Origin of the sequence: Pseudomonas paraglycinae, assembly GCF_021601625.1 — a bacterium.
In the GTDB taxonomy this organism is placed as follows: Bacteria; Pseudomonadota; Gammaproteobacteria; order Pseudomonadales; family Pseudomonadaceae; genus Aquipseudomonas; species Aquipseudomonas paraglycinae.
This window is the reverse complement of sequence record NZ_BQHR01000005.1, coordinates 225,440-336,243: the sequence shown is the minus strand read 5'-3', so window position 1 is coordinate 336,243 and position 110,804 is coordinate 225,440. Positions and strand designations below refer to the sequence as shown.

The 110,804-nt window shown below is 59.5% G+C and carries 116 protein-coding genes, 4 tRNA genes and 2 rRNA genes (1 of these 122 cut by a window edge); 79 read left to right on the top strand and 43 right to left on the bottom strand.

What is annotated here, in order from left to right; genetic code table 11:
* The 52 genes from L6D82_RS10355 to bfr all read left to right on the top strand — a co-directional run.
* Positions 1–75 (top strand): 23S ribosomal RNA (locus L6D82_RS10355); the annotation flags it as partial.
* 152 nt (positions 76–227) lie between these two features.
* Positions 228–343, top strand: a 5S ribosomal RNA gene (gene rrf, locus L6D82_RS10350).
* 132 nt (positions 344–475) lie between these two features.
* The gene (gene birA, locus L6D82_RS10345; RefSeq protein ID WP_085747587.1) at positions 476–1,429 is read left to right on the top strand and encodes a bifunctional biotin--[acetyl-CoA-carboxylase] ligase/biotin operon repressor BirA; all 954 of its coding nucleotides are present in this window, start codon (positions 476–478) and stop codon (positions 1,427–1,429) included.
* Positions 1,419–2,168, top strand: coding sequence for a pantothenate kinase (locus tag L6D82_RS10340; RefSeq protein ID WP_085747588.1), 750 nt, complete (start codon positions 1,419–1,421; stop codon positions 2,166–2,168). The genes birA and L6D82_RS10340 overlap by 11 nt, the downstream gene beginning before the upstream one ends.
* Positions 2,169–2,175: 7 nt before the next feature.
* Positions 2,176–2,616, top strand: a complete 441-nt coding sequence (locus L6D82_RS10335; protein ID WP_236188921.1) for a hypothetical protein — start codon at positions 2,176–2,178, stop codon at positions 2,614–2,616.
* A 143-nt stretch (positions 2,617–2,759) separates the two neighbouring features.
* Positions 2,760–2,844: transfer RNA gene (locus L6D82_RS10330), tRNA-Tyr, on the top strand.
* A 25-nt stretch (positions 2,845–2,869) separates the two neighbouring features.
* Positions 2,870–2,943, top strand: a tRNA-Gly gene (locus L6D82_RS10325).
* Between the two features lie 26 nt (positions 2,944–2,969).
* Positions 2,970–3,045: transfer RNA gene (locus L6D82_RS10320), tRNA-Thr, on the top strand.
* A gap of 85 nt (positions 3,046–3,130) precedes the next feature.
* On the top strand, positions 3,131–4,324 hold the full coding sequence (gene tuf, locus L6D82_RS10315; RefSeq protein ID WP_010220303.1) for an elongation factor Tu: 1,194 nt from the start codon (positions 3,131–3,133) through the stop codon (positions 4,322–4,324).
* Positions 4,325–4,377: 53 nt separating this feature from the next.
* Positions 4,378–4,453: transfer RNA gene (locus L6D82_RS10310), tRNA-Trp, on the top strand.
* 45 nt (positions 4,454–4,498) lie between these two features.
* Positions 4,499–4,867: a preprotein translocase subunit SecE gene (gene secE / locus L6D82_RS10305; RefSeq protein WP_007957600.1), complete on the top strand. Its 369-nt coding sequence runs from the start codon at positions 4,499–4,501 to the stop codon at positions 4,865–4,867.
* Between the two features lie 9 nt (positions 4,868–4,876).
* Entirely contained in the window at positions 4,877–5,410 is a 534-nt protein-coding gene (gene nusG / locus L6D82_RS10300; RefSeq protein ID WP_007957598.1) for a transcription termination/antitermination protein NusG, read from the top strand.
* A 117-nt stretch (positions 5,411–5,527) separates the two neighbouring features.
* Positions 5,528–5,959, top strand: coding sequence for a 50S ribosomal protein L11 (gene rplK, locus L6D82_RS10295; RefSeq protein ID WP_003228756.1), 432 nt, complete (start codon positions 5,528–5,530; stop codon positions 5,957–5,959).
* Positions 5,959–6,654 (top strand): 50S ribosomal protein L1, encoded by a 696-nt coding sequence (rplA, locus tag L6D82_RS10290; protein WP_085747590.1) that lies wholly within the window; start codon positions 5,959–5,961, stop codon positions 6,652–6,654. Before rplK ends, rplA begins: the two co-directional genes overlap by 1 nt.
* A gap of 198 nt (positions 6,655–6,852) precedes the next feature.
* On the top strand, positions 6,853–7,353 hold the full coding sequence (gene rplJ / locus L6D82_RS10285) for a 50S ribosomal protein L10 (protein WP_007957597.1): 501 nt from the start codon (positions 6,853–6,855) through the stop codon (positions 7,351–7,353).
* A gap of 79 nt (positions 7,354–7,432) precedes the next feature.
* A complete protein-coding gene (gene rplL / locus L6D82_RS10280; RefSeq protein WP_007957596.1) occupies positions 7,433–7,798 on the top strand; it encodes a 50S ribosomal protein L7/L12 in 366 nt (121 codons plus the stop codon).
* A gap of 220 nt (positions 7,799–8,018) precedes the next feature.
* A complete protein-coding gene (gene rpoB, locus L6D82_RS10275) occupies positions 8,019–12,092 on the top strand; it encodes a DNA-directed RNA polymerase subunit beta (RefSeq protein ID WP_007957595.1) in 4,074 nt (1,357 codons plus the stop codon).
* A 63-nt stretch (positions 12,093–12,155) separates the two neighbouring features.
* Positions 12,156–16,355, top strand: a complete 4,200-nt coding sequence (rpoC, locus tag L6D82_RS10270; protein WP_007957594.1) for a DNA-directed RNA polymerase subunit beta' — start codon at positions 12,156–12,158, stop codon at positions 16,353–16,355.
* 215 nt (positions 16,356–16,570) lie between these two features.
* Positions 16,571–16,942, top strand: a complete 372-nt coding sequence (rpsL, locus tag L6D82_RS10265) for a 30S ribosomal protein S12 (protein WP_003186084.1) — start codon at positions 16,571–16,573, stop codon at positions 16,940–16,942.
* 108 nt (positions 16,943–17,050) lie between these two features.
* Positions 17,051–17,524, top strand: coding sequence for a 30S ribosomal protein S7 (rpsG, locus tag L6D82_RS10260; protein WP_007957592.1), 474 nt, complete (start codon positions 17,051–17,053; stop codon positions 17,522–17,524).
* 30 nt (positions 17,525–17,554) lie between these two features.
* Positions 17,555–19,660, top strand: coding sequence for an elongation factor G (gene fusA / locus L6D82_RS10255; protein ID WP_011336173.1), 2,106 nt, complete (start codon positions 17,555–17,557; stop codon positions 19,658–19,660).
* Between the two features lie 31 nt (positions 19,661–19,691).
* Positions 19,692–20,885 carry an elongation factor Tu gene (gene tuf / locus L6D82_RS10250; RefSeq protein WP_010220303.1) on the top strand — a complete coding sequence of 398 codons (1,194 nt, stop codon included), beginning with the start codon at positions 19,692–19,694 and terminating at the stop codon, positions 20,883–20,885.
* A 157-nt stretch (positions 20,886–21,042) separates the two neighbouring features.
* Positions 21,043–21,354: a 30S ribosomal protein S10 gene (rpsJ, locus tag L6D82_RS10245; RefSeq protein ID WP_003186070.1), complete on the top strand. Its 312-nt coding sequence runs from the start codon at positions 21,043–21,045 to the stop codon at positions 21,352–21,354.
* Positions 21,355–21,434: 80 nt separating this feature from the next.
* Entirely contained in the window at positions 21,435–22,070 is a 636-nt protein-coding gene (rplC, locus tag L6D82_RS10240; protein WP_007955641.1) for a 50S ribosomal protein L3, read from the top strand.
* A gap of 12 nt (positions 22,071–22,082) precedes the next feature.
* Complete coding sequence (gene rplD, locus L6D82_RS10235) at positions 22,083–22,685, top strand: 50S ribosomal protein L4 (protein WP_003228735.1); 603 nt, start codon at positions 22,083–22,085, stop codon at positions 22,683–22,685.
* Positions 22,682–22,981 carry a 50S ribosomal protein L23 gene (gene rplW, locus L6D82_RS10230; protein WP_002555488.1) on the top strand — a complete coding sequence of 100 codons (300 nt, stop codon included), beginning with the start codon at positions 22,682–22,684 and terminating at the stop codon, positions 22,979–22,981. The genes rplD and rplW overlap by 4 nt, the downstream gene beginning before the upstream one ends.
* 14 nt (positions 22,982–22,995) lie before the next feature.
* Positions 22,996–23,820: a 50S ribosomal protein L2 gene (gene rplB / locus L6D82_RS10225; protein WP_008018194.1), complete on the top strand. Its 825-nt coding sequence runs from the start codon at positions 22,996–22,998 to the stop codon at positions 23,818–23,820.
* 16 nt (positions 23,821–23,836) lie between these two features.
* The gene (gene rpsS, locus L6D82_RS10220) at positions 23,837–24,112 is read left to right on the top strand and encodes a 30S ribosomal protein S19 (RefSeq protein ID WP_003228731.1); all 276 of its coding nucleotides are present in this window, start codon (positions 23,837–23,839) and stop codon (positions 24,110–24,112) included.
* A gap of 11 nt (positions 24,113–24,123) precedes the next feature.
* The gene (gene rplV / locus L6D82_RS10215) at positions 24,124–24,456 is read left to right on the top strand and encodes a 50S ribosomal protein L22 (RefSeq protein WP_003103908.1); all 333 of its coding nucleotides are present in this window, start codon (positions 24,124–24,126) and stop codon (positions 24,454–24,456) included.
* A gap of 13 nt (positions 24,457–24,469) precedes the next feature.
* Positions 24,470–25,156 (top strand): 30S ribosomal protein S3, encoded by a 687-nt coding sequence (gene rpsC, locus L6D82_RS10210; RefSeq protein ID WP_003176422.1) that lies wholly within the window; start codon positions 24,470–24,472, stop codon positions 25,154–25,156.
* A gap of 12 nt (positions 25,157–25,168) precedes the next feature.
* Positions 25,169–25,582 (top strand): 50S ribosomal protein L16, encoded by a 414-nt coding sequence (gene rplP, locus L6D82_RS10205; protein ID WP_003228729.1) that lies wholly within the window; start codon positions 25,169–25,171, stop codon positions 25,580–25,582.
* On the top strand, positions 25,582–25,773 hold the full coding sequence (gene rpmC, locus L6D82_RS10200) for a 50S ribosomal protein L29 (RefSeq protein WP_002555481.1): 192 nt from the start codon (positions 25,582–25,584) through the stop codon (positions 25,771–25,773). The genes rplP and rpmC overlap by 1 nt, the downstream gene beginning before the upstream one ends.
* A gap of 2 nt (positions 25,774–25,775) precedes the next feature.
* Positions 25,776–26,042, top strand: coding sequence for a 30S ribosomal protein S17 (gene rpsQ / locus L6D82_RS10195; RefSeq protein ID WP_003194644.1), 267 nt, complete (start codon positions 25,776–25,778; stop codon positions 26,040–26,042).
* Positions 26,043–26,065: 23 nt separating this feature from the next.
* Positions 26,066–26,434: a 50S ribosomal protein L14 gene (gene rplN / locus L6D82_RS10190; RefSeq protein ID WP_002555479.1), complete on the top strand. Its 369-nt coding sequence runs from the start codon at positions 26,066–26,068 to the stop codon at positions 26,432–26,434.
* A gap of 11 nt (positions 26,435–26,445) precedes the next feature.
* Positions 26,446–26,760 carry a 50S ribosomal protein L24 gene (gene rplX, locus L6D82_RS10185; protein ID WP_003186046.1) on the top strand — a complete coding sequence of 105 codons (315 nt, stop codon included), beginning with the start codon at positions 26,446–26,448 and terminating at the stop codon, positions 26,758–26,760.
* 20 nt (positions 26,761–26,780) lie between these two features.
* Entirely contained in the window at positions 26,781–27,320 is a 540-nt protein-coding gene (rplE, locus tag L6D82_RS10180) for a 50S ribosomal protein L5 (RefSeq protein WP_003210069.1), read from the top strand.
* A gap of 13 nt (positions 27,321–27,333) precedes the next feature.
* A complete protein-coding gene (gene rpsN, locus L6D82_RS10175) occupies positions 27,334–27,639 on the top strand; it encodes a 30S ribosomal protein S14 (RefSeq protein WP_007955639.1) in 306 nt (101 codons plus the stop codon).
* Positions 27,640–27,848: 209 nt separating this feature from the next.
* On the top strand, positions 27,849–28,241 hold the full coding sequence (rpsH, locus tag L6D82_RS10170) for a 30S ribosomal protein S8 (RefSeq protein ID WP_011336171.1): 393 nt from the start codon (positions 27,849–27,851) through the stop codon (positions 28,239–28,241).
* Positions 28,242–28,253: 12 nt separating this feature from the next.
* Entirely contained in the window at positions 28,254–28,787 is a 534-nt protein-coding gene (rplF, locus tag L6D82_RS10165; RefSeq protein ID WP_011336170.1) for a 50S ribosomal protein L6, read from the top strand.
* Between the two features lie 10 nt (positions 28,788–28,797).
* Positions 28,798–29,148, top strand: a complete 351-nt coding sequence (gene rplR / locus L6D82_RS10160; protein WP_003186037.1) for a 50S ribosomal protein L18 — start codon at positions 28,798–28,800, stop codon at positions 29,146–29,148.
* A gap of 3 nt (positions 29,149–29,151) precedes the next feature.
* The gene (gene rpsE / locus L6D82_RS10155) at positions 29,152–29,652 is read left to right on the top strand and encodes a 30S ribosomal protein S5 (protein ID WP_007955637.1); all 501 of its coding nucleotides are present in this window, start codon (positions 29,152–29,154) and stop codon (positions 29,650–29,652) included.
* A 2-nt stretch (positions 29,653–29,654) separates the two neighbouring features.
* A complete protein-coding gene (rpmD, locus tag L6D82_RS10150) occupies positions 29,655–29,831 on the top strand; it encodes a 50S ribosomal protein L30 (RefSeq protein WP_003176408.1) in 177 nt (58 codons plus the stop codon).
* A gap of 3 nt (positions 29,832–29,834) precedes the next feature.
* Positions 29,835–30,272: a 50S ribosomal protein L15 gene (gene rplO, locus L6D82_RS10145; RefSeq protein ID WP_003228720.1), complete on the top strand. Its 438-nt coding sequence runs from the start codon at positions 29,835–29,837 to the stop codon at positions 30,270–30,272.
* Positions 30,273–31,601, top strand: a complete 1,329-nt coding sequence (gene secY / locus L6D82_RS10140; protein WP_003228718.1) for a preprotein translocase subunit SecY — start codon at positions 30,273–30,275, stop codon at positions 31,599–31,601.
* Positions 31,602–31,628: 27 nt separating this feature from the next.
* The gene (gene rpmJ, locus L6D82_RS10135; protein ID WP_002555468.1) at positions 31,629–31,745 is read left to right on the top strand and encodes a 50S ribosomal protein L36; all 117 of its coding nucleotides are present in this window, start codon (positions 31,629–31,631) and stop codon (positions 31,743–31,745) included.
* Between the two features lie 130 nt (positions 31,746–31,875).
* Complete coding sequence (gene rpsM, locus L6D82_RS10130) at positions 31,876–32,232, top strand: 30S ribosomal protein S13 (protein ID WP_009045849.1); 357 nt, start codon at positions 31,876–31,878, stop codon at positions 32,230–32,232.
* Between the two features lie 30 nt (positions 32,233–32,262).
* Entirely contained in the window at positions 32,263–32,652 is a 390-nt protein-coding gene (gene rpsK / locus L6D82_RS10125; RefSeq protein WP_002555466.1) for a 30S ribosomal protein S11, read from the top strand.
* Positions 32,653–32,670: 18 nt separating this feature from the next.
* Complete coding sequence (gene rpsD, locus L6D82_RS10120; protein WP_003176404.1) at positions 32,671–33,291, top strand: 30S ribosomal protein S4; 621 nt, start codon at positions 32,671–32,673, stop codon at positions 33,289–33,291.
* 22 nt (positions 33,292–33,313) lie between these two features.
* A complete protein-coding gene (locus L6D82_RS10115) occupies positions 33,314–34,315 on the top strand; it encodes a DNA-directed RNA polymerase subunit alpha (RefSeq protein WP_003186012.1) in 1,002 nt (333 codons plus the stop codon).
* A gap of 42 nt (positions 34,316–34,357) precedes the next feature.
* Entirely contained in the window at positions 34,358–34,744 is a 387-nt protein-coding gene (gene rplQ / locus L6D82_RS10110) for a 50S ribosomal protein L17 (RefSeq protein ID WP_007955635.1), read from the top strand.
* A 238-nt stretch (positions 34,745–34,982) separates the two neighbouring features.
* Positions 34,983–36,437 (top strand): catalase, encoded by a 1,455-nt coding sequence (locus tag L6D82_RS10105; protein ID WP_085747592.1) that lies wholly within the window; start codon positions 34,983–34,985, stop codon positions 36,435–36,437.
* A 149-nt stretch (positions 36,438–36,586) separates the two neighbouring features.
* Positions 36,587–37,054, top strand: coding sequence for a bacterioferritin (gene bfr / locus L6D82_RS10100; RefSeq protein ID WP_102686410.1), 468 nt, complete (start codon positions 36,587–36,589; stop codon positions 37,052–37,054).
* 65 nt (positions 37,055–37,119) lie between these two features.
* Here bfr and uvrA read toward each other — a convergent pair whose 3' ends face one another.
* Positions 37,120–39,954: an excinuclease ABC subunit UvrA gene (uvrA, locus tag L6D82_RS10095; protein WP_085747593.1), complete on the bottom strand. Its 2,835-nt coding sequence runs from the start codon at positions 39,952–39,954 to the stop codon at positions 37,120–37,122.
* Positions 39,955–40,145: 191 nt separating this feature from the next.
* On the opposite strand from uvrA, the gene L6D82_RS10090 reads away from it, so the two are divergent.
* Positions 40,146–41,543, top strand: a complete 1,398-nt coding sequence (locus L6D82_RS10090) for an MFS transporter (RefSeq protein WP_007955631.1) — start codon at positions 40,146–40,148, stop codon at positions 41,541–41,543.
* 9 nt (positions 41,544–41,552) lie between these two features.
* A complete protein-coding gene (locus tag L6D82_RS10085) occupies positions 41,553–42,071 on the top strand; it encodes a single-stranded DNA-binding protein (protein WP_003228709.1) in 519 nt (172 codons plus the stop codon).
* A 76-nt stretch (positions 42,072–42,147) separates the two neighbouring features.
* Here L6D82_RS10085 and L6D82_RS10080 read toward each other — a convergent pair whose 3' ends face one another.
* From L6D82_RS10080 to L6D82_RS10050, 7 genes are all read right to left on the bottom strand, one after another.
* Complete coding sequence (locus L6D82_RS10080) at positions 42,148–43,305, bottom strand: glutathionylspermidine synthase family protein (RefSeq protein WP_236188919.1); 1,158 nt, start codon at positions 43,303–43,305, stop codon at positions 42,148–42,150.
* A 2-nt stretch (positions 43,306–43,307) separates the two neighbouring features.
* Positions 43,308–44,000 carry a DUF1190 domain-containing protein gene (locus tag L6D82_RS10075; protein ID WP_085609134.1) on the bottom strand — a complete coding sequence of 231 codons (693 nt, stop codon included), beginning with the start codon at positions 43,998–44,000 and terminating at the stop codon, positions 43,308–43,310.
* A gap of 17 nt (positions 44,001–44,017) precedes the next feature.
* The gene (locus L6D82_RS10070) at positions 44,018–44,443 is read right to left on the bottom strand and encodes a DUF350 domain-containing protein (RefSeq protein WP_007955627.1); all 426 of its coding nucleotides are present in this window, start codon (positions 44,441–44,443) and stop codon (positions 44,018–44,020) included.
* 13 nt (positions 44,444–44,456) lie between these two features.
* Complete coding sequence (locus L6D82_RS10065) at positions 44,457–45,107, bottom strand: DUF2491 family protein (RefSeq protein WP_134020882.1); 651 nt, start codon at positions 45,105–45,107, stop codon at positions 44,457–44,459.
* Positions 45,108–45,232: 125 nt separating this feature from the next.
* Positions 45,233–45,931, bottom strand: coding sequence for a PspA/IM30 family protein (locus L6D82_RS10060; RefSeq protein WP_085747597.1), 699 nt, complete (start codon positions 45,929–45,931; stop codon positions 45,233–45,235).
* A gap of 17 nt (positions 45,932–45,948) precedes the next feature.
* A complete protein-coding gene (locus tag L6D82_RS10055; RefSeq protein ID WP_085747598.1) occupies positions 45,949–46,617 on the bottom strand; it encodes a YjfI family protein in 669 nt (222 codons plus the stop codon).
* 153 nt (positions 46,618–46,770) lie between these two features.
* Positions 46,771–47,325 carry a cysteine hydrolase family protein gene (locus tag L6D82_RS10050; protein ID WP_236188918.1) on the bottom strand — a complete coding sequence of 185 codons (555 nt, stop codon included), beginning with the start codon at positions 47,323–47,325 and terminating at the stop codon, positions 46,771–46,773.
* A gap of 101 nt (positions 47,326–47,426) precedes the next feature.
* On the opposite strand from L6D82_RS10050, the gene L6D82_RS10045 reads away from it, so the two are divergent.
* The 3 genes from L6D82_RS10045 (at position 47,427) to L6D82_RS10035 (ending at position 50,455) form a co-directional block, all read left to right on the top strand.
* The gene (locus L6D82_RS10045) at positions 47,427–48,422 is read left to right on the top strand and encodes a GlxA family transcriptional regulator (protein WP_236188916.1); all 996 of its coding nucleotides are present in this window, start codon (positions 47,427–47,429) and stop codon (positions 48,420–48,422) included.
* Positions 48,423–48,600: 178 nt separating this feature from the next.
* Positions 48,601–49,707, top strand: a complete 1,107-nt coding sequence (locus tag L6D82_RS10040; RefSeq protein WP_085747601.1) for a DUF3182 family protein — start codon at positions 48,601–48,603, stop codon at positions 49,705–49,707.
* Complete coding sequence (locus L6D82_RS10035) at positions 49,697–50,455, top strand: alpha/beta hydrolase family protein (RefSeq protein WP_007955615.1); 759 nt, start codon at positions 49,697–49,699, stop codon at positions 50,453–50,455. Before L6D82_RS10040 ends, L6D82_RS10035 begins: the two co-directional genes overlap by 11 nt.
* On the opposite strand, the gene L6D82_RS10030 is transcribed toward L6D82_RS10035, so the two are convergent.
* The 5 genes from L6D82_RS10030 to L6D82_RS10010 all read right to left on the bottom strand — a co-directional run bounded on the left by L6D82_RS10030 (position 50,443) and on the right by L6D82_RS10010 (position 55,757).
* A complete protein-coding gene (locus tag L6D82_RS10030) occupies positions 50,443–51,444 on the bottom strand; it encodes a lysylphosphatidylglycerol synthase domain-containing protein (RefSeq protein ID WP_007955613.1) in 1,002 nt (333 codons plus the stop codon). The genes L6D82_RS10035 and L6D82_RS10030 overlap by 13 nt on opposite strands.
* Positions 51,441–52,727, bottom strand: a complete 1,287-nt coding sequence (clsB, locus tag L6D82_RS10025) for a cardiolipin synthase ClsB (RefSeq protein WP_085747603.1) — start codon at positions 52,725–52,727, stop codon at positions 51,441–51,443. Before clsB ends, L6D82_RS10030 begins: the two co-directional genes overlap by 4 nt.
* Complete coding sequence (locus L6D82_RS10020; RefSeq protein WP_236188915.1) at positions 52,724–53,521, bottom strand: endonuclease/exonuclease/phosphatase family protein; 798 nt, start codon at positions 53,519–53,521, stop codon at positions 52,724–52,726. Before L6D82_RS10020 ends, clsB begins: the two co-directional genes overlap by 4 nt.
* Positions 53,518–54,444, bottom strand: a complete 927-nt coding sequence (locus tag L6D82_RS10015; protein WP_236188914.1) for a DUF72 domain-containing protein — start codon at positions 54,442–54,444, stop codon at positions 53,518–53,520. The genes L6D82_RS10020 and L6D82_RS10015 overlap by 4 nt, the downstream gene beginning before the upstream one ends.
* Positions 54,445–54,545: 101 nt before the next feature.
* Positions 54,546–55,757, bottom strand: coding sequence for an MFS transporter (locus L6D82_RS10010; RefSeq protein WP_236188913.1), 1,212 nt, complete (start codon positions 55,755–55,757; stop codon positions 54,546–54,548).
* 410 nt (positions 55,758–56,167) lie between these two features.
* On the opposite strand from L6D82_RS10010, the gene L6D82_RS10005 reads away from it, so the two are divergent.
* Positions 56,168–58,273 (top strand): mechanosensitive ion channel family protein, encoded by a 2,106-nt coding sequence (locus L6D82_RS10005; RefSeq protein WP_236188911.1) that lies wholly within the window; start codon positions 56,168–56,170, stop codon positions 58,271–58,273.
* Here L6D82_RS10005 and L6D82_RS10000 read toward each other — a convergent pair.
* The gene (locus L6D82_RS10000; protein ID WP_236188909.1) at positions 58,267–62,562 is read right to left on the bottom strand and encodes a DEAD/DEAH box helicase; all 4,296 of its coding nucleotides are present in this window, start codon (positions 62,560–62,562) and stop codon (positions 58,267–58,269) included. The two genes, L6D82_RS10005 and L6D82_RS10000, sit on opposite strands and share 7 nt — an antisense overlap.
* A gap of 178 nt (positions 62,563–62,740) precedes the next feature.
* Here L6D82_RS10000 and L6D82_RS09995 point away from each other — a divergent pair, with 178 nt between their 5' ends.
* Complete coding sequence (locus L6D82_RS09995; protein WP_011336149.1) at positions 62,741–63,625, top strand: sugar nucleotide-binding protein; 885 nt, start codon at positions 62,741–62,743, stop codon at positions 63,623–63,625.
* Positions 63,618–64,547: an NAD-dependent epimerase/dehydratase family protein gene (locus L6D82_RS09990; protein WP_236188908.1), complete on the top strand. Its 930-nt coding sequence runs from the start codon at positions 63,618–63,620 to the stop codon at positions 64,545–64,547. The genes L6D82_RS09995 and L6D82_RS09990 overlap by 8 nt, the downstream gene beginning before the upstream one ends.
* Positions 64,548–64,724: 177 nt before the next feature.
* Here L6D82_RS09990 and L6D82_RS09985 read toward each other — a convergent pair whose 3' ends face one another.
* The 5 genes from L6D82_RS09985 to L6D82_RS09965 form a co-directional block, all read right to left on the bottom strand.
* Positions 64,725–65,423 carry an OmpW/AlkL family protein gene (locus tag L6D82_RS09985; RefSeq protein ID WP_074691639.1) on the bottom strand — a complete coding sequence of 233 codons (699 nt, stop codon included), beginning with the start codon at positions 65,421–65,423 and terminating at the stop codon, positions 64,725–64,727.
* Positions 65,424–65,581: 158 nt separating this feature from the next.
* The gene (locus tag L6D82_RS09980) at positions 65,582–66,100 is read right to left on the bottom strand and encodes a DUF3299 domain-containing protein (RefSeq protein WP_064384123.1); all 519 of its coding nucleotides are present in this window, start codon (positions 66,098–66,100) and stop codon (positions 65,582–65,584) included.
* An 11-nt stretch (positions 66,101–66,111) separates the two neighbouring features.
* Entirely contained in the window at positions 66,112–67,377 is a 1,266-nt protein-coding gene (locus L6D82_RS09975; protein WP_064599744.1) for an ABC transporter permease, read from the bottom strand.
* Between the two features lies 1 nt (position 67,378).
* Entirely contained in the window at positions 67,379–68,089 is a 711-nt protein-coding gene (locus L6D82_RS09970; RefSeq protein ID WP_007955587.1) for an ABC transporter ATP-binding protein, read from the bottom strand.
* Between the two features lie 14 nt (positions 68,090–68,103).
* Complete coding sequence (locus L6D82_RS09965) at positions 68,104–68,697, bottom strand: DUF2796 domain-containing protein (RefSeq protein ID WP_007955585.1); 594 nt, start codon at positions 68,695–68,697, stop codon at positions 68,104–68,106.
* Positions 68,698–68,832: 135 nt separating this feature from the next.
* Here L6D82_RS09965 and L6D82_RS09960 point away from each other — a divergent pair, with 135 nt between their 5' ends.
* A complete protein-coding gene (locus tag L6D82_RS09960; protein WP_102686395.1) occupies positions 68,833–69,192 on the top strand; it encodes a hypothetical protein in 360 nt (119 codons plus the stop codon).
* A 4-nt stretch (positions 69,193–69,196) separates the two neighbouring features.
* On the opposite strand, the gene trxA is transcribed toward L6D82_RS09960, so the two are convergent.
* The 3 genes from trxA to L6D82_RS09945 are packed head-to-tail and all read right to left on the bottom strand — an operon-like array spanning position 69,197 to position 71,226.
* Positions 69,197–70,069 (bottom strand): thioredoxin, encoded by an 873-nt coding sequence (gene trxA, locus L6D82_RS09955; RefSeq protein WP_007955581.1) that lies wholly within the window; start codon positions 70,067–70,069, stop codon positions 69,197–69,199.
* Between the two features lie 39 nt (positions 70,070–70,108).
* A complete protein-coding gene (locus L6D82_RS09950; protein ID WP_085747612.1) occupies positions 70,109–70,765 on the bottom strand; it encodes a class I SAM-dependent methyltransferase in 657 nt (218 codons plus the stop codon).
* Positions 70,762–71,226: a YbaY family lipoprotein gene (locus tag L6D82_RS09945; RefSeq protein ID WP_007955577.1), complete on the bottom strand. Its 465-nt coding sequence runs from the start codon at positions 71,224–71,226 to the stop codon at positions 70,762–70,764. The genes L6D82_RS09950 and L6D82_RS09945 overlap by 4 nt, the downstream gene beginning before the upstream one ends.
* Positions 71,227–71,354: 128 nt before the next feature.
* Between L6D82_RS09945 and nrdR the strand changes: the two genes are divergently transcribed.
* The 12 genes from nrdR to L6D82_RS09885 all read left to right on the top strand — a co-directional run bounded on the left by nrdR (position 71,355) and on the right by L6D82_RS09885 (position 80,061).
* Positions 71,355–71,819 carry a transcriptional regulator NrdR gene (gene nrdR, locus L6D82_RS09940; RefSeq protein ID WP_003228656.1) on the top strand — a complete coding sequence of 155 codons (465 nt, stop codon included), beginning with the start codon at positions 71,355–71,357 and terminating at the stop codon, positions 71,817–71,819.
* Entirely contained in the window at positions 71,816–72,949 is a 1,134-nt protein-coding gene (gene ribD, locus L6D82_RS09935; RefSeq protein WP_236188907.1) for a bifunctional diaminohydroxyphosphoribosylaminopyrimidine deaminase/5-amino-6-(5-phosphoribosylamino)uracil reductase RibD, read from the top strand. The genes nrdR and ribD overlap by 4 nt, the downstream gene beginning before the upstream one ends.
* 47 nt (positions 72,950–72,996) lie before the next feature.
* On the top strand, positions 72,997–73,674 hold the full coding sequence (locus L6D82_RS09930) for a riboflavin synthase (RefSeq protein WP_085609113.1): 678 nt from the start codon (positions 72,997–72,999) through the stop codon (positions 73,672–73,674).
* 16 nt (positions 73,675–73,690) lie between these two features.
* Positions 73,691–74,782 carry a bifunctional 3,4-dihydroxy-2-butanone-4-phosphate synthase/GTP cyclohydrolase II gene (ribBA, locus tag L6D82_RS09925; RefSeq protein WP_039771922.1) on the top strand — a complete coding sequence of 364 codons (1,092 nt, stop codon included), beginning with the start codon at positions 73,691–73,693 and terminating at the stop codon, positions 74,780–74,782.
* Positions 74,783–74,873: 91 nt separating this feature from the next.
* A complete protein-coding gene (ribH, locus tag L6D82_RS09920) occupies positions 74,874–75,350 on the top strand; it encodes a 6,7-dimethyl-8-ribityllumazine synthase (RefSeq protein ID WP_003228649.1) in 477 nt (158 codons plus the stop codon).
* Positions 75,347–75,847, top strand: a complete 501-nt coding sequence (gene nusB / locus L6D82_RS09915) for a transcription antitermination factor NusB (protein WP_007955566.1) — start codon at positions 75,347–75,349, stop codon at positions 75,845–75,847. The genes ribH and nusB overlap by 4 nt, the downstream gene beginning before the upstream one ends.
* Positions 75,848–75,874: 27 nt before the next feature.
* The gene (thiL, locus tag L6D82_RS09910; protein ID WP_102716669.1) at positions 75,875–76,840 is read left to right on the top strand and encodes a thiamine-phosphate kinase; all 966 of its coding nucleotides are present in this window, start codon (positions 75,875–75,877) and stop codon (positions 76,838–76,840) included.
* On the top strand, positions 76,837–77,340 hold the full coding sequence (locus L6D82_RS09905; RefSeq protein ID WP_085697647.1) for a phosphatidylglycerophosphatase A family protein: 504 nt from the start codon (positions 76,837–76,839) through the stop codon (positions 77,338–77,340). The genes thiL and L6D82_RS09905 overlap by 4 nt, the downstream gene beginning before the upstream one ends.
* A 28-nt stretch (positions 77,341–77,368) precedes the next feature.
* Positions 77,369–78,094, top strand: coding sequence for a substrate-binding periplasmic protein (locus L6D82_RS09900; RefSeq protein WP_236188906.1), 726 nt, complete (start codon positions 77,369–77,371; stop codon positions 78,092–78,094).
* 133 nt (positions 78,095–78,227) lie between these two features.
* A complete protein-coding gene (gene ribA, locus L6D82_RS09895; protein WP_007955551.1) occupies positions 78,228–78,845 on the top strand; it encodes a GTP cyclohydrolase II in 618 nt (205 codons plus the stop codon).
* Positions 78,842–79,261 (top strand): MFS transporter, encoded by a 420-nt coding sequence (locus L6D82_RS09890; RefSeq protein ID WP_134020908.1) that lies wholly within the window; start codon positions 78,842–78,844, stop codon positions 79,259–79,261. The genes ribA and L6D82_RS09890 overlap by 4 nt, the downstream gene beginning before the upstream one ends.
* A complete protein-coding gene (locus L6D82_RS09885) occupies positions 79,261–80,061 on the top strand; it encodes a cobalamin-binding protein (RefSeq protein ID WP_236188905.1) in 801 nt (266 codons plus the stop codon). The genes L6D82_RS09890 and L6D82_RS09885 overlap by 1 nt, the downstream gene beginning before the upstream one ends.
* On the opposite strand, the gene L6D82_RS09880 is transcribed toward L6D82_RS09885, so the two are convergent.
* The 5 genes from L6D82_RS09880 to L6D82_RS09860 all read right to left on the bottom strand — a co-directional run bounded on the left by L6D82_RS09880 (position 80,058) and on the right by L6D82_RS09860 (position 86,446).
* Positions 80,058–81,941, bottom strand: coding sequence for a TonB-dependent receptor domain-containing protein (locus L6D82_RS09880; RefSeq protein WP_236188904.1), 1,884 nt, complete (start codon positions 81,939–81,941; stop codon positions 80,058–80,060). The two genes, L6D82_RS09885 and L6D82_RS09880, sit on opposite strands and share 4 nt — an antisense overlap.
* A gap of 154 nt (positions 81,942–82,095) precedes the next feature.
* Complete coding sequence (dxs, locus tag L6D82_RS09875; RefSeq protein ID WP_102716664.1) at positions 82,096–83,994, bottom strand: 1-deoxy-D-xylulose-5-phosphate synthase; 1,899 nt, start codon at positions 83,992–83,994, stop codon at positions 82,096–82,098.
* Between the two features lie 91 nt (positions 83,995–84,085).
* Entirely contained in the window at positions 84,086–84,973 is an 888-nt protein-coding gene (gene ispA / locus L6D82_RS09870) for a (2E,6E)-farnesyl diphosphate synthase (RefSeq protein ID WP_085747622.1), read from the bottom strand.
* Positions 84,970–85,212, bottom strand: coding sequence for an exodeoxyribonuclease VII small subunit (locus L6D82_RS09865; RefSeq protein ID WP_007894317.1), 243 nt, complete (start codon positions 85,210–85,212; stop codon positions 84,970–84,972). Before L6D82_RS09865 ends, ispA begins: the two co-directional genes overlap by 4 nt.
* Before the next feature lie 88 nt (positions 85,213–85,300).
* Positions 85,301–86,446, bottom strand: coding sequence for a Fic family protein (locus L6D82_RS09860; protein WP_085747623.1), 1,146 nt, complete (start codon positions 86,444–86,446; stop codon positions 85,301–85,303).
* A gap of 277 nt (positions 86,447–86,723) precedes the next feature.
* On the opposite strand from L6D82_RS09860, the gene L6D82_RS09855 reads away from it, so the two are divergent.
* From L6D82_RS09855 to L6D82_RS09830, 6 genes are read left to right on the top strand one after another with little or no spacing between them, the layout of a single operon-like run.
* Complete coding sequence (locus L6D82_RS09855; RefSeq protein ID WP_102716662.1) at positions 86,724–87,515, top strand: YfaP family protein; 792 nt, start codon at positions 86,724–86,726, stop codon at positions 87,513–87,515.
* A gap of 51 nt (positions 87,516–87,566) precedes the next feature.
* Complete coding sequence (locus L6D82_RS09850; protein ID WP_102716661.1) at positions 87,567–89,279, top strand: DUF2138 domain-containing protein; 1,713 nt, start codon at positions 87,567–87,569, stop codon at positions 89,277–89,279.
* Complete coding sequence (locus tag L6D82_RS09845) at positions 89,249–89,914, top strand: DUF1175 domain-containing protein (RefSeq protein ID WP_085747626.1); 666 nt, start codon at positions 89,249–89,251, stop codon at positions 89,912–89,914. Before L6D82_RS09850 ends, L6D82_RS09845 begins: the two co-directional genes overlap by 31 nt.
* Positions 89,911–94,476, top strand: a complete 4,566-nt coding sequence (locus L6D82_RS09840) for an alpha-2-macroglobulin family protein (RefSeq protein WP_236188903.1) — start codon at positions 89,911–89,913, stop codon at positions 94,474–94,476. The genes L6D82_RS09845 and L6D82_RS09840 overlap by 4 nt, the downstream gene beginning before the upstream one ends.
* A 1-nt stretch (position 94,477) precedes the next feature.
* A complete protein-coding gene (locus tag L6D82_RS09835) occupies positions 94,478–96,097 on the top strand; it encodes a DUF2300 domain-containing protein (RefSeq protein ID WP_236188902.1) in 1,620 nt (539 codons plus the stop codon).
* 3 nt (positions 96,098–96,100) lie between these two features.
* Positions 96,101–96,913, top strand: a complete 813-nt coding sequence (locus L6D82_RS09830; RefSeq protein WP_102716658.1) for a YfaP family protein — start codon at positions 96,101–96,103, stop codon at positions 96,911–96,913.
* Between the two features lie 23 nt (positions 96,914–96,936).
* Here L6D82_RS09830 and L6D82_RS09825 read toward each other — a convergent pair whose 3' ends face one another.
* The 16 genes from L6D82_RS09825 to exaC all read right to left on the bottom strand — a co-directional run.
* Entirely contained in the window at positions 96,937–97,371 is a 435-nt protein-coding gene (locus L6D82_RS09825) for a hypothetical protein (RefSeq protein ID WP_039772002.1), read from the bottom strand.
* Between the two features lie 15 nt (positions 97,372–97,386).
* Positions 97,387–97,947: a hypothetical protein gene (locus L6D82_RS09820; RefSeq protein WP_236188900.1), complete on the bottom strand. Its 561-nt coding sequence runs from the start codon at positions 97,945–97,947 to the stop codon at positions 97,387–97,389.
* A 187-nt stretch (positions 97,948–98,134) separates the two neighbouring features.
* Positions 98,135–99,220: a type II toxin-antitoxin system antitoxin DNA ADP-ribosyl glycohydrolase DarG gene (gene darG / locus L6D82_RS09815; protein ID WP_085747631.1), complete on the bottom strand. Its 1,086-nt coding sequence runs from the start codon at positions 99,218–99,220 to the stop codon at positions 98,135–98,137.
* Positions 99,217–99,861 carry a type II toxin-antitoxin system toxin DNA ADP-ribosyl transferase DarT gene (darT, locus tag L6D82_RS09810; RefSeq protein ID WP_074691609.1) on the bottom strand — a complete coding sequence of 215 codons (645 nt, stop codon included), beginning with the start codon at positions 99,859–99,861 and terminating at the stop codon, positions 99,217–99,219. Before darT ends, darG begins: the two co-directional genes overlap by 4 nt.
* Complete coding sequence (locus L6D82_RS09805) at positions 99,858–100,439, bottom strand: DarT ssDNA thymidine ADP-ribosyltransferase family protein (protein WP_085747632.1); 582 nt, start codon at positions 100,437–100,439, stop codon at positions 99,858–99,860. The genes darT and L6D82_RS09805 overlap by 4 nt, the downstream gene beginning before the upstream one ends.
* A 185-nt stretch (positions 100,440–100,624) precedes the next feature.
* Positions 100,625–101,545, bottom strand: coding sequence for a restriction endonuclease (locus tag L6D82_RS09800; RefSeq protein WP_236188898.1), 921 nt, complete (start codon positions 101,543–101,545; stop codon positions 100,625–100,627).
* 130 nt (positions 101,546–101,675) lie between these two features.
* Positions 101,676–102,107: a hypothetical protein gene (locus tag L6D82_RS09795; protein WP_080770657.1), complete on the bottom strand. Its 432-nt coding sequence runs from the start codon at positions 102,105–102,107 to the stop codon at positions 101,676–101,678.
* A 453-nt stretch (positions 102,108–102,560) separates the two neighbouring features.
* Positions 102,561–103,301, bottom strand: coding sequence for a S24 family peptidase (locus L6D82_RS09790; RefSeq protein WP_085747634.1), 741 nt, complete (start codon positions 103,299–103,301; stop codon positions 102,561–102,563).
* A gap of 221 nt (positions 103,302–103,522) precedes the next feature.
* Complete coding sequence (gene ppa, locus L6D82_RS09785; protein WP_007933577.1) at positions 103,523–104,050, bottom strand: inorganic diphosphatase; 528 nt, start codon at positions 104,048–104,050, stop codon at positions 103,523–103,525.
* Positions 104,051–104,164: 114 nt separating this feature from the next.
* Positions 104,165–104,977, bottom strand: a complete 813-nt coding sequence (locus L6D82_RS09780; protein ID WP_085747635.1) for a M90 family metallopeptidase — start codon at positions 104,975–104,977, stop codon at positions 104,165–104,167.
* Between the two features lie 4 nt (positions 104,978–104,981).
* A complete protein-coding gene (locus tag L6D82_RS09775) occupies positions 104,982–105,632 on the bottom strand; it encodes a DedA family protein (protein ID WP_011336118.1) in 651 nt (216 codons plus the stop codon).
* A gap of 227 nt (positions 105,633–105,859) precedes the next feature.
* A complete protein-coding gene (locus tag L6D82_RS09770; protein WP_074691599.1) occupies positions 105,860–106,321 on the bottom strand; it encodes a GNAT family N-acetyltransferase in 462 nt (153 codons plus the stop codon).
* A gap of 118 nt (positions 106,322–106,439) precedes the next feature.
* On the bottom strand, positions 106,440–107,273 hold the full coding sequence (gene eutC / locus L6D82_RS09765; protein WP_371921023.1) for an ethanolamine ammonia-lyase subunit EutC: 834 nt from the start codon (positions 107,271–107,273) through the stop codon (positions 106,440–106,442).
* On the bottom strand, positions 107,270–108,664 hold the full coding sequence (locus L6D82_RS09760) for an ethanolamine ammonia-lyase subunit EutB (protein WP_236188896.1): 1,395 nt from the start codon (positions 108,662–108,664) through the stop codon (positions 107,270–107,272). The genes eutC and L6D82_RS09760 overlap by 4 nt, the downstream gene beginning before the upstream one ends.
* 80 nt (positions 108,665–108,744) lie before the next feature.
* A complete protein-coding gene (gene eat, locus L6D82_RS09755; RefSeq protein ID WP_085608773.1) occupies positions 108,745–110,115 on the bottom strand; it encodes an ethanolamine permease in 1,371 nt (456 codons plus the stop codon).
* A 202-nt stretch (positions 110,116–110,317) separates the two neighbouring features.
* Positions 110,318–110,804, bottom strand: partial view of an acetaldehyde dehydrogenase ExaC gene (gene exaC / locus L6D82_RS09750; protein ID WP_007958625.1) — the 3' end only. It continues 1,034 nt past the right edge of the window; the window shows 487 of its 1,521 coding nt (coding positions 1,035–1,521); the start codon falls outside the window, past its right edge; it ends in the stop codon at positions 110,318–110,320.

Here is a 110,804-nt window from a genome sequence, read left to right as displayed (position 1 = left end):
CGTTGATAGGTTGGGTGTGTAAGCGCTGTGAGGCGTTGAGCTAACCAATACTAATTGCCCGTGAGGCTTGACCATATAACACCCAAGCAATTTGAGTCGAAAGGCCAGATTGCGGTGTGTGAAGACGAAAATGAACCGAAAGTTCGACGCTCACAAGACACCGACAGCTGTCACATACCCAATTTGCTGAAGCGAGGCCCTCTGGCCACGACTCAGTACCCGAATTTCTTGACGACCATAGAGCGTTGGAACCACCTGATCCCATCCCGAACTCAGAAGTGAAACGATGCATCGCCGATGGTAGTGTGGGGTTTCCCCATGTGAGAGTAGGTCATCGTCAAGATTAAATTCCGAAACCCCAATTGCGAAAGCAGTTGGGGTTTTGTTTTGCCCGCAGGAAAATGGATTGTTTGAATTCTATGCAGCGGCCCGGTGCATGGCTATTATTCGGGCCTCATTCTGAGGCGAGACCTGCATGCTGACGTTGTTGAACCTTCTGAAGGATGGTCGATTCCATTCCGGTCAGGCCCTGGGTGTTGCTCTGGGAATTAGTCGAAGTGCGGTGTGGAAGCAGCTTCAGCATCTGGAGGCGGAGCTTGGGTTATCCATACATAAAGTTCGAGGGCGGGGCTATCAATTGGCTTCGCCATTGGCGCTGCTTGACTCGCTCAGGATAGAGGAAAGTCTTTCCGGCTGGTCTGTCAGTATCTTCGATTCCGTGGACTCGACTAATGCTGAATCGCTGCGCGCGGTGGATGGGGGGCGGGCGGCTCCCTTTCTTGTACTGGCTGAGCGCCAGAGCTCAGGGCGGGGGCGCAGAGGCCGTAAATGGGTGAGTCCGTTTGCTGAAAACCTCTATTACAGTCTCGTGCTGCGCATCGATGGTGGGATGCGTCAGCTTGAAGGGTTAAGTCTCGTTGTTGGTCTCGCGGTCATGCAGGCCTTGCATGCGCTTGGGGTGCCAGGTGCAGGGCTGAAATGGCCCAATGATGTATTGGTCGACCAAAAAAAAATCGCCGGGATCCTGTTGGAGCTGGTTGGTGATCCAGCAGACGTGTGCCATGTAGTGTTGGGCATAGGCATTAATGTGAACATGCAGGCTACAGACGAAGTTGATCAGCAATGGACTTCAATGCGTCTAGAATCGGGCAAATCTTGTGATCGCAATATTCTGGCGATTGAGCTGAGTAAGCAGCTGCAACTCTATCTGCAGCGTCACCAATCAGGTGGCTTCTCTGCGCTTCAGGCGGAGTGGGAGGCGAGTCATTTGTGGCAAGGGCAGCCGGTTTCTCTCACCGCCGGTGTCAATCAGGTAGAGGGTGTGGTGCTGGGAATCGATAATCAGGGCGCGCTTAGGCTGAAGGTAGATGGTGTGGAAAAGGTCTTTAGTGGCGGTGAGCTCAGCTTGAGGTTGCGTGATGATTCTTGAGCTCGATTGTGGAAACAGCTTTATCAAATGGCGTGTGCTGAGCGTTGAGGCCGGCGTCTTGGTCGCGGAGGGCGTGGTCGACTCTGACATGGCGTTGGTTGACGGTCTTCGATCGTTCGAGAAAGTGTCTCTCAAGAAATGTCGCCTCGTCAGCGTAAGAACCGAAGATGAGACTAATTTGCTGATTGGCTTGCTCAAGCATGAGTTCGGCATTTCCGTTGTCTGTGCGGCGCCCGCTCGCGAGATGTCCGGCGTAAAGAATGGTTACGACGACTATGAGCGCCTTGGTCTCGATCGCTGGCTGGCGATGCTTGGTGGTTTTCACCTGGCTAAAGGTGCTTGTCTGGTTCTTGATTTCGGGACAGCGGTGACTGCGGACTTTATCTCCGTGGACGGCGAGCATCTGGGAGGCTTCATTTGTCCTGGCATGCCGCTGATGCGTAATCAGTTGCGTACGCATACTCGAAAAATTCGCTATGGAGACCTGGCGGCAGAGCGTGCATTGACGAGCCAGGCTCCGGGGCGCAATACGGCTGAGGCTGTAGAGCGTGGCTGTTCGTTGATGCTCAGGGGATTTGTGTTGACGCAGCTGGAGATGGCGCGCTCCTACTGGGGTGATGACTACAGTGTCTTCATTACGGGTGGTGATGCCGAGCTGGTTTCGGATGTTGCGCCTGAGGCTCGGATTGTTCCCGATTTGGTGTTCGTGGGTTTGGCTATGGCGTGTCCTTTGTCCTGAGGTTTGTATGCGTTGGTTGTTTCTTCTGCTTCTGGTACTCAATGTGTTTTATTACGTCTGGCATCAGCAGGAGGCCCCGCTACGCGCAAAGGATGTAACGCCGCTCAGTCTTTATCGTGGCTCGCAACAGGATATTCGCTTGCTGAGTGAGGCTGGTGGTGATGCTTCCCGTGAAAAAAGGACTGGGGGGAAGTCTGATGGGCAGTGCCTTTATGTAGGTGGTTTGGCGCGCCCCGAGACCGCTCAGGCGTTGGAACAGCGTTTGACGGAGATTGGAGCAAAAGCTCTTCCTTCGTCAAAAGAGTCTTCCGGCGGCTCATATTGGTTCCAGGTTACGCCCGAAACCCAGCGTTTGCTGGGTGATGCTCAGTTACAAAACCTTTCCAAGGAATTCAATGAGTTAAAACATAAAATAATGCTGTGCGAGGGGGTTGCACCTACTGAATAGTTTGCATAGAATGGCGCCCGCTCCACAGCGAAGACCTGAAAAGGTAGAAGCAGTGGGGTGGTGTCAATGCAGCTAACCTCAGGTTTTTAAATGAGAAAATGCTTGACAGGGGTTTGGCATAGTATAGAATGCCGGCCTGATTAGGAGGGGTTCCCGAGCGGCCAAAGGGATCAGACTGTAAATCTGACGTCTACGACTTCGAAGGTTCGAATCCTTCTCCCTCCACCAGATTTTAGCGTGAGCTGCAGGCTCCGCGGGTATAGTTTAGTGGTAGAACCTCAGCCTTCCAAGCTGATGATGCGGGTTCGATTCCCGCTACCCGCTCCAAGTTTGCAGGTTGTGCAAAGTTTTACGCTCTTGTAGCTCAGTTGGTAGAGCACACCCTTGGTAAGGGTGAGGTCAGCGGTTCAAATCCGCTCAAGAGCTCCATATAACAAGGCAGATATGAAAATATCTGCCTTTGTTTTAATGGCTCGTGTTGTTTGCTCAATTTCTTCTGTTAGGGGTGATATCGATGGCTAAGGAAAAATTTGATCGTTCCCTGCCGCACGTCAACGTAGGCACCATCGGTCACGTAGACCACGGTAAGACCACGCTGACCGCTGCTCTGACTCGCGTCTGCTCCGAAGTTTTCGGTTCGGCCGTAGTTGAATTCGACAAGATCGACAGCGCTCCAGAAGAAAAAGCTCGCGGTATCACCATCAACACCGCGCACGTTGAGTACAACTCGAACATTCGTCACTACGCTCACGTTGACTGCCCAGGTCACGCTGACTACGTGAAGAACATGATCACTGGCGCTGCGCAGATGGACGGCGCGATCCTGGTTTGCTCGGCCGCTGATGGTCCGATGCCGCAAACCCGTGAGCACATCCTGCTGTCCCGTCAGGTGGGCGTTCCGTACATCGTGGTTTTCCTGAACAAGGCTGACCTGGTAGACGACGCTGAGCTGCTGGAACTGGTTGAGATGGAAGTTCGCGACCTGCTGTCCACCTACGACTTCCCAGGCGACGACACTCCGATCATCATCGGTTCGGCTCGTATGGCGCTGGAAGGCAAAGACGACAACGAAATGGGCACCACCGCTGTCAAGAAGCTGGTGGAAACTCTGGACAGCTACATCCCAGAGCCAGAGCGTGCTATCGACAAGCCTTTCCTGATGCCAATCGAAGACGTGTTCTCGATCTCGGGTCGCGGTACTGTTGTGACCGGTCGTATCGAGCGCGGTATCGTTCGCGTTCAAGACGCCCTGGAAATCGTTGGTCTGCGTGACACCACCACCACCACCTGCACCGGTGTTGAGATGTTCCGCAAGCTGCTGGACGAAGGTCGTGCTGGCGAGAACTGCGGCGTTCTGCTGCGTGGTACCAAGCGTGACGACGTTGAGCGTGGTCAGGTTCTGGTTAAGCCGGGTTCGGTTAAGCCGCACACCAAGTTCACCGCAGAAGTTTACGTTCTGAGCAAGGAAGAAGGCGGCCGTCACACTCCGTTCTTCAAAGGCTACCGTCCACAGTTCTACTTCCGTACTACTGACGTGACCGGTAACTGCGAGCTGCCAGAAGGCGTTGAAATGGTAATGCCAGGTGACAACATTCAGATGACTGTTACCCTGATCAAAACCATCGCGATGGAAGACGGCCTGCGTTTCGCAATCCGTGAGGGCGGTCGTACCGTTGGTGCTGGCGTCGTAGCCAAGATCATCGAGTAAATAGTTGTAATGTCTTTTTCAGGCCGGCATAATGGCCGGCCTGATTTTGTTTTAGGTCAGTAGCTCAATTGGCAGAGCGACGGTCTCCAAAACCGTAGGTTGGGGGTTCGATTCCCTCCTGACCTGCCAGATTCACTTGGTGTGTCTGGCTTTCTTTTCACAGGATCTTCATAGATGACTCCTAAAGCTGAAGCTCAAGGCTCTCGCTTCGATTTGCTCAAGTGGCTTGTCGTAGTCGCTTTGGTAATTGTTGGCGTTGTCGGCAATCAGTATTACGCTGCTTCGCCGATCCTGTACCGTGTACTCGCATTGCTTGTTATTGCTGCTGTAGCTGCCTTTGTAGGCCTGCAGACTGCCAAGGGCAAGTCTTTCTTTGTACTGGTTAAGGAAGCTCGCACTGAGATTCGTAAAGTCGTATGGCCAACTCGCCAAGAAACCACGCAGACCACGCTGATTGTTGTGGCTGTTGTTCTGGTTATGGCGTTGCTGTTGTGGGGGCTTGATTCCCTGCTCGGCTGGCTTGTTTCCTTGATTGTCGGCTAAGGGTGTCCCGTGGCTAAGCGTTGGTACGTTGTGCATGCTTACTCGGGTTACGAGAAGCATGTCATGCGTTCGTTGATCGAGCGTGTAAAGCTGGCTGGCATGGAAGATGGCTTCGGCGAAATTCTGGTTCCCACTGAAGAAGTGGTTGAAATGCGTAATGGCCAGAAACGCAAAAGCGAGCGCAAATTCTTCCCAGGTTATGTGCTGGTTCAGATGGATATGAACGAGGGTACTTGGCACTTGGTCAAGGATACTCCTCGGGTGATGGGTTTTATCGGCGGTACTGCTGATAAGCCAGCACCAATCACCGATAAAGAAGCTGAAGCGATTCTGCGTCGCGTTGCTGACGGTAGCGACAAGCCGAAGCCGAAGACGCTGTTCGAACCAGGCGAAACCGTTCGAGTCAATGATGGTCCGTTTGCTGACTTTAACGGTGTTGTTGAAGAAGTTAACTACGAAAAGAGCCGGATCCAAGTGGCAGTGCTCATTTTCGGACGCTCTACTCCGGTAGAGTTGGAGTTCAGTCAGGTCGAAAAGGTCTAGCTGAGCAAGCATCCCAACCCCGCAGCCCTAGGCTGTGGGGTTTTGTCGTCACTGGGATAAACGCGCAAGTAACCGGGGAGCCTTTCGAGGCGTTCGAACCCGTAATTGGAGTGCCTCATGGCCAAGAAGATTACCGCTTACATCAAGCTGCAAGTGAAGGCCGCTCAGGCTAACCCAAGCCCACCTGTTGGTCCTGCTCTGGGTCAGCACGGCGTGAACATCATGGAATTCTGCAAAGCTTTCAACGCCCGTACCCAGGGTCTGGAAGCTGGTCTGCCGACTCCAGTGATCATCACTGTCTACAGCGACCGTAGCTTCACTTTCGAAACCAAATCCACCCCTGCTTCGGTTCTGCTGAAGAAGGCGGCCGGTCTGACCAGCGGTTCCGCTCGTCCGAACACCGTTAAGGTTGGCACTGTTACCCGTGCTCAGCTGGAAGAAATCGCGAAAACCAAAAACGCGGATCTGACTGCAGCTGATATGGATGCAGCCGTGCGTACTATCGCCGGTTCTGCTCGTAGCATGGGCCTTAACGTGGAGGGTGTGTAATGGCTAAGCTGACCAAGCGTCAAAAGGCTATCGCCGGCAAAATCGAAGCAGGCAAGGCCTACAACATTGTAGAAGCCGCTGCACTGCTGGCCGAGCTGTCGACTGTCAAGTTCAGCGAGTCGTTCGACGTAGCTGTAAACCTGGGCGTAGACCCGCGTAAATCCGACCAGGTCGTTCGTAGCGCTACTGTGCTGCCACACGGCACTGGCAAGACTGTTCGCGTTGCTGTGTTCACCCAGGGTCCAGCTGCTGAGGCCGCTCTGGCTGCCGGCGCTGACCGTGTAGGTATGGACGAACTGGCTGCCGAAATGAAAGGCGGCGACCTGAACTATGACGTAGTGATCGCATCCCCGGATGCCATGCGCGTTGTAGGTCAGCTGGGTCAGATCCTCGGTCCACGTGGTCTGATGCCTAACCCGAAAGTCGGCACTGTTACCCCAGACGTCGCTACCGCGGTTAAAAATGCCAAGGCTGGTCAGGTTCGTTATCGCACCGACAAAAACGGCATCATCCACACTTCCGTTGGCAAGATCGGCTTCGATGCCGTCAAGCTGAAGGAAAACGTTGAAGCCCTGATCGCTGATCTGAAGCGTATCAAGCCAGCTTCTTCGAAAGGTATCTACGTCAAGCGCGTTACCCTGAGCACCACTATGGGCCCAGGTCTGGTCATCGACCAGAGCTCGCTGGACGCGTAAGACAAAAATTGGCGCAGTTGACTGTGCCAATTGAAAGATTGGGGTCCCTGCCTGGCGGGGGCTATCCAAGACCGTAGGCGACGCAAGTCTTAAACCTCAAGCCTACGCAGATGGTGCTCCCGGTTCCTTACCGAATCAGACACCAAAACGACATTCGGTTTCGATCGAATGAAACGGTAACAAGCAGGAGTTAAACCCGTGGCAATTAATCTCGAAGACAAGAAGGCCATCGTCGCTGAAGTCAACGAGGCTGCCAAAGTCGCTCTGTCCGCTGTCGTGGTTGATGCCCGTGGCGTAACAGTAGGCGCAATGACCGGACTCCGTAAAGAGGCTCGTGAAGCTGGCGTTTACGTACGTGTTGTACGTAACACCCTGCTCAAGCGCGCTGTTGCTGACACTCCTTACAGTGTCCTCAACGACGTGTTCACCGGCCCGACCCTGATTGCATTCTCCAACGAACACCCGGGCGCTGCTGCTCGTCTGTTCAAGGAATTTGCCAAGGGTCAGGATAAGTTCGAGATCAAGGCAGCTTCGTTCGAGGGCAAGTTCCTCGCAGCGAATGAGATCGACGTGCTGGCAAGCCTGCCAACTCGCGACGAAGCTATTGCGAAACTGATGAGCGTGATTCAAGGCGCTACCAGCAAGCTGGCTCGTACTCTGGCGGCAATTCGCGATCAGAAAGAAGCAGCTGCAGCCTGAGGCTGAGCGTTTCCACTCTCGCGTATTTTTGTTTATTTCGACGGCCGTACAGGCTGTCCACCAAATCAGGAATTGAGTCATGTCTCTGACTAACGAACAAATCATCGAAGCAATCGGCCAGAAAACCGTTCTGGAAGTTGTTGAGCTGATCAAAGCAATGGAAGAAACCTTCGGCGTGACCGCTGCTGTTGCTGCTGCTGGTCCAGCTGCTGCTGCCGCTGTTGTTGAAGAGCAAACCGAGTTCAACGTTGTTCTGGTTGAAGCCGGCGAGAAGAAAGTAAACGTGATCAAGGCAGTTCGTGAACTGACCGGTCTGGGCCTGAAAGAAGCCAAAGAGAAAGTCGACGGCGCTCCTCAGGTTGTAGCTGAAGGCGTTTCGAAAGAAGCTGCTGAAGACGCTAAGAAGAAGCTGGAAGAAGCAGGCGCTAAAGTCGAGCTGAAGTAAGCATCGACTTTGCTCCTCCAGCCCGAGCGTCAAGCGACAGGCTGATGGCTGGTGGCTCTTGCCACCGGCCTTTTTCCGTTATTGGCAGCCGACTGGGTCGGTGTCGATAACGAGCTGTAACCACCCGATGCGGTGGCGCAAACCATGGGGTTTGCACGATTTTCTGGCTGCTCCCGTCGGGAGGGGCCAAACAAGCAGGTGACCAAGCTGGGGAACGCTGATGGCTTACTCATATACTGAGAAAAAACGTATCCGCAAGGACTTTAGCAAGTTGCCGGACGTCATGGATGTGCCTTACCTCCTGGCCATCCAGCTGGATTCGTATCGTGAATTCTTGCAAGCGGGAGCGACTAAAGATCAGTTCCGCGACGTGGGCCTGCATGCGGCCTTCAAATCCGTTTTCCCGATCATCAGCTACTCCGGCAATGCTGCGCTGGAGTACGTCGGTTATCGCTTGGGCGAACCGGCATTTGATGTCAAAGAATGCGTATTGCGCGGTGTAACTTTCGCCGTACCTTTGCGGGTAAAAGTGCGCCTGATCATTTTCGACAAAGAATCGTCGAACAAAGCGATCAAGGACATCAAAGAGCAAGAAGTCTACATGGGTGAAATCCCATTGATGACTGAGAACGGTACCTTCGTAATCAACGGTACCGAGCGTGTTATCGTTTCCCAGCTGCACCGTTCCCCGGGCGTGTTCTTCGACCACGACCGTGGCAAGACGCACAGCTCCGGCAAACTGCTGTACTCCGCGCGCATCATTCCTTACCGCGGTTCGTGGCTGGACTTCGAGTTCGACCCGAAAGACTGCGTATTCGTGCGTATCGACCGTCGTCGCAAACTGCCGGCCTCGGTACTGCTGCGCGCGCTCGGTTATACCACCGAGGAAGTGCTGGACGCGTTCTACACCACCAACGTATTCCACGTGAAAGGCGAAGGCCTGAGCCTGGAGCTGGTGCCTCAGCGCCTGCGTGGTGAAGTCGCAGTTCTCGACATCCAGGATGACAAAGGCAAGGTGATCGTTGAGCAGGGCCGTCGTATTACTGCCCGCCACATCAACCAGCTGGAAAAAGCCGGGATCAAAGAGCTGGACGTGCCTCTGGATTACGTTCTGGGTCGTACCACCGCCAAGGCCATCGTACACCCGGCTACCGGTGAGATCCTGGCAGAATGCAACACCGAGCTGTCGACCGAGATCCTGGCGAAAATCGCCAAGGCCGGCGTCGTACGCATCGAAACTCTGTACACCAACGACATCGACTGCGGTCCGTTCGTCTCCGACACGCTGAAGATCGACTCCACCAGCAACCAATTGGAAGCGCTGGTCGAGATCTATCGCATGATGCGTCCAGGCGAGCCGCCAACCAAAGACGCTGCCGAGACCCTGTTCAACAACCTGTTCTTCAGCCCTGAGCGCTATGACCTGTCTGCGGTCGGCCGGATGAAGTTCAACCGTCGTATCGGTCGTACCGAGATCGAAGGTTCGGGCGTGCTGTGCAAGGAAGACATCGTCGCGGTACTGAAGACTCTGGTCGACATCCGTAACGGTAAAGGCATCGTCGACGACATCGACCACCTGGGTAACCGTCGTGTTCGCTGCGTAGGCGAAATGGCCGAGAACCAGTTCCGCGTTGGCCTGGTACGTGTTGAGCGTGCGGTCAAAGAGCGTCTGTCGATGGCTGAAAGCGAAGGCCTGATGCCGCAAGACCTGATCAACGCCAAGCCAGTGGCTGCGGCGGTGAAAGAGTTCTTCGGTTCCAGCCAGCTGTCGCAGTTCATGGACCAGAACAACCCGTTGTCCGAGATCACCCACAAGCGTCGTGTCTCTGCACTCGGCCCTGGCGGTCTGACTCGTGAGCGCGCGGGCTTCGAAGTCCGTGACGTACACCCGACTCACTACGGTCGTGTCTGCCCGATTGAAACGCCGGAAGGTCCGAACATCGGTCTGATCAACTCGCTGGCTGCTTACGCTCGCACCAACCAGTACGGCTTCCTCGAGAGCCCGTACCGTGTGGTGAAAGAGGGTGTGGTCACCGACGACATCGTGTTCCTGTCCGCCATTGAAGAAGCCGATCACGTGATCGCGCAGGCTTCGGCGACCATGAACGAGCAGAAAGTCCTGATCGACGAACTGGTGGCCGTGCGTCACCTGAACGAATTCACCGTCAAGGCGCCGGAAGACGTCACCTTGATGGACGTTTCGCCGAAGCAGGTAGTTTCGGTTGCAGCGTCGCTGATTCCGTTCCTCGAGCACGACGACGCCAACCGTGCGTTGATGGGTTCGAACATGCAGCGTCAAGCTGTACCAACCCTGCGCGCTGACAAGCCGCTGGTAGGTACCGGCATGGAGCGTAACGTGGCTCGCGACTCCGGCGTTTGCGTCGTGGCTCGTCGTGGCGGCGTGATCGACTCCGTTGATGCCAGCCGTATCGTGGTTCGTGTTGCTGATGACGAAGTTGAAACCGGCGAAGCGGGTGTCGACATCTACAACCTGACCAAATACACCCGCTCGAACCAGAACACCTGCATCAACCAGCGTCCGCTGGTGAGCAAAGGTGATCGCGTTCAGCGTAGCGACATCATGGCCGACGGCCCGTCCACCGACATGGGTGAACTGGCTCTGGGTCAGAACATGCGCATCGCGTTCATGGCATGGAACGGCTTCAACTTCGAAGACTCCATCTGCCTGTCCGAGCGTGTGGTTCAGGAAGACCGCTTCACCACGATCCACATTCAGGAACTGACCTGTGTGGCCCGTGACACCAAGCTTGGCCCAGAGGAAATCACTGCGGACATCCCGAACGTGGGTGAAGCCGCTCTGAACAAGCTGGACGAAGCCGGTATCGTTTACGTAGGTGCTGAAGTTGGCGCAGGCGACATCCTGGTAGGCAAGGTCACTCCGAAAGGCGAGACCCAACTGACTCCGGAAGAAAAACTGCTGCGTGCGATCTTCGGTGAAAAAGCCAGCGACGTTAAAGACACCTCCCTGCGCGTGCCTACCGGCACCAAAGGTACTGTCATCGACGTGCAGGTCTTCACTCGTGACGGCGTTGAGCGTGATGCTCGTGCACTGTCGATCGAGAAGTCCCAGCTGGACGAGATCCGCAAGGATCTGAACGAAGAGTTCCGCATCGTTGAAGGCGCGACCTTCGAACGTCTGCGTTCCGCTCTGGTAGGCCACAAGGCTGAAGGCGGCGCGGGCCTGAAGAAAGGTCAGGACATCACCGACGAAGTACTCGACGGTCTTGAGCATGGTCAGTGGTTCAAACTGCGCATGGCTGAAGATGCTCTGAACGAGCAGCTCGAGAAGGCTCAGGCCTACATCGTTGATCGCCGCCGTCTGCTGGACGACAAGTTCGAAGACAAGAAGCGCAAACTGCAGCAGGGCGATGACCTGGCTCCAGGCGTGCTGAAGATCGTCAAGGTTTACCTGGCAATCCGTCGTCGCATCCAGCCGGGCGACAAGATGGCCGGTCGTCACGGTAACAAAGGTGTGGTCTCCGTGATCATGCCGGTTGAAGACATGCCGCACGATGCCAATGGCACCCCGGTCGACGTGGTCCTCAACCCGCTGGGCGTACCTTCGCGTATGAACGTTGGTCAGATCCTTGAAACCCACCTGGGCCTCGCGGCCAAAGGTCTGGGCGAGAAGATCAACCGGATGGTCGAAGAGCAGCGCAAAGTCGCTGAGCTGCGTACCTTCCTGGACGAGATCTACAACCAGATCGGCGGTCGTAACGAAGATCTGGACAGCTTCTCCGATCAGGAAATCCTGGATCTGGCGAAGAACCTGCGTGGCGGTGTTCCAATGGCCACTCCAGTGTTCGACGGTGCCAAGGAAAGCGAAATCAAGGCCATGCTGAAACTGGCAGACCTGCCAGAAAGCGGCCAGATGCAGCTGACCGACGGCCGTACCGGCAACAAGTTCGAGCGTCCAGTTACCGTTGGCTACATGTACATGCTGAAGCTGAACCACTTGGTAGACGACAAGATGCACGCGCGTTCTACTGGTTCGTACAGCCTGGTTACCCAGCAGCCGCTGGGTGGTAAGGCGCAGTTCGGTGGTCAGCGTTTCGGGGAGATGGAGGTCTGGGCACTGGAAGCATACGGTGCTGCTTACACTCTGCAAGAAATGCTCACAGTGAAGTCGGACGATGTGAACGGCCGGACCAAGATGTACAAAAACATCGTGGACGGCGATCACCGTATGGAGCCGGGCATGCCCGAGTCCTTCAACGTGTTGATCAAGGAAATTCGTTCCCTCGGCATCGATATCGATCTGGAAACCGAATAACACGTGACGCGATCGAGAGCGGGGCAGGATTGCCCGCTCTCTGCTCCGCCAGGAGGAAAGGCCTTGAAAGACCTACTGAATTTGCTGAAAAACCAGGGTCAAGTCGAAGAGTTCGACGCCATCCGTATCGGATTGGCCTCGCCTGAGATGATCCGCTCGTGGTCGTTCGGTGAAGTTAAAAAGCCGGAAACCATCAACTACCGTACGTTCAAACCTGAGCGTGACGGTCTGTTCTGCGCCAAGATCTTTGGCCCGGTAAAGGATTACGAGTGCCTGTGCGGTAAGTACAAGCGCTTGAAGCACCGTGGTGTGATCTGCGAGAAGTGCGGCGTTGAAGTTGCACTGGCCAAGGTTCGTCGTGAGCGCATGGCGCACATCGAACTGGCTTCGCCAGTTGCCCACATCTGGTTCCTGAAATCGCTGCCGTCCCGTATCGGCCTGCTGATGGACATGACCCTGCGTGATATCGAACGCGTTCTCTACTTCGAGAGCTATGTCGTTATCGACCCGGGCATGACCACTCTTGAAAAAGGTCAGCTGCTGAACGACGAGCAGTACTTCGAAGCGCTGGAAGAGTTCGGTGATGACTTCGACGCCCGCATGGGTGCCGAAGCTGTCCGTGAACTGCTGCACGCTATCGACCTGGAACACGAGATTGGCCGTCTGCGTGAAGAAATTCCGCAAACCAACTCCGAAACCAAGATCAAGAAGCTGTCCAAGCGTCTGAAGTTGATGGAAGCCTTCCAGGGTTCCGGCAACCTGCCAGAGTGGATGGTGCTGACCGTTCTGCCGGTTCTGCCGCCAGATCTGCGTCCACTGGTTCCGCTGGATGGCGGTCGTTTCGCGACTTCCGACCTCAACGATCTGTATCGTCGAGTGATCAACCGTAACAACCGTTTGAAGCGTCTGCTGGATCTGTCCGCTCCGGACATCATCGTGCGCAACGAAAAGCGTATGTTGCAGGAAGCTGTCGATGCACTGCTCGACAACGGTCGTCGTGGCCGCGCTATCACAGGTTCCAACAAGCGTCCTCTGAAATCCCTGGCTGACATGATCAAGGGTAAGCAAGGTCGTTTCCGTCAGAACTTGCTCGGTAAGCGTGTTGACTACTCCGGTCGTTCGGTAATTACCGTAGGCCCGACCCTGCGTCTGCATCAGTGCGGTCTGCCGAAGAAGATGGCTCTCGAGCTGTTCAAGCCGTTCATTTTCGGCAAGCTGGAAATGCGTGGTCTCGCGACCACCATCAAAGCGGCCAAGAAAATGGTCGAGCGCGAACTGCCAGAAGTTTGGGACGTTCTCGCTGAAGTGATTCGCGAACACCCGGTCCTCCTCAACCGTGCACCGACTCTTCACCGTCTGGGTATCCAGGCGTTTGAACCGGTACTGATCGAAGGTAAGGCTATCCAGCTGCACCCTCTGGTCTGCGCCGCGTACAACGCCGACTTCGACGGCGACCAAATGGCCGTACACGTACCGCTGACGCTGGAAGCCCAGCTCGAAGCGCGTGCGTTGATGATGTCGACCAACAACATTCTGTCGCCAGCCAACGGTGAGCCAATCATCGTTCCGTCGCAGGACGTTGTATTGGGTCTGTACTACATGACTCGTGAAGCGATCAACGCCAAGGGCGAAGGTCGTGTGTTTGCGGATCTGCAGGAAGTTGACCGTGTGTTCCGTGCCGGCGAAGCCGCACTGCACGCCAAGATCAAGGTTCGTATCAACGAAACCGTGAACGATCGTGACGGCAACAGCGTGAACAACACCCGTATCGTCGACACCACTGTCGGCCGTGCGCTGCTGTTCCAGGTTGTGCCAAAAGGTCTGTCGTTCGACGTCGTCAACCTGCCGATGAAGAAAAAGGCGATCTCCAAGCTGATCAACCAGTGCTACCGCGTGGTTGGTCTGAAAGAGACCGTGATCTTCGCTGACCAGTTGATGTACACCGGTTTTGCCTATTCGACCATTTCCGGCGTTTCCATCGGTGTTAACGACTTCGTTATCCCGGATGAAAAAGCCCGCATCATCGGTGCTGCCACCGACGAAGTGAAAGAAATCGAGAGCCAGTACGCCTCCGGCCTGGTAACCCAGGGCGAGAAGTACAACAAAGTGATCGACCTTTGGTCGAAAGCGAACGACGAAGTCTCCAAGGCGATGATGGCCAACCTCTCGAAAGAGAAAGTCATCGACCGTCACGGCGACGAAGTCGAGCAAGAATCGTTCAACTCGATGTACATGATGGCCGACTCGGGTGCGCGGGGTTCCGCAGCACAGATTCGTCAGCTGGCCGGTATGCGTGGTCTGATGGCCAAGCCGGACGGTTCCATCATTGAAACGCCGATTACTGCGAACTTCCGTGAAGGTCTGAGCGTACTCCAGTACTTCATCTCGACTCACGGTGCTCGTAAAGGTCTGGCGGATACCGCGTTGAAAACTGCGAACTCCGGTTACCTGACTCGTCGTCTGGTAGACGTGGCGCAGGATCTGGTTGTAACCGAGATCGATTGCGGCACTGAACACGGTCTGCTGATGACTCCGCACATTGAAGGCGGTGACGTTGTAGAGCCGTTGGGTGAGCGCGTATTGGGTCGTGTCATTGCCCGTGACGTATTCAAGCCGGGTACCGAGGACGTCATCGTTCCTGCTGGCACTCTGGTAGACGAGAAGTGGGTCGAGTTCATCGAGCTGAACAGCATCGACGAAGTGATCGTGCGTTCGCCGATCAGCTGCGAAACCCGCTATGGCATTTGCGCCAAGTGCTACGGCCGTGACCTGGCTCGTGGTCACCAGGTGAACATCGGTGAAGCGGTCGGCGTTATCGCTGCCCAGTCCATCGGTGAGCCGGGTACCCAGCTGACGATGCGTACGTTCCACATCGGTGGTGCGGCAAGCCGTACTTCCGCAGCCGACAGCGTTCAGGTGAAGAATGGCGGTACCGTCCGTCTGCACAACCTAAAACACGTTGAGCGTGTGGATGGCAACCTGGTTGCTGTGTCCCGTTCCGGTGAGCTGGCAATCGCTGACGACTTCGGTCGTGAGCGCGAGCGTTACAAGCTGCCGTATGGTGCCGTGATTTCGGTTAAAGAAGGTGACAAGGTCGACGCTGGCGCAATCGTGGCCAAGTGGGATCCGCACACTCACCCGATCGTTACCGAAATGAAAGGTACCGTGACCTACGTGGGCATGGAAGAAGGCATCACGATCAAGCGTCAGACTGACGAATTGACCGGTATGACCAACATTGAAGTACTCGATGCCAAAGACCGTCCGGCTGCCGGCAAGGACATCCGTCCTGCGGTGAAGATGGTTGATGACAACGGCAAGGATCTGTTGCTGCCAGGCACTGACGTTATCGCTCAGTACTTCCTGCCAGCCAACGCCCTGGTCGGTGTTGCGGACGGTGCGAAGATCGCGATCGGTGACGTTATCGCTCGTATCCCGCAAGAAACTTCGAAAACCCGTGACATCACCGGTGGTCTGCCGCGTGTTGCCGACCTGTTCGAAGCTCGTCGTCCGAAAGAAGCGTCGATCCTGGCTGAAGTCAGCGGCACCATCGCGTTCGGTAAAGAGACCAAAGGCAAGCGCCGTCTGGTCATTACCCCGAACGACGGTAGCGATCCGTACGAAGAGCTGATTCCGAAGTGGCGTCACCTGAACGTGTTCGAAGGCGAACAGGTAAACCGCGGCGAAGTTATCTCCGACGGTCCGAGCGATCCGCACGACATCCTGCGTCTGCTGGGTGTGAGCGCGCTGGCCAAGTACATCGTCAACGAGATCCAGGACGTTTACCGTCTGCAAGGCGTGAAGATCAACGACAAGCACATCGAGACCATCCTGCGTCAGATGCTGCGTAAAGTTGAGATCTCCGAGTCCGGCGACTCCAGCTTCATCAAGGGCGACCAGATGGAACTGACTCACGTTCTGGTAGAGAACGAGCGTCTGAACGCGGAAGACAAATTTGTCTCCAAGTTCACCCGCGTTCTGCTGGGTATCACCAAGGCGTCGTTGTCGACCGAATCGTTCATCTCGGCGGCTTCCTTCCAGGAAACCACCCGCGTACTGACCGAAGCGGCCGTAACCGGCAAGCGCGATTACCTGCGCGGCCTGAAAGAAAACGTGGTCGTGGGTCGTCTGATCCCGGCCGGTACCGGTCTGGCTTATCACAGCGAGCGCAAGCGTCGTCGTGATGCAGACAAGCCGTTGCGCGTAAGCGCCAGTGAAGTGGAAGCTGCACTGACCGAAGCGCTGAACTCGAGCGGTAACTGAGTTCTGCGAAAAATGAGCTGAGGCCCTGATCAAGCCGTTCATCGAATCGAGACAATTTGTCGAGGTTCGACGAGCGGGGAGGTCGGGGCCTTGCCTTGACTGGGGACAAGATCCTCTTTAGACTCTTGATCCCCTAAATTTGGCGGGAATTCGTTCCTGCCATTTTGCTTTTCTTGCAAGACAATAGCGTCGCAAGACAACAGTGGAGCTAGTAGATGGCAACTATCAACCAGCTGGTACGTCAGCCGCGTAAGCGTATCGTCGAGAAATCCGACGTGCCTGCGCTGCAGAACTGCCCGCAACGTCGTGGCGTGTGCACCCGTGTGTACACCACTACGCCGAAAAAACCTAACTCGGCACTGCGTAAAGTATGCCGTGTGCGTCTGACCAACGGTTTCGAGGTTTCCTCGTACATCGGTGGTGAAGGCCACAACCTGCAAGAGCACAGCGTGGTACTGATCCGCGGCGGTCGTGTAAAAGACTTGCCAGGTGTTCGTTACCACACCGTTCGCGGCTCCTTGGATACTTCCGGCGTTAAAGGCCGTAACCAGGGTCGTTCGAAGTACGGTACCAAGCGTCCGAAGTAATCGGCCGTTTTGCAGATTTTCATTTTATTGAGTCGATAAGAGTAAGGTCGGGCGCGCATCCACTGGATCTGTCCCGAGCTAACCTGAAGACCGTTTGAGGGCTTATCAATGCCAAGACGTCGCGTAGCAGCAAAGCGTGAGATTCTGGACGATCCGAAATACGGAAGCCAAATCCTCGCCAAATTCATGAACCACGTTATGGAAAGCGGCAAGAAAGCCGTTGCCGAGCGTATCGTTTATGGTGCCCTGGAAACCGTTGCGGCTCGCAAGACCGGCACCGATCCCCTGGAACTCTTCGAAAAAGCACTCGACGCCATCGCTCCGCTGGTCGAAGTGAAGTCGCGCCGCGTTGGTGGTGCTACTTACCAGGTTCCGGTCGAGGTTCGTCCGTCCCGTCGTAACGCTCTGGCAATGCGCTGGTTGGTAGACTTCGCCCGCAAGCGCGGCGAGAAGTCTATGGCTCTGCGCTTGGCTGGCGAGCTGCTGGATGCTGCTGAAGGTAAAGGTGCTGCTGTTAAGAAGCGTGAAGACGTGCACCGTATGGCCGAAGCTAACAAAGCTTTCTCGCACTACCGCTTCTAATTTTAGCTTCACTAATTTTGCGAGGGCTTTATGGCTCGTACTACTCCGATTAGTCGCTACCGTAACATCGGTATCGTCGCACACGTGGATGCTGGTAAAACCACCACCACCGAGCGCGTCCTTTTTTACACTGGCAAAAGTCACAAAATGGGCGAGGTGCATGACGGCGCCGCGACCACAGACTGGATGGTTCAGGAGCAGGAGCGTGGTATTACCATTACTTCTGCTGCCATTACCGCCTTCTGGAAAGGTTCCGAGAAGCAGTACCCACACGAGCATCGCTTCAACGTAATCGATACTCCGGGCCACGTAGACTTCACCATTGAAGTAGAGCGTTCCCTGCGCGTACTCGACGGCGCGGTCGTTGTGTTCTGCGGTACTTCGGGTGTTGAGCCTCAGTCGGAAACCGTATGGCGTCAGGCCAACAAATACGGCGTTCCACGTCTTGTTTATGTAAACAAGATGGACCGTGCTGGTGCCAACTTCCTGCGCGTGATCGGTCAGATCAAACAGCGTCTGGGTCACACTCCGGTGCCGATCCAGCTGGCTATCGGTTCGGAAGATAACTTCCAGGGCCAGATCGACCTGATCAACATGCAAGCTGTCTACTGGAACGACTCTGACAAGGGTATGGTTCCGGTTCGCAAGGAAATCCCTGCGGACATGCTTGAACTGGCTGAAGAATGGCGCAACAACATGGTTGAAGCCGCCGCCGAAGCCAGCGAAGAGCTGATGAACAAGTATCTGGAAGGTGAAGAGCTGTCGATCGCCGAGATCAAGGCTGCTCTGCGTCAGCGTACTATCGCCGGCGAAATCGTTCTGGCTGTTTGCGGTTCTTCGTTCAAGAACAAGGGCGTTCCCCTGGTTCTCGACGCCGTTATCGACTTCCTGCCTGCTCCGACCGACATTCCTGCTATCAAGGGTTCCAACCCTGATAACGAGGAAGAAGAGATGGAGCGTCATGCAAGCGACGACGAGCCGTTCGCGGCCCTGGCGTTCAAGATCGCTACCGACCCATTCGTGGGTACCTTGACCTTCGTCCGCGTTTACTCGGGCGTGTTGAACTCCGGCGACGGCGTGATCAACTCGGTTAAAGGCAAGAAAGAGCGCGTGGGTCGTATGGTGCAAATGCACGCAAACGCCCGTGAAGAGATCAAGGAAGTACGCGCTGGCGACATCGCGGCCCTGATCGGCATGAAGGACGTCACCACTGGTGAAACCCTCTGCAATGCTGACAAGCCAATCATCCTGGTTCGCATGGACTTCCCGGAGCCGGTTATTTCGGTTGCCGTAGAGCCTAAGACCAAGGATGACCAGGAAAAAATGGGTATCGCTCTGGGCAAGCTTGCTCAGGAAGACCCGTCTTTCCGCGTCAAAACTGATGAAGAGACTGGTCAAACGATCATCTCCGGCATGGGCGAGCTGCACTTGGACATCCTGGTTGACCGGATGCGCCGTGAGTTCAACGTCGAAGCCAACATCGGCAAGCCACAGGTTTCGTACCGTGAGCGCATCACGAAGAACTGCGAAATCGAAGGCAAGTTCGTTCGTCAGTCCGGCGGTCGTGGCCAGTTCGGTCATTGCTGGATTCGCTTTGCTCCTGCTGACGAAGGTCAGGAAGGTCTGCAATTCCTGAACGAAGTAGTGGGTGGTGTGGTTCCTAAGGAATACATCCCGGCTATCCAGAAGGGTATCGAAGAGCAGATGAAGAACGGCGTTGTTGCCGGCTATCCGCTGATCGGCCTGAAGGCTACCGTGTTCGATGGTTCTTACCACGACGTCGACTCCAACGAGATGGCGTTTAAAGTGGCTGCTTCCATGGCGACCAAGCAACTGGCCCAGAAGGGCGGTGGTGAGTTGCTTGAGCCGATCATGGCGGTAGAGGTTGTTACGCCTGAAGACTATATGGGTGATGTGATGGGCGACCTTAACCGTCGTCGCGGCATGATCCAGGGTATGGAAGACACAGTGTCCGGCAAGGTTATCCGTGCCGAAGTTCCACTGGGTGAGATGTTCGGTTATGCGACCGACGTTCGTTCCATGTCTCAGGGTCGCGCAAGCTACTCTATGGAATTCAAAAAATACGATACGGCTCCGTCGCACATCGTCGAATCCGTTACCAAAAAACAAGGCTGATTCAGCCCCTTTAGGCTAGGAGTTAATTGTCGTGGCTAAAGAAAAATTTGATCGTTCCCTACCGCACGTAAACGTTGGCACCATCGGCCACGTTGACCACGGTAAAACCACTCTGACCGCTGCTCTGACTCGCGTCTGCTCCGAAGTTTTCGGTTCGGCCGTAGTTGAATTCGACAAGATCGACAGCGCTCCAGAAGAAAAAGCTCGCGGTATCACCATCAACACCGCGCACGTTGAGTACAACTCGAACATTCGTCACTACGCTCACGTTGACTGCCCAGGTCACGCTGACTACGTGAAGAACATGATCACTGGTGCTGCGCAGATGGACGGCGCTATCCTGGTTTGCTCGGCCGCTGATGGTCCGATGCCACAAACCCGTGAGCACATCCTGCTGTCCCGTCAGGTAGGCGTTCCGTACATCGTGGTTTTCCTGAACAAGGCTGACCTGGTAGACGACGCTGAGCTGCTGGAACTGGTTGAGATGGAAGTTCGCGACCTGCTGTCCACTTACGACTTCCCAGGCGACGACACTCCGATCATCATCGGTTCGGCTCGTATGGCGCTGGAAGGCAAAGACGACAACGAAATGGGCACCACCGCTGTCAAGAAGCTGGTGGAAACTCTGGACAGCTACATCCCAGAGCCAGAGCGTGCTATCGACAAGCCTTTCCTGATGCCAATCGAAGACGTGTTCTCGATCTCGGGTCGCGGTACTGTTGTGACCGGTCGTATCGAGCGCGGTATCGTTCGCGTTCAAGACGCCCTGGAAATCGTTGGTCTGCGTGACACCACCACCACCACCTGCACTGGTGTTGAGATGTTCCGCAAGCTGCTGGACGAAGGTCGTGCTGGCGAGAACTGCGGCGTTCTGCTGCGTGGCACCAAGCGTGACGACGTTGAGCGTGGTCAGGTTCTGGTTAAGCCGGGTTCGGTTAAGCCGCACACCAAGTTCACCGCAGAAGTTTACGTTCTGAGCAAGGAAGAAGGCGGCCGTCACACTCCGTTCTTCAAAGGCTACCGTCCACAGTTCTACTTCCGTACTACTGACGTGACCGGTAACTGCGAGCTGCCAGAAGGCGTTGAAATGGTAATGCCAGGTGACAACATTCAGATGACTGTTACCCTGATCAAAACCATCGCGATGGAAGACGGTCTGCGTTTCGCAATCCGTGAAGGCGGCCGTACCGTTGGTGCTGGTGTCGTAGCTAAAATCATCGAGTGATCTCTTTATTGAGTCAGCTTTGATGAGTTGAAAAAGCCCCCGCTTAGCGGGGGCTTTTTTATTGGGTTGACACCTATCTGGGGCGTCTATAGAATTGCGCCTCCTTTTAACGGGCGTATTGCGCCCGGTGGGAATAGCAGCCGGAGTCTGAAATCCAATGCAAAATCAGCAAATCCGTATCAGGTTGAAGGCTTTTGACCATCGCCTGATCGACCAATCAACCCAGGAAATCGTGGAAACCGCGAAACGTACTGGTGCTCAAGTGCGTGGTCCAATTCCACTGCCTACCCGTAAAGAGCGGTTCACCGTTCTGGTTTCCCCGCACGTCAACAAAGACGCGCGTGACCAGTACGAGATCCGCACTCATAAGCGCGTTCTGGACATCGTCCAGCCAACGGATAAAACCGTTGATGCACTTATGAAGCTTGATCTTGCGGCCGGTGTGGAAGTGCAGATCAGCCTCGGCTAAGACTCGGTCTTGGTCGTGTAACGCTCTGAAATGGGCGGCCATAGCGGGTGAAAGCCCCGTACACTCATGAGGTTTACAACATGACTATTGGTGTAGTCGGTCGTAAAGCGGGTATGACCCGTATTTTCACCGAAGAAGGTGTCTCCATTCCGGTCACGGTCATTGAGATCGAGCCGAATCGCGTCACCCAGTTCAAAACTGAAGAAACCGATGGCTATCGTGCAGTGCAAGTCACTGTCGGCGAGCGTCGTGCTTCCCGTGTAACAGCTGCTCAGGCTGGCCACTTCGCCAAAGCGAACGTTGCCGCTGGTCGTACCGTAATGGAATTCCGCCTTGAAGAAGGCGAGTACCAGGCCGGCGATCTGATCAACGCTGAAATCTTCGCTGCTGGTCAACTGGTTGATGTAACCGGTCAGTCCAAAGGTAAAGGCTTCCAGGGTACGATCAAGCGTTGGAATTTCCGCGGGCAAGATAACACCCACGGTAACTCCGTATCCCACCGCGTCCCAGGCTCTATCGGCCAGTGCCAGACTCCTGGTCGTGTATTCAAGGGCAAAAAAATGTCCGGTCATATGGGCGCTGAGCGCGTGACCGTGCAGTCCCTGGAAGTAGTGCGCGTGGACGCTGAACGCAATCTGTTGCTGGTCAAGGGTGCTGTTCCTGGCGCTACTGGCGGCAACCTGGTTGTACGTCCAGCAGCCAAGGCTCGCGGTTAAGGGGAAGCTGACATGCAATTAAATGTAAATGACGCTCAAGCGATCGAAGTTTCCGAACTGACATTTGGCGGCGAATTCAACGAGACGCTGGTTCACCAAGCAGTCGTGGCCTACATGGCCGGCGGCCGTCAAGGTAGCAAGCAGCAAAAGACCCGTTCCGACGTTCGTGGTGGCGGTAAGCGCCCATGGCGTCAGAAAGGTACTGGCCGTGCTCGTGCCGGTACTATCCGTAGCCCAATCTGGCGCGGCGGCGGCACCACTTTCGCAGCTCGTCCACAGGATCACTCGCAGAAGCTGAACAAGAAGATGTATCGCGCAGCAATGCGTTCCATCCTTGCTGAGCTGGTGCGTACTGATCGTCTGGTCGTGGTTCAGGATTTCGCAGTTGAAACTCCGAAAACCAAAGACCTGCTGGGCAAACTGAACAACATGAGCCTGACCGACGTTCTGATCGTGTCGGACGCTGTTGATCAGAACCTGTACCTGGCTGCTCGCAACCTGCCACACGTAGATGTACGTGACGTGCAAGGTTCCGATCCAGTTAGTCTGATCGCATACGACAAGGTGTTGATCACCGTGTCGGCCGTGAAGAAATTCGAGGAGCTGCTGGGATGAACCAGGAACGCGTATTTAAAGTTCTGCTTGGCCCGCACGTTTCCGAGAAGGCTACGGTTCTGGCAGACAAGAAAGGCCAGTTCGTTTTCAAGGTTGCTACTGACGCAACCAAGCTGGAAATCAAGAAGGCCGTCGAAAGCCTGTTCAGCGTGAAAGTTGAGCGTGTTACTACCCTGAACGTTCTGGGTAAGAGCAAGCGCACCGCTCGCGGTCTGGGCAAGCGTAATGACTGGAAGAAGGCAGTTATCTCCCTTCAGCCAGGCCAAGATCTCGATTTCAGCAGCAGTGCTGAGTAAGGAAGGGGTGCATCATGGCAATCGTTAAATGCAAACCGACTTCCCCTGGCCGCCGTTTTGTGGTCAAGGTGGTCAACCAGGAGCTGCATAAAGGCGCTCCTCACGCACCGCTGCTCGAGAAAAAATCGAAGACTGGTGGTCGTAACAACAATGGCCGTATTACCACTCGTCACATCGGTGGTGGTCATAAGCAGCATTACCGTATGGTCGATTTCCGTCGCAACGACAAAGATGGCATCGTCGCCACTGTTGAGCGTATCGAATACGATCCAAACCGTACTGCTCACATCGCACTGCTCTGCTACGCAGACGGCGAGCGCCGCTACATCATCGCCCCTAAAGGCGTGAGTGCTGGCGACACGCTGATCGCAGGTGCCCTGGCTCCAATCAAGCCAGGTAACGCTCTGCAACTGCGCAACATTCCAGTCGGTTCTACCGTACACGGCATCGAACTGAAGCCAGGTAAAGGCGCACAGATCGCTCGTTCCGCTGGTGCTTCGGCTCAGCTGATCGCTCGTGAAGGCGTTTACGTGACCCTGCGTCTGCGTTCCGGTGAAATGCGTAAAGTATTGGCTGAGTGCCGTGCGACCCTGGGCGAAGTCTCGAACTCCGAGCACAGCCTGCGTTCGCTGGGTAAAGCTGGTGCCAAGCGCTGGCGTGGCGTTCGCCCAACCGTTCGTGGTGTTGCCATGAACCCGGTTGACCACCCACATGGTGGTGGTGAAGGTCGTACCTCTGGTGGTCGTCATCCGGTATCGCCATGGGGCTTCCCGACTAAGGGCGCGAAGACTCGTGGTAATAAGCGTACCGACAAAATGATCGTCCGTCGTCGCAAGTAAATAGAGGGATACGACAGTGCCACGTTCTCTGAAAAAAGGTCCTTTTATTGATCTTCACCTACTGAAGAAGATCGAAGTGGCGGCGGAAAAGAACGATCGCAAACCAATTAAGACTTGGTCGCGTCGTTCGATGATCCTGCCACAAATGGTCGGTTTGACCATCGCTGTACACAACGGTCGTCAGCACGTCCCAGTTCTCGTAAACGAAGACATGGTCGGCCACAAACTGGGCGAGTTCGCCGGTACCCGCACTTATCGCGGGCACGTGGCAGACAAGAAAGCCAAGCGTTAAGGGGTAAGGAAATGGAAGTAGCCGCTAAGTTGTCGGGCGCTCGAATCTCCGCCCAGAAAGCCCGCTTGGTCGCCGACCAGATCCGCGGGAAGAAGGTGGGCGAAGCGCTCAACCTGTTGGCTTTCAGCAGTAAGAAAGCCGCCGAGATCATGAAAAAAGTGCTGGAGTCGGCCGTAGCCAACGCCGAGCATAACGAAGGCGCAGACGTTGATGACCTGAAGGTCAGCACCGTTTTCGTCAACGAAGGGCGTTCGCTGAAGCGCATCATGCCACGTGCCAAAGGCCGTGCTGATCGCATCGTCAAGCGGTCTTGCCATATCACTGTCAAGGTTGCTGACAAGTAACGGAGTCGAAGAGATGGGTCAGAAAGTACATCCCATTGGCATTCGCCTGGGAATCGTCAAGGAGCACACCTCCGTCTGGTACGCAGACGGTCGGACTTATGCGGACTACTTGTTCGCTGATCTGAAGGTGCGTGAATACCTCCAAGACAAACTAAAAAGCGCGTCCGTAAGCCGTATCGATATCCATCGTCCGGCCCAAACTGCACGCATCACCATCCACACCGCTCGTCCAGGTATCGTTATCGGGAAGAAAGGTGAAGATGTTGAGAAACTGCGTCAGGACCTGACCAAGCAAATGGGTGTGCCTGTGCACATCAATATCGAAGAGATCCGCAAGCCGGAGCTTGACGGTATGCTGGTTGCGCAGAGCGTAGCTCAGCAGCTGGAGCGTCGTGTAATGTTCCGTCGCGCCATGAAGCGCGCTGTACAGAACGCCATGCGCATTGGTGCCAAAGGCATCAAAATCCAAGTGAGCGGTCGTCTCGGCGGTGCTGAAATCGCACGTACTGAATGGTATCGCGAAGGTCGTGTGCCACTGCACACCCTGCGTGCCGACATCGACTATGCCAACTACGAAGCTCACACCACTTACGGTGTGATCGGTGTAAAGGTTTGGATCTTCAAAGGCGAAGTAATTGGTGGTCGCCAAGAAGAGCTGAAGCCACAAGCACCAGCGCCTCGTAAAAAAGCTGCTAAGTAAGGGGTACGCCAAATGTTGCAACCTAAGCGTACGAAGTTCCGCAAGCAGATGACCGGCCACAACCGTGGTCTGGCACTGCGCGGTAGCAAAGTCAGCTTCGGCGAGTTCGCGCTGAAGTCTGTAGCTCGTGGTCGTCTCACCGCTCGTCAGATCGAGTCAGCGCGTCGTGCTCTGACCCGTCACGTAAAACGTGGCGGCAAGATCTGGATCCGTGTATTCCCGGACAAGCCGATCTCCAAGAAGCCTCTCGAGGTTCGTATGGGTAAAGGTAAGGGTAACGTGGAGTACTGGGTTGCCCAGATTCAGCCAGGCAAAGTCCTGTATGAAATCGAGGGTGTTTCTGAAGAGCTGGCGCGTGAGGCTTTCGCCCTGGCTGCTGCAAAGCTGCCGCTCGCCACCTCCTTTGTTAAACGGACGGTGATGTGATGAAAGCGAATGAACTTCGTGAAAAATCCGCACAGCAGCTGAACGAGCAACTGCTCGGCTTGCTGCGCGACCAGTTCAATCTGCGCATGCAGAAAGCAACTGGCCAGTTGGGGCAGTCTCATCTGCTCTCGCAAGTTAAGCGTGACATCGCTCGCGTGAAGACTGTGCTCAACCAGCAGGCAGGTAAGTGATCATGGCTGAAGCCGAAAAAACTGTCCGTACGCTGACTGGCCGTGTTGTCAGCGACAAGATGGACAAAACCATCACCGTTCTGATCGAGCGTCGCGTTAAGCACCCGATCTACGGTAAATACGTTAAGCGTTCGACTAAGCTGCACGCGCACGACGAAACCAATCAGTGCCACATCGGCGACAAAGTCACTATTCGTGAAACTCGTCCGATGGCCAAGACCAAGTCTTGGGCGCTGGTTGATGTTCTCGAACGCGCTGTGGAAGTCTAAGGGCTAGGGGTCGGAGAAATTATATGATTCAGACTCAATCCATGCTCGATGTGGCCGATAACAGCGGCGCTCGCCGCGTTATGTGCATCAAGGTGCTGGGTGGCTCCCATCGTCGTTACGCTGGTATCGGTGACATCATCAAAGTTACCGTGAAGGAAGCAATTCCTCGCGGTAAGGTGAAAAAAGGCCAAGTGATGACTGCTGTTGTAGTCCGCACTCGTCACGGCGTACGTCGTGCTGATGGCTCCATTATCCGCTTTGATGGCAACGCTGCTGTTCTTCTGAACAACAAGCAAGAGCCGATCGGCACCCGTATCTTTGGGCCAGTGACCCGTGAACTTCGTACTGAGAAGTTCATGAAGATCGTCTCGCTCGCCCCAGAAGTGCTGTAAGGAGATCCGACATGCAAAAGATTCGTCGTGACGACGAGATCATCGTGATCGCCGGCAAAGACAAAGGTAAGCGCGGTAAGGTGCTGAAGGTTCTTGCTGACAACCGTCTGGTTGTTGGTGGTCTGAACCTGGTCAAGCGTCATACCAAGCCTAACCCGATGTCGGGCGTACAGGGCGGTATCGTCGAGAAAGAAGCGCCACTGCACGCTTCCAACGTCGCCATCTTCAACGGCGAAACCAACAAGGCTGACCGCGTTGGTTTCAAAGTAGAAGACGGTAAGAAAATTCGTGTCTTCAAGTCGACCCAAAAAGCGGTTGATGCTTGAACACTGCTAGGTAGAAGACCATGGCACGACTAAAAGAGATTTACCGGAAGGAAATCGCTCCGAAACTTAAGGAAGAACTTAAGCTTTCGAACGTGATGGAAGTTCCGCGCGTTACCAAAATCACCCTGAACATGGGTCTGGGCGAAGCGATCGGCGACAAAAAAGTCATCGAGCACGCTGTTGCTGACCTGGAAAAGATCACCGGCCAGAAAGTCGTTGTGACCTACGCTCGCAAATCCATCGCTGGCTTTAAAGTCCGTGAAGGTTGGCCGATCGGCGTCAAAGTGACCCTGCGCCGTGAGCGTATGTACGAGTTCCTGGATCGTCTGCTGTCGATCTCCCTGCCTCGGGTTCGCGACTTCCGCGGCCTGAATGCCAAGTCCTTCGATGGTCGTGGCAACTACAGCATGGGCGTGAAAGAGCAGATCATTTTCCCGGAAATCGACTACGACAAGATCGATGCTCTCCGCGGTCTGGACATTACCCTGACCACCACTGCCAAGAACGATGATGAAGGCCGCGCTCTGCTGCGTGCTTTCAAATTCCCGTTCCGCAACTGATTGGAGTAGGAAAATGGCCAAGAAGAGCATGAAAAACCGTGAGCTGAAGCGTCAGCTCACCGTTGCCAAGTACGCCGTCAAGCGTGCAGCGCTGAAAGCTATCATCGTTGATCTGAACGCAAGTCCAGAAGCGCGTTGGGAAGCTACCGTAGCTCTGCAGAAGCAACCACGTGACGCAAGCGCTTCGCGCATGCGTAACCGTTGCCGTCTGACCGGTCGTCCGCACGGCGTTTACCGCAAGTTCGGCCTCGGCCGTAACAAATTGCGTGAAGCGGCAATGCGTGGTGACGTACCAGGTCTGGTTAAAGCCAGCTGGTAATTGCTGTCAAAGCCTTGATGGTCGGGGTCGCAAGAACCTGACCATCGGTGGCTTTGAACTTGAATCAAGCCCCTTTTGGGGCTTGATTCATTTCTGGGGTATGTCTAGAATGACCGGCTCGCCTGAGCCCGTGTTTTTTATGCCCGGAATTTCTCGGCGACAAGTAGTAGCCGCAAGGCTAATTTTTCTGTATTAGGAGCGTCTAGCCCATGAGTATGCAGGACCCGTTAGCGGACATGCTAACTCGAATCCGTAATGCCCAGATGGCTGAAAAGTCCGTCGTAAGCATGCCGTCTTCCACGTTGAAGGTGGCTGTAGCAAAAGTCCTGAAGGACGAAGGTTACATCGCGGGTTATCAGATCAGCAGCGAAACCAAACCACTGCTGTCCATCGAGCTGAAATACTTCGAAGGCCGTCCGGTCATCGAGGAAGTGAAGCGCGTTAGCCGTCCAGGCCTGCGTCAGTACAAGTCCGTCGAAGAACTGCCAAAAGTACGTGGCGGTCTCGGTGTGTCTATCGTCTCCACCAACAAAGGTGTGATGACTGATCGTGCTGCGCGCGCTGCCGGTGTCGGCGGCGAAGTTCTTTGCACTGTGTTCTAAGGGGGGATAAGCATGTCTCGCGTCGCTAAGAACCCCGTTAAGCTGCCAGCCGGTGTCGAAGTAAAATTCGCAGGCCAACAGCTTTCGGTGAAGGGTGCCAAGGGTACTCTTGAACTGAACGTCCATTCGTCCGTTGAAGTCGTTGAAGAAGCCGGTGAGCTGCGTTTTGCTGCTCGCAATGGCGATCAACAGACTCGCGCAATGGCCGGTACCACTCGTGCGTTGGTAAACAACATGGTCCAGGGCGTAAGCCAAGGCTTCGAGCGTAAGCTCCAGCTGGTCGGTGTTGGTTACAAAGCGCAAGCAAAAGGTCAGGTGCTGAACCTGGCTCTTGGCTTCTCGCACCCAGTGGATTACGAACTGCCGGAAGGCATCACCGCTGAGACTCCTAGCCAGACCGATATCCTGATCAAGGGCATCGACAAGCAGCTGGTAGGTCAAGTGGCCGCCGAGATCCGCGACTTCCGTCCACCAGAGCCGTACAAAGGCAAAGGTGTGCGCTACGCGGACGAAGTCGTCCGTCGTAAAGAAGCCAAGAAGAAGTAGGGCATAGCAAATGACCGACAAAAAAGTTACTCGACTGCGTCGCGCTCGCAAAGCACGCCTGAAAATGCACGAACTCGAAGTCGTGCGTCTCTGCGTGTTCCGCTCTTCGCAGCACATCTACGCCCAGGTCATTTCGGCCGACGGCAACAAAGTCCTGGCAAGCGCCTCGACTTTGGATAAAGAACTGCGTGATGGCGCCACTGGCAACATCGACGCGGCCACTAAGGTTGGCCAGCTGGTCGCTACGCGTGCTAAGGCCGCTGGCGTCTCGCAGGTGGCTTTCGACCGCTCTGGCTTCAAGTACCACGGCCGCGTTAAAGCGCTGGCTGATGCTGCTCGTGAAGCTGGGCTGGAGTTCTAAGTTATGTCAAATAACGACCAAAAGCGCGACGAAGGCTACATCGAGAAGCTGGTTCAAGTTAACCGCGTAGCCAAAACCGTTAAAGGCGGCCGTATCTTCACTTTCACCGCGTTGACCGTGGTTGGTGATGGTAAAGGGCGTGTTGGCTTCGGCCGTGGCAAGTCGCGTGAAGTGCCTGCTGCGATCCAGAAGGCAATGGAAGCTGCTCGCCGCAACATGATCCAGGTTGATCTGAACGGCACCACTCTGCAGTACGCAATGAAGTCCGCCCATGGCGCTTCGAAGGTGTACATGCAGCCTGCTTCTGAAGGTACCGGTATCATCGCTGGCGGCGCTATGCGTGCTGTCCTCGAAGTTGCTGGCGTTCAGAACGTTCTGGCCAAGTGCTACGGCTCGACTAACCCTGTAAACGTGGTTCACGCCACTTTCAAGGGTCTGAAGGCTATGCAGTCTCCTGAATCCATTGCAGCCAAACGTGGCCTGCGTGTTGAGGAGATCAAGTAATCATGGCTACCGTTAAAGTTACGCTGATCAAAAGCATGACCGGCCGCATCCCTAACCACAAACTGTGCGTTAAGGGTCTGGGTCTGCGTCGCATCGGTCACACTGTAGAAGTCCAGGATACTCCCGAGAATCGCGGGATGATCAACAAGGCTTACTACATGCTGCGTGTCGAGGGTTAATCGATGAAACTCAATGATCTGAGTCCAGCGCCGGGTTCCCGTCGCGAAAAGCATCGTCCGGGCCGTGGTATCGGTAGTGGTTTGGGTAAGACTGGTGGCCGTGGTCACAAAGGTCAGACTTCCCGCTCCGGTGGCACCATTGCTCCAGGCTTTGAAGGCGGTCAACAGCCGCTGCATCGTCGCCTGCCGAAGTTCGGTTTCGTTTCCCTGAAAGCCATGGACCGCGCAGAAGTGCGTCTGTCCGAGCTGGCTAAAGTGGAAGGCGACATCGTCACCGTGCAGTCCCTGAAAGATGCCAACGTGATCAACGTCAACGTACAGCGTGTGAAAATCATGCTGTCCGGTGAAGTGACTCGCGCTGTCACTATCGGCAAGGGAATCGGCGCCACCAAAGGTGCGCGTGCGGCTATCGAAGCAGCTGGCGGCAAGTTCGAGGAATAAATGGCTAAGCAAGGTGCTCTCTCTGCGCTCGGCAAAGGCGGTATGTCTGAACTCTGGGCTCGTCTGCGTTTTCTGTTCCTGGCGATTATCGTCTACCGAATAGGCGCACACATCCCGGTTCCAGGTATCAACCCGGACCGACTCGCAGACCTGTTTCGACAGAATGAGGGGACCATTCTTAGCTTGTTCAACATGTTTTCCGGCGGCGCGCTGGAGCGGATGAGCATCTTTGCACTGGGGATCATGCCGTACATTTCGGCATCGATCATCATGCAGTTGATGACCGCCGTCAGCCCGCAGCTGGAGCAGTTGAAGAAGGAAGGTGAAGCTGGCCGTCGCAAGATCAGCCAGTACACCCGCTACGGCACCGTCGTCCTCGCTCTCGTTCAGGCCATTGGCATGTCCATTGGTCTGGCGGGGCAGGGCGTTGCGTTCACTGGTGACTTTGGCTTCCATTTCGTCGCGGTCTCCACGTTTGTGGCTGGCGCGATGTTCATGATGTGGCTGGGTGAGCAGATTACTGAGCGTGGTGTAGGCAACGGTATCTCGATGTTGATTTTTTCGGGTATCGTCGCCGGTCTTCCGAGAGCAATCGGGCAGTCTTTCGAGTCTGCGCGTCAGGGCGATATCAACATCTTCGCTTTGGTTGCCATCGGTTTGCTGGCAGTAGCGATTATCGGTTTCGTGGTGTTCATTGAGCGTGGTCAGCGTCGTATCGCTGTTCACTACGCCAAGCGTCAGCAGGGCCGCAAGGTTTTTGCTGCGCAGACAAGCCACTTGCCGCTGAAGGTGAACATGGCCGGTGTTATTCCGGCTATTTTCGCGAGCAGCATTTTGCTGTTCCCGGCTTCGTTGGGTGCCTGGTTTGGTCAGTCTGAAGGTATGGGCTGGTTGCAGGACATCTCGCAGTCGATCGCTCCTGGTCAGCCGTTGAATATTCTGCTGTTTAGTGCAGGGATTATTTTCTTCTGCTTCTTCTATACGGCGTTGATGTTCAATCCGAAAGACGTAGCGGAAAACCTGAAGAAGTCCGGTGCCTTTATTCCGGGCATCCGTCCAGGTGAGCAGTCCGCACGCTATATTGATGGCGTTTTGACTCGCTTGACCATGTTCGGTGCTCTTTACATGACGGCCGTGTGCTTGTTGCCCCAGTTCCTGGTGGTTGCAGCAAACGTTCCGTTCTACCTTGGCGGGACCTCGTTGCTGATCGTGGTCGTGGTTGTGATGGACTTCATGTCCCAAGTACAATCGCACCTCGTTTCGCACCAGTACGAATCCCTGATGAAGAAAGCCAACCTGAAGGGTTACGGCAGCGGCATGTTGCGCTGAGTACCCATAAGGTTCGAGGAGTTGGTGATGAAAGTTCGTGCATCGGTGAAAAAGCTGTGCCGTAACTGCAAGATTATTCGCCGCGAAGGTGTTGTTCGAGTAATTTGCAGCGCGGAACCGCGTCACAAACAGCGCCAAGGCTGAGTGTGATTGTGCTTCAAGCCCGGTAGCTAGTGCGCTACCGGGTTGATTATTTGTTATTACAGCGATATTATCTCGCGCCCTATTTCTTGGCTTCCGGGGCGTAGGTAGCTGTCAATTGGAGTCCCACTGAATGGCCCGTATTGCAGGCGTTAACATTCCAGATAACAAGCATACTGTTATCTCGCTGACCTACATCTATGGTGTTGGTCGCACTACTGCACAGAAGATCTGTGCAGAGACTGGGGTAAACCCAGCCGCAAAGATCAAGGATCTGAGCGACGAGCAGATTGAACAGCTGCGTGGCGAAGTGGCGAAGTTCACCACTGAAGGTGACCTGCGTCGCGAAATCAACATGAAAATCAAGCGCTTGATGGACCTCGGTTGCTATCGCGGTCTGCGTCATCGTCGTGGTCTGCCAGTACGCGGTCAGCGTACCAAGACCAACGCGCGTACCCGTAAAGGTCCGCGTAAGCCGATCCGCAAGTAATCGCCCCAGCGAATCGACAGGAATTTAATCATGGCAAAACCTGCTGCTCGTCCTCGTAAAAAAGTTAAAAAGACAGTGGTTGATGGCATCGCCCACATCCATGCTTCTTTTAACAACACCATCGTGACCATCACCGACCGTCAAGGTAACGCTCTTTCCTGGGCTACCTCCGGTGGTTCGGGTTTCCGCGGTTCCCGCAAGTCCACCCCGTTCGCTGCTCAAGTAGCTGCTGAGCGTGCTGGTCAAGCTGCGCTGGAATACGGCCTGAAAAACCTCGACGTGAACGTCAAGGGTCCAGGTCCAGGTCGTGAATCCGCAGTCCGCGCTTTGAACGGCTGTGGCTACAAGATCGCCAGCATCACCGACGTGACGCCAATCCCGCACAACGGGTGCCGTCCGCCGAAGAAGCGCCGCGTGTAATCCAGGAGATTGTAAAGAATGGCTCGTTACATTGGTCCAAAATGCAAACTCGCTCGTCGCGAAGGCACCGATCTCTTCCTGAAGAGCGGCGTGCGCGCGATCGAATCGAAGTGCAACATTGAAGCAGCACCTGGTATCCACGGCCAACGCCGCGGTCGCCAGTCCGACTACGGCACCCAACTGCGTGAAAAGCAGAAGGTCCGTCGTATCTACGGCGTTCTCGAGCGTCAGTTCAGCGGCTACTACAAAGAAGCTGCTGGCAAGAAAGGTGCAACTGGTGAAAACCTGCTGCAACTGCTCGAATGCCGTCTGGACAACGTTGTATACCGTATGGGCTTTGGTTCGACTCGTGCCGAATCCCGTCAGCTGGTATCGCACAAGTCGATCAGCGTTAACGGTCAGACCGTAAACGTTCCGTCCTACCAGGTTCGTGCTGGTGACGTGGTTGCTGTTCGCGAGAAAGCAAAAAACCAACTTCGCATTGTCCAAGCTCTCGATCTGTGTGCCCAACGTGGCCGCGTAGAATGGGTAGAAGTAGACACTGAGAAGAAGTCGGGCGTTTTCAAGAACGTTCCTGCTCGCAGTGATCTGTCCGCCGACATCAACGAAAGCCTGATTGTCGAGCTCTACTCCAAGTAAGGGCTAGAAAATAGGTGCATCCATGCAGATTTCGGTAAATGAGTTCCTGACACCCCGCCACATTGATGTGCAGGTTGTCAGTCCAACCCGCGCCAAGATCACTCTCGAGCCTCTCGAGCGTGGTTTTGGCCACACCCTGGGCAACGCGCTGCGCCGCATCCTGTTGTCCTCAATGCCCGGCTGCGCAGTAGTCGAGGCCGAGATTGACGGTGTGCTCCACGAGTACAGCGCCATCGAAGGTGTACAGGAAGACGTAATTGAAATCCTGTTGAACCTTAAAGGTCTGGCCATCAAGCTGCACGGTCGTGACGAAGTTACGCTGACCTTGTCGAAGAAGGGTTCGGGGGTGGTTACCGCTGCCGATATTCAGCTGGATCATGATGTCGAGATCGTTAATCCCGATCACGTAATCGCTAACCTGGCGTCTAACGGCGCCCTGAACATGAAGCTCACCGTAGCTCGTGGTCGTGGTTATGAACCAGCAGACTCGCGTCAGAGCGATGAAGACGAAAGCCGCAGCATCGGTCGCTTGCAGCTTGACTCTTCGTTCAGCCCGGTTCGCCGTATCGCATACGTGGTGGAAAACGCCCGTGTCGAGCAGCGCACCAACCTGGACAAGCTGGTTATTGATCTGGAAACCAACGGTACTCTGGATCCTGAAGAGGCTATCCGCCGCGCTGCAACCATTCTGCAACAGCAGTTGGCTGCGTTCGTCGACCTCAAAGGTGACAGTGAGCCAGTGGTTGTCGAGCAGGAAGACGAGATCGATCCGATCCTGCTTCGCCCGGTTGACGATCTGGAACTGACTGTACGTTCGGCTAACTGCCTTAAGGCGGAAAACATCTACTACATCGGTGACCTGATTCAGCGTACCGAAGTAGAGCTGTTGAAGACTCCGAACCTGGGCAAGAAATCCTTGACTGAAATCAAGGACGTTCTGGCCTCCCGCGGTCTGTCCCTCGGCATGCGCCTCGACAACTGGCCGCCTGCAAGTCTTAAGAAGGACGACAAGGCGACTGCCTGATCGTCGTAATCACCGAACGTAGTGTTTGGTAAGGAATGAACCATGCGTCATCGTAAAAGTGGGCGTCACCTGAGCCGCACCAGCTCGCACCGCAAGGCCATGTTCCAGAACATGGCGGTGTCGCTGTTCGAGCACGAGCTGATCAAAACTACTCTGCCAAAAGCCAAAGAACTGCGCCGCGTTGCCGAGCCGCTGATCACTCTGGCCAAGACAGACAGCGTTGCTAACCGTCGTCTGGCTTTCGACCGTACTCGTTCGAAAGCTATCGTTGGTAAGCTCTTCAACGACCTGGGCAAGCGTTACGCTACCCGTGAGGGTGGCTACCTGCGCATCCTCAAGTGCGGTTTCCGCGCTGGCGACAACGCGCCTATGGCGTACGTCGAACTGGTTGATCGTGCTGTCGGCGGTGAAGCTGTATCCGCTGAGTAAGACATCAGTCTGAAACAAGGAACCGGGCCTAGTGCCCGGTTTTTTGTGCCTGTAAGAAATGCGCTATTCGTACAAGCTTCTACCCTGTTTGGTTCTGCACTATGTGCCAGGATTTATCGTTAGTTTTTCTCTATTGATAGTCATGAGTTAATGAATTTGTGGCTGTCATATTGATGATCGATACTCCCTAACAAGCCGATTAGCCGGCAGTTCAAGACCGATAGAGGATGAAGATCGCATGAGCCAGAACAAGACGCTTACGACCGCCAGTGGCGCACCTGTCGCTGATAACCAGAATTCTCGCTCCGCTGGCCCTCGTGGCCCGTTGCTGCTCGATGATTTCCATCTGATCGAGAAGCTTGCTCACTTCAACCGGGAAAACATTCCTGAGCGTCGTGTACACGCCAAGGGTTCGGGCGCATACGGTACTTTCACGGTCACTCGCGACATTACGCAGTACACCAGCGCCAAGCTGTTCTCCGCTGTCGGCAAACAGACGCCGACCTTCCTGCGTTTTTCAACGGTCGGTGGCGAGCGTGGCTCGGCCGACACCGAGCGCGATCCACGTGGCTTCGCCCTCAAGTTCTATACCGAAGAAGGCAACTGGGACATCGTCGGCAACAACACGCCGGTGTTCTTCATTCGTGATCCGCTGAAATTCCCTGACTTTATCCACACCCAGAAACGCCTGCCGCAAAGCAACCTGAAAAGCGCGCAGATGATGTGGGACTTCTGGTCGCATTCGCCTGAAGCGCTGCACCAGGTCACGATCCTGTTCTCTGATCGCGGCATTCCGGACGGCTATCGCCACATGCACGGCTTCGGCAGCCACACCTACAGCCTGATCAGCGCTCAAGGCGAGCGCCACTGGGTGAAGTGGCATTACAAGACCAAGCAAGGAATCAAGAACCTGGCGCCGGCAGACGCGGCACGTTTGGCAGGCACAGATCCCGACTACGCCCAGCGCGATCTGTTCGAGGCCATCGAACGTGGTGACTTCCCGAAATGGAGCGTGTGCATCCAGATCATGACCGAGGCCCAGGCCGCTGCGCACTACGAGAACCCGTTCGACGTGACCAAGACTTGGTCGCAGAAGGAGTTTCCACTGATTGAAGTGGGTGAGCTGGAACTGAACCGTAATCCGCTCAACTACTTTGCTGAAGTCGAGCAAGCTGCGTTCGGTCCCAGCAACATGGTGCCTGGCGTAGGTCTGTCGCCGGATCGCATGCTGCAAGGTCGTGTGTTCGCATACGCCGACGCTCACCGCTACCGTGTAGGCACCAACCACCAGCAACTGCCGGTGAATGCCCCACGCAGCCCGGTGAATACTTACCAGCGTGATGGTTCGATGGCTTTTGGCAGCAATGGTGGCGCAGCGCCTAACTACGAGCCGAACAGCTATGTAGAGTCGCCGAAGCAAGCGCCGCACTATGCCGAGCCTGCACTGGCCCTGAGCGGCGCGGCTGATCGCTACGATCATCGTGAAGACAGCGACTACTACAGCCACGCCGGTGCGCTGTTCCGTTTGATGAGCGACGAGCAGAAAGCATTGCTGGTCAGCAACATCGCCGGCGCGATGGCGGGTGTATCGAGTGATGTCGTCGACCGTCAGTTGCAGCATTTCCACAAAGCCGATCCGGCGTACGGAGAAGCAATCGCAAAACTGCTCAACGTACAGCTTAACGAAGTCTAAACGAGAAGCAGAACCGCCCTCATTAGGGCGGTTTTTGCGTTATTTAGGCTGCTTTTCTCAGAATATCTTCGCTTTTATTGCGCGAAGTGAGTGACCTTCCAGTCAGGTTGGTTCAAACTACAGACTTTCAAGCAGGGAGATGTAGGGCGATGCAAGGCCACCCAGACGTTATCGATTACCTCAACACGTTGCTGACCGGCGAACTGGCCGCGCGTGACCAATATTTCGTTCACTCGCGGATGTATGAGGACTGGGGATTCACCAAGCTCTACGAACGAATCAACCACGAGATGGAAGAAGAAGCCGGTCACGCCGATGCGCTGATGCGCCGCATTCTGATGCTCGAAGGCACCCCGCGCATGCGTCCGGATGACCTGGATGTTGGTACCACGGTCGAGACCATGCTCGAAGCGGATTTGCGTCTTGAGTACAAAGTGCGCGCCGCGCTGTGCAAGGGCATCGAACTGTGCGAACAGCACGGCGACTATGTCAGTCGCGAGATCCTGCGGGTTCAGCTCAATGACACCGAAGAAGATCACACCTATTGGCTTGAAAAGCAGTTGGGCCTGATCAAACTGATCGGTATCCAGAACTACCTGCAGTCCCACGCGTCCTGATTGCAGCCGATACAAAAAAGCCCCTGTCACTGACGAAGTGACAGGGGCTTTTTCATGCCCGGCGATCAGGCCCGATCGCGGAGCAACAGCGGCTTGAGGTAATGGCCGGTGTGAGACTGTTTCATCTCGGCCACTTCCTCCGGCGTACCGGTGGCGATGATCTGTCCACCTTTCGAACCACCCTCGGGGCCGAGATCCACCAGCCAGTCGGCGGTCTTGATCACGTCGAGGTTATGTTCGATCACTACCACGGTATTGCCGTGGTCGCGCAGGCGATGCAGTACGTCGAGCAGTTGCTGAATGTCCGCGAAGTGCAGACCGGTAGTCGGCTCATCGAGGATATACAGGGTCTTGCCGGTATCGCGTTTGGACAGCTCGCGGGACAACTTGACCCGCTGTGCTTCACCACCGGACAGCGTCGTCGCCGATTGCCCGAGCTTGATGTAGGACAGGCCTACATCCATCAGCGTTTGCAGCTTGCGCGCCAGCGCCGGCACCGCATCGAAGAACTCCCGCGCTTCCTCGATGGTCATCTCGAGGGTTTCGTGGATGCTCTTGCCCTTGTATTTGATCTCCAGTGTTTCGCGGTTGTAGCGCTTGCTCTTGCACACGTCGCACGGAACGTAGATGTCCGGCAGGAAGTGCATTTCCACCTTGATCAGACCGTCGCCCTGGCAGGCTTCGCAACGACCACCCTTCACGTTGAACGAGAAACGCCCCGGGCCGTAACCACGGGAGCGGGACTCGGGCACGCCGGCGAACAGTTCGCGGATCGGCGTGAACAGCCCGGTATAGGTTGCCGGGTTGGAGCGTGGTGTACGGCCGATTGGGCTCTGGTCGATGTCGACAACCTTGTCCAGATGTTCCAGGCCTTTGATGCTGTCGTGGGCTGCGGCTTCCAGGGTGGTCGCGCCATTGAGTGCCGTTGCGCTCAGCGGGAACAGCGTGTTGTTGATCAGCGTCGATTTGCCGGAGCCGGAAACGCCGGTCACGCAGGTCAGCAGGCCGATCGGGATTTCCAGGTCAACGTTGCGCAGGTTGTTGCCACGCGCGCCCTTGAGCGCCAGCACCTGTTTCTTGTTGCGCGGCGTGCGCTTGGCCGGCACTTCAATCTTCACCCGGCCCGACAGGTATTTACCGGTCAGCGAGTCCGGGTGTGCCATGACTTCGTCCGGCGTGCCTTCGGCGACGATCTGCCCGCCATGAACCCCGGCGCCCGGGCCGATATCCACTACGTAGTCAGCGAGACGAATCGCGTCTTCGTCATGCTCGACCACGATCACCGTATTGCCGATGTCGCGCAGGTGCTTGAGGGTGCCGAGCAGGCGGTCATTGTCGCGCTGGTGCAGGCCAATGGACGGCTCGTCGAGGATGTACAGAACACCCACCAGGCCCGCGCCGATCTGGCTGGCCAGACGAATCCGCTGTGCCTCGCCGCCAGATAGCGTGTCGGCACTGCGATCCAGCGACAGATAGTCGAGACCGACATTGACCAGGAATTGCAGGCGCTCGCGGATTTCCTTGAGAATCTTGTCGGCGATCTCGCCACGGCGCCCGGTCATCTTCAGCGCGCCGAAGTAATCGCAAGCGTCGCCGATCGGCAGGTTGGTCACCGCCGGCAGGGTTTTCTCGCCGACCCACACGTGCCGCGCTTCGCGACGCAGGCGGGTGCCACGGCAATCCGGGCAGGACTGGGTGCTGAGGAACTTCGCCAGTTCTTCGCGAACGCTTGCCGATTCGGTTTCGCGGTAGCGGCGTTCGAGATTCGGCACGATGCCTTCGAACGGGTGCGAGCGCTTGACGATGTCGCCCCGGTCGTTGAGGTATTTGAAATCGACGTTCTGCGAGCCGCTGCCGTGCAGGATGTACTTCTGCTGGTCGGCCGGCAGCTCGTTGAACGGCTGCTCCAGGCTGAAGCCGTAATGCGCGGCCAGCGAGCCGAGCATCTGGAAGTAATAGACGTTGCGCCGATCCCAGCCACGAATCGCGCCCTCGGCCAGCGTGAGTTCACCGTTGACCAGTCGCTTGATGTCGAAGAACTGCTTCACGCCCAGACCGTCGCAGGTCGGGCAGGCGCCGGCCGGGTTGTTGAAGGAAAACAGCTTGGGTTCCAGCTCGCTGATCGCGTGGCCGCAGATCGGGCAGGCGAAGCGCGCGGAGAAAATCATCTCTTCGCCTGGCTCGTCGTCCATCGGCGCCACCAGCGCGATGCCGTCGGCCAGCTTCAGTGCGGTCTCGAAGGATTCCGCCAGACGCTGCTGCAGATCCGCGCGAACCTTGAAGCGGTCGACCACGACTTCAATCGTGTGCTTCTTCTGTTTATCCAGTTTCGGCAGTTCGTCCAGCTCGCAGAGCCGGCCGTTGACCCGGGCCCGGACGAAGCCCTGGGCGCGCAGTTCTTCGAACACCGACAGATGCTCGCCCTTGCGCTCGCGAATCACCGGCGCCAGCAGCATCAGCTTGCTGCCTTCCGGCTGAGCCAGCACCAGATCGACCATCTGGCTGACGGTCTGCGCTTCCAGCGGAATGTCGTGATCCGGGCAGCGCGGTGTACCGACGCGCGCATAGAGCAGGCGCAGGTAGTCGTAGATTTCGGTGATGGTGCCGACCGTGGAGCGCGGGTTGTGCGAGGTCGACTTCTGTTCGATGGAGATCGCCGGCGACAGGCCTTCGATGGTGTCGACGTCGGGTTTTTCCATCATCGACAGGAACTGTCGGGCATAGGCCGACAGGGATTCGACATAGCGGCGCTGACCTTCGGCGTACAGCGTGTCGAAGGCCAGGGACGACTTGCCGGATCCGGACAGGCCGGTGATGACGATCAGTTTGTCCCGTGGCAGGGTCAGGTCGATGTTCTTCAGGTTGTGGGTGCGGGCCCCACGAATCAGGATCTTGTCCAAAATGGCCTCGCTCGGCGGGCGTCGAAAACACAGGAGTATACGGCCAAATACTGGATGGATGCACACTATCAAGTGATGGGTTTTTTGCCTTACATGAAGAGAGTTTCATCTGTACGCGTCAAAGCGTCGCGATATACCCCGTCTCTCGATGGGACTGGTAGAATCGCCGCCGGTTCACACGAGGTTTTTCCATGCACGATCCCCACAGCGAACGCATGAGTGGCAGCGAGACCCGCGCGGCGAGCGGTCTGGCCCTGGTGTTCGCCTTCCGTATGCTTGGCATGTTCATGGTGTTGCCGGTACTGGCGACCTACGGCATGGATCTGGCGGGAGCGACCCCGGCCCTGATCGGGCTGGCGATCGGCGCTTACGGCCTGACCCAGGCGATTTTCCAGATTCCGTTCGGGATCATTTCCGACCGCATCGGTCGCCGTCCGGTGATTTACCTGGGGCTGATCGTCTTCGCCCTCGGCAGCGTGCTGGCGGCTCAGGCCGATTCGATCTGGGGCGTGATTGCCGGGCGGATCCTGCAGGGCGCCGGCGCTATTTCTGCGGCGGTCATGGCCTTGCTCTCCGACCTGACCCGCGAACAGCACCGCACCAAGGCAATGGCCATGATCGGCATGACCATCGGCCTGTCGTTCGCCGTGGCGATGGTGGTCGGCCCGCTGCTGACCCGTGCATTCGGCTTGTCCGGCCTGTTCCTCGCCACCGGTGGCATGGCACTGGTCGGGATCGTGATCGTTATGTTCATGGTGCCGAAATCCACCGGGCCGTTGAGCCATCGCGAGTCCGGCGTTGCACGGCAGGCGTTGATGCCGACACTCAAGCACCCGGACCTGCTGCGGCTGGACCTGGGCATTTTTGTGTTACATGCGATGTTGATGTCGAGCTTCGTCGCACTGCCTTTGGCGTTGGTTGAAAAGGCCGGTCTGCCCAAGGAACAGCACTGGTGGGTCTACCTCACCGCGCTGCTGATTTCTTTCTTCGCCATGATCCCGTTCATTATCTACGGCGAGAAGAAACGCAAAATGAAACGAGTTTTGCTCGGCGCCGTGATGACGCTGATGCTCACTGAGCTATTCTTCTGGCAGTTCGGTGACAGCCTGCGGGCTCTGGTGATCGGGACGGTGGTGTTCTTCACCGCGTTCAATCTGCTGGAAGCATCGCTGCCGTCACTGATCAGCAAGGTTTCACCGGCAGGTGGCAAAGGCACGGCCATGGGCGTGTACTCCACCAGTCAGTTCCTCGGTTCGGCACTCGGCGGGATTCTCGGCGGCTGGATGTTCCAGCATGGCGGTCTGTCGGTTGTGTTCCTCGGATGTGCCGGGCTGGCTGCACTTTGGCTGGCCTTTGCTGTTACCATGCGCGAACCTCCCTACGTGACGAGCCTGCGCCTGCCGTTGTCGCCCGAAGCGATCCGCGAAGCGGGTCTGGTCGAGCGTCTCAAGGCCCTCGTAGGGGTAACTGATGCAGTGATAGTCGCTGATGAAGCGGCGATCTACATCAAACTGGACACCGAATTAATGGATCGCACCACTCTCGAACGCCTGGTGAACAACCCGGCGCAGACTGCGTGCGAAGCCTAGGAGAACGTTATGGCCCGTGGGGTTAACAAAGTCATTCTGGTCGGTACTTGCGGCCAGGATCCCGAAGTACGCTACCTGCCCAACGGTAACGCCGTGACCAACCTGAGTCTGGCGACCAGCGAGCAGTGGACCGACAAGCAGACCGGTCAGAAGGTCGAGAAGACCGAGTGGCACCGCGTATCGATGTTCGGCAAGGTTGCCGAAATCGCCGGCGAATACCTGCGCAAGGGTTCGCAGGTTTACATCGAAGGCAAGCTGCAGACCCGTGAGTGGGAAAAAGACGGTATCAAGCGTTACACCACCGAAATCGTGGTCGACATGCAAGGCACCATGCAACTGCTCGGCGGCCGTCCACAACAGGGCGACCAACAAGGCGGTGGCAACAACTATCAGCAGCAGGCGCCACGCCAACAGGCTCCGCGTCCGCAGCAGTCGGCACCTCAGCAGCGTTCGGCCCCGGCTCCACAGCAGGCCGCACCGCAACCGGCTCCGGATTTCGACAGCTTCGATGACGACATTCCGTTCTGATTCGCTGCTGTATCCGCGCTAAACAAAAAAGGCCCGTCGCTGAATGCGACGGGCCTTTTTCATGCACGCTGGTTTTTCAATCAAGAATCAGATGTGGCAGAAACCGGCTCGAATCCTTGGTGATAAGACTGTTGTCTTCCCGCACACCAATCCCCGCCGCCTGATCACCGATTACCCATGAACCGATCAACGTGTAGCTGTCGTCGAACTTCGGCAACGGGGCAAGTTCCTGAAGGATGAAGGGCGCGTCGGTGTAGGGCCCATCCTCTTTGACGATCAGACCTTCGGCGGTCTGCAGCTCGATGTTGGCGCCTTCCCGAGAGAAGTACGGTTTGCGTACCCAACCCTTTGGCACCGCGCTGCCCGGGTTCGGGTCGAGGTGCGCGGCGAGCAGATTCGGGTGGCCCTTGTGAAACTCCCATAGCAGGGGCAGGGCGCCCTTGTTGGAGAGGATCGACTTCCACGCCGGTTCGAAAAACTGCGTGTCGCACTCGGCAATCGCCGCGCCGAACGGCTCGTGGAAGATGAATTCCCAGGCGTGCAGTTTGAACAGGTGCGGGATCCAGCGATCTTCGAGATCCACGAAGCGGCCGTCAGCGCTCAGGCCGATGTCTTCAATATCGATGTGCCGCGATTCGATGCCGACCTTCTCTGCGATCAGCCGCAGATAATCCGTGGTGCCCTTGTCTTCGACCGAGTCTTTCATCGAGGCGAAGTAAAACGGCCGCTTCAGTTTCAGTTGAGCAAAGGCTTCGTGCAGCCGGGTGTCGATGCTGTTGAACTGGTCGGCATGGCGCGGCAGCATTCCGCGCTCGATGCATTGCTCCAGCCAGCCCCACTGGAACGCCGCCGCTTCATAAAGGCTGGTGGGCGTGTCGTAGTTGAGTTCGAGCAGCTTCGCAGGGCCGTTGCCGCTGTAGGAGAAGTCCATGCGCCCGTACAGATGCGGATGACCTTCCAGCCAGGACGTTCGGATCATGTCGTAGTACGGTGCCGGAATGCTCAGACGATCCAGCAGTTCTTCGCTGTGCACGACGCGGTCGACCAGATCCATGCACATCTCGTGCAACTCGGTGGTCGGATCCTCCAGATCGTTTTCGATCTGCGCGAGCGTGAACTGGTAGTAGGCGCGCTCGTCCCAGTACGGCTCGTCGTCGATGGTATGAAACAGAAAACCGAGGCTTTCGGCGGTCTGTTTCCAGTCGTGGCGCTCGGCGCAGTGGATCTTCTTCATGGTCAGCTGCTCGAACGGCCCCAGCCGCCCCAACCGCTGCGTGCGCTGGACTGGCTGCCGAAACCGCCACGGGAAGTGGACGAGGCGACGTTGACCGGTTTGCGGTAATCGCTGTCGTAGTCCCGCTGGCTGCGGCTCGGTGCCGACTCGATTCGACGGTTCAGCGTCGAGGTGTCGTAGGTCTGGCGGGTATTGCGCTCACGATAAACCGGCCGCGAGTCGCTCGCGCGGTTGTTGCTCATGGCATTGCCGATCAGCCATCCGGTGAGCCAGCCGTTGCCTGCACCGCTGGATGAGTGCGAGGTACTTGTCTGATTGCTCTGCACGGCAGCCGCATCACCCGCCGGCATCTGTGCATTGGCGATCGCATCGAGGTTCTGCGCCGGCTCACCGTCCTGCGGCACCTTGAAGCCACCGAGTTTCGGCACGAAACGGCCGGCGGAATTTTTCTGACACCAGTCAGCAGCAAAGTCCGCGTCGCAGGCAGCCTTGTCGTCGTAGGCCGGGGAGATCCGCCGGTGTTCGGCCAGGGCGGCGACGTAGGCATTCGAGCAGACATCCGGCGCCAGTTCGGCGTCGACGCATTGTTCGACACTCTGGAAGTTGCGTTGCTGTTCCTGGGCGGCCACTTCACCGGAAATCGCCAGGGCCACCGAAGCGGCCAGCGACAGTTGAACGTACTTGCTTCGTTTCATCTCAGGCTTCCTGCCGATCAGTAGGACGGGGTCATGCACGCGGCGTTGAGCATGCCGACGCTGATTGCCACCGCCGCCACGTAAATGCCCGCGGCGATTTCACCGTTGGCGATACGTTGGGACGTGCCTTTGAGCACCAGCCCGGTCGCCAGGAAGGCCAGCAATTGCACCACAGCCGCGATCACCGCCCAAAGCACGAAGTCGAGGACGTTGATCGAATGGGCGATCACGTTGCTCGCCGGAATCGCGAAGCCGATGATCGCGCCGGACAGGGCAATGGCGGCGGCGACGTTGCCGGAACGGATCAGCTCGAATTCCTTGTGCGGCGTGACGCGGGTGTAGACGAACTGAAACAGCATGAACAGCAGCACGGCGCCGATCAGGTAGGCAACGAAACCGACCAGCGCGGCTTTGTTCAGGGAAATGGACAACGCTTCCAGCATGGAAAACTTCCTTTTAGATAGTGCTCAAATCGGTGGTGTACAGCGAGATGCCCAGCGAGGTGCTCAGGCTGACGGTGCCTTCTTCGTCCTGTTCGACGGAGAACAGCAAGAGCTCGCGGCGATCGGTCAGGCCGGTCTCCCGGGCGTAAAGCATCGAGTGATGGTTGATGGTGTAGGACTCGTCCGGGTTGATCACCTGTTCGGTGAGCGGCACCAGTTCGGTCTGGCCGCGTTCGGTGCCCCATTCACGAGTGTATTCGACACCTTCGTGGCAGTAGGTCGGCAGGCCGATCAGGCTGTTCGGGCCGGCCAGGCGCTGCAATTCGGCGTCACTGTTGACCGTCACATAGCTGAGGTAGTTGAACAGCGTCACCGACTCGATCTGGTCGTCGCCGGTGACATGGACTTGTACCCAGAACTCTTCATCGTTCAGATAGTAGCGATGCAGTTTGTTCGACTGACCGAGGTCGATCCAGCCGGCGCTCCAGATGGCCTGGGCGTCGGGAACACGTACCGAGGTGCTGCCGTCGAGCAACAGGCCGAGGGTCGTGTCGAAGCGGATCGCCTTGCCCTGCGCCAGTCCGAGCGGGCCACCGGCAGACTCGGAGGTCGACGCCGCCGACTGCCGGTTGCTGGTGCCGAGCAAATCTTTGAACCATCCCATGGGTACATTCCTTGAAGCGGGTGGAGGTATTCGTTGGCAAAACGCCGCTAGTGTACCGGGCCGCGCGGTGAACGAGCAGGCAAAAAAAAGAAGGGCACGCGGTGCCCTTCTTTTTCTGGCCGCCGTTACTGGGCGGACTTCTGCTTCAGACGCTCGAGGATGGCGTTGGCGCTGCCTTCGTTCGGCGTGATGCCGGCTTCGCGCAGCTTGCGGTCCAGGTCGTTGCCGGTCGTGGCATCGGCCAGTTCGTCCTGAGCATTCAGCTCGGCGGCACGTTGCTTTTGCTTTTCCTGCAGACGGTTCAGGGTGCCGACGGCGGTTTCCAGTTTGCCGTTGGCGCCGCCGCTGGCGATCGAAGCGCTGACCTGAGCCTTCTGCACGCTTTCGCGGGCCTTGGCCATGTCCACTTGCTGGCGCAGGCTCTTGATCCGCGCTTCGGCCTTGTTGATGTCCTTGCGCATGTTGTCGGCGTAGGTGCCGAACTCGTCGCTCTGGGCCTTCTCGGTGGTCAGGTCGTTGGTCAGGGTCGAAATTGCTTCGGCCACTTCCATCGCCAGATCTTCGCGGCCGGCGTTCAGGGCGGAAACAGCCTTGGCTTCCAGGTCCTTGATCTTGGCGTCGTACTCGCTCACGCGGTCGGCGGACAGCTTGTGCTTGGCCATGATGGTGACCAGTTCGCGACGGGCGTTGGACAGGGCGCTGTCGGCGTCACGGATTTCCTGATCGAGGATGCGCAGGGCCTGTTGGTCAACGATCGCTTCGCCGACTTCATTGGCGCCGCCGCGCAGCGCGGTGAACAACTTGTTCCAGATGGACTGAGTCATTGGATTTTCCCTGTTGATTACTTGAAGAAGTGTTCGAAGGCTTCGCTGGCGCGCTGCACGTTGTCGACCAGGGTTTTCACCTCGGTGACTACGTTGGTCAGGCTCGAATCGGCACTCAGTGCACCGAACATGTTGTAGACGGTCTGGCCATTGGGCATGGTTTCGATGCCGATCGACGACAGCGGGAACATTTCCCGGCTGCGCAGCACGGCGTCGTTGAACGCGCGTACGTCGGTGATCGAATCAATGTCCACCAGCACGGTGTCGACGATGATCTGCTGGCCGGCGATGGCGATGTGAATCGGCAGACCGCCGAATTCGTTCATTTCCAGCTTGAGGCTGGGTTCGGAGCTCTGGATCAGAGACAGCGTGATTTCTTGCGAAGCCACCTCGTCCAGCGCCTTGAAAGCGTTGTAGAGGCTATCGATGTTCCAGTTGTTGCCTGCGCTCATGTAATTCTCCGACATGAAAGAGCCAGCCAGAATCGGTTGGCGTAGCTGTTGCTCCATTTGCTTGAGCAAGCTTCGGTTTTCCGGAAGCACCCAAGTTTCGTGTTTCACATAACCGGCGGCAGCCAGGCCCGCGCGCATCTGCTTCATGTAGAAGCTCGACGGTTTTTTCGCGGACGGTGTCGAGCGCACTCCCTTTGGGCTCTCTGACGCTGTAGCGGGGGAGCGGCTTTTCATGGCGATGACTCCGTTATGAACATCTCACGCGTGAGCAACACTACAACCAAATCAAAATGCCATCAATGGCTCACGCGTGAGATTTTCATGACACGCGAAAAAACGCCCGCAACGAGGCGGGCGCAGGTTTTTCTGGTTGTATCAGAGCAGGGCTCAGCGGCTGGCGACGAGGAACTCGTCGGTGGACACCACGCTGGCGTAGGCAAACCCCAGCGCCGACATGAACGCCGCATGCACGTGGGCGGCGGGAACGGTCAGGCCGTTGAATTCCAGATCGCGGCTGGCGCAGGCATCGTGGATCACCGTGACGGTGTAACCCAGATCTGCCGCTGCGCGGGTGATGCCGTCGACGCACATGTGGCTCATGCTGCCGACTACTACCAACTCCTTGATGCCCTGTTCGTCGAGGATCGATTGCAGTTCGGTTTCGCGGAACGAGTTGACGAAGTGCTTGAGTACCACCGGCTCGTCGGCGCGGTTGAGCACTTTCGGATGCAGCTTCGCGCCTTCGGAGCCCGGAGTGAAAAACGGTGCCTCGGGCGAGGTGAATTCGTGGCGGATGTGCACCACCGAATCACCGGCCTCGCGGAACGCCGCGATCAACCGGGCGGCGTTGTCCGCTGCGGCGTCGGCACCGGCCAGCGGCCACTTGCCTTGGGGGAAGTAGTCGTTCTGGATATCGACTACGATGAGCGCTTGCTTGGCCATGGGTGTGTCCTCGAAGTGAACGTTGGGTGTGGGCTCAGTATTGGCGCTGGCCACGTTTTCGAGGATTGGCCGCACCGACAATACACAGGGGAAAACTGACAATGGACGCGAAACCGGCGGTCGTCGAACTGGGTGTGCTGATCTATCCCGGCGCGCAGATGGCGGCGGTGCATGGTTTGACTGACCTGTTCGCGGTGGCCAACCGGGTCGCTGCCGAGTACCAGAGTGCGCAGTTGCCGCGCTTGCGGGTCAGCCATTGGCAGGTTGAGGGCGATCAGCCGCCGGTACGGGTCCACGACAGCAACCCCGGTGCCGAAACCGGTCTGGTGGCGGTCGTGATTCCGCCGTCCATTGGTGGTTTCTCGGCGGCCCAGGTGTCCGTCGGGTTGATTCACTGGCTGCGCGAGCAACACGCCCGCGGCGCCACCCTCGGCGGGGTGTGCGTGGGTTCTCTGCTGCTGGCCGAAAGCGGTCTGCTCGACGGTCGCAGCGCCACCACGCACTGGACGTCAGCCAAGGCGTTCGCCGAGCGTTATCCGCACATCAAACTCAAGGCCGACACACCGATTGTCGATGACGGCGACCTGATCACCACGGCCGGATTGATGGCCTGGTCGGAGCTGGGATTGCGGCTGGTCGATCGTCTGCTCGGGCCGAGCATTGCCAGCGCGACCGCGCGATTCCTGGTGGTGGAACACAGCGACAGCGCCAGTGCCTGCGGCAGCAATTTCGCCCCGATCCTCAATCATGGCGACGCGGCGATTCTCAAGGTTCAGCACTGGCTGCAAGGCAATGGCGCGACCGATGTCTCACTGACGGCGATGGCCGAGCGCGCGGGCCTGGAAGAACGTACTTTCCTGCGCCGTTTCCGCGCGGCGACCGGCCTGAAACCCACCGAATACTGCCAGCACCTGCGGGTCGGCAAGGCCCGGGAAATGCTCGAGTTCACCAATGGCACTATTGACCACATCGCGTGGACGGTGGGCTATCAGGATCCGGGAGCCTTTCGCGCGACGTTCAAGAAAATCACCGGGCTGGCGCCGAGTGAATACCGCACGCGATTCGGCGTGAGTCCGCCGCCAGCCGTGGCGAAGTAATACGCACCCGTCGTGCAAAATGCCGGAGCCCACAGCGCAGTCGTGCAGATTGAAATAGGCGCGGTGCCAGCACGGGTTTTTCAAGTGGCTGATTTGCAGGGCGTTTCCGGCGAACCCCGGTTGGCCTGATCTCTGCACCCTCTGACCTACATTCAACCCGCCGTTGGAAGGGGGACGCATGACCCCGACATCCCGCAGGAAAGTGGTCGTCGCCCACTCGGTTCGACCCGGCGCGCCACAGCATGAAGTGCAGACCAACAAAGCCCTCGCGCGATGGCTGGCGCAGATCCTCGGCCTCAAGTTCGGCGGCAGTTACGACGCTGAAAAGCATCGTGGCAGGGATATATATCTGTTGCCGACCCAGACCCTCGTCGGCGCGGCGGCCCGCGAACTGGGCGTGAGCGGTCCGGATGATCTGTGGGGCGGTTTCGTCGAGCACGACTTCATCTGCACCAAAGCCATCAGCCACGGTTTGCGCAGCCATCAGGCCCACGCGCCGCAAGGCTGGTCGCCGTTGTTTTCCGAGCGGGTGCGCACCGTGGTGCTGGACGGGCTCAGCGTCTTTGCGCTGGAGGATGCGCGGCCTGCCGCTGAACATCTGTTGTACAGCGGACCGATCCGGATCAAGCCGATTCACGCCTGTGCCGGGCGCGGACAGGAAGTGATCAAGAGCCTGGATGCGTTCGACGAAATTCTCGCCCGACCCGAGGCCGGAGAACTGTTCAGCGATGGCGTGGTGCTGGAGCAGGATTTGAGTCAGGTGGTTACCCACAGCGTCGGTCAGTCGTTCATCGGCGGCAGGGTGCTGAGTTACTGCGGTGATCAATACTTGACCAAGGACGCCCACGGCGAAGAGGTGTACGGCGGCTCGAACCTGCTGGTGGTGCAGGGCGGTTACGAGGATCTGCTGGCGCTGGATCTGCCCGACGACGTGCGTCTGGCCATTCAGCAGGCGCAGGTGTTCGACCGGGCGGCGGACGAAGCCTATCCGCGTTTCTATGCCTCGCGGCGCAATTACGACATCGCCCAGGGCCTGGACAGCGAAGGCCGGCCGCGCAGTGGCGTTCTCGAACAGTCCTGGCGCATGGGCGGCGCCAGCAGCGCGGAAGTGGCGGCGCTGCAAAGCTTCGTCAACGATCCTTCGATGCGCGCGATCCGCGTGTCATCGGTGGAAACCTATACCGATCAGGCCCTGCCAGCGGATGCCATCGAGGTGTATCGCGGGCCGGCCGAGAACAGCGACTTTCTCCTCAAATACGTAACGGTCAAATCCTATGACGGCTAGAAGCGAAAGCATTCAAATCGACATTGATGATGAACAGATGAGCGGGACGTTCCTCAGTCCCAAATCGAAAGTCCCCGGCGTGTTGTTCGTGCACGGCTGGGGCGGCAGTCAGGAGCGGGATCTGGAACGGGCCAAAGGCATCGCCGGCCTGGGTTGTGTGTGCCTGACGTTCGACCTGCGCGGGCACACCGGCGGCACCGGCATTCCGCTGAGCCGGGTCACCCGCGAAGACAATCTGCGTGACTTGCTGGCGGCCTACGACCGGCTGCTCGCCCATCCGGCGCTGGACACCTCGGCCATCGCGGTGGTGGGCACCAGCTACGGCGGTTATCTCGCCTCGATCCTGACCTCGCTGCGCCCGGTGCGCTGGCTTGCGCTGCGGGTGCCGGCGCTGTACCGCGACGAGCAATGGCATACGCCAAAACGCGATCTGGACAAGGCCGACCTGCGCGATTATCGCGGCACCCTGGTGCGCGCCGACAGCAACCGCGCCTTGCACGCCTGCTCGCAATTCACCGGGGACGTGCTGCTGGTGCAGTCGGAAACCGATGACTACGTGCCCCACGCGACGATCATGAGTTACCGCGCCGCGTGCCAGCAGACCCACTCGCTGACCCACCGCATCATCGACGGCGCCGACCATGCCCTGAGCGACCCGACCTCGCAGCAGGCCTACACCTCGATCCTGGTCGACTGGATCACCGAAATGGTGGTGGGCGAGCGGTTGAGCATCATTCAGTCCCGCTGATCAGATTTGGGTTTCTTCTCGATCCGCAATGCCTTGGCCTTGGCTTCCACCACCAGGTACATCAGCACGGTGATCAGCAGCGGCAGCAGGAAATAGATTGCCCGATAAGCCAGCAATCCTGCCACCAGACTGCCGCGCGAAGCCTCGTGTTGCAGCAGCGCCACGAACACCGCTTCCAGCACGCCGAGCCCAGCGGGAATGTGGGTGATGACCCCGGCAATCGCGCTGATCAACAGCACCCCGAGCACCAGCGGATAGTCGAGTTTGCTCGGTAGCAAGGTGAAAATCACCGCCGCCATCAGCGACCAGTTCAGCGCCCCGAGCAGCAATTGCAGGACCGCCATGCGCAGCGACGGCAGGTTGATCTCCACCCCGCGAATCGACCACTCGCGCCGTCGGGAAAACTGGCAGGCGACCAGATAACCGGCGCTCACCAACAGCAGCAACACACCAATGCCCTGCAACGCATCGCTGCTGACTTTCCAGCCCGGTGGCATGCGCACCAGTCCGCTGCTGAACACCACGCCGGCGATGGTCATGTAGCCGAACCAGTTGGTCGCCAGGCTCAGGCCGAGGATCTTGGCGATGTTGCTTTTGCTCACCCCGAGCCGCGAATACAGGCGATAGCGCATGGCGATTCCGCCGACCCATGCGCTCAAGTTGAGATTGAAGGCGTAACTGATGACGCCCACCGGCAGGATCTGTTTCCAGGTCAGATCCTGGCGGATGTAAGTGCGACCGATCAGGTCGAAACTGGCGTACACCAGAAAGCTCAGCAGGGTCAGGCTGGAGGCGATGATCAGCGTGCGCACCTTGAAGTCGGCGAGGGTTTGCAGCACCTCGGCCCATTCGATACGGCTGGCGAACATCGTCAGCAAAACGATCAGCGCAAGGAAAAACAGCAGGGTCAGCGGACGTTTCCAGCGGCTCCAGCGGGACTTGCCCGCCGGTGCCGGATGCACCGCCGCGTGGGCTTCGGAATGGCTCATGACGGATCGCTCCCGGCGGCGTGGGTGAAGGGTTTGAGCCGTGGCTTGTGCGCCGGCAGCCAGCCGGCCATCGCCGGGAAATGCCGCAGGAAGTGAAACACGAGAAAGCCCACGGTCATGTGCCAGATCCGCCCGCGCGGCGACTTCGCGGCGTCCATCGCCTTGCAGTGGTTGTGGCTGAGGTCTTCGAGGCGTTCGAACAAGTGGCGATTGAAGGCGCGGTCTCGGATCAGCACGTTGGCTTCCAGGTTCAGCGACAGGCTCAGCGGGTCGAGATTGCTCGAGCCGACGGTGCTCCATTCCTCGTCCACCAGCGCCACCTTGCCGTGCAGCGGCCGCTCGCAATATTCGTGAATCTGCACCCCGGCCTTGAGCAGGTAGTCGTAGGTCATGCGCGCGGCGAGTTTGGCCACTAGCATGTCCGGCTGCCCCTGCAGAATCAGCCGCACCTCAACCCCGCGCCGGGCTGCGTTGCGAATCTCGCGCAGCAGGCGATAGCCGGGAAAGAAGTAGGCGTTGGCGATCACCACCCGCCGTTGGGCGCGGCGCAATACCTGCAAATAAACGTCTTCGATATCCGTGTGGTGCCGGTCGTTGTCGCGGAACACCAGACGCACCTGACCGTCGTGATCGTCGAACGCCATCTCGGCACGCCGTTGCCGGCGACGCTGCCACCAGAATCTCGCCCGTCCCGGTCGGCCGCTTTGCAGCAAAGCGAAATGATGGATGTCGGCCACTGCCGGGCCCTGAATTTCCACCGAGTAATCCTGCTTCGCTTCGGGACCGAAATCGGCCAGGTGATCACCGGAAAAATTGATCCCGCCAATGAATGCGACCAACCCGTCGACCACCACAATCTTGCGATGCAACCGCCGGAACCAGTTGGTGCGAATCCCCAGATGCTTGGGGGCCGGATCGAAGATTTGCAGATGCACGCCGGCTTCACTCAGCGCGGCGAGATAGCCGGTGCTCAGTTCGCCACAACCGAAACCGTCGAGGCTGACGGTGGTGCGCACGCCACGCCGGGCGGCATCGATCAGGATCTCCTGCAATTCCTTGCCGACCTTGTCTTCGAAGACGATGAAGGTCTCCAGCAGGATTTCGCTTTTCGCCGCGCGCATCGCTTCGAACACCCGGGGGAAATATTCCTCGCCGTTTTCCAGCAGCTCGATCCGGTTGTTGCCCTGCCAGCGATACTCGACATCGACGGTGCCCGGCTCGCGCACGGGCGGGGTGATGCTGACGGGCTCCACAGCGGATTTCTCCAACGGTGCACTGCTCATAGTTCAATCTCCACCGATAGCGGTGCGTGGTCGGAAAGGTGTGACCAGGGACGGTTCGCCAGCACTTTTGGCTGACTGGCCTTGAGGTTGCGTACGTAGATCCGGTCCAGGCGCAGCAATGGCAGACGTGCGGGAAAGCTGCGCGCCGACCGGCCGTGATGCGCCGCAAATACTTCACGCAGGCCACAGGGTTCAAGCAAGGCATCGGCGCGCTGGCGCCAGTCGTTGAAATCACCGGCGACGATCACCGGCGCGTCATCAGGCAGTTCGGCCAGACGTTCTCGCAGCAGGCGCAGTTGATCGTTGCGATGACTTTCGCGCAGGCCCAGATGGACGCAGATCGCATGCACTTCACGGTCATCTCCCGGCAGGCGCAGCACGCAGTGCAACAGGCCACGGTTTTCGTGGCCGCTGATCGAAACGTCGAGGTTGTCATGGCGCACGATCTGGAATTTCGACAGCACTGCATTGCCATGATCGCCCTCCGGATACACGGCGTTGCGCCCGTAGGCGAACTGCGGCCAGAGGCTGTCGGCGAGAAACTCGTACTGCGGCATCGTCGGCCAGTTTTCGTAACGTTTGGGATGGTGCTCGTGGGTGCCGTGGACTTCCTGAAGAAACACCACATCGGCGGACACGCTGCGCACCGCTTCGCGCAATTCCGGCAGGATGAAGCGCCGGTTCAGCGCGGTGAAACCCTTGTGGGTGTTGACCGTCAGCACGGTGAAACGGCGCACCGTGGTGATGAGCGTGGACTGCTCGTCGGTGAAGCCAAGCGGCTCGGGAATGCTCATGCGAGTACTCCTTCGGCGGCCGGTTCACCGGGCTCGGTTTCGAGGTTTTTATCCAGATCGAAACGCTGCAGGAGACTGCGGGCATCGAAAGGCGCGCGGACCTTGATGTCGTTGTCGAAGTAGCAGAACACCTCGCGGGATTTACGGGTCCGAGGCTTCAGGCGTGGCGCGATCAAATGGGCGTCGCCCGGTTGCCGGCCGTGGTGCCAGGCGTCGATCCGCTCGGCCCAGCGTTGCAGGGCGGCACGGGTGTAACCGCTGGCGTAAAGTTCTTCGGCACCGTGCAGGCGCAGGTAGACGAAATCGCTGGTGAGGTCTTCGCGGTACGGCCATTTCCCGGCGGTGTCGGCAATCACCAGCGCGGTGTTGTAGCGTTTGAGCAGGCGCACGAAGTCGGGGTCGATGAAACTGTCGTTGCGGATTTCCACGGCATGGCGCAGTGGTTTTTTGCCGTAGGCCTTCAAGCTCGCGTGGCCGTGCAGGTGTGAGTCGTGCTGACGGGCGAGCTCGGCGGCAGCCTGGGTGTCGTGGGGCAACTGATCGAGAAAGGCTTCGAAGCGTTCGGGGTCGAACGTGAAGTTGGGCGGGAACTGCCAGAGGACCGGACCGAGTTTTTCCTTCAGCTCCAGCACTCCGGAGGCGAAGAAATTGGCCAGGGGTTTTTCGATATCGCGCAGGCGGCGGATGTGGGTGATGAAGCGGGGCGCCTTGATGCTGAACACGAAGTCATCCGGCGTCTCGGCGTACCACTGGGCGTAGCGTTCCGGCCGTTGCAGGGCGTAGAACGATCCGTTGATTTCGATGCTGTTGACCGCCCGTGAGGCGAACTGCAATTCGCGTTTCTGCGCCAGCCCCTTCGGGTAAAAGTCCCCGCGCCACGGGGCGTAACGCCAGCCTGAAATACCGATATGAATCGTTGCCATGCCGCCCTCCCGTCGAAAGTCCCCGTACGGCCTCTGTCTGTGGATGACTGCGGGCGGTCCGGGAAAGTTTCGACGGGATTACGGACGGTCGGGCTGCCGGATCAGTGCCCGGTGACAATCCGGGCCGAGCCTTCGGCGGGTTCGGCGTACACCGGGCCCAGGCGATCGAGGCGACCGCTCCAGGCGGTCAGGGTCAGCGCCACCAGTACTACCAGCCCGCCGATCCATGCAGTGTGAATCAGGCCGACGTGCTCGACGATCAAACCACCACCCCACGCGCCACCGGCAATACCGAGGTTGAACGCGGCAATGTTCAGCCCCGAGGCCACGTCCACGGCGTGCGGTGTGTGATGTTCAGCCTGACGCACCACATACACCTGTAAGCCCGGCACGTTGCCGAAGGCGACCGCACCCCAGACCAGCACGGTGGCCAGCGCCAGCCATGGATTTCCTGCGGTGAAAGTAAGCACGAACAGCACGGCGGCGAGCAGGGCGAAGATGATTTTCAGCGCGCTGATCGGCCCGCGTTTGTCCGCCAGTTTGCCGCCCCAGATGTTGCCGACCGCCACCGACACGCCGTACACCAGCAACACCAGGCTGACGGTGCCGGCGCTGAAGCCGGAGATGTCTTGAAGGATCGGCGCCAGGAATGTGAAGGCGATGAACGAACCGCCGTAACCGATGGCCGTCATGGCGTACACCAGCAACAGGCGCGGTTGCTTGAGCACCTGCAATTGCTGCAACAGCGAGGCTGGTTTGCTGTGGGCGATGTTTTTCGGCACGTACAGCAAGCTGCCGATGAACGCGATCACGCCGAGTGCCGACACGGCGAGGAAGGTTTCACGCCAGCCGAAATGCTGACCGATGAACGTGCCCAGCGGCACGCCGGTGACCAGTGCCACGGTCAGGCCGGTGAACATGATCGCAATCGCACTGGCGGCTTTTTCCTTGGGCACCAGGCTGGTGGCGATGGTCGAGCCGATGGAGAAGAACACGCCATGGGCCAGACCCGTGACGATCCGCGCCACTACCAGCGATTCATAACTCGGCGCCAGCCAGGCCAGCAGGTTGCCGAGGGTGAACAGCACCATCAGCGACAGCAGCAACAGTTTGCGCGGGACTTTGCCGGTGAGGGCGGTCAGCACCGGCGCACCGATGGCTACGCCGAGGGCATAGAGACTGACCAGCAGACCGGCGGACGGCAGGCTGACGCCGAGATCGGCGCCGATGGTGGGAAGCAGGCCAACGATGACGAACTCGGTCGTCCCGATGGCGAAAGCGCTGAGGGTCAGCGCGAGCAGGGCAATGGGCATGACGGCACTCCGGTGGGGGATTGAATGGAGCGCAGTGTCGGGGTTTGGTGGGTGTGGAAAAATACGGGGATGGGCATTTGATATTTGACCTGAGAGCAAAGATCAAAAGCCCGCCCTCACCCTAACCCTCTCCCCGAGGGAGAGGGGACTGATCGATGTGCCCTTTTAAGTTACGCCGACGTGATACACCGAGCCGTACTCAGGTTTCGACACAGCACAGACCGGCTCTCGGACTTGAGATCAAAACGAACCTTTCAGGTCGATGTAACTATTGAAAACAACTCAGTCGGCTCCCTCTCCCTCTGGGAGAGGGCTGGGGTGAGGGGGCTCTTGATTTCGCCGCAAAAACCGAACTTGCCTGCAATTTACCGATCAGTTCCTTACAGGTTCAACCAAGGGAGCTCTGCGTTTTGACCAGGTTCAGGATCGCGATTCTATTGGGGGCATTGCTGTTGTTCGACGGCAATGCAGTGCAAGCCGCCAGCCTGCCGGGTGTTCCGGCGGCCAGTGAAGAGCCGGCCAAACCGGAGCCGATCGTGCAGGGCGGGCTGCTCGGCGCCATCAGTTCCAGCATCGACGACGTGCAGGACAAACTCGATCTCAACGAGCATCTGGTCGACGCCTGGCGCCTGCGCGCCGACCGGGCGGCGGATGAAGTCGACAGGCTGGTCAACCAACCCTCGAACCGCTCGGGCTGGAGCGTGGCGGGGGATTTCCTGATGCTCTCCGGCGTGTGGCTGGGCACCTTTGCCGTGTTGACCGTGCTCGGCAGCGTGCTGGGCAAACGCCTGCGGGAAGGGCGCTGGCTGCGCACCCGCCAGCGCAGTCAGGACCTGCTCGGTTACCTGTTGCCCTACACGCTGCCCGCACTGATCTGTCTGCCGCTGACCCTGTACGTCAGCCATTTTCTGTCGGCCTCGGTCGGTCGCGCGCTGGCGCTGTGTTTTGCCTACGCCACCAGCAGCGGGATATTTTCCACGTCGATGCTGTTGTGTGTGGTGGTGATGTTCAACACCGGCCACAAGCGCCGCGCCGTGCAGATCATTCGCGACTACTGCCCGAAACCGCTGTTCCTGATCGGTTTTCTCGCCGCGTTGAGTGATGCCCTGACCAGCCCGCAGATCGCCCGCCAACTGGGCGGCAACATCACCAGCAGCATCGCGGTGTTCACCGGTCTGCTGGCGTCGATCATCTTCGGTCTGCTGGTGATTCGCCTGCGTCGGCCGGTGGCGCACCTGATCCGCAATCGCCCGCTGGCCCAGCGCCTGAAACAACCGTCGATGCAGGAATCGCTGCGGATTTTTTCCGGGCTCTGGTACTGGCCGATCGTGCTGATGGTGCTGGTCTCGGCGGTCAACCTGATCGGCATTGGCGAGGATAACCAGAAAGCCCTGCGCTGCGCGTTGCTCACCACGGTGCTGCTGATCGGCACGGTGTTTCTCAGCACTGTGCTGCAACACCTGTTCAAGTCGCGCAAGGCCGAGGCGATCCAGCGCAGCAGCGCCTACAAGGAACGTTTCCTCAGCCTGTTGCACGCCTTGCTGCGGATCGTCGTTGCGATTGCGTTCATCGATATCCTCGGGCGGATCTGGGGTGTGTCGCTGCTCGACTTCGCGCAAAGCAGCACGGTCGGTCGGGCGATCAGCAATGCCCTGAGCAGCATCGGCCTGATCTTCCTCGTGACGTGGCTGCTGTGGGTGGTGCTCGACACGGCGATCCAGGAAGCACTGAAACCACCGGTCAGCAAACGCTCGGCGCGCCAGCCCAGCACCCGGGTGAAAACCATCCTGCCGCTGCTGCGCAACGCGATCAAAATCATCTTGGTGGTGATCTGCGCGATCACCACCATGGCCAATCTTGGGATCAACGTCGCGCCGTTGCTGGCCGGTGCCGGGGTGGTCGGTCTGGCCATCGGTTTCGGCTCGCAGCAACTGGTGCAGGACGTGATCACCGGGCTGTTCATCATCATCGAAGACACCCTCTCGATCGGCGACTGGGTGGTGCTCGATTCCGGGCATGCCGGCACGGTCGAGGGCCTGACCATTCGCACCCTGCGCCTGCGTGACGGCAAGGGCTTCGTGCACTCGGTGCCGTTCGGTCAGATCAAGGCCGTGACCAATCAATCGCGGCAGTTTGCGTTCGCGTTTTTCTCGGTGCAGTTCACCTACGACACCGATGTCGACAAGGCCATCGAGCTGATCCGCGAGGCGGGAGATTCGATCCGCGAAGATCCATTCCTCAAGTACAACCTGCAAGGGCCGCTGGATGTGTTCGGTGTGGACAAGATGGACCTGAACGGCGTGGTGCTGACCGCGCAATTTCGCACGGTTTCCGGCGGGCAATATGCGGTGAGCCGCGCATTCAACCAGCGTCTGAAAAAGCTTGTGGATAACAGCCCGTGGGTGCATTTCGCGCAGACTTATCCACAGCAGGTTTTGCTGCCCAAGCGACAGGAAGAAGAGGTGGCGCCGGCGCATTCGTCGGTGGTGTTGCCGGAGCAGGCGCGCACTCAGTGACGGGTCAGCTTGTTGCGGATTTCACTCATGGCGGCGGAGTCCAGTTCCACCCAGAATTGTTGCTTGCCCGCGACCTCGGCAGCGACCGGCAATCCGTCGCGATACACCAGCCGATTGCTCGCCAGAGCCGGCACCTTCGCCCCCGGTAACAAGGTGCCGGCGAGGTTCAGCGGATCGACGCCGCACACCGCGATCAGGCTGCCGTCATGAGGCCGACGGCGGACTTCGCGCAGCAGCGGAATCGCCTCGGGCAGGGCGAGCTGCTCGCCGGCCAGACCGCTGACAAAGCGTCCGCCGCGAATCTCGCCCCGCGCTTCCAGTCGATGGAACGTGCGCAGCAGTTCGCGCCAGCTCGGCAGCCAATCGGCTTCGCGCTCCAACAGGCGCCAGAACACCACGCCATAGCGACGCAACAAGGTAATGGCGATGTGTTCGAGGGTTTCGGGCGACGCTGTTTGACGGTTTTCCACAACCGGCCCGCGACGCAATAACGCCCAGCGCCCGGCATCGTCCATGCCACCGACAAACGCCCCGCGCCCGCGTCGACTGCTGCGCTGCTGGCGCTTGCTCGCCGGGGTGATCAGCGCCCGCAATCCGGCAAAGCTGTCGGCATTCACTAGGCCGGCGCCGACCAGTTCCTGCAAGGCGATTTCCAGCTCGGTGCGCAGCAGGTGCGCTTCATGAATCAGCTCATCGAAAAACAGCGCGCCGTGCTGGCTGAGTGCGTCGAAAACCTTGCGGGTTTTGGGCGACAGTTCGCTGACTGGCGTCTGTTCGGCCAGTGCACTCCACAAGCCAACCTGACTGCGCGGCAGCAACACGATCGGTGTGCTGCGCAACGCCGTGCCGCTGATGTTTTGTCGGGCGCTTAGGCGCGTCCATACCAGCTTGCCGCTGCGACACAGATCGTCCAGCCAGGTCGGTGAATAGTCCTTGAGCCGCGCGGGAAGGAGGTCGCTGTCCCACGCCGAAGCGGCAGCCGGGTAGCCTTCGAACTGACCGACAATCGCTGGCAAGACGGTGTTGCCCTGACCACGGGTAGACGGAGACAAGTGCTGCCAGTCGAACAGAAACCGCATGAAATCCTGCAACGCCACCGGCTCGATTTCCCGGCGCAGACGCTTGACCGTGTAGCGGTGAATGCGCGCCAGCAGATGGCGTTCGCACCATTCCTCAACGGGCGATCCCGGCGTGAACTGGCCGCGCAGTACATAACCTTCGCGCTCCAGATGAGCGAGGGCTTGATGGACAGAGGCCGGCATCAGGGCCAGCGGCTCGGCAATCGCCGCCAGCGGTAGCGGGCCGAATGCGCCGAGCCGCGCGCGGATCACTTCGATCAGTGCGTCATCGGCTGTCCATGGTTCGTCGAAACCGGGCAGCGTGGGGAGTGCCGACTGCGCCTGTGGATAAAGCGCTTGCAGACAGGTCAGGCGTTCCCGCGCCAGCCACAGCGAATGCTCGGGATCGATTTGCAGTTGGCAGGCTCGCCCGGTCTCGGCCAACGCATTCAGCCAGTCGCGCCAATGCAGGTTGGCCTCGACTTCGCGGCCGCTGATGCAGGCCAGGCTCATCAACGCTTCGTGCATTTCATCGGCGCTGTTCGGTGTCGGCCAGGCTTCTTCACGTACGGCGGTGATCGCGTCGGCGTCCAGCGCGCCGAGGTCATCGGTGGATTGCGGATCGCTCCAGCGGCGATTCAGCACGGCCTGGGTCCGCCGCTCTTCCAGTGGTGCATCGTCAAGAAAGGTGTAGGGGCGGGCGCTGAGGATTTCCGCCGCCAGCGGCGAGGGCGCCGGCAGGTCGCGAGCGATCAGCCGCACTTCGCCGCATTCCATGCGCCGCAGCAATTGCAGCCAGCCTTCGCAGTCCATCGCCTCGTGCAGGCAATCGTCGAGGGTCTGTTCCACCAGCGGATGCTCGGGAATTTCCCGTTCGCCGGCGAGATTTTCCAGGCAGGCGATCTGATCGGGAAACACGCTGGCGATGAGGTCTTCGCTTTTCATTCGCTGCAACTGCGGCGCGACTTTGCGCCCGCCCGTGTAGCGCGGCAGGGCCAGCGCCACCCCGGCATTCCAGCGCCAGCGCACACCGAACAGCGGTGCATCCAGCACCGCCTGAATCAGGATGTGCTCGGCGCTGTTGCTGTGCAGATAACGCCAGACGTCATCGAGCTCGAAACTGTGGCTGGTGGACAGCGACAGGACGATGGCGTCTTCACTGGCGGCGGCCTGCAATTCGAAGTTGAAGGTGCGACAGAAACGCTTGCGCAGTGCCAGACCCCAGGCGCGGTTGATGCGGCTGCCGAACGGCGAATGGATGATCAGTTGGGTGCCGCCGGACTCGTCGAAAAACCGCTCCATCAGCAGCGTGTCCCGGGACGGCAGGGCGCCGAGGGCGAGGCGGGCGCGGGCCAGATAATCCACGAGCTGTTCGGCGCTGGCCAGGTTCAGGCCGAGGGTGTCGGTCAGCCAGTCGAGGGCAGGTTGCAGATTGCCGGGGCTGGCACTGAGCAATTGATCGAGTTGCGCGTGCAGCCGAGCCACGGCCGCCGACAGTTCATCGCTGCGCCCCGGCGCCTCGCCGAGCCAGAACGGAATGGTCGGTGGCTGACCCTGGGCATCCTCGACCCGCACCTTGCCGGTTTCCACTCGCAGGATGCGATAGGAGGCGTTGCCGAGCTGGAACACGTCGCCGGCAATGCTTTCCACGGCGAAGTCTTCGTTGACGCTGCCGATGTTCAGGCCCTGAGGTTCGAGCAAAACGCTGTAGTCAGCGTTGTCGGGGATGGTGCCGCCGCTGGTGACGGCGGCCAGCCGTGCGCCGCGTCGTCCGCGCAGGGTTCGGCTGACGGCGTCGCGGTGCAGGTAGGCGCTGCGGATGCCCTGGCGGCCGTTGTAACCCTCGGCGAGCATCGCCAGCAGGGCCTGATAATGTTTTTCGTCGAGGCGGGCGTAGGGCTCGGCCCGGCGGAACAGCGCGAGCAAATCGTCCTCGGCCCATTCCTGGCAACTGACCTCGGCGATGATCTGCTGCGCCAGCACATCCAGCGGCGCCTCGGGGATGTGCAGCGTATCGAGTTCACCCCGGCGCACGCAGTCGAGCAGGGCGGCGCATTCGATCAGGTCGTCGCGAGTGGTGGCGAACAGGCGGCCCTTGGGCGTACCACCGACCTGGTGCCCGGAGCGGCCAACTCTTTGCAGAAAACCGGCAATCGAGCGCGGTGAAGCGATCTGACAGACGAGGTCGACTTCGCCGATATCGATGCCCAGCTCCAGCGAGGCGGTGGCGATCAGCACTTGCAGCTCGCCGCGTTTAAGCCTTTGCTCGGCGTCGAGGCGAAACTCCTTCGCCAGACTGCCGTGGTGCGCGGCCACCGCGTGTTTGCCGAGGCGTTCGCTCAGGTGCCGGCTCAGGCGTTCGGCCAGGCGTCGGGTGTTGACGAAAATCAACGTGGTGCGGTGTTCACGGGCCAGTGCGGCGAGGCGGTCGTAGACCAGTTCCCAGACGTCATTGGCCATCACCGCCGACAACGGCACCGGCGGCACTTCGATGCCCAGATCCCGTGGGCGGGCGTGGCCGATGTCGATGATTTCGCACGGGCGGTCATGGCCGACCAGAAAACGCGCAACCGCATCGATCGGTTTTTGCGTGGCTGACAGACCGATGCGGGTCAGTGGTTCAGGACACAGCGCCTGCAAGCGTTCGAGGCTCAAGGCCAGGTGACTGCCGCGTTTGCCGGCGGCGATGGCGTGGATTTCATCGACGATCACCGTGCGCGTGGTGCCGAGCATTTTTCGGCCGGATTCCGAGCCGAGCAGCACGTAGAGCGATTCCGGGGTGGTCACCAGAATGTGCGGCGCGCTCTTGCGCATGGCGGCGCGGTCTTTCTGCGGGGTGTCGCCGGTGCGCACGGCGGTGGTGATTTCCAGCGCCGGCAGATCCATTTGGCGCAGCTGGTCGGTAATCCCGGTCAGCGGGTTCTGCAGATTGATGCGGATGTCGTTGGACAGCGCCTTGAGCGGCGAAACGTAGACCACCAGGGTTTCGTCCGGCAGACCGTCTGGGGTTTCCAGGCCACGGTGGACCAGTTCGTCGAGCACCGCGAGGAACGCGGTGAGGGTCTTGCCGGAGCCGGTGGGCGCGGCGATCAGCGTCGAGCGGCGTTGGCGGATCAACGGCCATGCGCGGGCCTGGGCGGCCGTTACCGTCGGGAAGGTGCTGCTGAACCAGGCGCTGACGGCGGGGTGGAAGCCTGCCAGGGCCGCGTCCTTGGGGAGGGGCAGATTCATGGCTTCAGTTATGCGGGTGGGCGGGCGAAGTTGCAAGTACCGCTCGGGATCTACACTTTACGGGTGACGGTTGCGCACTAAACCCGCAAAATGCAACGATTCCGGCAATTATCGACGACGCTGCCACGAGCATCGTCGCCAAAGCCATCGTTCCAATCAGACTGGGCCTGCTGACTCTATGCGAATGCGCCTTATGTTACTGGGCGGCGGAAATGCCCTTGGGCAGGCGCTGATTCGCCTCGGTGCGGAGGAAGACATCGGTTTCCTCGCCCCCCGCCCGCCCGAAGACGGCTGGGATGCCGCGAGCCTGACCCAATTGCTCGACGACACCCGTCCCGATGCATTGATCAACCTTGCCTACTATTTCGACTGGTTCCAGGCCGAGGCCGTCAGCGAAAGCCGTCTGGCCGGACAGGAACGCGCGATCGAGCGTCTGGCCGAACTGTGCCAGCACCACAACATCGTGCTGGTGCAGCCGTCCAGTTATCGGGTGTTCGACGGTTCTCGTGCCACTGCCTACAGCGAAAAGGACGAGCCAGTGCCATTGGGCCTGCGCGGTCAGGCCCTGTGGCGGATCGAGCAGAGCGTACGCGCCACCTGTCCGCAACACGTGCTGCTGCGTTTCGGCTGGCTGCTCGACGACAGCCCGGAGGGGATCCTCGGGCGCTTCCTGGCCCGTGCCGAACAGCCGGAAGAACTGCTGCTGGCCGATGACCGCCGTGGCAATCCGACACCGGTCGACGATGCGGCGCGGGTGATCATTTCGGTGCTCAAGCAACTCGATTGCGCCGCGCCGCTGTGGGGCACTTACCACTACGCCGGCCACGAGGCGACCACGCCGCTGGCGCTGGGCCAGGCGATTCTCTCCGAGGCGCGCAGTCTGCACCCGCTGGCCATCGAAGCGCCGACCGCCCAGGCCCACGCCGCGCGGCCGGATGCCGCTGAAGAACCGCAACACGCGGTACTCGCCTGCAAGAAAATTCTGCACACCTTCGGGATCAAGCCGCGTGCCTGGCGTGCCGCGCTCCCGGGCTTACTGGATAGGTTTTATCGTCATGGCTGAAGGCCCTGTTCTCATCACCGGCGGCGCCGGTTTCATCGGCTCGCACCTGACTGACGCGTTGCTCGCCAACGGCCATTCGGTGCGGATCCTCGATGATCTGTCGACCGGCAAGCGCAGCAACCTGCCGCTGGATAATCCCAAGGTCGAACTGATCATCGGCGATGTGGCCGATGCTGCTCTGGTCGCACAAGCGATGCAGGGTTGCAGCGCTGTCGCCCATCTGGCCGCCGTCGCGTCGGTGCAGGCGTCGGTGGACGATCCGGTGAAAACCCACCAGAGCAATTTCATCGGCACGCTGAACGTCTGCGAAGCCATGCGCGAGGCCGGCGTGAAGCGTGTGCTGTACGCCTCCAGCGCAGCCGTCTACGGCAACAATGGCGAAGGCGAGTCGATTGACGAAGACACGCCCAAGGCGCCGTTGACGCCTTACGCGTCGGACAAACTGGCCGGCGAGCAGTACTTCGATTTCTACCGTCGCCAGCACGGTCTGGAACCGGCGATCTTCCGTTTCTTCAACATCTTCGGCCCGCGTCAGGATCCGTCCTCGCCGTACTCCGGGGTGATCAGCATTTTCAGCGAACGCGCGCAGAAAGGCCTGCCGATCACCGTGTTCGGCGATGGCGAGCAGACCCGGGATTTCATGTACGTCGAAGACCTGGTCGACGTCCTGGTGCAGGCGCTCGAGAAGCCGCAAGTGGACGTCGGTGCGGTGAACGTCGGCTGGAATCAGGCGACCAATCTCAAGCAGATGCTGGCCGCGCTCGAGGCGGTGGTCGGCGAGTTGCCGCCCGTCAGCTACGGCCCGGCGCGCTCCGGTGACATCCGTCATTCGCGGGCGAACAACCGCCGGTTGCTTGAGCGATTCAAGTGCCCGACGCCAACGCCGATGAACGTCGGCCTGGCCCGTCTGCTCGGCCGCTGAGCTTCTTGCGGACATGAAAAAGGCGCCTTTTGACAGGCGCCTTTTTCACGGCCGGAATTCGGCTTTCAAACCGGTTTCCTGTAGCGAGGGAGCTTGCTCCCCGGTCGATGGCGTAACATCGCCGCCAGTTCTGAGCTGCCCGCCACCAAGCCTCATTCACCACCACGTGAACGTTCTTTAGAACTTGTAGCCTAGACCAACCATGTAGATGAAGGGATCAACGTCCACATTCACCCGTGCACGGGTGCCCGGGGCCACGGCGTTGTTTTCGACGGTGGCGCGGGTATCGATGTCGATGTAGCGCACCTGGGCGTTGAGCATGATGTTGTCGGTCAGCATGTAGTCAGCGCCGACCTGCCAGGCCAGGCCCCAGGAGTTTTTCGCCTTGAAGTTGCTGAAACCGTTGGACTGGGCTTCGCTGCCGACGTGCTCGTCGTAGATCCAGGTGTAGTTGATGCCGCCGCCGATGTACGGCTGGAACGGCGACTTCGCGTCCAGCGGGTAGTAGACGACGCTCAGGGTCGGCGGCAGGTGTTTCAGGGTGCCGAGCTTGCCGTTGGCGGCTGGCAGGGCAGTGCCCTTGAGCTTCACGTCATGTTCGAACGGGGACGCGGCCAACAGCTCGATACCGATGTTGTTGGTCAGCATGTAGGCGAAGTTCAGACCCAGTTGGGTGTCGCTGCTCATGGTCGCCTTGCCGCCCAGGTTGGTGCCGCTCAACGGACCCTGATCGACCTTGACGCTGGAGCTGTCGGCCTTCGGGTTGACGGTGATCGCACCGGCACGAACGATGATGTCGCCGGCTTCGTGGGCGTGGGCGAGCGGGGCTGCGAGCGCGAGGGCAAACAGCGAGGCGCTGAGCAAGGACTTGTTCATGGAAGCTCCCAAAGGACGTTAAAAATGTTTGATGTCCTATGGTACGAATCCGTCTGATACGGTCTTTTGACTCAGCTCAATGAAACAGTGATGGGCGGTTTTTTTGTGGAACCTTTGCTCGCAAAGCCAGTGGAGAGGGCTATAACTGACTGCCGGACTTACTCCGGCAGTTCGTACACATAAATCTTGTCCGCTTCCATCTGATACCCGGCATCGGCCAGTTCGCTGGTGGACTGCTTGACCTGCAACGGCCCTTCAACCCAGTAAGGCTGATACAGCTCGTCGAGCTTCACGCCGAGTTCGCTTTTTACGTGCACGATCTGGTTCGACGGTGGCGGCGGCACGTGGATGCAGGCGCCGAAATACGGCACCAGCAGGAAGTCCGTGGTGCGACCTTCCTCGCTGACTTCCAGCGGCACGATGTAGCCCGGCAGGCGGATATTCTGGCCATCGAGGCTTTGCACCACGGGGGCGTTGGGCATGTCCTGCTTGGCCGCTGGCGCGGACTCGGCAGACAGTGCATCGCTCATCTTCGAGAGGTCGTGCAGCGGCGTCATGTTCGGCACTTCCGGCGCCGCGTCCGGCGGGATCATCTCCGACCAGGTCAGGTCTTTCGGCGCCGCCGCCCACACGGGCAGGGCGACCAGCAACAGCAGCGCAAGCACGGCGCGGGGCATGGTGAACATCCTCATAAACGGATCGACAGGCCATCGGCCAGAGATTGGCGATACGCGCGCCAGGCCGGCACGCTGCCCATCAGCAGCGCGGCAGCCAGAATGCCACCGAGCAGCGTCCATTCATACTCGCTTGGCCAGGCCAGCGGCAGATACAGACCGTAATTGGCCTGCACATAACCCTGAGCAGCGGCGATGCCGATATACAACAACGCCAGCCCGGCGATCACCCCGGTCAATGCCAGCGCAAAGGCTTCCAGCACCAGCAGGCTCGCGATATGCCACGGCCGCGCGCCCACCGAACGCAGGATCGCCATTTCGCGGCGGCGTTCGTTGAGGCTGGTGAGAATCGCCGTGAGCATGCCGATCAATCCGGTCAGCACCACGAACAGCGAGACCACGAACAGCGCTTTTTCGGCGGTGCTCATCAGGCTCCACAACTCCTGCAGCGCCACGCCCGGCAGAATCGCCAGCATCGGCTCGCCACGGAACTCGTTGATCTCCCGTTGCAGGGCGAAGGTCGAAATCTTGCTGTTGAGGCCGAGCATGAACGCAGTGATCGCTTGCGGCGTCAGGTCCATGTTGCGCGCCTGATCGGCGCTGATCCGGCCGTTGCCACGGGCCGGCACACCGTTGTGCCAGTCGATGTGGATCGCCTCCATGCCGCCGAGGCTGATGTGCAACGTGCGATCCACCGGGGTGCCGGTGCGCTTGAGAATGCCGACCACGGTGAACGGCTTGTCATCGTGCTTGACCAGACTGATCGCCGCCACGCCATGGGCCAGCACCAGTTTGTCGCCGAGCTTGTAGTGCAGCGCCTCGGCCACTTCGGCACCGAGCACCACTTCGAACGGATCGGTGGCGAAGGCGCGGCCGTCCGCCAGTTCCAGGTGCTGCTGGCGACCGTACTGGTAATGCTCGAAATAGGCTTCGGTGGTACCCATCACCCGGTAGCCGCGATGGGAATCGCCGAGGGACATCGGGATCGCCCACTTCACCTTCGGGTTGCTGGCGAAGTGTTCGAAGCTGTCCCAGCGAATGTTGTTGGTGGCGTTGCCGATGCGGAATACCGAGTACAGCAACAGGTTCACCGAACCGGAACGGGCGCCGACGATCAGGTCGGTGCCGCTGATGGTGCTGGCGAAACTGGCCTTGGCTTCGGTGCGCACCCGCTCCACCGCCAGCAGCAGGCAGACGGAAAGCGCGATGGCGAAAGCGGTGAGCAGGGCGGTGAAACGCCGGTTGGCGAGGCTGGCCATGGCCAGACGGAACAGATACATCTCAAACCTCGGCAGACGTGGCGGCGCGATTGAGTTCGGCCAGGGACAGGTGACGGTCGAACAGCGGCGCCAGGCTCTGGTCGTGGCTGACGAACAACAGGCTCGAGCCGGCTTCGCGGCACTCGGCGAACAGCAGGCGAATGAAGTTTTCCCGGGCGTCGTAATCCAGCGCCGAGGTCGGTTCGTCGGCGATCACCAGTTCCGGTTGACCGATCAACGCACGGGCCGCAGCGACCCGCTGTTGCTGACCGATCGACAGCGAATCGGCGCGGCGACTCAGGATGCTTTCGTCCTTCAGACCCAGGTGGGCGAGCAGGGTGGCGGCGGCCTGATCGACGCTGCCGTGACGCTGCTTCGCACGTTCGGCACGCAGCTTCGAGAAGTGGCACGGCAGCTCGACGTTCTCGCGCACCGAGAGAAACGGCAGCAGGTTGAACTGCTGGAAAATGTAGCCGGTGTGATCGACGCGAAAGCGATCACGGGCGCCGGCACCCAGTTCGGTCAGCTCCTGGCCGAGCAGGCGAATGCTGCCGCGGCCGGGTTTCTGCACCCCGCCGAGCAGGCCGAGCAGGGTGGTCTTGCCGCTGCCGCTGGGGCCCTTGAGGAACAGGGTTTCGCCGGCTTCCAGGCGAAACGCCGGGATGTCCAGCAGCGGCGGGTGACCGGGCCAGTTGAAGCCCAGGTCGGACAGTTCGATGAGTGCTTGGGTCATGGCGCCGTTTCGTGTCAGAACTTCAGGGCGGCGGCCTTGGCCGTCACTTCCGTGCCTTGCTGGCCGCTCGGGCTGATCAGTTGTACCTGAATTTTCTGAGTGGCCGGGAAGGTATTGAACAGGTTCGCCAGATCCAGGGTTTTCAACGCACCCGGCGCCGCGCAGCTGAATTGGTAGTGGGCGTGGATTTCGCTGTGGTCGTGATGATGCTCGTGACCGTCCTTGCCGGCTTCCTCTTCGTCGTGGTCGTCGGCATCCGGTTTGTCGCCGAACAGCGGGCTTTCCAGTTCCTGGCTGGTGACCTTGCAACCGGCGGCGGCCGGCAGGCTGAACAGCGCCAGCGGTTTTTCCAGCTGAGCACGCGCGGCTGCGACCTTGGCCTTGTCGGCATCGCTGGTGGCGACGTGTTCGAAACCGACGAGGTTCATCGCCGGGCTTTCCAGCTCCAGCTCCAGGGTCTGGCCGTCGAGCGCGGCGTTCAGGCGACCGACGCCATGTTCGTGGGCACCGAGGCTGCCGTGCTCATGGTCGTGATCATGCTCATCGGCGGCATGGGCGATGGCCAGCGGCAACAGGGCAAACGGCAAAGCGAGCAGCAGACGACGCATGGCGGTCTCCGGGAAGTAAAGTGAAGAGTTTGTTATGTAATCTTATAACGAAAGTGCGCAGAGTTTGCCCGCCCGCTTGGCGTTACACAAGTCCCATGGGAGCATGCAGGTCAGAAATGTGCGGGAGCGAAGCTTATGTTGCGGATACGCGGAACCGTCGGCGAGTTGCCGGTGGATTTGACCCTGGAACTGGATGAAAGCGACTGGGCGCGACTCGGTGCGCAGTTTGGCGTGCAGGTGCAGACGGCCCAGCCGCAGACAGCAGCGGCGGCGCCGGTGGCGAAACCGGTGAATCAGGATGACGCGTTGTGGCAGGTCGCCAGGGATCTGTTGCGCAAGGCCGGACAACTCAGCGGCCCGGAGTTGCTGGATCAGCTCGAAGGGCTGACCGGCAGCGCAGCGGCGGGCAAGCGCTTGCTGGTGCGCCTGCGTCATTCATCCGATGTGAAAGTGGCGAGCGGCGGGGACACGCCGCTCTACAGCTGGGTCGAGTAAGCGCTTAGTACAGCGCGGCAAACACCTTGCGCCGGTAAGCGGTCACCAGCGGGTGATCGTTGCCCAGCAGTTCGAACACTTGCAGCAAGGTCTTGTGCGGCAGGCCTTCGCCGTAGCTGCGGTTGCGGATGAACAGCTTGAGCAGCGCGTCCAGCGCCGCTTCGTATTGCTGACGGGCCAGTTGCTGGATCGCCAGTTGATACACCGCTTCGTCGTCCTGCGGGTTTTGCGCCAGACGGCTCTTCAGGTCGGCGGCGTCCGGCAGGTCGCGGGCCAGACCAAGGAACTTGATCTGCGCCTTGGCGCCGGCCAGTGCGGCTTTGTGCTCGTCGCTCTTGACCGCGTCGAGCACGGTTTGCGCTTCGCCCAGCTCACCGCGTTCGGTCAGGCAGCGAGCGTAGAGGATCAGCGCCTTGGCGTTGGTGTTGTCTTCGCCCAGCAGCGTAACCAGTGTCGCTTCCGCGTCGGCGTAACGGCCTTCATCGAACAGTGCCTGAGCCTGTTCGAACGGATCGGCGGCGGACGGCGCCGGCATCTGCACATGCGGTTCGAGCAGGGCGCGCACGGCGGATTCCGGTTGCGCACCGGCAAAGCCGTCCACCGGTTGACCGTCCTTGAACAGCACCACGGTCGGCAGGCTACGGATGCCGAAGCGGGCGACGATGTCCTGCTCGATATCGCAATTGACCTTGGCCAGCAGCAACTCACCCTGATAGCTTTCGGCGATGCCTTGCAGCATCGGCATCAGCGCCTTGCACGGCGCACACCATTCGGCCCAGAAATCCACCAGCACCGGTTTTTGAAAGGAAGCCTCGATCACCGACTGGTCGAAGTCGGCCGTCGTGGCGTCGAAAATGTACGGCGTTTGCTGACTCATGGGGTCTCTCGTAAAAGCGTGAATGGGGCAACTATACGGTCAGGCGCGGGCCGCGTGGTAGAGGCTGACATGGCGAAACTCTTCGGGCTCGGCCAGATCCGGCAGGGTCATGGCCTCGAGCATTTCGATGCGCCGATACAGCGGATGACGGAAATCCCGAACCCGCGAATCCGCCACCAGCGCCTCGCGGCCACGGCTCAGGAAGGCGTCGAGCAGCGGCAGGTTTTCCCGGTCATAGAGAACGTCGGCCACCAGGATCAGATCGAAGCGATCGGCCTCGGCGAAGAAATCCGTGGAATAGCTCATCTGCACATCATTGAGTTCGGCATTCGCCCGACAGGCGGCAATCGCCAGCGGGTCGAGGTCGCAGGCCACTACTTCCAGCGCGCCGGCCTTCACCGCTGCAATGCCGGCGATTCCGGAACCGGCGCCGAAATCCAGCACCCGCTTGCCTCGAACCCACTCGGGAAACTCCGCCAGATAGCGCGCCACCGCCAGACCGCTTGCCCAGCAGAAACTCCAGTACGGCGGTTCATGCAGGATTCGTTGGGTTTCCTCCTGGCTGAATTCGCGCGCCATGTTGTCGCCGTCGATCAGCCACAGCTGCAAATCGGTGTCCGGCAACGCACAGGCCTTCAGTCGGGCGTCGCCGAGCAATTCGCCCAGCGACTGTTGCAGGTCTAGCGGTGCATTCATGGTGCTTTGACAAATTGCAGCTGGCCCAGCGCCTGGGTGGTCGGCTGAGTGATGGTCTGCGACGGCAGGTGCAGGATCAACTGGCCGGACTGGCTGGCGCGGCCGCGCAGTTCAACCCGCGCACCCACCGGAAAAGCGTCGGGGTTGAAGCGCAGATGGAACGGCAGAATCTGGTTGTTGCCGATCAGGCTGGAACTGGCGAGCAATTGTTGCGGGCGATCCTTTGCGTCGATCACCAGCAGCGCCAGTTCGACTTCGGCGCCGGCCGGCACGCCTTGCAGGGTGCCGCTCAGTTCCCGTTGATACGCGGGCAGCGGGCCGAGGTCGGCGGCTTCCCGGGCTTTTTTCTGCGCCTGTTGCGGCGCCGGGCCCGGCGTGGGCGGCTGAGGCTTGGGCGCATCGCTGCCACAGGCAACCAGCAGGCTGAAAACACTGAGCAAAACGAGCGGTCGTAGGGACATTGGCGGCTCCAGCAAAATGAAATCCATGGATCAAACGATCATGGCAGTCTGTATACCGCAAAGCCTATGGCTTGTCTTGCCACCGGGATGCGCTACCATGGCCCTCCCTTTTTTTGTTGCCAGCCACCATGCACTGTCCCTTCTGCGGTGCCAACGACACCAAGGTCATCGACTCGCGTCTGGTCGCCGAGGGCGAACAGGTGCGCCGCCGGCGTGAATGCCTGGCCTGCGGCGAACGTTTCACGACGTTCGAGACGGCCGAACTGGTGTTGCCGCGCCTGATCAAAACCGACGGCAGCCGCCAACCGTTCGACGAAGAAAAACTCCGCGCCGGCATGCAGCGCGCCCTGGAGAAACGTCCGGTGAGCGTCGAGCGCCTCGAATCCTCTCTGGTCCATATCAAACACAAGCTGCGCGCCACCGGCGAGCGCGAGGTCAAGTCCCTCGTGGTCGGCGAACTGGTGATGGCCGAGCTGCAGAAGCTCGATGAAGTGGCCTACATCCGTTTCGCTTCCGTGTACCGCCGCTTCCAGGACCTCAACGAATTTCGCGAAGAGATCGACCGCCTCGCCCGCGAACCGGTGAAAGAATGACCGCCGCCGCCGAGCAGGCCATCCTCGACGCCCACTTCATGGCCCGGGCCCTGGAGCTGGCGCGCAAGGGGCATTACACGACGCATCCCAATCCACGGGTTGGCTGCGTGATCGTGCGTGACGGGCAGATTGTCGGCGAAGGCTGCCATGAACGTGCCGGCGAACCCCACGCCGAAGTCCACGCCCTGCGCGCCGCCGGTGAACTGGCCCGGGGCGCCACGGCTTACGTGACTCTCGAACCTTGCAGCCACCACGGCCGCACACCGCCGTGTGCCGATGCGCTGGTGAATGCCGGTGTCGGTCGGGTGGTCGCGGCGATGCGTGATCCGAATCCACAAGTCGCCGGACGCGGTCTGCAGCGTCTGGCCGATGCCGGCATCGCCACCGAAAGCGGCGTGCTGGAAGGCGAAGCTCGCAAGCTCAATCAAGGTTTTCTGAAGCGCATGGAACACGGCTTGCCGTTCGTGCGGGTCAAGTTGGCCATGAGCCTCGACGGTCGCACGGCGATGGAAAGCGGCGAGAGCCAATGGATCACCGGCCCGGCCGCGCGTTCGGCGGTGCAGCGTCTGCGCGCCCAGGCCAGCGTCGTGCTGACCGGCGCCGACACGGTGCTGGCCGATGGCGCACGCCTGACCGTTCGCGGTGACGAGCTGGGACTGGATGCCGAACAAACTGCGCTGGCCCTGAGCCGTCCGCCGCTGCGGGTGCTGATCGATGGGCGTCTGCGAGTGCCGCTGGATGCACCGTTCTTCAAGGCCGGACCGGCGTTGGTCGCCACCTGCGTGGCCATCGAAGAACAGTACGCCCACGGTCCGGAATGCCTGATCGTGCCGGGCGATGACGGTCAGGTCGATCTGCACCAGTTGCTGATCGAACTGGCCAACCGTGGCGTCAATGAAGTGCTGGTCGAGGCCGGTCCGCGACTGGCCGGCGCGTTTGCCCAGCTCGGTCTGGTCGACGAGTTCGTGATCTTCATTGCCGGCAAGTTCCTCGGCTCCACGGCGCGTCCGCTTCTGGACTGGCCGCTGGCCTATATGAAGGATGCGCCGGAGCTGAAAATCACTGAAATTCGCGCGGTTGGCGATGACTGGCGAGTCACTGCAATCCCTGTCTCATCGGCGAGCGTATAATTCCCGGCCATCGCGTTAGCGCTGGCTTCGTTCTCAAGGAGAACCCCATGTTTACCGGCATCATCGAATCCATCGGCAGTATCCGCGCACTGACCCCAAAGGGCGGTGATGTGCGGGTGCATGTCGAAACCGGCAAGCTCGACCTGAGCGACGTAAAACTCGGCGACAGCATCGCGGTCAACGGCGTGTGCCTGACCGCGGTTGAACTGCCGGGCAACGGCTTCGCCGCCGACGTCAGTCGCGAAACCCTCGACTGCACCGCCATGAATGACCTGAAAAGCGGCAGCCCGGTCAACCTGGAAAAAGCCCTGACTCCGACCACCCGTCTCGGCGGCCATCTGGTCAGCGGTCACGTCGACGGTGTCGGCGAAGTGGTATCGCGCAGCGACAATGCCCGCGCCGTGGAATTTCGCATCCGCGCGCCGAAAGAGCTGGCCAAGTACATCGCCCACAAAGGCTCGATCACCGTCGACGGCACCAGCCTGACCGTGAATGCGGTCGATGGCGCCGAATTCCTGCTGACGATCATTCCGCACACCCTGAGCGAAACCATCATGGCGTCCTACAAGCCAGGTCGCCGGGTGAACCTGGAAGTCGACCTGCTGGCGCGTTATCTGGAGCGTCTGCTTCTGGGCGACAGGGCCGCTGAGCCTGACTCTTCACAAAAGCCTGGCGGTGGCATCACTGAAAGCTTTCTGGCCGCCAACGGCTACCTCAAATCCTGACTGAAGGGGGTGCCTTGTGGCGCTCAATAGCATCGAAGAACTGGTTGAAGACATCCGCCAAGGCAAGATGGTCATCCTCATGGATGACGAAGACCGCGAGAACGAAGGCGACCTGATCATGGCCGCCGAATGCTGCAAGGCCGAGCACATCAACTTCATGGCCAAATACGCCCGTGGCCTGATCTGCATGCCGATGAGCCGCGAGCGCTGCGAAACCCTGAAGCTGCCGCTGATGGCACCACGCAACGGTTCCGGTTTCGGCACCAAGTTCACCGTCTCGATCGAAGCCGCCGAAGGCGTGACCACCGGCATTTCCGCCGCTGACCGCGCACGCACCGTGCAAGCGGCCGCCGCGAAAGACGCGAAAGCCGAAGACATCGTCAGCCCGGGCCACATCTTCCCGCTGATGGCCCAGGCCGGTGGCACCCTGGCCCGTGCCGGTCACACCGAAGCCGCCTGCGACCTGGCGCGCATGGCCGGTTTCGAGCCGAGCGGTGTGATCTGCGAAGTGATGAACGACGACGGCACCATGTCCCGTCGCGCCGAACTGGAAGCTTTCGCCGCTGAACACAACATCAAGATCGGCACCATCGCCGACCTGATTCACTACCGGATGATCCACGAACGTACCGTTCAGCGGATTGCCGAGCAGCCGCTGGACAGCGAACTGGGCCAATTCAACCTGGTGACCTATCGTGATTCCGTGGAAGGCGACGTGCACATGGCACTGACCCTGGGCACCGTTTGCGCCGAAGAGCCGACCCTGGTTCGCGTGCACAACATGGACCCGCTGCGCGACCTGCTGATGGTCAAACAACCGGGCCGCTGGAGCCTGCGTGCCGCCATGGCCGCGGTTGCCGAGGCCGGCAGCGGTGTGGTGCTGTTGCTCGGTCACCCACTGGATGGCGACGTGTTGCTGGCGCACATCCGCGAAACCGGCGATCAGGCCGCGCCGAAAAAACCGACCACCTACAGCATCGTCGGTGCCGGTTCGCAGATCCTGCGTGACCTCGGCGTGCGCAAAATGCGACTGATGTCGGCGCCGATGAAGTTCAATGCAATATCCGGTTTCGATCTGGAAGTTGTAGAATACGTGCCCTCCGAATAATGACCGGTTGTTTCCGGCTCCGAATTCGCGGCAAATAAATCACTGAGGGACGCGAAACAGACGCGTCCCGGCTCTTTAAGAGATCTGACGAATGACCCTGAAGACCATCGAAGGTACCTTCATCGCCCCTAAAGGCCGCTACGCTTTGGTAGTGGGCCGCTTCAACAGCTTCGTGGTTGAAAGCCTGGTCAGCGGTGCAGTTGATGCCCTGGTTCGCCACGGCGTGAGCGAAAGCGACATCACCATCATCCGCGCACCTGGCGCCTTCGAAATCCCGCTGGTTGCGCAGAAAGTCGCCCAGAAAGGCGAGTTCGCAGCAATCATCGCCCTGGGCGCGGTCATTCGTGGCGGCACTCCGCACTTCGAATACGTGGCTGGCGAGTGCACCAAGGGCCTGGCCCAGGTGTCCATGGAGTTCGGCGTACCGGTCGCTTTCGGCGTCCTGACCGTTGATTCCATCGAGCAAGCCATCGAACGTTCCGGCACCAAGGCCGGCAACAAAGGTGCTGAAGCTGCCCTGTCCGCTCTGGAAATGGTCAGCCTGCTGGCGCAGTTGGAGGCCAAGTGATTAGCGACGAAAGCGATCGTTTCAACCCGCGCGATCCGAAACCTGCGGATGCCGGCAAGCCATCGAAAAGCGCCAAGCGCCGCGAAGCCCGTCAGCTCGCGACCCAGGCCCTGTATCAGTGGCACATGGCTCGGCAGTCGTTGAACGAGATCGAAGCGCAGTTCCGGGTCGATAACGATTTCACCGATGTCGACGGTGCTTACTTCCGCGAAATCCTGCACGGGGTTCCGCAGTTCAAGACCGAAATCGACAACGCGCTCACGCCTTGCCTGGACCTGGCGATCGAAGAGCTGGACCCGGTTGAACTGGCCGTTCTGCGCCTGTCCACCTGGGAACTGCTCAAGCGCGTCGACGTGCCGTACCGCGTTGTGATCAACGAAGGTATTGAACTGGCCAAGGTGTTCGGTTCGACCGACGGCCACAAGTTCGTCAACGGCGTGCTCGACAAGCTGGCTCCGCGCCTGCGTGAAGCTGAAGTGAAGGCGTTCAAGCGCTGATCCGCGCTTGAATACTTTTTCTCGGCCATGGGCGAGTTTGAGCTGATCCGCAATTTCTTCGCCGCCGCGCCTTGTGCGCAGGGCGGCGAAGGCGTTGCATTGGGGATCGGCGACGACTGCGCCTTGCTGGCGGTTCCTTCCGGGGAACAGCTGGCGGTTTCCACCGATACGCTGGTGGCCGGCGTGCATTTCGCCGATCCCTGCGATCCGTTTCTGCTCGGTCAGCGCTCGCTGGCCGTGGCGGTCAGCGACCTCGCTGCCATGGGCGCCACGCCCGTCGCCTTTACCCTTGCCCTGACTCTGCCGACGGTGACTGCCGATTGGCTGCAAGCCTATGCCCGCGGTTTGAACCGCATGGCGCAGGGCTGCGGCGTGGCACTGGTCGGCGGCGACACGACGCGCGGGCCGTTGAGCCTGACCGTCACCGTGTTCGGCCGCGTCCCGGCCGGCAAAGCGCTCACCCGCAGCGGCGCACAGCCGGGCGATCTGCTGTGTGTCGGCGGCGAACTGGGCAATGCCGCCGGGGCCTTGCCGCTGGTGCTGGGTCAGCGTGACGCCGAGCCGCACATCGCCCAGCCGCTGCTTGATCATTACTGGTCGCCGCAACCGCAACTTGCCCTCGGCCAGGCCCTGCGTGGCAAGGCCAGCTCGGCGCTGGATATCTCCGATGGCCTGCTCGCCGACTGTGGTCACATTGCACTGGCCTCGAAGGTTCGCCTCGAAGTCGAGCGTGAGCGTGTTCCGTTGTCGGATGCGCTGGTGACGTTTCTCGGCCAGCGCGGCGCCGAGCGTGCGGCGTTGAGCGGTGGCGATGATTACGTGCTGGCTTTCACGTTGCCGTCCGACGAGTTGCCGGCGCTGCTCGCCGATGGCTGGCCGATCCATGTGATCGGCCGCGTAACGCAAGGCCAGGGCGTGGTGCTGCTGGATCGCGACGGGCACGACATCACCCCGCAAATCCGGGGTTATCAACATTTTCAGGAGTCACCGTGACAGATCACCCGAAACAGGTTCCGGCCGAATTCGTTCCGCCGTCGGTCTGGCGCAATCCCTGGCATTTCCTCGCGTTCGGCTTCGGCTCGGGCACCTTGCCCAAGGCGCCGGGCACTTGGGGCTCGTTAGTTGCGCTACCCTTTATCCCGTTGTGGCAGATGCTGCCCGACTGGGGTTACTGGCTGATGCTCGGGATCACCATGCTGTTCGGCTTCTGGCTGTGCGGCAAAGTGGCCGACGATCTGCGGGTGCACGACCACGAAGGCATCGTCTGGGACGAAATGGTCGGGATGTGGATCACCCTGTGGCTGGTGCCGGAAGGCTGGTACTGGTTGCTCGCCGGGTTCCTGGTGTTCCGCTTCTTCGACATTCTCAAGCCGTGGCCGATCCGCTGGATCGACCGGCATGTTCACGGCGGCGTCGGCATCATGCTCGACGACGTGCTGGCCGGCGTATTCGCCTGGCTGGCGATGCAGGGACTGGTGTGGCTTTTCGCCTGATTTCCAGGCGTGGATGAGGGACGCAGGGATGACTCGACGCTGGTTGGCGATAGTGGTTTTGACCTTGCTTGGCGCCATGGCCCAGGCACAGGACGCACCGCCGTCGGTCATTCACCTGGCCAGCGAAGACTGGGAAGACTACACCGCCGCCGATGGTCATGGCCTGGGCTGGGACGTGTTGCGCAAAGTGTTCGAGCCGGTGGGAGTGGCCCTGGATATTCGCACCGTGCCCTACACCCGCTCGGTCGGGCTGGTGCAGTTGAAGGAAGCCGACGCACTGGTCGGTTCCTATCGCGGTGAAGCCGAACAGGTGCTGTACCCGAAATGGAATTTCGATTCCGACCACATCTACGCGCTCGGCCTGGCCAGCAATCCCTCGCCGACCCAGGCGACGCTGGGCAAATACCGACTGGCCTGGGTGCGCGGCTATCGCTACGAAACCTACCTGCCGAACGTCAAACGCTTCAACCAGATCGAGCGCCGCACCGGGATCCTGTCGATGCTCAAGCAGGGGCGGGCGGATTACTACATCGATGCGCTGACGGAAATAGAAGCGGTGGTGAGAAACGCCGCCGACCCGTCGCAGTACCGTTATTCACATCTGGCTGAACTGCCGCTGTACCTCGGTTTCGCCGACACCCCGCAAGGCCGGGCGCTGATGTCGATCTATGACCAGCGCATGGAGCAACTGGTGAAGAGCGGTGAGTTGAAGCCGATCTTCGAGCGCTGGAAGCAGCCGTATCCCTTCGAATGAACGCGATAAGGGCGAGCCTGTTATCAAACTTTTTGATCGTTATGGCCGATAATTCAGCCTAAGCGCCTGCGGGAACCTGCTGTTACAATGCCGCCCAGCGAATCTTCAGACTTTTCAGATCAGGAGCACACCGGTGCCTGTCGTTTTTGTCGCCGCTTCCAAGCTGCCAACGCCTTTTGCACAATTCACCATGCACGGTTTTCTCGATGAAGCCACCGGCCGCGAGCACGTCGTGCTGAGCCTGGGTGAGATTGCCGACGGTGCCCCGGTACTCGGCCGTCTGCACTCCGAATGCCTGACCGGCGATGCCTTGTTCAGCCAGCGTTGCGACTGCGGTTCGCAACTTGAGGGCGCCCTCAAAGCCATCGCTCGCGAAGGTCGTGGCGTGTTGCTGTACCTGCGTCAGGAAGGACGCGGCATCGGTCTGTTGAACAAGATCCGTGCCTACGAATTGCAGGACGGCGGCGCCGACACCGTTGAAGCCAACGAGCGTCTGGGCTTTGCCGCCGACCAGCGTGACTACGCCATGTGCCTGCCGATGCTGGAGCATCTGGGCGTCAAATCCCTGCGTCTGATGACCAACAACCCGCGCAAGGTCAAAGCCTTGACCGATATGGGTATCGTTGTTGCCGAGCGCGTGCCGCTGCACACCGGCCACAACCCGCACAACAAACTCTATCTGGCGACCAAGGCCAGCAAGCTCGACCACATGATGGGCAACGAGCATCAGGGCGAGGTAGACCGGGCGTGACCCGCGGGCAAGTGCGGCGCCGTCTGTCGATCGCCTGGTGGAAATACCTGGCGCTGGCGCTGGTGCCGCTGTTCGTGATCAACGCTGTGTTCGGCCAGGGCGAGGCGATTCTGCCGGTGCTGGCGCTGCCTTTCTTTATCGCTGGCGTGGCCTCGATGTTTGTCAGCCTGAAGTTTTTCGGGCGCTACAAACATGCGCTGATCGCCACGCAAAAAGCCCTCGATACTCCTGAAGAGCCCGCTGCCTGGATTGCCCTGGCGGCCTGCCTTCGCAGTGCATACGTGGTCGCGGCGCTGCCGGCATGGATTGGTGCGCTGGCGGTGTTCGTTGGCCTTGAAGCGGTGCCGCTGATGTTGCTGGCGCTGTCCACGGCGGTGCTGTTCTACCTCTACCGTATCCCGCGTCAACTCGCTTGATGCGTCGTCTCTGGCTGGCGGTTCTGCTGCTGGCCGTCAGCGGTGAAACGCTGGCCGCCCTGCGGGTGGTCAGCCTCGCGCCATCTCTGTCCGAAATCGTGGTTGAACTGGGTTCGGCCGACCTGCTGGTCGGGGTGCTGGATGCCGGTGAGCGTCCTTCCGCGATCAAGGACGTGCCTTCGGTGGGCCGTTACGGCCAGCTAGACATGGAACGGTTGCTCAGCCTCAAGCCTGACTTGTTGCTGTTGTGGCCCGGCAGTGTCGGCCCGGCTCAACGTGATCAGCTCAAGCGCCTGAACATCCCGACGTTCGTTGCCGAGCCTCACAGTCTCGAACAGCTGACTGCGCAGATTGAGGGCATCGCGATACAGCTCGGTCGTCCTGAGCGTGGGATCGCGCGGGCCAGCGAGTTGCGGCAAAAACTCGATAAGCTGCGCCAGCGCTACCGCCGCGAAGTACCGCTGCGGGTGTTCTATCAGGTTTGGGACAAGCCGCTGTACACCGTCGGTGGCGGACAAATCATCAGCGATGCGCTTGAAGTGTGTGGCGCACGCAATGTGTTCGCCGACCTGAGCCTGCCAGCGCCACAGGTGAGCATCGAAGCGGTTTTACAGCGTGATCCCGAAGTGATACTGGCCGGCGATCAGCCGCAACTGGAGGCGTGGAACGCCTGGCCACAAGTGGCAGCGGTCAAGCACGGGCAATTGCTGCTGGTCACCGATAAAGGCCTTGAGCGTCCGAGCGGGCAGATGATCGAGGCGACCGCCAAGCTCTGCCAGCTGATCGCGCCAGATCGTTAGAGCTGCGGCGTCCAGGTCACGCCGAACATGAACGCCCGACCTTCCTCGCGATAGCCAAACTGACTGCCGTCATGGCTGTACAGCGCCCGGCTGTAACCCTTGTCCAGCAGGTTGTCGACCTTGAAATCCAGTTTGATCTCTCGGTTCAGCGCCCAGCTGCTGCGCAATCCGAGCAGTGCATAACCGCCCAATGGTTGCTGATTGTTCAGATCGTCATAACTGCTGCTGACGGCCTGCCAACTGGCGCCGAGGCCAAGGCGATCGAACTGTCGATCCAGATCCCAGCTCAGGGTGCGACGGGCACGCCGTGCCAAAGTGTGGCCGGTGTCGCGGTCGCGGGGATCGATGATCGCCACGCCGAGGTTGCTCTGCCAGCCGAACAGCTCCTGTTTCAGCGCTGCTTCGAAGCCGTTGATTCGCGCCGAGGCGACGTTCTCTGGAGGGTTACCGTCAGCGGCGATAATGGCGTCCTTCAGATCTGTACGATAAATCGACGCCTCTAGACGGCTGCTGTCAGTCAACTGGCTGCGCCACTGCAACTCATAGCTTTTGGAGGTTTCCGGTTTCAGATCCGGATTGCTGTACTTGGGGTAGTACAGGTCGTTGAAAGTAGGGGCACGGAAGCCTTCGCTGTAGCTCAAGAGCAGATCGTTGTCGGGATTGACCGGCAACGTCAGCGTGCCGCTCCAGCTGTTCTGACCGCCGAACTGCTGGTTGTCATCGCGACGCAGGCCCAGTTCGGTGGAGAAGCTGTCGGCCTGATAACGATGCTGGATAAATGCGGCGCGGTTCCAGCGACCGTCTTCGTCGAACGCGGTGCTGCTGTTGATCCGGTCTTCGTACCAGTCGCCACCAAGGATCAGGCTGTTGCGCGCATCGAGGGTCAGGTCGTTCTGCCAGGTCACCGAATCACGGTAGGTGTTGAACACCGAGCGTTCATCGCTGAGCTTGTCGAAGGTTTTTTCACGATTTTCGCTGTGGCCGAGTTCCAGGCGCGACCTCCAGCGCTCGTTGATCCGCGCATCGATGTAGCTGCTGAAACTGCTGACGGTGAAATCGCTGTAAGGTTGCTCTTCATAGGATCGGTCGGTTGCTTCAACGTAACGTCCCCATGGACTGTCGAACTCGCTTTTGCCCCTGTTATCCAGCAGATTGGCGCCGACTTCGATGTCATCGGTCAGCGCATGGCTGAGGCTCAGGCTGATGGATTTGTTGCGGTAGGCATCGTGATCGCTGTCGCTGGGGTAGGACTCATGGGTGCGGTCGAGGCCGGCGGTTTCATCGAGGCTGGCGCCGAGGTTGAAGCGGGTTTTCTCGTCTCCGCCGGAGAGGCCAATACTGCGTTCCCAGGTCTGGTTGCTGCCGAATCCGACATGCATCCGCGGCTGCAAGCCTTGTTCGCCGCCGCGCCGGGTGAAGATCTGAATCACCCCGCCAATTGCATCGCTACCGTAAATCACCGAACGTGAACCGCGCAGCACTTCCACGCGCTCGATCTGCTCGATGTTGAGGTGTTGCAGGTTGCTGTCGCCGGAGGTGGAATTGCCGATGCGCTGGCCGTCGACCAGCACCAGGCTCTGCGCCGATTGCGTACCACGAATGTAGATCCCCGGGAGGCTGCCACGTCCGCCGGTTTGCGCGACTTGCACGCCCGGCACCCGCTGCAGCAGATCGGTGACGCTGCGCGGTTGCAGACGCTCGATGTCTTCGCGGGTGAACACGGTGTTGGCGGCGCTGCTGTCGTTGCGTGCTTCGACCTGACGGTTGGCGCTGATCAGCATGTCCGGCAGCTTCAGGGCCTGATCGCGTTCGAAATTGTCAGCGAGGGCGTTGGCGGAGGGCAGCAGCAGGAGGGGCAGGGCGAGGCGCGAGAGGTTCATCGGTATTCCGTTGGTATTTCTGGTGTGCACTAGATTTCCAGCGACACAAAACACTGTGGGAGCGGGCTTGCCCGCGATGGCGTCGGTACATCCAACATCAATGTTGACTGTGCCGACCTCATCGCGGGCAAGCCCGCTCCCACAGGGATGGTGATTACTTGTTGAGCAGAGTCAGGCGCTCACGCACCGCCGCTTCGATCCCTACTTCATCCAGCCCGCACTCGGCCAGCATCTGCGCCGGCTTGGCGTGCTCGACGTAAACGTCCGGCAAGCCCAGGTGCAGCACCGACTTGAGGATGTTCTCGCGGGCGAGGAACTCGCTGACCGCGCCACCGGCACCGCCCATGATCGCGTTCTCTTCGATGGTCACCAGCAGGTCGTGGCTGTTGGCGATCTCGCGTACCAGCGCTTCGTCCATCGGTTTGACGAAACGCATGTCGACCACGGTCGCGTCCAGCGTCTCGGCGACTTTCAGGGCTTCGGCCATTTGCACGCCGAACACCAGCAGGGCGACCTTGCTGCCCTGACGACGCACCACGCCCTTGCCGATCTCGATCGGTTCGAGGTCTTTCTCGATGGTCGCGTTCGGGCCGGTACCGCGTGGATAACGCACCGCCGCCGGGCCGTTGTACAGGTGGCCGGTGGTGAGCATCTTGCGCAGTTCGTTTTCATCGCTCGGGGTCATGATGACCATGCCCGGGATGCAACGCAGGAACGACAGATCGAAACTGCCGGCGTGAGTCGGGCCGTCTTCGCCCACCAGACCGGCGCGGTCGATGGCGAACAGCACGTCGAGGTTCTGCACCGCGACGTCATGCACCAACTGGTCGTAACCGCGTTGCAGGAATGTCGAGTAGATCGCCACCACCGGTTTCGCGCCTTCGCAGGCCATGCCGGCGGCGAGTGTCACGGCGTGTTGCTCGGCAATTGCCACGTCGAAGTAGCGCAGCGGGAAGCGTTCGCTGAACGCCACCAGGTCCGAGCCTTCCTTCATCGCCGGGGTAATGCCCACCAGACGCGGGTCGGCAGCGGCCATGTCGCACAGCCATTCACCGAACACGCCGGAATACTTCGGCCCGCCGGCCTTTTTCGGCGCAGCGGCCGGGGCGTCCAGCGGTTCGAGCTTGGTGATGGCGTGGTAACCGATCGGGTCGACTTCCGCCGGGGCGAAGCCTTTGCCTTTCTTGGTGACGATGTGCAGGAATTGCGGGCCTTTCAGATCGCGCATGTTGCGCAAGGTGGCGATCAGGGTCGGCAGGTCGTGGCCGTCGATCGGGCCGATGTAGTTCCAGCCCAGTTCTTCGAACAGGGTGCCGGGAACCAGCATGCCCTTGGCGTATTCTTCGGTGCGACGGGCGATTTCCCAGGCGCCGGGCAAGCGCGACAGCACTTTCTTGCTGCCTTCACGCATGCTCGCGTAAGTGCGGCTGGAAAGGATCTTCGCCAGATAGTTCGACAGCCCGCCGACGTTGCGCGAGATCGACATGTCGTTGTCGTTGAGGATCACCAGCATGTTGGCGTCGACTTCCGGCGCGTGGTTCAGCGCCTCGAACGCCATGCCGGCGGTCAGTGCGCCGTCGCCGATCACCGCAATCGCCTTGCGATCGCTGTTCTGCAGGCGGGCGGCGATGGCCATGCCCAGCGCGGCACTGATCGAGGTGCTGGAGTGACCGACGCCGAAGGTGTCGTACTCGCTCTCGGAACGGCGCGGGAAAGCCGCGATGCCGTCCTTCTGGCGCAAGGATTCCATGCGCTCGCGACGACCGGTGAGGATCTTGTGCGGATAGGCCTGATGACCGACGTCCCACACCAACCGGTCGTCCGGGGTGTCGAAGACGTAATGCAACGCGATGGTCAGCTCGATGACGCCCAGGCCGGCACCGAAATGCCCACCGGTCTGGCCGACCGTGTAGAGCAATTCCAGGCGCAACTCATCAGCCAGGGTTTCCAGCTCGGCTTCGCCTAACCGGCGCAGGCCGTCCGGCGTGTTAGCGCGGTCGAGCAGGGGCGTGGTCGGGCGCTTGCGGGGAATCTCATGAAACGTCGTGGGCATCAGGCGAATCGTTATAGGTATAAAAGATGCGGCAGTTTACCTGATGCATCGCCCCCTGCCCACGCGTTGGTCTTTTTTGGCTGATTAGCCTTCAGTTACGCCGATCGACGATATACCGGGCCAGATCGCGCAACGGCTCGGCAGCCGCGTCAAACGGTCGCAGCGCGTGCAGGGCCTGATCGCGCAGCTCCAGCGCATAGGTCTTGGCGGCGTCGAGGCCGAGCAGGGCCGGGTAGGTCGGCTTGTCGCGGGCGATGTCGGCGCCCTGGCGCTTGCCGAGGGTTTCGGTATCGCTTTCGACGTCGAGGATGTCGTCCTGGACCTGGAATGCCAGACCGATGGCCTGTGCATAAGTCTGCAGGGACTTGAGTTCATCCTTCTCGGCACGGCCGCTGGCCAGGGCGCCGAGCTTGACGCTGACTTCGATCAGCGCGCCGGTCTTGTGCCGGTGCATCTGTTCCAGCGCTTTCTGGTCGAGCTTGAGGCCGACCGAACCGAGGTCGATGGCCTGACCGCCGACCATGCCCGCCGGGCCCGCCGCGTGCGCCAGCGCCGTAACCTGTTGCAGGCGGATGTCCGCGCTCAGGTCGCTCAGGCGCGGGTCGAGCAGGGCGCTGAACGCCAGGCTCTGCAAACCATCGCCGGCCAGAATCGCGCAGGCTTCGTCGAATTTCTTGTGGGTGGTTGGCTGGCCGCGACGCAGATCGTCGTCGTCCATCGCCGGCAAATCGTCGTGCACCAGGGAATACGCGTGGATCAGCTCAACCGCACACGCCGCGCCGTTGGCCTGTTCGGCCTTGCCGCCAAGGGCTTCGCATGCCGCGTAGGCCAGCAGCGGACGCACGCGTTTTCCGCCGTTCATCACGCTGTAGCGCATGGCTTCGTAAAGCCGCGCCAGTTCTGGCAGCGGGGCGTTGAACAGGGTTTCCAGTGCCGCGTTAACGCGCGCCTGGCTGGTCGCCGAATACGCTGCAATCATTCTGGCTGATCCGCGTCGAAGGGTTCCTCGGCGAGTTCGCCATCGCGCTCCAGCAACACCTGGACCTTCTGCTCGGCCTGGGCCAGCGCCGCCTGGCAGTCACGGGTCAGGCCGATGCCCTGCTCGAAAGCGGTCAGCGAGTCTTCCAGCGACAATTCACCGTTCTCCAGACGCTCCACCAGCGTTTGCAGGTCGGCGAGGGACTGTTCGAAATCCAGTGCAGCTTTTTTGCGGGCCATGGCGGCTAATTCCGGTTGACGTTAAACCGGCGCGACACTAGCAGATAGGGGGGGTATGGGCAAATGAGCGGGCCGACGGACAAGGGTGTCAGTCGGTCAATTCGCCAGGATATTGAATCTGATACCGAGTGCTGCGTCCGCCGCCCGGAAGACGTTGCAGGCAGCCCTTTTCCAGCAGTTCCGCCAGATGTCGGGTGGCCGTGGCTTTGGAGACCTTGGCCACACTCTGGTATTGCGCTGCGCTGATACCGTGCTCGAAACCGCGCTCACCACCGTCGAGCAAACGATTGAGCACTTTGATCTGCTCCGCCGACAGCCCGGATTCCCGGTGCGCCTGCCAGAAGCGTGATTTTCCCAACACACTTTCAATCCGCGCAATGGCCTGTTGCAGGCTGCGCAGCAGGGTTTGCAGGAACCATGCGAGCCAGTCGGTGATGTCCAGCGTGGCTTTCTGGCTGGATTCGAGAATCCGGTAATAGCCCGCGCGGTCGTCGAGAATGCTGGCGGACATCGCATAAAAACGAATCGCCTGCGCTTCGCCCTGAGCCAGTGCCAGATCGGTGAGCGTGCGGGTAAGACGGCCGTTGCCGTCATCGAACGGGTGCAAGGTGACGAACCAGAAGTGCGCGATGCCTGCCCGCAGTAAAGGATCGAGGCCTGCCTGGTGCTGACTGGCGTCGAACCACTTGAGAAAACTGTCGAGTTGTCGCTCAAGCCCTTGTCGCGGTGGCGCCTCGAAATGCACGGTCGGGCGGTCGATTCGCCCGGAAACCACCTGCATTGGCTCATCGCCGCGTAGAGCGCCGACATTGATTGCTCGCGAAAGGAAACCACTCTCCTGTTCTGGAAACAGCCATGAATGCCATTCCAGCAATCGTTCCAGCGTCAGCGGTTCGGCAAAACGTTGAGTGGCATCGAGCATCAGTTGCGCCAGCCCCTCGCTGCGCTTGCTGACGTTGTCGCCATCCGGTGATTCCAGCCCCAGACGTCGTGCCAATGAAGAGCGCACGGATTCAACATTCAACTGCTCCCCCTCGATGGCCGAGGAGGTCACGATGTTTTGCAGCAAAGCGTCCAGCTCTGTCTGCGCGCTCAGTGAATGGCTCACCGATCCCGCCATGCCCATCAATTGACCTTGTGCCTGAACACACTCGCGCAACAACGGTGCCAGGCATTCCGCCTGCCAGTTGAAGTCCGGCCAATCAGGCTGCTGCCAGATCCAGTGAGTCGCCATTAATTGCTGATCCTGAGTGCGTGAGCCGATTGGAAACGCTATTCGGCTCATTTCGTGAGCCGAATATGACGCCTAATCGGCTCATCGTCCACTGGTCGCCGTGATTCCCACCGCAAATCCAGATGTATCCGATTGTTAAAAAACTGCCGAATCGCTAACCTTCGCGCCTTCTACGACCCGACAGTCACGGGTCTTTCAGACGAAACGCAGTTTTCACCGCTGTGAAGTACCGAGGATCGGGTGCAAGGTTTCGTTCAGGCATGGCAGGAGGCATCACATGCGTTCACTTCTTTTGCTGCTGATCGGGTTGGCCTGCGCACCCGCGCTGCTGGCGGCGCCGAGCGCGGAGCTGTCGGAGCCGGTGGGCGGCTGGCGCTATCACGGGCTGCTCGATCGCACGGAAAACCCGCAAGTCGCCTATCCCACGCCGCCGATCGATCGCGGCATCCAGCGCAATCGCACGATGATTGAAGGCCAGCTCAAGGCGATCGGCCATTTACGTCCGCCGCACAGCCTGGCGGTGAATGGCAATCCACTGAATCTGTACACCGACGACCAGGGCCGTTTCGCCCGGCCGTATGCGTTCGGCGCCGGTTCCAACAGCGTCGAGGTGATCAGCGCCGACGGCCAGTCGCTCAAGCGCGTTCAATTCTACGAAGCCAACAACCTGCGCACGCCGGCGCGGATCCGCGTGGTGCTCGGTTGGGACGACCCTAAAGCCGAACTCGACCTGCACGTCATTACGCCTGACGGCCAGCATGCCTTCTGGGCGCGTCCGGCGATGAGCAACGGTGGTGGCCTCGATCCGGACGGCGTCGATGGCCCTGGCCCGGAAATGTTCACCATGACCGCGCCGTTGCACGGCACCTATCTGGTTTACGTCAACTATTGGGGCAACTTCGGCAACGGCGGCTATAACTTCGAGGAGACCAGCAACCAGAACGAGGTCATCACCTCGCAGATCACCCTGGTGCTGAACGAAAACACCGTCGACGAAAAACGCGAAACGTTCATCGTACCCCTGCGGGCCATCGGTGATCTGCTGCTGGTCAAGACTTTCAACTATTAAGCATCCCGCACCACGGATGAACTGCCGAGCTTTGGGAACATGAGCGAGAAGATGAGCGATAACACTGCGACCCCGGCTACCGATGCGTTCGCCGCCAAACCTTCCCGGCGCTGGCCGTTGCTGGCGGTCGGGCTGTGCCTGGTGGCCGGCGTGGCGGGCGGGCTCGGCTGGCTGATGCACAAACCGAAGGCGCCGCCGGCGGAACTGGCCAGCGACAAGCTTGGCTTGAGCCGCCCGGACGCACTGCTGGAAACCCGCTCCCTGAGCCAGTTGCCCAAGGACTTGCTGACGGTGCCGTTCCTCAAGGCCACGCTCACTGAGGATTTCGTCTTCTATTACGAAACCCACGCCGACCGTCTCGGGTTGATCGGCAGTCTGCGGCGGATCATCTACGAGCATGACCTGAAGCTGCAGGACAGCCTGATCGAGCAGCTTTTCGACCAACCGGCTGACGTGGCGCTGTGGCGCGGCGCCGACGGTCGGCTGAAGGATTTCCTGCTGGTGATGGATCGCGGCGGGCTGGCCAAGGTGCTGGAGCCGCTGGCGAAAGTCGCGCTGGATGATTCGCAACTGAGCGTGTTCAGCACCCTGAAGGTCGGCGGCGATGAAGTGCCGCTGTATCAGCTGACCTACAACGCCGGCAAATCCCTGCTGTTCGCCTCCCGTGGCGACAAACTGGTGGTGCTGTCCAATCCGGCCAAATTCTACGATCCGGAAAGTGGTGCTTCCGAGGAGTCCGGCCATGTCTCGCCGCAAGCGCTGGCGGCGCTGCTCAACGGCGAAAAACTGTTCCCCGAAGCGTTCGGGCTCAAGGCCAAGACACCTGAAACCAAACAGCGCCTGTCGGTCAATTCCAGCGTTCTGGCCATGGGTTACCAGCGCTTCATCCCGAACTTCGCCGGCCTGCGTTTCGACATGGACGACAAGGGCTGGCACAGCTACCTCGCCATGGACGAACTGGAGAACCAGCCGGACTTCGATTTCAAACCGGTCTGGCAGGCCATGCCATTGGGCGCCAGTGCCTGCGTGACCTTGCCGGTCGCTGCCGAGCCGCAGAAGCCGCTGCTGGTGAAACTCGGCGCCGAAGAAGCCGTGGCGCAGAAACTCACCGAACACGTGGCCGGCGCGGCGGGCCTGTGCTGGTACGCCGATTCGCGGCTGTACACGCCGTTGCTGGTGGCCAGTCTGAACGACGAAGACAACGGCAAACTCGACGCTGATATCGGCACGCTGTTCGATTCGATGGTCGGCGCTTACGAAGGCAAGGTCGACGAGCACGCGTTCCCGGTGGTGGAAAAACAGGAAGGCCAGAGCCACCTCTGGCAGCGTCAGGTCAGTTCCAACTTCGGCCCTTACGCGGCCAAGGATGCCGAGAACCCGGACGCGATCACCGGCCGTGCCTTCATGAAAGTCAGCCTTGCGCGCCACGGTTCCACGCTGCTGTTTTCCCTCGACGACAAACTGGTCGACAAGGCGCTCGGCACCCTCGACAAACGCTTCCCGCCGATGGCCGATGTACTGCCGAAAGACGTGCTGATGCCGATCTACTTCGGCCCGGATTCGATGGCGCAACTGATCCAGCAGGAAACCCTCGACAGCCTGCCGCAGGACATGGAACCGGTGTTCTACAACGCCGCGCAAACCTACCTGATCCCGAAACTGCGCACCCTCGGCGGCATGGGCAAATACGCCCTGACGTTGCCGGAAGGCAGCGAGCCTGACGGTCACTGGCAATGGCTGCCGCTGGAGTGGAAAGCGCTGTGACCGGACTCATTCGCAGCCTTGGCCTTCTGGCGCTGTTGCTCAGCGCCGGTGCCCGAGCCGTTGAGATTCCAGCCCTCGATCCGCAGCAATCCCAGGTGTTTCGCGCCTGGTTCGTGCGCATCGCTCAGGAGCAGTTGAGCAAAGGCCCGAGCCCGCGCTGGTATCAGCAGGACTGCGCGGGGCTGGTGCGTTTCGCCGCCAACGAAGCGCTGAAAGTCCATGACGACAAATGGCTGCGCAGCAATGGCGTGTCCAACCGCTACCTGCCGCCGGAGCTGGACCTGAGCGCCGATCAGCGCAAGCTCGCCCAGCAATGGCAGCAGGGCGGCGGCAAGGTCGGGCCCTACGTCAACGCGATCAAACTGATTCAGTTCAACAGCCATCTGATCGGCCGCGACGTGTCCCAGGCACGGCCCGGCGATCTGATGTTTTTCGATCAGGGCGACGACCAGCACCTGATGATCTGGATGGGCCGCTACATCGCCTATCACACCGGCACGACCACCCCAACCGACAACGGCATGCGTTCGGCAAGCCTGCAGCAACTCATGACATGGAAGGACACCCGATGGATACCCGACGCAGCCAACCCCAACTTCATCGGCGTCTATCGACTGAACTTTCTCTCCCAATGACCGGTGCCCGCATGCTGCGTTTACTGTCTTTTCTGTTGCTGTTGACCCTGCCGTTTTCGGCCGTGAATGCCGAAGACACCGTGGAGCCAAGCGGCTATACGCCGGTGTCCGGTGAGAGTTTTTTCCTGCTGGCCGACAGCAGTTTCGCCGCCGACGAACAGGCGGTGGTGCGCCTCGAAGCACCGGGTCGCGACTATCGCCGTTTCCGCATGGAACCGTACGGCGGCGCCGATATCCGGGTGTACAAGATCGACAAGCCGCTGGACTTCCTCAAGCGCCAGAAAAACCTGCACCGCGTGGTCAGCGACGGCCAGTTCAAGGGCGAAGGCCTGTCGAACACCCTCGCGTATCTGTGGGACAACTGGTACCGCAAATCCCGTCGGGTGATGCAGCGTGCGTTCTCCTATGAGTCGCGCCAGCAAGTCACCGAAGAAGTGCCGGAATTGAAGATGGGCAACGCCATCGCCGCGCCGACACCGTACGACGCGCAACCTCAATTCGCCCTGATTCCGGGTCTGCCGGTGGTTAGCCAGTTCCGCTATCCGCTGTGGCAGGCCAAGCCGATCCAGCCGCCGACCGGCGTCAATCTGGCCGGGTCTTCCAGCGAGTTCGTCAGCGTCGCGCCGGGTAACGTCTACATCCCGTTGGGCAATTTGAAACCGGGCCTCTATCTGGTCGAAGCGCTGATCGGCAAGTACCGCGCGACCACCATGGTGTTCGTTTCCAACACCGTGGCGGTGAGCAAGATTGCCGGTGATGAATTGCTGGTGTGGGCCGCGCGCAAACACGAAGGCAGCTCGGTGCCGAAGGTCAATGTGTTGTGGACCGACGGCCTCGGCGTGATGAGCAGCGGCGCCACTGATGCCGACGGTCTGCTGCGCCTGAAACACGTCAGCCCGGAGCGTTCGTTCGTGATTGGCGAGGACGAAGAGGGCGGTGTATTCGTCTCGGAAAACTTCTATTACGACAGCGAAATCTACGACACCAAACTCTACGCCTTCACCGATCGGCCGCTGTATCGTCCGGGTGATTGGGTGTCGCTGAAAATCGTCGGCCGTGAATTCAGGAACGCGCGGGATTCGGTATTGCCGGGCGCGGCGGACGTCAATGTCAGCGTGCTCGATGCCACCGGCACCGAGCTGCAGCGCCTCGATCTGAAACTTGATTCCAAGGCCGGCACCCAGGGCCGTTTCCAGTTGCCGGACAATGCGGTGGCCGGTGGTTACGAGCTGCGTTTCAACTACAAGGATCAGGCCTACAGCAGCGCGTTCCGGGTGGCGGAGTACATCAAGCCGCATTTCGAAATCTCGCTGAATCTGGCCAAGCAGGATTACCGCACCGGCGAACCGGTGAAAGGCAGCTTGGTGCTGCTTTACCCGGACGGCAAACCGGTGGCGAACGCCAAACTGACCCTGAGCCTGCGCGCCCAGCAACTGTCGATGGTCGACAACGAGCTGCAATACCTCGGTCAATTCCCGGTGGAGCTGACCAGCACCGAACTGACTTCCGACAGTAAAGGCAACGCGACCCTCGACCTGCCGGCCGCCGACAAACCGAGCCGCTACATGCTCACGGTGTTTGCCAGCGATGGCGCAGCGTATCGGGTCAAAACCACCAAGGAAATCCTCATCGACCGCGGTGCCGCCAGCTTCCGCCTGACTGCGCCGCAGCGCTTCAGCGCGGTGGGTGACAAGGTCGCGTTCAGCTACGCCAACGAGGGTGGCAGTGTGCAGGCCCAGGCCGTTGTGCCGAGCAGCTACAGCTGGGTTCGCCTGGAAGACCAGACCACCGGCGAAGGCAAACTGGCGGCGAAAGACAAAGGCTTCAGCGTGGCGTTCGATCGCCCGGGCACCTACAACCTGTCGCTGAAAGATCAGCACGGTCGGGTGCTTGGTGCGACCGGTCATTCGGTCACCGGCGATGGCGTCAAGGCTGTGCCGGGCACCGTGGAAATCGTCCTCGACAAACCCGAGTACAAAGCCGGCGACGAAGCGCTGGCGCTGATCACTTTCCCGGAGCCTGTCAGCGATGCACTGCTGTCGCTGGAGCGTGACAAGGTCGAAGCCACCGCGCTGCTGACCAAGGGCGGCGACTGGCTGAAACTGGAAAAACTCAGCAACACCCAATACCGCGCACGCATCCCGGTGAAGGACAACTTCGCGCCGAACCTGACGTTCTCCGTGCTCTACACCAAGGGCGGTCAGTACAGCTTCCAGAACGCCGGGATCAAGGTTGTTGCGCCACAGATCGATGTGGCGATCAAGACCGACAAAGAGACCTATCAGCCGGGCGATACCGTGACGGTCGACCTGACCACGCAGTTCGCTGGCAAGGCAGTGCCGGCGCACCTGACGGTCAGCGTCGTGGATGAAATGGTCTACGCGCTGCAACCGGAAGTTGCGCCGACCATCGACCAGTTCTTCTACCACCCGCGCCGCAACAACGTGCGCACCAGCGCCAGCCTGTCGTTCATCAGCTACGACGTGGCGTTGCCGGGCAGCCCCGGCGCGCCGGGCAAGGCCAACCGCAGCGAACGCGGGGTGAAAGTGCTGGAGCGGCCGCGCCGCGAAGACGTCGACACCGCTGCGTGGCAACCGGAATTGCTGACCGATGCCGACGGTAAAACCCGTTTCACCTTCAAGATGCCGGACTCGCTGACCCGCTGGCGCATTACCGCGCGGGCGATTGCCGATGACGGTCAGGTCGGGCAGAAGAAGCAGTTCGTGCGCTCGGAAAAACCGCTGTACCTGAAGTGGAGCGGGCCGAGCAAGTTTCGCAAGGGCGATCAGCCGCAACTCGGCGTGTTCGCGTTCAGCCAGGCCGAGAAACCGGTCAAGGCTGAATTGGTGACGCACTACGCCGGCGCTGAACAACGCCTGCCGGTGACCCTCAATAACGGCATCAACTACCTGCCGCTGCCGGCCTTCGCATTGGCCACCGGCGAATGGACCGCCGAACTGGTGCAGGACGGCAAAACCACCGATGCCCTCGCGGTACGCCTGACCGCCACCGGCGAAGGCTGGCAAGTGACGCAGACCCAGAGCCTCGACGTGGCCAGCGGCGACACGCCGTTGAGCCTGCCGGCAGACGCCACCGACATTCGCCTGCGTCTGGATGACAGCCCGCAAGCGCTGTTCCGTTCGGCCCTCGACGATCTGCTCAGCTATCCGTACGGCGGCGTCGAACAGACTGCCAGTCGTTTGCTGCCGCTGAGCATCGCTTATCCGTCGCTGGCGTCGAGCCCGCAGATCCGCGATCGCTTGCGCCTGATCATGCAGAACAGCCGTCTGCGCCTGGTGCAAATGGCCGGGCCGTCGGCGAGTTTCACCTGGTGGGGCTTCGATGGCGAGCCGGATGCGTTCCTCACCGCTTACGCCTATTACGCCGACTGGAACGCCAGTCAGGTGCTGGATCTGACCTTGCCGCCGGAGCACTGGCAGCGGGTGCTGGAGGTCTACGCCAAGCAGGCGCCGAACACGCCGTTGCTGCAACGGGCACTGATCCTGTCGTTCGCCAAGCAGATGCATCTGCCGGTCAACACGATGCTCAGCGGTTTGATGGACGATCTGGCGAAGGCCGGGGAAGGCAATGCCGAAAACCTGATGGACGACGGCGAAGACAGTCTGGTGATGGGCGATCCGGATTCGGCGCTGGGTCTGGCGGCGGCGCGGGTCTTGACCGCATCGCTGGCGACCCAGTCGAAAGTTGCTTTGCCGGACGCGTTCAATCGTCAGTTGGGCGCAGCGCAACAGCGCTTGTCGGTCAGCTCCCAGCCGTTTGCCGAAGCGCTGAACCTGTCGCTGCAACCGTTCGATCAGGCTCGTGCGAACGCGCTGCTGCAACGCCTGTTGCCGCAGCAATCGACCCTCGAACGTGCGCTGGCGCTAACCTGGCTGCAACGCAGCATCGCCCAGGCATCGCCGACCATCGCGCTGGCCCCGGGCGAAGGCTGGAAGAAAAACTACGGCGCGACCGGCGAGATGTATTGGACGTGGCAGGGTGCTGCGCCGGTGCCGAGCGTGTTGTCGGTGTCGGGCACTCAGGAGCGTCCGTTGCGTGCCGCGCTGAGCTTCCAGACCCAACAACCGGCGGTCGATCCGATGGCGGTGACCATCACTCGTCGCCTGTCGCGTCTGGTGCCGGGTGACGAAGCCTTTACCTTCAAACTGGAGCCGGTCGGCAGCAAGCCGTTGTCCAGCGACAGCCTGTATCTGGACGAGGTGATCATCACCAGCAAGGCACCAAAACCGCTGCGCTACGGCATGCTCGAAGTACCGCTGCCGCCGGGTGCGGATGTCGAGCGCACCACGTGGGGCATCAAGCTGCAGGGCAAGGACGGCACCGAACCGACTGCGCTGGAAAAAGCACGGTTCGAACCGGGCCAACTGGCCTACGCGGTGCCGGTGGATGCGCTGAGCGGTGAATTGCGTCTGCGGCATCTGGTGCGCTTCTCGCAGAAGGGCCAGTTCAACCTGCCGCCGGTGCGTTTCACTCAGGTCTACGCGCCGCAGCATCAGGCCCGCGAAGCGAAAGCGGCCCTCGGTCAGGTCACGGTCAACTGACATGACCCGGCCGCTGGTCTGGCTGCTGATGTGTGTGATTCCTGCGCTGGCGACGGCGCAGGATGAACCGTTGCGCGTGGCCTACAAGGGCGAATTGCTGTCGCTGAACCCCACGCAACTGACCGCCCGCGAGCCATTGCCTTCGTCGCTTGATACGCCGCTGGGCAGTTTGTGGAAGGTGTTCGTCTACGCGTGGCTGGTGGATACCGGCGCGCAGGAACCGGCTTATGAATGTCTCGGGCAGTCGAAGGAAGAAGTCTATTGCTGCACGGCGGGCGGGAAGATCGAGCGTGATCAGGCGCTGGTAAAATCCTGCGGGCTGTATTTCGAGCCGGCGCGGTTGGGCATAACCGCTGGCGATTGGAGAACCTATTGGCAGGCGCGACAGGCGCCGTCGTGGTTGCTGGATTTGCCATCGGTGCAACCGGCTACTCGGGTGTCCGTGGCTGACTTGTTGAAGGTTTTATCTTGGCTGCCGGCTCAGGATCAAATGCGCCGTGTGCTGCTCGACGTGGTGCTGAACGCGGCGGACGGTAATGTCGTCGGTGAACTCGGCGGGCGCTTGCGGGTGAAAACCTGGAGCTGGCTCGGCGATCAGGATCCGCAATCACGTCAGGGCGGATTCGCTGGCTGGACGGCGGATGGCTCGCCGATCTGGGCCGGTGGCCGGGGCACCAGTCAGATGGTTCTGCGGCATTACGGTTCGGCGTTGGCGACGGTGTTGCCCGCATCATGGCCAGCGGAAGCGGGGCGATGCGTTGAGGTCGGACTGTTCTCGCGTTATCCGGTTTCGCGGGTTCTGGTCGGTGATCGAGTGGTGAGCTCCGGCCCGTTGCAGGGCGATTACCGCGTCGAATTCGTTAATGGCAATACGCTGGATATCCACAGCGATGGCGAGCTGTTTCTGCTCAACGACAAGCTTGTGGCTCGGCTGGATCGCGAAGAGTACGTCGCCCGTGTGCTGGAGCGTGAAGCCAAACCCGAGCCGGCCGAAGCCGCCAAAGCGTTGGCCGTGGCGATCCGCACGTATCTGCTGCAAAACGCCACGCGCAACGGCGAATGCCTGAGCATCGACGACAGCAGCACCCGCCAACGCGTCGCCCCGCGCCCGGCTTCCGCCGAATCCCGCAACATCGCCGCATGGACGTCGGATCTGGTATTGGCCGGCAGCACCGTCACCTATCACTCCGATCAACCTGGCCCCGACAAACTGGCCTGGCAACAAGCCGTCGAGCAAGCCAATGCCGGGCAGCGTTACGACGCGATCCTGCTGCACGCCTATCCACGAGCGAGCCTTAGCCGCTGGGACAACCCGGTGGCGTCCTGCGAAGCACTGCCCGCCGCGCAGGACTGGCTGCAAAAACAGCGGCGCGGCTGGCGTCCCAGGCTGGAAAGCGAAACCGGCTACAACGAAGTCAGCACGTTCGCCGTCTGCAAACTCGCCTTCGGCCGCCCCTTCGTCGACCGCGAACGCCAGCGCATCTATGTGCGCGGCGTGCTGTCCTTGCAGGACCGCCTCGACCTGACTCACGAATACCTGCACCTGGCCTTTGAAGCACATCCCAACGGCCAGGATGAAACCTATATCGAAGGGCTCGCCCGTCACCTTTTGCTGGAATAGACCATGACACTCCGTTATCCACAGGTCTTGCTGTTCCTCTGCGCGCTTAATGCATTGCCAATGGCGATGGCCGCCGACAGCGTCAAACTCGACACCCCGGTCGGCGGCTGGCGCAGCGGCGCACCCGAGGGCGAAGGCGAAAACTTCCGCCAGACCGTCAACTATCCGGCCTCCTCGGTGAATACTCCGCTCGGCCAGGCCAACACCGCGCGCATCAGTGGCGAAATCAAAGCCACCCCGAAAAACAAAGAGCCCGGCCGCCTGATCGTCAACGGCGTCAGCATGCCGCTGAAAATCGACGACAGCGGCCGCTTCGACCGCCCGTTCTCCTTCCCCAACGGCAGCAACAGCGTCGAAGTCCGTAGCCCCGACGGCCAGCAACGGCACCGCACGCAATTTCTCAACACCAGCGGCGGCGCTACTCCGGCGAAACTGCGGGTGTTGCTGGCGTGGGACAGTGACGGCACCGACCTCGACCTGCACCTGATCACACCCGACGGCGCGCACATCTGGTACGGCGATCGCGTCGCGCCCAATGGCGCTGCTCTGGATGTCGACGTAACCACCGGCTATGGCCCGGAAATCTTCGCCATGCCGGCACCGATCAAGGGGCAGTATCTGGTGTATGTGAACTACTTCGGCGGTGGGTATCGCGGGGATGATGAGGGTGGGGAAGAGGCGGTGCAGCCGTTGACTACCGCGCAGGTGACGGTGATTACGGAGGAGGGGACGCCTAGCGAGAAGATGGAGACTTTCATCGTGCCGATGCGGGCGGTGGGGGAGTTGACGTTGGTGAAGTCGTTTAGTTATCCCTGAGCAGGAGCCTGCTCAGGGTTGCATTAGAAGCCGGGTGGAATGTAGCCGGGCACGAACGGAACGTTGATGCACTTCCCGTGAATGATCTTCCCGTCTTCAATCCTGAACAGCACGATCTTCTTGGCCTTATTGACGGTGGCCTCCAGTTTGCAATCCGAACTGTGACCGACTGTCTCGTAGTACTCGGTGTAAACCATGCCGTTGCCGGTATGGTTCATTGAAGTCCCGGCCGCTTCTGTAGTGGTCCAGCTGGAGGATTTGAACCAGGTGAGAACCGCCAGATTCTCACCGTTGGCACCGGTCTGTTTTTTCATCGAGTCGGGTTTGCCGAACAGGTCGAGTGCTTCCTGGACATCGCGTCCTTCCCATCGAGACTGAGCAATCAGGTGGCAGCCATGCAGCAGCAATAGTGTGGGTGTCAGCAGCACCGCCAGTAACGTTTTAGTCCATTGATTCATTATGCGTTCCGCCGCTTACTTGTTACCGAGGATCGAATCCAGGTTGTCCATCATCTGCCCCTTCTCCTGAATCGGTGCCAGCTTGAAGAACATCTGTTGCATGCCCTGAATCATCTGCAAGGGCTCCATCTTGCCCAGCGCGATCATGTCCTTTTTAGCGGGGGAGCAAACAAACTCGGCGGCGCGCTGTACCCAGAACTCCTTCGGCTGCTGCCATTGGTCGTTAACTTTCAGGTGCCGCATCATGTAGGCAACGCGATCTATGGATTGCCCATTAAGAAAGCGGACCTTGTTCGTCGAGCACTGCACTTCGAGGTTGTAGGCATCGATCATCGGTTTGCCGGGTTCTTCATACACCAGCGTCACGGCCACCAACTTCGCACCCTTGGTATGGTTCGACGGCACCACTGAAGTGCTGTCGGCTACATACATGATGTTCTTGTTGGGAATGCCGTTGCCGTAAATGATCCACCAGTCACCGACGGGGTTCGGTTCTTCTGCCTGCGCGCAAATAGTGGCGGTCAGAAGTGCGGTTGCTAGAACAAGGGATTGATTGAGTTTGAAAAACGACGACATGGTGTTGCTCCATTCCTTGGTGCTTTTGCAATGCACAAAAACAGAATGGAAATTTAGTGGCGAGGTTGGGTGAGGGGCAATTAGGGCAGATGTGCTAATGGCTTATTGCGATGGTTCAATAATCGCCTGAGCCGTCTACTCATTGCACGTGCCAAGCGGACAGGCAAACTCGCATTTATTGTCTGCGTCAGGCCGCTATTTTCGGGCTGAAACTGCTGGAGATCAGGCGATTAATCGCGATTTCAAGAGCTTGATCATCGAATAGTTTATTTTTGCGCACCGCAGCTCCACCCCCGCCGTCCCAGTTTCTCAGTGCTTCACGTACCGCAGAAACGGTCGGAACAACCCCTTCCTTAATCAGCAACCAATCGACGGTCGCGAGTAATTCCATTCCGAAGGGGGATTCAAAGCCATCGATTAATTCAGCTGTGCGCTCTAAAGCTTGGGAATATTCCCTGGCTTCAGTCTTTAGGTAGGTCTGCAAAAAAGCCTTGCGATCTTGATCAAACCAAATCACATCGGTGATTTCCGCATCACTGATACGCTTGTCGCAATGTAGATAGCTACCATCCAGATTGTTGAGCAGATGCTCCAGTCGATTGGCGTATGGCCCGAATTTATGAGCGATAAATTTCAGGTTTAGCGGGTTCTCTGTACTTGGAAGTTTTTCAATTGCCCGCTCAAGAAACCAAGCCAGTTTTTGAATCTCGAGCAGACTGCATTCCATGCCCAACACCCAATAGCGTCGAACCAGTTCAGCGATAAGGGCACGGGCCGGCGTGAGCGTCTCTACACCGTTGCGCTTGGCGACATTCAGATATTGATTGGTCGGCTCGAACACCAGCACGTCGACATCCAGATCCCCCAAAACCTCAACGATCTGTTCGCGGACTTCAGGCCACTTCAATCCACCGTTACCAGCACCCAGTGGCGGGATAGCGACTGATTTCACGTCATTCTCAATTAGAAACCGACGCAGGTCGTGCAGACCTTCTGTTATCCAGGCCATTTGCGAAGGTGAACGCCAGTGACGTTTGGTCGGGAAATTGACGATCCAGCGAGGTCCTTCAAGTTCGTTGGTGGCGGTCACGTGCATCTTGCCGGTTTCAACTTCCTTGGCCTTGCACGCCGCTGCGTACAGACGATAGTTCTGCGCAAAGCGTTCTTTGAACATCAGCGCGATGCCTTTTCCCATCACGCCCACGGTGTTCACCGTGTTGACGAGGGCTTCGGTCTTGGCTTCCAGCAGGTTGCCTTGGGTAAATCTGATCATTGGAAATACCATTTGGGACGCGCATGGACAGACAACGTCAGGCCTCGAGCGGCGACGTCTTGTTCTATGCGTTCTTTCATTGCATCGGTGTGGCACATGATGCCCAGTAGTCCCGTAATCGGTAAGTGATGGTGGATCAGCGCTTCCGCTTGATAACGCTCAATTTTACGAGGGTCATCAGGATCGCGCTTGAAGTCGCGCCGTTGAAGGATAGTCCAATCGATCTGGTCGAGATTCGCCAGATCGCTGTAATAGTCTGTCCAACTCGGATAGGCATGTGCGTTTGTAAAGACAAACGGTAGGCCGAGCTCTTCAACGCGATGGAGGCTTGAGACCAGAATGACGATCTCGTCATTGCTGCGTTGCTGCACGCTCCACCCGGAGTGGATGTTCTGCATCATCACCGAGAAGGGCGTGAAATAGAAGGGCACGTAGTCGGCCAGGACGCCTTCGGGTGCGATAGGCACCTGACGGGAACGGCGCTTGTCGATCAAGTCGACGTTGCCGATGTTCACGTAATGAGGTGCCTGTACTTCCGAGTTTGCGCAATGCAGGCCGTTGTCCAGAATCCAGGGCAGGTTATCGCGATGGACGATACGCCAAATCAGAGCTTTCTCTGGATTCAGGCTGGTGTAGTTCATTGATAAAACATTCTCTGATTCACGCTGGTCTGCACATTAACATCCGCTGCCTGCAATTTAGCTACGCAAAGTGCATCGACTTCTTCGCTGGGGGTAAAGATTTTGAAGAAGGCCTCAGGTTTAACAACCCCCGGTGCGAGACACTCGGCCATGCAGATGCTTTTGCAATGAGGGTCCAGGTAATCGCGACTGCTCATGACATCCCACTCGATGGCTTCGAAACCCTGTTCGTAATCAAGTAGCTGTATTGAGTCGCCTGCTAACGGGTGGCGTGGAATGATTTTCCAGCCGTATTGCCTGGCCGTTGATCTGTAGACCGAGATCAGTACAAATTGGGCCTCTGGCCTGTTGCGCTGGACGCTTCCGTCAAATGGATTCTTCGCAAACCAGTGGAAGGGCACGTAATTGTCGAGCTGCAGAGCCTGCCGCTTTTTCAGGATTTCAGCATCTGCGACGTCTTTGAAACCCGAGAGGCCAGCGCGAGGTTTCAAACCATCCTTGAAAATTCCATCCAGGTTTTCAACTGAAGTGAGATGGTAGAGAAGCTTCTGATCCTTGATGCTTTTAACGTCCGACATAGTGGTCTCCTTGACCTGCACATCAACCTAAACTGGATTCAGTTCCGGCCTCGCCCCGTGCTGATGTAACCCTCGATCCGTAGGGGTTGGTAGAACAATCGCTGCGATTCTAGTGTGCCATCACTTTTGGCCACAAGCCCACTAAGGAAATTGGTTAGCAGGGTCAAGCAGCAACACGCCCGAACTCACTCTTCATCAAAATAATCGCGATCCAGCGTCGGCAACCGCAACAAACGCGATGTCGCGCCCACCTCATGATCCATCATCAGATGCACCAGTCGCGTCCCGTCTACCAGCACAATACCGTCCACCGATTTGGCGAAGTCGACGGCGTGCGCCGTAAAACCAGAGGTGGTAATGAACACACCGCGCTTGGCCTTTTGTCCTGCGAGCGCGCCATAGAACGCCTGTAACTCAGGTCGGCCAACCGTGTTCTGCCAACGCTTGGCCTGTACGTAAACCTTCTCCAACCCCAATTTATCGAGCGAGATAATGCCGTCGATGCCGGCATCACCGGAACCTCCGACACGTTGCAAGTCGTTGCGACTGGCGCCGTAACCCAAGCGATGAAGAACATCCAGCACGATTACTTCAAAACGGTTAGGGCTTACTTGCAGCAAGTTGTCCAAAAGGTCGGCCGCCGTGGCATCGCGTAATTCCTTAAGCGCTCGCTCCAGTCGGTCGTCGGGGCTCTCGGTGGCGGAGGCTAGATCGGGCTCCACATTTGGTTGGTCATCCAGTGGCTCGGCGTCAGGCGCGACTTTCAGCTTCACATTCATGTAGCCGATTGCTAAGTGCTCCACATCCGTGGTCGACAGTGGAAATGCATGCTCCTTGGCGTACTGCACGCCTGCGTCGGTCAACTTCCAATAACCGCGTTTGGTACTGCTGGAAAGACCTGCGCGCTTGAGTCGATCGTGTGCCCAGCCTGATCGGTTCTTGTAGGTAGCCTGACCACTGGCGATCAGTTCTTCGCGCTGAGCTTCACTCAGTTGCAGCATTTTTGCTGCTGATTCATGAGCGTCCCGAGCGATTGCACCCTCGGGTTTTGTGGCGAGAAAGCGAAGGATCGGCTCAATGAACTGATCGTAGGTTGGAACGGACATGGGCGCATCCCTGTGCTGAAAGTGTTTTCGTGCCGATCGGATGGCGATTGTAAATCAACGGTGGATATGGAGGGCTTCGCGACTAAAGCGTCTGCAGGTGAAAGCGTAAGTCGCTATGTCAGTTTCACCATCAATCCGCAAAAACACCGCAAAGCGCATTGCCTTGGTAACCATGAACGATCGGTCCCAACATCATGAATGGGCCGCAAGCGTAGAAAGGGGATGGGACTTTTTGCTGCGAGTCGAGCAGAACGGCTTCGTTTCCGAACTCGTCGTTGCCGAAGGACTGCTCGAAATACGATGTGCACACCGGTAGTTTCAATGGCACCGGAATGATCAGTGCCCAAACGGTGATCCCGCACCATTCCCGTGTAGGCGTCGACGTGACCGTTCTGCTGATTTGCGGTGTGATTGATCGATAGCTTTGCGCTTTGTAAGCGTCTGTCTTGACGGTTGTTTTTTCCGGGAGCGATACGATTGCTCCAACACATCCTGAAAGACAAAGGCACGAGGCGGCTGTCAGGCCAACTGATTTCATGTTTGAAGTGATGGTTTTGGGCATCAATGTTGAACGTCCTTGTGGGGTGACTTGAGCAATCTAAGTTGCCGTCGCTTCCAGCAGGCGGGGCTCTGTTATGCGATGAGTTGTGCAAGCACCATTACACAGCGCTCTGCCCGTAAACCGACCCCCGGCCGGTTTTTCAGCAGGCATTAAAAAGCCGGCTTGTGGCCGGCTTCTCGGGGACTGGCTTGGTTTATTTTTGGTAAACCGCGCCAGCCTTCAAAACGTACATCCGGATCTTGCGTCCGGCTGTGGGACTTGGTCAGACAGTGGTCTGCCGCGTCAGGCGTCATCCGGGCCGCTTGGCGGGCCGATGCGCGAATGTGGGGCGCAGGATACTGAGTTTTGTTGGGGATTCCCAGTGCGAAGTGCGGGATAGAGCGTTCTATCCATGAAAAATCCCGTATTTGTACCGACTATCCGGGCCGGTTGCCCCTCACGACAGAAGCTGGCTCAGAGAAACGGCACCACCGGCCGCCGCTTGCCCAGCGTCGACCACCAGAACACCCACCCCAATACATGAATCCTCTGCTCCTCGATCTGCGCCGCGCGGAAGATCTCGTCCGGGTATTCGGCGCTGTTGTGGCTGCGCAGGCGCAATGCGTTGCCGGGCATGCGGTGCAGGTATTTGATGCGCAGCATGCCGTCGTGTTCGATGGCGTAGATTTCGCCGTCCACCACCTGGGTGAGGCCGCGGTCGATGGCGAGGGTGGAGCCGTCTTCGATTTTCTCGGCCATGCTGTTGCCGATCATGTGGGTGCAGATGGCGTCGGTGTGGCGGATCTCCAGTGTTTCTAGGTGGCTGCGGGGCAGGCGGATGGTTTGTTCCGGGTCTTTGATGACATGGGTTTTGTCGGAGCCGGGGGCGACCGGGGTTTCTTTGTAGAGCGGCAATTCGATGTCGTTGGTTTCGAGCACCGTGTAGACGCCGCGAATGGCATGCGCATCGAGGATGTCGCCCGAGTCCGTATGCAGGTGCGGGGCGTCTTTCGGGCCTTCGCCGGTCTTCAGCCATTGGCTGTTGACGGACAACAGGCGCGCAACTTCTTCCATGCGGTACGCGGGTACGCCCCGGGTGTACCAGTTATGAACGTTTTGGGCTTCCGTGCCCCAGAACTTTGCGAATCCCGTGGTGGTGATGTTCGCAGCTTCCAGGAGTGCCTTGAATCTTGGACCGCTAGTGTTCTTTCTCATAAACACGAGTCTACGACCGGCCTAGAGCGGTTTGAATAAACCTTGCGTTCAAAATCAGGGCAAATTTTGCGACGGGATGTAAGACGTCCTTGTGGGAAATTACACACACCAAAACTTTTCTGTAGGTCGCTATAAACAGGCTGTTTAAGCACTTATCTGGCAGGCACAAAAAACCCCGGATCAACCGGGGTTTTCTTCAAGCGTGTCGCAGGTCGCGAGACTTAGCCTTTGTAGGCAGCAACCGACTTGGTGATCGCGGCGCGGGCAGCGTCAGCGCCGTCCCAGCCTTCGATTTTCACCCATTTGCCTTTTTCGAGATCTTTGTAGTTCGCGAAGAAGTGCTCGATCTGCTGGATCAGCAGGGCTGGCAGGTCGGTGTATTCCTTCACGTCCACGTACAGCTGGGACAGCTTGTCGTGTGGGACTGCGATGACTTTGGCATCGCCGCCGCCGTCGTCGGTCATGTTCAGGATGCCGACTGGACGCGCGCGGATCACCGAACCTGGAGCAACCGGGTAAGGGGTTACGACCAGCACGTCCAGGGGATCACCGTCGTCAGCCAGGGTGTTCGGGATGTAACCGTAGTTGGCCGGGTAGAACATCGGGGTGGCCATGAAACGGTCAACGAACAGGCAATCGCTGTCTTTGTCGATTTCGTATTTGATCGGCGCGTGGTTGGCCGGGATCTCGATCGCGACGTAGATGTCGTTCGGCAGGTCTTTGCCAGCCGGAATCTTGCTGTAGCTCATTGGGCGTTGCCCCCGTTAGTTGACCAAAAACACTTGGCCGGATTGACCAAAAAGTGGCGGCGATTATAGGCATATTCTGCCGTGGACGCCATGTACCGGAAGTCGTGCAGACCTTTACTCGTGAGCCTGATAGACCGGGTCGCTGGCCTGAAGTTGCTTCAGGCGCGCCAACGGATCCTGGCGGTAGAAAAGCCGCAGCTGCGCATACACCTGTGGATAAGCTTCGTGCAGCAGATCCGGAGCGCTGAAGAAGTACTCGCTGGTGACGGCGAAGAACTCGGCCGGGTTCTCGGCGGCATACGGGTCGATGGCGGTTTCGGCGTCGGGATGGCGGTCGAGCTGGCGATTGAGGTCGTCGTACGCCGCCTGCATCACCTCGGCCCAGTCGCTGACCCGCATGTCGGCATGCAGCGGTGGCAGGCCGTTGGCGTCACCGTTGAGCATGTCCAGCTTGTGCGCCAGTTCGTGGATCACCAGGTTGTAGCCTTCCCAGCCACCACTGGCCATCACGCCGGGCCAGGCGAGGATGATCGGCCCTTGTTGCCACGCTTCGCCGCTGTGTTCGCCGTCCCACTCATGCTCGACGCCGCTGGCATCGCGATGGCGCTGGGGGCTGAGGAAGTCGTCGGGGTAGAGGACGATTTCATGAAAACCCTGATACCAGTTCAGATCGCCGAGATGCAAAAGTGGCAGTTGCGCCTGGGCGGCGAGCAGCAGGCGTTGTTCCTGATGCAATTCGACACCGGGCAGGGCGGTCAGGTGTTTGTCTTCGAGGAACAGCACGCTGGTTTCGCGCAGCCACTGGTCTTCAGCGGCAGTGATGCCATCGAGAAAACTCAGGTGATGGCGCACCCGCTGCCACATATCGTCGGCAATCGGGTACTTCGCCAGAATGCGCCGGCGTCGCCAGGCGCTCAGCGACCACATCGGCTTAGTGCGATTGGGCTTTGGTGCCGCCGAAACGGCTGCGAACCACGCCGATGATCATCGGAATCAGCGACAGCAGAATGATGCCGACCACCAGCAGCGACAGGTTCTTCTTGATGAACGGCACGTTGCCGAAGAAGTAGCCCAGCGTCACCAGACCGCCGACCCACAGGACCGTACCGAACACGCTGAAACCGAAGAACCGCGGGTAAGGCATCTTCGCGACACCGGCGACGAACGGGGCAAAGGTACGGATGATCGGCAGGAAGCGCGCCAGGGTTACAGTCTTGCCACCGTGTTTGTCGTAAAAGTCGTGGGTCTGTTGCAGATAGTCGCGGCGGAAGATCTTCGAATTCGGATTGCTGAACAGTTTTTCACCGGCCGTTCGTCCGATCACGTAGTTGGTGCTGTCGCCGAGGATCGCCGCGAGCATCAGCAAGCCCGCCAGCAATACCGGATCCATACCGCCGCCCGCAGCCACTGCGCCGGCGATGAACAGCAGGGAATCACCCGGCAGGAATGGCATCACCACCAGACCGGTCTCGCAGAAGATCACCAGAAACAGGATGGCGTAGATCCAAGGCCCGTAATTATTCACCAGCAGGTCGAGGTAAACATCGAGATGCAGGATAAGGTCGAGCGGGTTGAAATCCATGGAGGCACCTGTGGTGATGGCCTGACTCGGCAGACCTGTGCGGATGACTTCGTGTAAGCCTACAAGCGGGTGTAGTTTTTCTTACAAGCCGGAAAGATCGGGATTATACGGGCAGAGGGGTGAAAAGCGCGTTGGTTTTGTAGCGGGGGATGTCGGTGTGAATAAATGTCGGGTTGGCATTCATTTTGGGGAGGGAGTCTGCTCCCTCCCCGCAGGGCACCCCGCGATCAGAGTTCTTCGCTGATCGGCAGCACGTAGTTCTTGAACTCGGTGTCTTCCTTGAACCCGATGGATTCGTAGGTTTTCTGCGCCACTTCATTGTCGGCGCTGGTGGAGACGCGCATGCGCACGGCCTGGGTTTCCTTGGCCATTTTCTTCGCGGTGCGGATCAGGTTGTCGGCTACCAGCTGGCGGCGGGCGTCTTCGGCGACGTAGATGTCGTTGAGGATCCACACGCGCTTGAGCGACAGGGAGGAAAAACTCGGGTAGAGCTGGCAGAAGCCCATGAGCTTCTTGTCGTCGTCATCGGCCAGGGCCAGGTAGATCACCGATTCCTTGCGTCGCAGGCGCTTTTCGAGAAAGGCCCGGGACGAGTCCGGGTAGGGCAGGGAGCCGTAGAACTCGCGGTACTTAACGAACAACGGGGTCAGCAAATCCAGGTGTTCGAGGGTCGCTTGGATAATCCGCATGGTAGGTCTCGTCCTTCAAGTGGCTGTCTTCACGTGGGGCTGACGGCAACGGGAAACCTTGGGCGGCCGTGCGTCGATCCTGCCTCAAACCGGCGCAGAAAGGCAATGCGGAAACGGTTCAGGCTGGGGGCGGATCGAGTAGGAAATTACTCTTCATGTCTGCACCGGCTTCCGATTCCAGCGTCCGAACCTGCGCTTCGTCCTTCAGATTGACGCCCGACAGCTGTCGCCGACAGGCTTCGCGCATCAGGTACAGCAAGCGATGCGCCGCCATGCCGTAACTGAGCCCTTCCAGCCGCACATTGGAGATGCAGTTGCGGTAAGCATCCGTGAGGCCGACCTTTGGATTGTAGGTGAAATATAAACCCAGGCTGTCCGGCGAACTGAGGCCCGGACGCTCTCCAATCAGCATCACGACCATTTTCGCGCCCAGCAACTGGCCAATTTCATCGCCAATCGCCACCCGGCCCTGTTCCACCAGTACCACCGGCGCGGTCGACCATTCGTCGGCGCTCATCTGTTCCTCCAGGCGGGTGAGAAACGGCAGGGTATGCCGATGCACCGCCAGCGCCGACAGACCATCCGCCACCACAATCACCAGATCCACACCGCCCGGATGCGCCTGGGCGTATTCGCGCAGGGTCTGGGCGGATTGATCGCTCAATTTGCGCCCCAGGTCCGGGCGTTGCAGGTAGCTGTTGCGATCCACCGCCGCGCTGTGCAGCAGCAGGCTGTCGCGCTGGCGCTCGGTCAGTTGGGCGCTGAGCCCGGCGTGATCGAACGGCAAATGCACCGCGTCCCGAGCCTGGGCGTGGGCGAACTGGAAATCCAGCTGTGCACGGGTCGGCAGGCTGGTGCCGGTGCGGCCGAGGGCAATGCGCGCCGGGGTCAGACGACGCAGCTCCAGCCACGGGTTTTGCGGATCGACGGGCGGTTTTTCCATCTGACTCATCCCAGTTGCGCCAAGGCCTGGCGGAAGGCCGGCGGCAGGTTGTTGCCAAAGCGGACCTTGCCGTCCGCCTGGGTGAAGATGCCCATGTTCGCCAGCCACTGTTCGAATTCCGGCGCCGGTTTCAGGCCAAGTGTCTGGCGCGCATAGAGCGCGTCGTGGAACGAGGTGGTCTGGTAGTTGAGCATGATGTCGTCGGAGCCGGGGATGCCCATGATGAAGTTGATCCCGGCCACGCCGAGCAGGGTCAGCAGGGTGTCCATGTCATCCTGGTCGGCTTCGGCGTGGTTGGTGTAGCAGATGTCGCAGCCCATCGGCACGCCTAGCAGCTTGCCGCAGAAGTGGTCTTCGAGGCCCGCGCGGATGATCTGTTTGCCGTTGTACAGGTATTCCGGGCCGATGAATCCTACGACGGTGTTCACCAGAAACGGCTTGAAATGGCGCGCCACGGCGTAGGCCCTTGTCTCGCAGGTCTGTTGATCGACGCCGTGGTGGGCATTGGCCGACAGGGCGCTGCCCTGGCCGGTTTCGAAATACATCAGGTTCTGCCCGAGCGTGCCGCGATTGAGGCTCAGACCCGCTTCATAACCTTCCTGCAAGATGTTCAGGTTGATGCCGAAACTGGCGTTGGCCGCTTCGGTGCCGGCAATCGACTGGAACACCAGATCCAGCGGCACACCACGGTTGACCGCTTCTATAGAGGTGGTGACGTGGGTCAGCACGCAGGCCTGGGTCGGAATGTCGTAGCGCTGGATGATCGCGTCGAGCATTTCCAGCATTGCGCAGATCGAGGCGATGCTGTCGGTGGCCGGGTTGATGCCGATCATGGCGTCGCCGTTGCCGTACAGCAGACCGTCGAGAATGCTCGCCGCGATGCCGGACGGTTCGTCGGTCGGGTGATTGGGTTGCAGCCTTGTGGATAACCGCCCACGCAGGCCGAGGGTGCCGCGAAATTGGGTGACGACGCGGATCTTCTGCGCCACCAGCACCAGATCCTGCACGCGCATGATCTTCGACACGGCAGCGACCATTTCCGGTGTCAGGCCGGGGGCGAGGGCGCGCAGGCTCTGCTCATCGGCCGCTTCGCTCAGAAGCCAGTCGCGAAAGCCGCCAACCGTGAGATGGCTGACGACTGCGAAGGCCTGTTTGTCATGGCTGTCGATGATCAGTCGGGTGACCTCATCGGATTCGTAGGGAATCAGTGCTTCCTGCAGGAAATGTGTCAGCGGGATGTCGGCCAGCGCCATTTGCGCGGCGACTCGCTCCCCATCGTTAAGCGCGGCGACCCCCGCCAGGAAGTCTCCGGAGCGCGCCGGGCTGGCTTTGGCCATCACGTCCTTGAGGCTGTCGAAGCGGTAGGTCTGGGCGCCGACGGTATGGGCAAATGCAGCCATGGGGCGCGTTCCTCCTGAATGAATGCTTTTAGTGCGGGCACCGAGCCCGAGGCCCGATGCCGGTGCAGCTCAGTTAGCGTTTAGATACCTTCGAGCATAGCGTCTGCCGGTGCTTCGGAGCGTTGCTTGGCGGTCAACTGGAAGTACAGGTAGCCGGCGGCCATGAAACCCAGGAACACACAGCCGATCAGCGTGTTGAACCAGGCCATCGCCACCAGGCACACCACCGCCAGGAACAGCGCGATGGCCGGCACCACCGGATAGCCCGGTGCGCGGAAGGTGCGCTCCAGATTCGGCTCGGTTTTGCGCAGTTTGAACAGGCTGAGCATGCTGATGATGTACATCACGATGGCGCCGAACACCGACATGGTGATCATCGCCGCTGTCAGGGTCATGCCTTGCAGGTTGACCAGACCGTCGCTGTAGATCGCCGCGATGCCGATCACGCCGCCGGCCAGAATCGCCCGGTGCGGGGTCTGGAAGCGCGAGAGTTTGGCCAGGCCTTTCGGCAGATAACCGGCCCGGGCCAGGGCAAAGAACTGCCGCGAGTAGCCGAGGATGATCCCGTGGAAACTCGCTACCAGCCCGAACAGGCCGATCCACACCAGCATGTGCATCCAGGTCGAGTTGTTGCCGACCACCGCTTTCATCGCCTGCGGCAGCGGGTCGTTGATGTTCGACAGTTGACGCCAGTCGCCGACGCCGCCGGCCATCACCATTACGCCGATGGCCAGGAATACCAGGGTCAGGATGCCGCTGACATAGGCCCGTGGAATGGTGCGTTTCGGGTCCTTGGCCTCCTCGGCCGCCATGGCCGCGCCTTCGATGGCGAGGAAGAACCAGATCGCGAAGGGAATCGCCGCGAAAATGCCCGGAATCGAGCCCATCGTGAACTCATTGGCACCCGACCAGCCGTTCAGCACGAAGTTGCTGAAGCTGAAGCCCGGTGCGACCACGCCCATGAACACCAGCAATTCGGCGACGGCGAGCACGGTCACTACCAACTCGAAGGTCGCGGCGATGCTGACGCCAAGGATGTTCAGGGTCATGAACACGAAATACGCGCCGACCGCCGCGAGTTTCGGATCGAGCCCCGGATATTGCACATTAAGATAGGCGCCAATGGCCATGGCGATGGCCGGCGGGGCGAACACGAATTCGATCAGGGTGGCGATGCCGGCGATCAATCCGCCTTTCTCGCCGAACGCCCGACGGCTGTAGGCAAACGGCCCGCCCGCGTGGGGAATCGCGGTGGTCAGTTCGGTGAAACTGAAGATGAAGCAGGTGTACATGGTCGCGACCATCAGGGCCGTGACCAGGAAACCCAGAGTTCCCGCCGTGCCCCAGCCGTAACTCCAGCCGAAGTATTCGCCGGAAATCACCAGGCCGACGGCAATGCCCCAGAGGTGCAGGGTGCCGAGTGTGGGTTTGAGCTGTGTGGTGGAAGTCATAAGTCCTCTCTGTCTTTTTTATTGTTCGATCTGTTGGACTTTCGGGTGCAGCGGTTGAGTGGGTGGATGCTGTTCACGCAGCGGCAGTGTTCACGCAAATCCTGAATGACGGGTACGCAAGGCCCGTGCCAGAGCGGCCAGGCCAGGAAGTGTCATCGGGATTAAAAGGGCGACACCGATATTTCGGTGCCGCCCTTGGTTTTTAGAAGAAGCCCAGCGGATTGATGTCGTAGCTCACCAGCAGGTTTTTGGTCTGCTGGTAGTGGTCGAGCATCATCTTGTGGGTTTCACGGCCGACGCCGGACTTCTTGTACCCGCCGAACGCGGCGTGCGCCGGATACAGGTGGTAGCAGTTGGTCCACACACGACCGGCCTTGATGGCGCGGCCCATGCGATAGGCGCGGTTGATGTCGCGGGTCCAGAGGCCAGCACCCAGGCCGAACTCGGTGTCGTTGGCGATCGCCAGGGCTTCGGCTTCGTCCTTGAAGGTGGTGATGCTCACCACCGGGCCGAAGATTTCTTCCTGGAACACGCGCATTTTGTTGGTGCCCTTGAGCAGGGTCGGCTGGATGTAATAACCGGAAGCCAGGTTGCCTTCGAGTTTTTCCACCTTGCCGCCGGTCAGCAGTTCGGCACCTTCGCCCTTGGCGATTTCCAGGTACGAAAGGATCTTGTCGAATTGCTGCTCG

Coding starts and splice junctions, on each gene's coding strand:
- ispA (WP_085747622.1), bottom strand. CDS start 84,973: ATGATTGCAGCGTATTCGGCGACCAGCCAGGCGCGCGTTAACGCGGCA.
- ribD (WP_236188907.1), top strand. CDS start 71,816: ATGACCGCCGCCGCCGAGCAGGCCATCCTCGACGCCCACTTCATGGCC.
- L6D82_RS10040 (WP_085747601.1), top strand. CDS start 48,601: ATGACCCCGACATCCCGCAGGAAAGTGGTCGTCGCCCACTCGGTTCGA.
- L6D82_RS09965 (WP_007955585.1), bottom strand. CDS start 68,697: ATGCGTCGTCTGCTGCTCGCTTTGCCGTTTGCCCTGTTGCCGCTGGCC.
- L6D82_RS09790 (WP_085747634.1), bottom strand. CDS start 103,301: ATGAGAAAGAACACTAGCGGTCCAAGATTCAAGGCACTCCTGGAAGCT.
- rpsJ (WP_003186070.1), top strand. CDS start 21,043: ATGCAAAATCAGCAAATCCGTATCAGGTTGAAGGCTTTTGACCATCGC.
- L6D82_RS09885 (WP_236188905.1), top strand. CDS start 79,261: ATGCGTCGTCTCTGGCTGGCGGTTCTGCTGCTGGCCGTCAGCGGTGAA.
- L6D82_RS09930 (WP_085609113.1), top strand. CDS start 72,997: ATGTTTACCGGCATCATCGAATCCATCGGCAGTATCCGCGCACTGACC.
- eat (WP_085608773.1), bottom strand. CDS start 110,115: ATGACTTCCACCACACAGCTCAAACCCACACTCGGCACCCTGCACCTC.
- L6D82_RS09825 (WP_039772002.1), bottom strand. CDS start 97,371: ATGAATCAATGGACTAAAACGTTACTGGCGGTGCTGCTGACACCCACA.
- L6D82_RS10105 (WP_085747592.1), top strand. CDS start 34,983: ATGAGCCAGAACAAGACGCTTACGACCGCCAGTGGCGCACCTGTCGCT.
- L6D82_RS09950 (WP_085747612.1), bottom strand. CDS start 70,765: ATGAATGCACCGCTAGACCTGCAACAGTCGCTGGGCGAATTGCTCGGC.
- fusA (WP_011336173.1), top strand. CDS start 17,555: ATGGCTCGTACTACTCCGATTAGTCGCTACCGTAACATCGGTATCGTC.
- rplP (WP_003228729.1), top strand. CDS start 25,169: ATGTTGCAACCTAAGCGTACGAAGTTCCGCAAGCAGATGACCGGCCAC.
- L6D82_RS09900 (WP_236188906.1), top strand. CDS start 77,369: ATGACTCGACGCTGGTTGGCGATAGTGGTTTTGACCTTGCTTGGCGCC.
- ribH (WP_003228649.1), top strand. CDS start 74,874: ATGACCCTGAAGACCATCGAAGGTACCTTCATCGCCCCTAAAGGCCGC.
- rpsL (WP_003186084.1), top strand. CDS start 16,571: ATGGCAACTATCAACCAGCTGGTACGTCAGCCGCGTAAGCGTATCGTC.
- L6D82_RS09975 (WP_064599744.1), bottom strand. CDS start 67,377: ATGTATCTGTTCCGTCTGGCCATGGCCAGCCTCGCCAACCGGCGTTTC.
- L6D82_RS09780 (WP_085747635.1), bottom strand. CDS start 104,977: ATGTGGTCGCTGAGCGCCTGGCGACGCCGGCGCATTCTGGCGAAGTAC.
- L6D82_RS10055 (WP_085747598.1), bottom strand. CDS start 46,617: ATGAAAAGCCGCTCCCCCGCTACAGCGTCAGAGAGCCCAAAGGGAGTG.
- tuf (WP_010220303.1), top strand. CDS start 3,131: ATGGCTAAGGAAAAATTTGATCGTTCCCTGCCGCACGTCAACGTAGGC.
- L6D82_RS10030 (WP_007955613.1), bottom strand. CDS start 51,444: ATGAGCCATTCCGAAGCCCACGCGGCGGTGCATCCGGCACCGGCGGGC.
- rplO (WP_003228720.1), top strand. CDS start 29,835: ATGAAACTCAATGATCTGAGTCCAGCGCCGGGTTCCCGTCGCGAAAAG.
- L6D82_RS10065 (WP_134020882.1), bottom strand. CDS start 45,107: ATGGGATGGTTCAAAGATTTGCTCGGCACCAGCAACCGGCAGTCGGCG.
- rpsM (WP_009045849.1), top strand. CDS start 31,876: ATGGCCCGTATTGCAGGCGTTAACATTCCAGATAACAAGCATACTGTT.
- rplA (WP_085747590.1), top strand. CDS start 5,959: ATGGCTAAGCTGACCAAGCGTCAAAAGGCTATCGCCGGCAAAATCGAA.
- L6D82_RS09805 (WP_085747632.1), bottom strand. CDS start 100,439: ATGTCGGACGTTAAAAGCATCAAGGATCAGAAGCTTCTCTACCATCTC.
- secE (WP_007957600.1), top strand. CDS start 4,499: ATGACTCCTAAAGCTGAAGCTCAAGGCTCTCGCTTCGATTTGCTCAAG.
- rpsD (WP_003176404.1), top strand. CDS start 32,671: ATGGCTCGTTACATTGGTCCAAAATGCAAACTCGCTCGTCGCGAAGGC.
- L6D82_RS09970 (WP_007955587.1), bottom strand. CDS start 68,089: ATGACCCAAGCACTCATCGAACTGTCCGACCTGGGCTTCAACTGGCCC.
- L6D82_RS09880 (WP_236188904.1), bottom strand. CDS start 81,941: ATGAACCTCTCGCGCCTCGCCCTGCCCCTCCTGCTGCTGCCCTCCGCC.
- eutC (WP_371921023.1), bottom strand. CDS start 107,273: ATGAGTCAGATGGAAAAACCGCCCGTCGATCCGCAAAACCCGTGGCTG.
- L6D82_RS09980 (WP_064384123.1), bottom strand. CDS start 66,100: ATGCCCCGCGCCGTGCTTGCGCTGCTGTTGCTGGTCGCCCTGCCCGTG.
- rplD (WP_003228735.1), top strand. CDS start 22,083: ATGCAATTAAATGTAAATGACGCTCAAGCGATCGAAGTTTCCGAACTG.
- L6D82_RS09840 (WP_236188903.1), top strand. CDS start 89,911: ATGACCGGTGCCCGCATGCTGCGTTTACTGTCTTTTCTGTTGCTGTTG.
- L6D82_RS10015 (WP_236188914.1), bottom strand. CDS start 54,444: ATGGCAACGATTCATATCGGTATTTCAGGCTGGCGTTACGCCCCGTGG.
- rpsC (WP_003176422.1), top strand. CDS start 24,470: ATGGGTCAGAAAGTACATCCCATTGGCATTCGCCTGGGAATCGTCAAG.
- L6D82_RS09860 (WP_085747623.1), bottom strand. CDS start 86,446: ATGGCGACTCACTGGATCTGGCAGCAGCCTGATTGGCCGGACTTCAAC.
- rpsK (WP_002555466.1), top strand. CDS start 32,263: ATGGCAAAACCTGCTGCTCGTCCTCGTAAAAAAGTTAAAAAGACAGTG.
- rpsH (WP_011336171.1), top strand. CDS start 27,849: ATGAGTATGCAGGACCCGTTAGCGGACATGCTAACTCGAATCCGTAAT.
- L6D82_RS09960 (WP_102686395.1), top strand. CDS start 68,833: ATGTTGCGGATACGCGGAACCGTCGGCGAGTTGCCGGTGGATTTGACC.
- birA (WP_085747587.1), top strand. CDS start 476: ATGCTGACGTTGTTGAACCTTCTGAAGGATGGTCGATTCCATTCCGGT.
- clsB (WP_085747603.1), bottom strand. CDS start 52,727: ATGAGCAGTGCACCGTTGGAGAAATCCGCTGTGGAGCCCGTCAGCATC.
- L6D82_RS09845 (WP_085747626.1), top strand. CDS start 89,249: ATGGCTGCCGCTGGAGTGGAAAGCGCTGTGACCGGACTCATTCGCAGC.
- rplF (WP_011336170.1), top strand. CDS start 28,254: ATGTCTCGCGTCGCTAAGAACCCCGTTAAGCTGCCAGCCGGTGTCGAA.
- bfr (WP_102686410.1), top strand. CDS start 36,587: ATGCAAGGCCACCCAGACGTTATCGATTACCTCAACACGTTGCTGACC.
- L6D82_RS10010 (WP_236188913.1), bottom strand. CDS start 55,757: ATGCCCATTGCCCTGCTCGCGCTGACCCTCAGCGCTTTCGCCATCGGG.
- L6D82_RS09855 (WP_102716662.1), top strand. CDS start 86,724: ATGCGTTCACTTCTTTTGCTGCTGATCGGGTTGGCCTGCGCACCCGCG.
- L6D82_RS09995 (WP_011336149.1), top strand. CDS start 62,741: ATGCGAATGCGCCTTATGTTACTGGGCGGCGGAAATGCCCTTGGGCAG.
- L6D82_RS10115 (WP_003186012.1), top strand. CDS start 33,314: ATGCAGATTTCGGTAAATGAGTTCCTGACACCCCGCCACATTGATGTG.
- L6D82_RS09945 (WP_007955577.1), bottom strand. CDS start 71,226: ATGTCCCTACGACCGCTCGTTTTGCTCAGTGTTTTCAGCCTGCTGGTT.
- rplR (WP_003186037.1), top strand. CDS start 28,798: ATGACCGACAAAAAAGTTACTCGACTGCGTCGCGCTCGCAAAGCACGC.
- L6D82_RS09830 (WP_102716658.1), top strand. CDS start 96,101: ATGACACTCCGTTATCCACAGGTCTTGCTGTTCCTCTGCGCGCTTAAT.
- secY (WP_003228718.1), top strand. CDS start 30,273: ATGGCTAAGCAAGGTGCTCTCTCTGCGCTCGGCAAAGGCGGTATGTCT.
- L6D82_RS09770 (WP_074691599.1), bottom strand. CDS start 106,321: ATGCGGATTATCCAAGCGACCCTCGAACACCTGGATTTGCTGACCCCG.
- rpsG (WP_007957592.1), top strand. CDS start 17,051: ATGCCAAGACGTCGCGTAGCAGCAAAGCGTGAGATTCTGGACGATCCG.
- rplN (WP_002555479.1), top strand. CDS start 26,066: ATGATTCAGACTCAATCCATGCTCGATGTGGCCGATAACAGCGGCGCT.
- L6D82_RS09850 (WP_102716661.1), top strand. CDS start 87,567: ATGAGCGATAACACTGCGACCCCGGCTACCGATGCGTTCGCCGCCAAA.
- darG (WP_085747631.1), bottom strand. CDS start 99,220: ATGATCAGATTTACCCAAGGCAACCTGCTGGAAGCCAAGACCGAAGCC.
- L6D82_RS09760 (WP_236188896.1), bottom strand. CDS start 108,664: ATGGCTGCATTTGCCCATACCGTCGGCGCCCAGACCTACCGCTTCGAC.
- L6D82_RS09800 (WP_236188898.1), bottom strand. CDS start 101,545: ATGTCCGTTCCAACCTACGATCAGTTCATTGAGCCGATCCTTCGCTTT.
- dxs (WP_102716664.1), bottom strand. CDS start 83,994: ATGCCCACGACGTTTCATGAGATTCCCCGCAAGCGCCCGACCACGCCC.
- rplC (WP_007955641.1), top strand. CDS start 21,435: ATGACTATTGGTGTAGTCGGTCGTAAAGCGGGTATGACCCGTATTTTC.
- rplK (WP_003228756.1), top strand. CDS start 5,528: ATGGCCAAGAAGATTACCGCTTACATCAAGCTGCAAGTGAAGGCCGCT.
- L6D82_RS10075 (WP_085609134.1), bottom strand. CDS start 44,000: ATGAAACGAAGCAAGTACGTTCAACTGTCGCTGGCCGCTTCGGTGGCC.
- rplX (WP_003186046.1), top strand. CDS start 26,446: ATGCAAAAGATTCGTCGTGACGACGAGATCATCGTGATCGCCGGCAAA.
- rpoB (WP_007957595.1), top strand. CDS start 8,019: ATGGCTTACTCATATACTGAGAAAAAACGTATCCGCAAGGACTTTAGC.
- L6D82_RS10340 (WP_085747588.1), top strand. CDS start 1,419: ATGATTCTTGAGCTCGATTGTGGAAACAGCTTTATCAAATGGCGTGTG.
- rpsN (WP_007955639.1), top strand. CDS start 27,334: ATGGCCAAGAAGAGCATGAAAAACCGTGAGCTGAAGCGTCAGCTCACC.
- L6D82_RS10000 (WP_236188909.1), bottom strand. CDS start 62,562: ATGAATCTGCCCCTCCCCAAGGACGCGGCCCTGGCAGGCTTCCACCCC.
- L6D82_RS09795 (WP_080770657.1), bottom strand. CDS start 102,107: ATGCCCAAAACCATCACTTCAAACATGAAATCAGTTGGCCTGACAGCC.
- L6D82_RS10090 (WP_007955631.1), top strand. CDS start 40,146: ATGCACGATCCCCACAGCGAACGCATGAGTGGCAGCGAGACCCGCGCG.
- darT (WP_074691609.1), bottom strand. CDS start 99,861: ATGAACTACACCAGCCTGAATCCAGAGAAAGCTCTGATTTGGCGTATC.
- rplV (WP_003103908.1), top strand. CDS start 24,124: ATGGAAGTAGCCGCTAAGTTGTCGGGCGCTCGAATCTCCGCCCAGAAA.
- rpmD (WP_003176408.1), top strand. CDS start 29,655: ATGGCTACCGTTAAAGTTACGCTGATCAAAAGCATGACCGGCCGCATC.
- rpsQ (WP_003194644.1), top strand. CDS start 25,776: ATGGCTGAAGCCGAAAAAACTGTCCGTACGCTGACTGGCCGTGTTGTC.
- L6D82_RS09985 (WP_074691639.1), bottom strand. CDS start 65,423: ATGAACAAGTCCTTGCTCAGCGCCTCGCTGTTTGCCCTCGCGCTCGCA.
- rplB (WP_008018194.1), top strand. CDS start 22,996: ATGGCAATCGTTAAATGCAAACCGACTTCCCCTGGCCGCCGTTTTGTG.
- rpsE (WP_007955637.1), top strand. CDS start 29,152: ATGTCAAATAACGACCAAAAGCGCGACGAAGGCTACATCGAGAAGCTG.
- L6D82_RS10045 (WP_236188916.1), top strand. CDS start 47,427: ATGGACGCGAAACCGGCGGTCGTCGAACTGGGTGTGCTGATCTATCCC.
- L6D82_RS10080 (WP_236188919.1), bottom strand. CDS start 43,305: ATGAAGAAGATCCACTGCGCCGAGCGCCACGACTGGAAACAGACCGCC.
- thiL (WP_102716669.1), top strand. CDS start 75,875: ATGGGCGAGTTTGAGCTGATCCGCAATTTCTTCGCCGCCGCGCCTTGT.
- L6D82_RS09775 (WP_011336118.1), bottom strand. CDS start 105,632: ATGGATTTCAACCCGCTCGACCTTATCCTGCATCTCGATGTTTACCTC.
- rplE (WP_003210069.1), top strand. CDS start 26,781: ATGGCACGACTAAAAGAGATTTACCGGAAGGAAATCGCTCCGAAACTT.
- rplW (WP_002555488.1), top strand. CDS start 22,682: ATGAACCAGGAACGCGTATTTAAAGTTCTGCTTGGCCCGCACGTTTCC.
- nrdR (WP_003228656.1), top strand. CDS start 71,355: ATGCACTGTCCCTTCTGCGGTGCCAACGACACCAAGGTCATCGACTCG.
- rpmJ (WP_002555468.1), top strand. CDS start 31,629: ATGAAAGTTCGTGCATCGGTGAAAAAGCTGTGCCGTAACTGCAAGATT.
- L6D82_RS10085 (WP_003228709.1), top strand. CDS start 41,553: ATGGCCCGTGGGGTTAACAAAGTCATTCTGGTCGGTACTTGCGGCCAG.
- L6D82_RS10020 (WP_236188915.1), bottom strand. CDS start 53,521: ATGAGCATTCCCGAGCCGCTTGGCTTCACCGACGAGCAGTCCACGCTC.
- trxA (WP_007955581.1), bottom strand. CDS start 70,069: ATGAGTCAGCAAACGCCGTACATTTTCGACGCCACGACGGCCGACTTC.
- L6D82_RS10335 (WP_236188921.1), top strand. CDS start 2,176: ATGCGTTGGTTGTTTCTTCTGCTTCTGGTACTCAATGTGTTTTATTAC.
- L6D82_RS10060 (WP_085747597.1), bottom strand. CDS start 45,931: ATGACTCAGTCCATCTGGAACAAGTTGTTCACCGCGCTGCGCGGCGGC.
- ppa (WP_007933577.1), bottom strand. CDS start 104,050: ATGAGCTACAGCAAGATTCCGGCTGGCAAAGACCTGCCGAACGACATC.
- rplL (WP_007957596.1), top strand. CDS start 7,433: ATGTCTCTGACTAACGAACAAATCATCGAAGCAATCGGCCAGAAAACC.
- L6D82_RS10070 (WP_007955627.1), bottom strand. CDS start 44,443: ATGCTGGAAGCGTTGTCCATTTCCCTGAACAAAGCCGCGCTGGTCGGT.
- rpmC (WP_002555481.1), top strand. CDS start 25,582: ATGAAAGCGAATGAACTTCGTGAAAAATCCGCACAGCAGCTGAACGAG.
- L6D82_RS09835 (WP_236188902.1), top strand. CDS start 94,478: ATGACCCGGCCGCTGGTCTGGCTGCTGATGTGTGTGATTCCTGCGCTG.
- L6D82_RS10050 (WP_236188918.1), bottom strand. CDS start 47,325: ATGGCCAAGCAAGCGCTCATCGTAGTCGATATCCAGAACGACTACTTC.
- L6D82_RS09990 (WP_236188908.1), top strand. CDS start 63,618: ATGGCTGAAGGCCCTGTTCTCATCACCGGCGGCGCCGGTTTCATCGGC.
- L6D82_RS09865 (WP_007894317.1), bottom strand. CDS start 85,212: ATGGCCCGCAAAAAAGCTGCACTGGATTTCGAACAGTCCCTCGCCGAC.
- L6D82_RS09820 (WP_236188900.1), bottom strand. CDS start 97,947: ATGTCGTCGTTTTTCAAACTCAATCAATCCCTTGTTCTAGCAACCGCA.
- L6D82_RS10035 (WP_007955615.1), top strand. CDS start 49,697: ATGACGGCTAGAAGCGAAAGCATTCAAATCGACATTGATGATGAACAG.
- rplQ (WP_007955635.1), top strand. CDS start 34,358: ATGCGTCATCGTAAAAGTGGGCGTCACCTGAGCCGCACCAGCTCGCAC.